Genomic DNA, 114793 nt, shown 5'->3' with positions numbered 1-114793 from the left:
GCGATGTCCTGTTCGATCTGGTCGACCAGGATCACCGAGTTGCGCATGATCATGCCCGCCAACGCGATCGTGCCGAGCATCGCGACGAAGCCGAACGGCACGCGGAACACCAGCAGGAACAGCGTCACCCCGATCAGGCCGAGCGGCGCGGTGAGCATCACCATCGCCGTGCGCGAGAAGCTGCGCAGCTGCAGCATCAACAGCGTGACGACGACGAAGAGGAACAGCGGCAGCCCGGCGTTGATCGAGTTCTGGCCGCGCGCGGAGTCTTCGACGGTGCCGCCCGTTTCGAGCAGATAGCCCTCGGGAAGCGATGCGCGGATCTCGTCGAGCGTCGGCAGCACCTGCGCGACGACCGTCGGCGGTGTGAGGTCGTTGCGGATGTCCGCGCGCACGGTGACCGTCGGCAGGCGGTTGCGATGCCAGACGATGCCGTCCTCGAACACGTATTTCAGCGTGGCGATCTGCGAGAGCGGCACGACGGTACCGTTCTGCGTCGGCACCGCGAGGCTGCCAAGCAGGTCCAGGCGCGTGCGTTCGTCGTCGGCGCCGCGCAGGAGCATCTCGATCAGTTCATTGCCTTCGCGATACGTGCTCACGTGCAGCCCGGACAACGACCCCGACAGGAATTTCGACAAGCCCGCGGTGCTCACGCCCAGCGCACGTGCGCGCTCCTGGTCGATCTCCAGCCGCACGACCTTGCTCGGCTCGTCCCAATCGAGGTTGACGTTGGCGACGTTCGGATTGGCGCGTACCTTCGCTTCGACTTGCTTGGCGTACGCCCGCACGCGATCGATGTGCTCGCCCGACACGCGGAACTGGATCGGGTAGCCGACCGGCGGCCCGTTCTCCAGGCGCGTGACGCGCAGTTGCAGCGTTGGGAACAACGGTGCGACCTCGTCGATCAGCCATGCGCGCACGGCTTCGCGCAATTCCGAATCGTGCGTGCGCACCACGAATTGCGAGAAGTTCGCCGCCGGCAGTTGCTGGTCGAGCGGCAGATAGAAACGCGGCGACCCCGTGCCGACGTACGCGACGTAGTTGTCGACGCCTTCGCGCTTGCGCAGCAACGCTTCCAGGCGCTTGGCCTGCGCTTCGGTCGCCTTCAGCGATGCGCCTTCGGCCAACTCCATGTCGACCATCAATTCGGGCCGCGTGGAATCGGGGAAGAACTGCTGCGGCACGAATCGGAACAACAGGATCGAGGCGATGAACGCCGCCACCGTCATCGCGATCACGGCCTTGCGATGCACCAGGCACCAGTCGAGCAAGCCGCGGAAGCGATTGTAGAACTTCGTCGCGTGCGGGTCGTGCGCTTGCGCGTGCTGCTTGTGCAGATCGGGCAGCAGACGATCGCCGAGATACGGGATGAACAATACCGCCGCGATCCACGACACGACGAGCGCGATGGTGACCACCTGGAACAGCGAGCGGGTGTATTCGCCGGTGCTCGACGCTGCAGTGGCGATCGGCAGGAAGCCGGCGGCGGTGACCAGCGTGCCGGTGAGCATGGGGAACGCGGTGGTTTCCCACGCGTAACTGGCGGCCTTCAGGCGCGAGAAGCCCTGCTCCATCTTGATGGCCATCATCTCCACGGCGATGATCGCGTCGTCCACGAGCAGGCCGAGCGCGAGCACCAATGCGCCGAGCGAAATCTTGTGCAGCCCGATGCCGAAGTAATGCATGACGGCGAAGGTCATCGCGAGCACGAGCGGGATCGACACCGCGACCACCAAGCCCGTGCGCAATCCGAGCGAGAAAAAGCTGACGACCAGCACGATCGCCACCGCTTCGGCGAGGACGCGCATGAACTCGCCCACCGATTCGCTCACCGCGTGCGGCTGATCGGAAACCTTGCGCAGCTCCATGCCCGCGGGGAGCGTCGACTGCAGGCGCGCGAACTCGCTTTCGAGCGTCTTGCCCAGGCGCAGGATGTCGCCGCCATCCTTCATCGCCACGGCGATGCCGATCGCGTCCTCGCCCATGAAGCGCATGCGCGGCGATGCGGGGTCCGCGAAGCCGCGCTCGATGGTGGCGATGTCGCCGACGCGGAACGTGCGGTCGCCGACATGCACCGGGAAGTCGCGGATTTCGTCGACCGAGCGCAGCGCGCCGGTGACGCGGATCTGGATGCGGTCGCTCCCGGTTTCGAAGAAACCCGCCGGCACGACCGCGTTCTGTTCGGACAACGCCTGCTGCACGGCGCTCAGGGGAATGCCGAGCGTGGCGAGCTTGGTGTTCGACAGCTCGATCCAGACCTTTTCGTCCTGGAGACCGACCAGTTCGACCTTCCCGACATCGGGAATGCGCTGCAATTCCAGTTCCACGCGCTCGGCGTAGTCCTTCATCACCGCATAGTCGAATCCCTTGCCCGTCAGCGCGTAGATGTTGCCGAACGTGTCGCCGAACTCATCGTTGAAGAACGGGCCGACGGTCCCTTCCGGCAGGGTCGGCGCGATGTCGCCGACCTTCTTGCGCACCTGGTACCACAGCTCCGGCACGTCCTTCGACGGCAGCGAATCGCGCGCCATCATGATCACCTGCGATTCGCCGGGCCGCGAATACGAGCGGATGAACTCGTACTTGCCCGTCGTCATCAGCGCCTTCTCGATGCGCTCGGTGACTTGCTTCGACACCTCGTCCGCGGTCGCGCCCGGCCACACGGTGCGCACGACCATCGCCTTGAACGTGAACGGCGGATCTTCCGATTGCCCGAGGCTGCGATATCCGAGAACGCCCAGGACGCTGAGCACGATCATCGCGTAAACGACGAGCGTGCGGTTGCGCAGCGCCCATTCCGACAGGTTGAAGGACATCTCAGCGCGCCTTCGACAGCGGGCGGTTCTCGCGATCCACCGGCGCGACGACCTGGCCTTCCCGCAACAGATGCCCGCCCGCGGCGACGACGCGGTCGCCCGCGCGCACGCCGGAGAGCACCGGCACGGATTCGGCGCCGAACGCACCGATGCGTACCGGCACGCGCTTCAGCGCATTGGTGTTCGCATCGACGACCCACACGCTGGTCTCGCCCTTGTCGCCGCGCTGCAACGCCGAGAGTGGGAGGCGCAGCGCCGTCGCCGGTGCATTGGGCTTGGACGTGGCGATGTAGACGCGCGCGCTCTGGCCGAGTTCGACGTCCTTCGCCGCCTCACTGTCGAGCGCGATGCGCGTGGCGTAGGTGCGCGCCTGCGGATCGGCGGCGGCGCTGATTTCGCGGATGCGGCCGGGCAATCGCTCGCCCGGTTGGCTCCAGAGTTCGACGAGCACCGGCTGGCCGACGGTGAATTCGCGAATGCGCGACTCGGGCAGCGCGATGGCCACCTCGCGGCCCGCATCGCCCGCGAGCGAGTAGATCGCCTGGCCCGCGCCGACGGTCTGCCCCGCTTCGGCTTCGCGCGTGGCGATCACGCCATCGCGCGGCGCGCGCAGTTGCGTATAGGCCGATTGATTGCGCGCGACATCGAGTTGCGCGCGCGCCGCGCGGGCATTGCCCGCGGCCGCGGCGTACGCGGCGTTTTGCGCATCGAGCGTCGAACGGCTGACGAGCTGGTCGTTCGCCAGGCGCGCGTAACGTTGCTTGTCGGATGCGGCGCGCGCGAGTTCGCCTTCGGCGGCGACGACCTGCGCCTGCGCGGCGTCGGCCTGCGCGCGCAGATCCTTCGGATCCAGCTCGGCGAGGACATCGCCGCTGCGCACGCGATCGCCCGCGTCGACGAGGCGCCGCACGATCTGCCCGCCCACGCGGAACGACAGCGGGCTCTCCTCCCGCGCACGCACGACGCCTGCGAATGCGACGGGCGCGGCATCGGGCCCCTGCCCCGGCGTCACGACCAGCACGGGCCGCGGCTTTTCGGCGGGCGCCTCATCGGTTCCGCACGCCGCCAGCGCGAGGCCAACGCACGCCGCCAGGGCGAGGGAACGAAAAAATAGACGATCGGTGGAGGGGGACCGGTGCATCCTGTGCTGCATCGCCATGAGGGTCTCTGCGGGGGCTGCTTATTGAACTGGGCGGTAGAGTATAAATAGCGAACCCCGCAGTCCAGTATTTAGATATAGTACCGAGCATGTCCCAGCGATCGAAACCCAAATCCGTCGAACCCGAACCCGTCGAAAAGCGACAGGCCGGCCCCGGCCGCCCGAAGGACCTCGGCAAGCGCGCCGCGATCCTCGAGGCCGCCAAGCGGCTGTTCGTCGCGCAGGGGTTCGGCGGCGTGAGCATGGACCAGATCGCGGCCGACGCCGGGGTCTCCAAGCTCACCGTGTACAGCCACTTCGGGGACAAGGAAGCCTTGTTCGCCGCCGCGGTGCAGGCGCATTTCGAGCAACAACTGCCCGAATCGCTCTTCGCCGCCGCCGATGCCGCGCCGCTGCGCGACGGGCTGATGCAGATCGCGCGCGCCTTCTTCGCGATGATCATGGATCCCGACGCGCTGGCCGGCCACCGCATCATGTGCACGCCGCAGGTCGTCGAAACCGGGATGCCGCAGCAGGCCTGGGACGTCGGGCCGCAGCGCGCGATCGACATGGTGGCCGACGTGATGCGCCACCACGTCGACAGCGGCGAGCTGGAAATCGCGGACGTCCCCCGCGCGGCCTCGCAGTTCCTGTGCCTGGTGAAGGGCGACCTGCACCAGCGCGTGGTCTTCGGATGCGCGCCGATGCCGCAGGCCCACGAGGTCCAGGCGCAGCTGGAAAGCGCCGTGGAAATGTTCCTGCGCGCCTACGGCGCGCGCGTTTGAGCCCGCATGGCGGCCCTCGTGACCTTCGGCCCGCTGACTTCCGGCACTGAGTTGGAGTGTGCTACCACAGCGATGCTGTGCCCGCCGGGCGTAAAATCCCCGGCTTTCCGCGTGAGACGAACGACATGACGATGGACTACGCCAAGGCCCGCGAATTGATGGTCGAACAACAGGTTCGGCCATGGGACGTGCTCGACCCGCGCGTGCTGGATGCGCTCGTGTCGATTCCGCGCGACGCCTTCGTTCCGGCGCAGCACCGCACGCTGGCCTACGCCGACGCGCAGTTGCCGCTGGGCCATGGCGAAATGATGCTCAAGCCCGTCGTCGAAGGCCGCATCCTGCAATCCATCGACGTGCAGGAAGGCGAGGATGTCCTCGAAATCGGCACCGGCAGCGGCTTCACCACCGCGTGCCTGGGCCGCCTCGCCCGCGAAGTGCACAGCATCGAACTCCACGCCGACCTCGCCGACGCCGCGCGTGCGCGCCTCGACGCGATGGGCCTGGGCGCCAACGTGCGCATCGAAGCGGCCGACGCTTTCGCCTGGAACACCGAGCGCCGTTTCGACGCCATCGTGGTCACCGGCGCCGTCGACGCGATTCCCCCGCGTTTCCTGCAGTGGCTGAAGCCCGAAGGCCGCATGTTCGTGGTCCGCGGCGCCTCGCCGGCGATGGAAGCGCTCGTCGTGCGCAACGACGTCAACGGTCAGCGTATCGAATCGTTGTTCGAAACCGACCTGCCCTATCTTGTGGGTGCGGCCCCCGCGCCGCGCTTCGATTTTTGACCTCCCCCCAATTTTCGCTATCGATCCGGAAGGAACCCGCATGAGCCGTCGTCCCCTCGTCCTGGCCCTCGCCTTCGCCTTGCTGCCGTGCGTCGTGCACGCCGAAGACCTGTTGCAGACCTACGAGCTGGCACGCGCCGGCGACCCGCAGTACTCCGCCGCCGAATCCAATCGCCTCGTCGTGAAGGAAGGCCGCGTGCAGGCGCGCGCGCTGTTGCTGCCGCAGCTCAACGGCTCGGCCGGCTACACCAAGACCAACGAAGACTCCAGCGGCCAGCAGGTCTTCGCCGGCACGCCGCTGGGCAACAACGATTCCACCAGCGACTCCACCAACCGCCGCTACGGCGTCACGTTGGACCAGATGGTGTTCGACGGCGCGCGCATCTCGCGCCTGCGCAGCGCCAACGCGCTGAGCGAAGCCAGCGACTACAACCTGGAATTCGCGGGCGACCAGCTGATCACGCGCACGTCGGCTGCGTACTTCAACGTGCTCGTGCAGCTGGAAAACCTCGCTGCCGCCGAAGCCGCCGAGACCGCGCTGAAGAAGCAGTTCGACTTCGCGAGCAAGCGCCTGGAAGTGGGCCTTGCGCCCATCACCGACGTGCATGAAGCCCGCGCCCAGTACGACACCGCGCGCGCCAACACGATCACCGCGCACAACCTCGTCGAGGACGCCTACCAGGCGCTGGCCGAAATCACCGGCCGCCCGGTGGCCAACCTCAAGGGCCTGCCGGAAGACTTCCAGCCGCAGCTGCCTGAACACGCCGACGAAGACACGTGGGTGAAGATGGCCTTCGACAACAATCCGGCCCTGCACGCGAAGCAACTGCAGGTGAAGTCGGCCGAACAGGACGTCAACACCGCACGCGCCGGCCACCTGCCGACGCTGTATTTCGGCGGCGACTACGGCAAGTCGACCACCGATGGCGACACCACCAACAACCTCAACGGCGCGGCCACCGCGTTCGACAACGAGAGCCGCTCGCGCTCCTTCGGCCTGACGCTCAACGTGCCGATCTTCGCCGGCGGCGCCACGCAGTCGCAGGTGCGCGAAGCACTCGCCACGCGCGACATCCGCCAGGATGAACTCGAACAGGATCGCCGCGCGCTGGAACGCAGCACGCGCAATGCCTACCAGGTGGTCGTCGCGGGCGTGAGCGAAGTCGAAGCACGCCGCCTCGCGGTCGTCTCGGCGAAGGCCGCGTACGAAGCCTCCCAGGTCGGCCTGGAAGTCGGCACGCGCACCGTGCTCGACGTGCTGGTCAACCAGCGCAACCTGTTCCAGTCGCAGCAGGCCTTCGCGCTGGCGCGTTACAACTTCCTGCAGAGCGTGCTGAACCTCGAACAGGCCGCGGGCACGCTGGATGTCGAAGACGTGCAGCGCATCAACCGCTTCCTGACGGTCAACGTGTCGGCGGAAGTCCAGCAGCCGACGCAGTAAGCGGCAACACCGGCGCGATCATCTCGAGGCTGCGGGCGAGCGCCCCGCGGCCTTCGCGCACCAGGCGCAGGCCGGCATCGGTCATCTGCTCGCGCACGGCAGCGTGTTCCAGCAGGTCGTCGAGTTCCGCGAAGACGCCGTCGACATCGTCCTCGATGCACACGGCGCCTGCCTCATCCAGCCGCCGTGCGATCTCGACGAAGTTGTGCAGGTGCGGGCCGGTGACGATGGCCGTGCCGACGGCCGCCGGCTCCAGCAGGTTGTGCCCGCCGATCGGCTGCAGGCTGCCGCCGACGAACGCGACCTGCGCGCACGCATAGAACGCCATCAACTCGCCGAGCGTGTCGATGACGAACACATCGTCGTCCGCACCGGGCCAGCGCGTGAGGCGGCGCGTGGCGACCTTCCAACCCGCGGCGTGTGCATGATCCACCGCGGCGCGGAAACGTTCGGGGTGCCGCGGCGCCCACAGCAGCAACAGGTCCGGGTGTTTTTCGCGCAGGCGCTTGTGCAACGCGATGACGTCAGCCTCTTCGCCTTCGTGCGTGCTCGCCGCGATCCACGTCGGCCGCTGCCCCGCGCGTTCGCGGAATTGCGCGCGGAATTCGTCGAGGCCTTCGGGCGCCGGCGTGTCGAACTTCAGGTTGCCCAGGTCGACGACCTGTTCGGGCTTCGCGCCGAGCGCCACGAAACGCCGTGCATCGTCCTTCGACTGCGCACCGACGCGGCGCACCGTGCGCAGCGCACGCCCGACGATGGGCGCGAGTACGCGATAGCCACGCAGCGAACGCGCCGACAAACGCGCATTGAGGATGTACGTCGGCACGCCGTGGTCGCGCGCGCCGAACAACAGGTTGGGCCACAACTCGGTTTCGAGGATGAGGCCGGCGCGCGGGCGGAAGTGTTCGAAAAAGCGACGCACGGCGCCGGGGATGTCGTAGGGCAGGTACACGTGCTGCACCGAGTCGCCCCACAGCGCGCGCACGCGCGCCGAGCCCGTCGGCGTGATCGTCGTGATGAGCAGCGGCAGGTGCGGATGCAGCGTGCGCAACGCGTTGACCACGGGGGCGGCGGCGTTCACTTCGCCGACCGACACCGCGTGCACCCACAGCGTGTCGCGTGGCGCGTCGTCGTCGTGCAGGCCGCGGTACGCCGCGTAGCGCTCGTTCCAGCGGCGGAAGTACGCGCGCTGGCGGAACCCGCGCCAGATCAGGTGATAGGCCGTGACCGGCAACAACACGTACAGCGCGGCCGAATACAGGCCGCGCAACACGCGCTCGATGGGGTCGCTCCGCATCGCGGCAGGATACGGGGCGGCCCGCGCGGGCGGAAGCACGCCGTGCACGCGCCTGCCCTAGAATCGTCGCCATGACGCAGGACGCCCCGCGCGATCGCCCCCGCCGATCGGACCCCGGCATTGGCCCACCTGGATCGGCATCGGCGCGATGGCGGCGCTGGCGCGCCTGCCGTGGCCGCTGCAACGCGGGCTGGGCCGCGCGCTCGGCGCCCTGCTGCGCGTGACGATGGGCGCGCGCCGCCGCATCGCGCAACGCAACCTCGAACTGTGTTTCCCCGAACTGGACGCGGCCGCGCGCACGACGTTGCTGCACGAACACTTCGCCTCCCTCGGCATCGGCCTGTTCGAATTCGCGCGCGCGTGGTGGGGCTCGGTGGACCCGATGCGCAAAGGCCTGGTGGTCGAAGGGCTCGAACACGCACGAGCCGCGCGCGCGAATGGCCGCGGCGTCATCGTCGTCTCCGGCCACTTCACCACGCTGGAAATCTGCGGCCGCCTGATGTGCGACCACATCCCGCTGGCCGGCATGTACCGCCCGCACTCGGAACCGGCGATGGAATGGGCGGTGAAGCACGGACGCCTGCGCTACGCCGCGGCGATGTTCACCAAGCAGGAACTGCGCCCCGCGGTGAAGCACCTCAAGCAGGGTGGCTTCCTCTGGTACGCACCCGACCAGGACCCGAGCCGCGGCGAGAGCGTGTACGTGCCCTTCTTCGGGCGGCCGGCGAACAGCTTGTCGTCGACGCACCAACTCGCGCGGCTGTCGGGCGCGTCGGTGCTCGCGTTCCAGCACGTGCGTCGCAAGGATGGCGGCTACACGCTGCGCATCGTGCCGGCGCTGCGCGACATTCCGTCGAAGGACGCGACGGCCGACACCGCGCAGGTGATGGCCGCGATCGAAACGATGGCGCGCGCCGCGCCCGACCAATACCTGTGGATCCACCGCCGCTTCAAGCGGCAACCCGATGGCAGCTCGCCCTACGCCGATTGATCGTCGCTGCGCTGCGCTTCGAGGACTTTCGCGTACTTCAGGAACGTGTAGAACGCCTGCGTGCGCGCGGCGATGAAGCCGGCCCATCCATCGAGGAAGTACCGCTTGCCGACGTACAGCTTGAAGAAGGCGATCGTCGGCTGGAACAGGATGCGGCCGCCCAATCCGTGCACGCCGCGCCGGTGCTTGTGCACGACCAGCCCGCTCGAATAGCGGTTCACCTTGTCGATGCGATCGGCCAGCCGCGGTTCGCCGTAATGCCGGAATGGTGCGCGCAGGTCGCGCCGCACGCCATCGACCACGGGCGCGGCATGCACGGGCACGTCGTTCATGCGCCCGCGCGACTTTCGGAACAGGCGCAGTTGCCAATTCGCGCGCGTGTGCGGGTGCGCCCACTTCCAGAACAGCCACTCCTGCCGCGGCAGGCGATACCCGTCGGCGCGCGGCGCACGCAACGCGCGCTCGATGGCGTCGCGGCCCGCGTCGGTGAGATGTTCGTCAGCGTCGAGCAGCAGGATCCAGTCGTGCGACGCCATGTCGATGGCGCGTTGCTTCTGCGGGCCGTAGTCGTCGAAGGGATGTTCGGCGATGCGCGCGCCGTGGCGGCGTGCGATGTCGAGGGTCGCGTCCGTCGAGCCGGAGTCCAGCACGACGCGCTCGTCACAGAAGGCCAGGCTCGCCAGGCACGCGTCCAGCGTCGCGGCATTGTTGAACGTGGTGACGACGCCGGAGATCGGCGCGCGGCCGTTCACGCGCGCGCGTCCTCGGGTTCGGCGTCGCGCGCGAGCAGGCTGCCGGCGTAGAGTGCCGCGAGCAGCAACACCAGCCCGCCCCAGAACGTCGAATACGCCGCCAGGTGCGTGTTGAACGGGAACAGCGTCACCACGATGGCGAGCATCGCCGGCCGCGCATGGTCGCGCGCGACCGGATCGGCGTAACGCCACGCACGCCAGCCCAGCGCAAGGCCCGCGAGCCACAGCAGCAGGCCGAACGTACCGGTTTCGCTCGCGACTTCGAGGATCCACTGGTGCGCGTGCAACGCCGGGCCTTCGCCCCACGCCGCGAGGCTGCCGCGCCCCGGATCGCACTGCATGAACGCATCGCGGAAACCGCGCGCGCCCACGCCATTGAACCAGTGCGTGCGATACATGCACGTTGCGGCGGACCAGATGCGCGTGCGGCCCGACAATGCGATATCGACGGAGGATTCGTCCGCGGCGGCCAGGTGCGTCGTGCGCTCGATGCGCTCGGCGACCTGCGGGACGAACGCCCCGAGCGCCACCAGCGTGAGTGCGCCGGCGACAAACACGACGAACACGCGTTTCACGCCCAGCACGCGCCAGCCCGACCACAGCAACACGAGCGCATAGGTGATCCACGCCGCGCGCGCACCGGCAAGCAGGATGACAGCGCCGATGGAGAGCGCCGCCACGCACCAGCCCACCACGCCGAAACGCTTGGCCGCGTAATACAAGCCGAACGGCGAGAGGCTGGCGAGCATCGGCCCGAACTTGAGATTGCAGGGCCCGAGGATGCCGCTGAGGCGATCGACGGCCTGCGCCGCTTCGCTCGTGCACATGCCGTGGCCGCTGATCGCATGCTTGGCCGAATCGATCGCGAAGAACAGCGGGCTCGTGCCCGACACCGCCTGCGCGATCGCATCGGCCGTCCAGATGCCGACGATGATTGCCAGCCCCGCGAAGGTGATGCGCCGCCCGCGCGCATCGGCGACGGCCGCGGCGGCGAGCCACAGGAAGGGCAGATAGCGCAGGTCGACGGCGGCCTCGCGCAGCGCGCGCGCGGGATCGACCGCGTCGAACGCCGACACTGCTTCGGGCAGCCAGTACGCGAAGAACAACACGCTCGTCAGCGCCCACGCCGGCGCGCTCAGCAACTGCGCGCCGCCGCGGAACCGCACGATGAGCAGCTTGAAGATCGCGGCGAGCGCGCCGAGCACGAGGATGCCTTCGGCATAGCCGGGCGCGGGCCACAACGCGACGAACGCCAGCACCCATGCCGGCGCCCAGCGCCAGCCTTCGGGCGCCTGGTTATCTAGGTTCGAGTTCCGCATAGACCGCGAGCGTCGCCTCCTGCATCGCACGCAAGGTATGGGGCATCGTAACCGGACGCGGCGGCGGTGCGTCCAGCAGCGCGTGCGCGGTGCGCTCCAGAAGCGTCCCGTCGAAGGGAGGCACCGCCCCGCGCGGGTCGTAGCGGCGGAGCAGCTCGCCGACGCCGCCGTGGTCCCAGCCGACCACCGAACGTCCCGTCGCCAGCGCTTCGAGCACCGTGCGGCCGAAGGCCTCGGGCTTGCGCGAGAGTTGCAGCACCAGGTCGCTCGCGGCGTACGCATCGGCGATGGCGAGCGTCGGCGGCGTGAAGGCGACCACCTCGGCGATGCCCAGTCGTTCGGCAATCGCCTGCAGTTCGTCGAGATAGCGTTCGCGGTCCTCGACGCGGCTGCCGGGCATCCACAGGCGCGCATCGCGTCCGTCCGCACGCAGCCCCGCGAGCAACGTCAATGCATCGGCGTGTCCCTTCAGTCGCGTACCGCGGCCCGGCAACAACAGCAGCGGCCCATCGCCGTCGAGCGCGGGATGCAGCGTGGCGGCCCGGCGGCGCGCATCGCGATCGGGCCACGTGCGATACGGGAACGCCGCGACATCCACGCCGCGCGGGATCACGCGCAGCTTGTCGGCGTTCGTGCGCGGGTAGTGTTCGAGGACGTAGTCGTGAACGGTCTGCGACACGCAGATCACGCGCTCGCCGCTGGTCATGATCGCGCTGTAACGCGATGGCGAATTCAGCCCGTGCACGCTGGTCACCCAGCGCGGCGCATTCGCGCGCATGCCACGGATCGCGCGCCAGCCGATCCACGCGGGCAAGCGAGAACGCGCATGCACCAGGTCGACGCGTTCGCGTTCGAACAAACGGCGCAGCGCGGGAATGTGGCGCACGGTGAGCGGCGACTTGCGCCCGATATCGAGCGTGACGTGTTCGGCGCCGACCGCGGTCAGGCGCGGCACGAGCCCGCCGCCGGCGGAGACGACGATGGCGCGATGACCCGCGCGCACCAGCGCGTCTGCGATCTCGAGGGTGGAGCGTTCGACGCCGCCCGCATCGAGCGCGGGCAGCAACTGGACGACCGTGCGACGGGCGCCCGCCATCGTCGGGTGTGCGTCAGTCGACCAGCACGAAGTGCGCGCCGCAGTACGGGCACTGGCTCTCGCCGCCGTCCTGCACGATCGGCAGGTACACGCGCGGATGCGAATTCCACAGGGCCATCTCGGGCAGCGGGCAGCTCAGCGGCAGGTCGGCCTGGCGGACTTCGTAGCGCGTCTGCGCATTGGCCGGGGCGGCGGCGACGGTCGAACGGGGCTGCGGGGATTCGGCCATGGCGGATGCGCTTTGCGTGGGGATGGTGCGGGCGGGAAGTTTAGCAGCCGGCCCGGCGGTCACGCCGGCAGCTCGAAGAACAGCACGTCCGCAGGCTCCGCGCCGCGGCCCGCGAGCCGGCGCGTGCCGGCTTCGTCGGCGAAACCGAGCGCATCGCCGGCGGTGAGCGCCCGCCCGTCGAAATCGACATCGCCCGTGGCCACATGCAGCCAATACTTGCGCGCCGGATCAAGCGCGACCTCGACTGCCTGGCCCGACGTCAACCGCACCGCGCGCAACCAGGCCTGCTGGCGCAACGGCAGGCCGCCGTCCGCGCCATCGGGCGCGGCGAGGGTTTGCCAGCGGCCGTCGCGCTCGCGCGCGTCGAACGCGCGTTGCTCGTACGCCGGCTGCGCATTGAGCCGATCGGGCTGGATCCAGATCTGCAGGAAATGCACCGCCTCGTCTTTCGAGCCGTTGAACTCGCTGTGTTCGACGCCGTGGCCCGCGCTCATCCATTGGACTTCGCCGGGGCGCAGCACGCCTTCCCCGCCCAGGCCTTCGCCAGTGGTGTTGTCGCGATGCGCGAGCGCGCCGGACAACACGACGCTCAGGATTTCCATGTTGGCGTGCCGGTGCGGCGGGAACCCGCCGCCCGGCGCCACGATGTCTTCGTTGACCACGCGCAGCGGCCCGAACCCCATCCATTGCGGGTCGTAGAAGTGGCCGAACGAAAAGGTGTGGCGGCTGTGCAACCAGCCGGCCGACACCTCGCCGCGCGCCGCCGCGGGCCGCTCGAGGATCATTTCTTGTCGCCTTCCTGCGGCACGGTGGCCTCGGTGGTGATGCGCAGCGTGATCTCGTCGCTGACGTTCGGGATGAACTTCGCCACGCCGAATTCGCTGCGCTTGATCGTCGTCGTCGCGCTGAAACCGACCTTCGGCGCACCGTTGCGGCCTTCGCCCGCCTTGTTGAGCGTGACATCGAGCACGACAGGCTTGGTGACGTCGCGGATCGTCAGGTCGCCCGTGACCTTGAGCTTGCCGCCCTCGCCCTTCTCGACCTTCGTGCTCTTGAACTTCGCCGTCGGGAATTTTTCCGCATCGAAGAAGTCGGCGCTCTGCAGGTGCTTGGTCAGGTCCGGCACCAGCGCGTTCAAGCCGGAAAGCGGAAGGGTGACCTCGACACTGGAGGCTTCGACCTTGTCGGCGTCGTACACCAGCGTGCCGTCGACCTCGCCGAAGTTCGCGACCGGGTTGGAATAGCCGAAGTGGTTCCAGGACGCCAGGACCTGCGTGTGGTTCGGATCGAGCTTGTAGGTCGCGGGCGCGGCCTGCGCGAGGCCGGCGGCCAGCAGGAGCGAAGTCAGGAGGAGCTTGCAGCGCATCGTGCGATTCCTTTGCGTGGGGGTCGGAAGATCAGGTACGGAGCGAACGGCTCAATCGATGCGGCAGGCTTCGTCGAAGTTCAGCCGCGGCGAACGGGGGAAGATCGATGCGGGGTCGCCCTTGCCCAGGTTCACGAGGAAGTTCGAACGCCACGTGGTGCCCGGGAAGAACGCCGCGTCGACCTTCGCGTTGTCGAAGCCCGACATCGGGCCGCAATCCAGGCCGATCGCGCGCGCGGCCAGCAACAGGTACGCGCCCTGCAGGCTGCCGTTGCGCAGCGCGATGGTGCGCAGGTCGGCCTCCGGCTTGGTGTCGAACCAGCCGCGCGCGTCGGTGTGCGGGAACAGCACCGGCACCTTCTCGTAGAACGCCATGTCGTACGCGACGATCGCCGTGCACGGCGCAGCCATCGTCTTCTTGTAGTTGCCCTCGTCGAGCGCGGGGCCGAGCTTGGCCTTGGCATCGGGCGAGCGCACGAACACGTAGCGCGCCGGGCAACTGTTCGACGTGGTCGGGCCCCACTTCAACAGGTCGTAGAGCTTGTGCAGCGTGGCGTCGTCGACCTCACCGGTGAACCGGTTGTAGGTGCGCGCCTGCCGGAACAACTGGTCGAGCGATGCGTCGGGCAGCGTCGGCTTGAAGGCGTTGTCGTCTTGCATCGTGGAGCGGTCCGTGCCGTAGGGCGCAGTTCGCGCCGAGACGTGCAGTGTAGAGTGTCGCGCGTCAAGCGGCCGACACGGGGCCGCAACGCACCCATCCGACCGGTGAACACACGCATGGCGCAGTCCCCCGCCGCTTGCTGGACGCTCACCGACGGCCGCGCCGGCAACGTGCGGCAGGTGCGCGCGCTCGCGATCGCGATGGGCTTTGCGGACGCGCGGGAGGTCGCGCTGCAACCGCGCGCGCCCTGGCGCTGGGCCGCGCCGCGCGTGGTGCCGGGCAGCGCCCATGCCTTCGCCGGATTCGCGGAACTGATCCAGACGCCTCCATTGCTCGCCATCGGCTGCGGGCGGCAGGCGGCGCTCGCCACGCGGCAGTTGCGGGCGCGCGGCGCGCGCGTGGTGCAGATCCTCGATCCACGCGCCTCGACGGCATCGTGGGACGTGGTGATCGCGCCCGAACACGACGCGCTCGCGGGCGACAACGTGATCACGCTGGTCGGCAGCCTGCATCCCGTCGACGATGCGTGGCTCGCGCAGGCGCGCAACGACTATTCGATCCTCGCGCCGCTCGCCGCGCCACGCACGACACTGCTGCTCGGCGGGCCGTCGGAGCACATCGGCGCCTACGACACCGCTGCGCTTGCGCGCGACCTGCAACGGCTCGCATCGCGCGTGCGGGCCGAAGGCGGCAGCCTGCTGGCCACCACCTCGCGCCGCACCTCCGCCGATTGGGCGCAGGCATTGCGTACGCAGTGCGGCGACGTTCCCGGCCTGCGCTGGTTCGCACCGGCCACCGCGAGCGGCGACGACAGCGACAACCCCTATCCCGGCATGCTCGCATGGGCGGACCGCATCGTTTGCACCGGCGACTCGGTGAACATGCTCAGCGAAGCGTGCGCGACGCGCGTGCCGGTGTTCGTGCTCGGCGGCGACGCGGTGCGCGGCAAGTTGCAGCGCTTGCATGAAGCGTTGCATCGACTGGGGCGCGTACGCGCCTTCGATGACGCGTTGGCGTCTTTCGAAGTGGAACCTTTGCGGGAAACCGCACGCGTCGCTGCGGAAGCCCGCGCACGCCTCGGGCTTTAGAGCGCCGTCACTGCCGCCTTGATCACGACGCGCGCCCCGGCGATCGCGTCCGTCTCCGCCGTGATCCGCGGCCGCCGATCCAACGTGCACCGCAACCCCGCCTCCAGCAACGCCGCATGCGCACCGATCAGCGCCTCGCACGCCTCACGCTCGACCAGTCCCGCCTCGCACGCCACCCGCAACAACCCCGGCGTATCCCTCGGCCCGAGCCATCGCGCATCGTCGTCCGCGCGGTCCAGCACGCGCCACTGCAACAGGAACTCCAGGTCGACCAACCCGCCCTCGCCCTGCTTGAGATCGAAGCGCGCCGCGTCGCTGCGGTCCAGTTCCGCGCGCATCCGTTGCCGCATCTGCACCACTTCGTCGCGCAGTTTCTCCGGTTCGCGTGCACGCGCCAATGTCTGCGCGCGCACACGCTCGAAATCGGCGAGAAGCGATGCATCGCCCGCCACGCCCCGCGCACGCACGAGCGCCTGGTGCTCCCACGTCCACGCGCGCTCGCGCTGGTACTCCGCGTAGCTCGCCAGACTCGACACCAGCAACCCCTTCGCGCCGTCCGGCCGCAAGCGCACGTCGACGTCGTACAGGCGCCCCGCGCCCGTCACGGTGCCGAGCAGCGCGACGACCTTCTGCGCGAGGCGCGCGAACCAGCGCGACGCATCGAGCGCACGTGCGCCGGCGGAGTGGGCCCCGGGCGGCGCGTCGTACAGGAACACGAGGTCGAGGTCGGAGCCGAAGCCCAGTTCTTCACCGCCAAGGCTCCCATAACCCAACACGGCGAATCGCGCATCGGGCACGCGACCGTGCGCGCGTTCCACTTCCCGCTGCGCGACGGCCAGGACGACATCGACCACCGCGTCGGCGAGCCACGCGAGTTGCCGTGCACTGTCCTGCGCCGATTGCCGCCCGTCGAGCGTGGCGAGTGCCACGCGGAAACTCAGCGCCTGCCGGATCTCGTTGAGCGCCATCAGCGCGAGTTCGGCATCCTCCTCCCGCAACGTCGCGTTGCACGCAGTGGCGAGCGCATCGCGATCGGGCAGTGCCTCGGTGTTGCGGCGATCGAGCAATTCGTCGAGCAGCAACGGATGCGCGGCGATGCGCTCGGCGAGCAGCGCGCTCCCCGACACCACGTCGACGAGGCGCGCGAGTGCCGCGGGCTGTTCGTCCAGCAAGGCCAGGTAACTCGCGCGACGCAACAGCGTGTGCAGCAGCGGCAGCACGCGCCGGAGCGCGGCGTCCGGCTGCGACGAGCGCGCCGCAGATGCGAGCAATGCGGGCAGCACGCGATCCAGCCGCGCGCGCGTGGCATCGGACAGCGTGCGCACGCCGGGGGCGCGCGCGAAATCGCGCAGGCTGCCGTCCAGCGTTTCGGTATCGCGGAAGCCGGCATCGATGAGCGCCTGCACATCGCCCGCGTCGGGCAATGCGCGCCAATAGGTCGCCAGCTCGCTCGGAGCGACCGAGCGTCCGCGGGGTGCGAGCAACGCTTCGAACTCCGTGGCGACGCGCGCGCGGTGCGCGTCGAGCGCGGTGCGCAGCGCCGACCAATCGACATACCCCAGCCCGCGGGCGATGCGATGACGGTCGAGTTCGTTCGACGGCAACGCATGCGTCTGCGCATCGCGCAGCATCTGCAGGCGGTTCTCGACGCGCCGCAGGAAGCGATATGCATCGGCGAGCGCGACGCCGGTCTCCGGCGCGACCTGCCCGGCCTGGACGAGCGCGTCGAGCGCGGGCAGCAGGCGCCGTTCGCGCAACACCGGCTCGCGACCGCCGCGGATCAGTTGCAGCGCCTGCACCAGGAATTCGATTTCGCGGATGCCGCCGGGCCCGCGCTTGACGTCGTCGGCGAGTTCCTTGCGCGCGACTTCCGCGGCGATGGCCGCCTTCATCTCGCGCAGGCCATCGAGCGCGCCGTAATCCAGATAACGTCGATAGACGAAGGGCCGCAACGTCTCGAGGAATCGCAACCCCGCCGCGATATCGCCAGCGACCGGGCGTGCCTTCTGCCAGGCATAGCGTTCCCAGTCGCGACCTTCGCGCTGGAAGTACTGCTCCATCGCCGCGAACGGCAACGCCACGCGGCCGGCGTTGCCGAACGGGCGCAGGCGCAGGTCGACGCGATGCGAGAACCCGTCCGCCGTCGTTTCGTCGAGCAGCTTCGCCAGTTGTTGCCCCAGGCGCGCGAAATGATCTTCGGCCGCGAGGACGCGCGCGCCGTCGCTTTCCCCGTCCTGCGGATAGGCGTAGACAAGATCGACGTCGGAAGAAAAATTGAGCTCGCCGCCGCCGAGTTTTCCCAGGCCGAACACGACGAGCCGCTGCACGCTGCCGTCGGGCGCACGCACGACGCCGAAGCGTTCGGCGAATTCGCCTTCGAGCGCTTCGAGCGCGGTCTGCAGGCAGGTTTCGGCGAGGTGCGTGGTGCCGGCGAGCGTCGCATCGACATCGTCGAGGCCGGCGATGTCGCGCCAGATCAGGCGCGTGGATTCACCTGTGCGGTAACGGCGCAGCAATGCCGGCCACTCGCTGCGTGACACGCGCGTCAGCACGGGTGGCGGTGTCGGCTGGTGCGCGGCGAAGCGCTCGACGAGGGCGGGTTGCTTGACCAGCGTGTCGATCGCGAAGTCGCTGGCACGCGCAATGGCATGCAACGTGGCCTCGATTCCGGGCGCCCAGGGCGTGGGCACGGCGGCGCGCAGGCGGTCGAGTTGGCGCGCGGCGTGGGCGTCTGCGGGGTCGGTCATCGCGCCAATGATCGCATCGCCAATTAAAAAGCCCGCCCCGGACGAACCGGTTGCGGGCCTGCTCCCTCCCCCACGTCGGGATGCGTGGCGAGAGTGAAGGAATCGTTACATCGATTGCACGCTGCACTGCAAAAAAAGACTGGCGGGTACAGGAAGGTCAGGCGGTGCGGCGTCTCTGAATGGGGAAACGGCCCGCTGCAGCTGCGGGGCGCAGGGAATCCAGGACTGCTTGCGCCGCCAACTGCCCCGACTCGCACCCGCCTTCCATGAACCCCTGCGTGTCCAGCGCGCAGTGTTCCCCGGCGAAGTGCAGCCGGCCCACGGATTCGCCCATCACGCCGCGCAGCGTCGACCAATCGTTCGGACGCAGGCAGGCGTAGCTGCCCATCGACCAGGGATGTGTCGGCCAATGGAAACGCGCTTCGCGCGGATTTGTGCGCAGTGCGGCCAAACCGGGCCACACACGATCGAGCGCCGCCGTCGCCGCATCGGCCTGCATGCGCGGCGTCCCTTTCCCCAGTTCGACCCCATGCCGGCCGCCGGTGAAGTTGGTCAGCGTGCCGGCCTCGCCGGGTTGCTTGCGCGATGTGTCCCACGTCGTCTGGTACGGCAGGTCGGACATCGATGCGCCATTGGCATCGTGTGCGCGCCATGCGCGGCGGTCGTAGCCGATCATCAACTTCGCGTTCGTGCCGTACGCCAGGCGGTCGATCGCGTTGCGTTTCCGCGCGGGCAGCGGGATGTCGATTTGCACGTTGCGCAAGAGGGTGAACGGCAATGCGAGGATCACGTGTTGCGCACGCATGTCGATTCGCGCGTCGTCGATGGCGAACGTGAGGCGGAAACCCTCGCCTTCGGCGCGCACGGCTTCGAGCATGTGACCGGTTTCGATCGACCCGGCCATGCGCGTGGCCAGCGTGCGCGGGATGAGGTCGTTGCCGCCGCGCACATGGAAGCGTTCGTCACTCTCGCCGAAGATCTTGAACGCATCCGCGTCTTCCGTGCCGATGAAGGTCAGGAAATTCAGCGCGCTCTGTTCGTCGATCTCCAGGCCCATCTCGGTGGTGTACGCCACGTCGATCAATTTGCGCAGCCAACCGGACACCTGGTGCTTGTCCAGCCAGTCGGCGACGGACATCGCGTCGAGCGCACGGAATGCGGGGTTGGCGTCGGTGTGGTCGAGCGCGCCGTCGCCGAGCGATTCGACATCGCGGACGATCGCCTGGGCCAGCGGCGCGAACGCGCGCACGATTTCTGTTTCGCCGATGCGGCGTCCGTCGAACCACCACGTGTCCGCAGCCGTTTCGCCGGCGAGCAGGTCGTCGAGCTCCAGGCCGAGTTCTTGCGCGAGCGTGCGGATGCGCGTGTGGCCGGTGTCGATCAGTTCGCCGCCGAGTTCGATTACCTGCCCGTTCGGGAAATGATCGCGCAGGCTGAGCATGCGGCCGCCGACGCGCGACTGTGCTTCGTAGACGCGCGCCGGCACGCCCGCCGCGCGCAAGGCCCATGCCGCGCTGAGGCCCGCGATACCGGCGCCGACGATGGCGACCTCCGGGACGTTGATGGCGCGCGGGACGATTGGCGCGCACGCCGTCAGTGCGAGGCTCGCGGCCGCGCCTTGCAACAGGCGACGGCGCGTTGCATCCACGCGCAGTTCCATCCCGCGTTCGTGGAATTCGTCCAATGGCATGTCGACGCGCGCGGCGTTGCGCGCGATGCGCGCGGCGCGTTGCAGGAGGGCGAACAGCGGCGTGCGTGCCATGGCGGGAACTTCCGTGTGGGCGTCCAAGCAGGAAACGCGAAGGCCGCGAGCGACGGGCCATTACCAGCGATGCATGCACCCCAGCACCCAGCCGGCGCGATCGCGCGCATCGAAGGGCGCGGCGTATGGCGTGGCGTCATCTCCGTCGACGTGCTGCCAGGTCAGTTGCACGTCGCACACGCGCGTGACCAGCGACACGCCGGTGCGCACGTCGATGCGCGTGCGGTCTTCGCTCGTGCGATCGGGCACGTACGTGGCGTACTGCGCGGAGTAGCCGCCCGAGGCCGGGTAAACGGCTGCGCGATAGTCCGATTCCCCGCTCCGCGTCACGCCCGCATGCCACAACCACTGCACGCGGTCACCGAACGGAACACTGCCGTCGGCTTCGACATACCAGTTCGAGACCTGGCCGAAATAGTCGGGGGCGTAGTGCACGCGTAGCGAAACGCGCCGCAACGCCAGGCCCGCGTGCAGTTCGACATAGTCCGCCGATGTATCGGCGGTGAAATGCGAGTAGCGCACGCCGACATCCCAACTGCGGCCCTGTTCGTCGCGTCGCGCCCAGCCCGCGTAGGGAATCCATTGCGCGCCCGAATCCCCGGCGTATTCCGCGCTGGAGGCGAACAGGCCCGCGTATGCGCCCTGCGCCCAGTCATGCGCGACGCTGGCCTGCACCGCCGCATCGCCGCCGCTCAACGAATAACCGCGGTAGCGATAATCCGACACGACGCCGACGCTGCCCGACACCTGCGCATGCGCCGACCACGCGCAGCACGCCGCCAGCGCGGCGCACGCGCATCGCAGTCGACGGCGATTCCGATCCCTGGCGTTGCGCACCGCGGCCCTCTAGTGGCGCGGCGTCTCCTGTGCGTCGGCGAGCCTGCATCCGCAGGCGCATCCGGGGCCGGCGCGCGCGAAGGCGGCGCAGGCGTCGATCGGCAGGGGTCGCGCCGGGACCGAGCCTAGCGCAGCCGTGCCCGCAAGGGCGTCACGGACCGCGGGGCCCCGCAGCTTGGGTGCGGCATCGCGCAACAGCGCGATCAGCCCGCTGACTTGCGCGGCGGCGAACGAAGTGCCGTTCACGAGGCCCCACCCCCCGTCGAGCGTGGTCGTCGGCAACGCATCCGCTGGCGCCAGGAAGGTGCGCATCGGCAACGCGCGATCCGGTTCTCCGGCTACCGCGATCACGCCGGCCATCGATGCGGGAAATCCGCCGTCGCGTGCGCGCGGGTCCACGGCGGCGACGATGTTCGCGCCACGCGCCGTCGCGACGTCGATCAATCGGGCGAGCAATACATCACGCGGCCCGCCGAGGCTCAGGTTGATCACCTGCGCGCGCTGCTCGATGGCGAACTGCAAGGCCTTCGCCAGGGTGAAGCTGTTGCAGCGCGCGCGGCCGCTGCGGTCGGACTGCCAGCAGGCGCGCAGCGCGAGGAGTCTGGCGCCGGGGGCGACGCCCGCGATGCCCATGTCGTTGTCGGCGCGCGCAGCAATCAGGCCCGCGACCTCGGTGCCATGCGTTTCGGGCACCTCGCGCTTCGCATCGTCGATGACGAAATCGCGCGATTGCGCGACTTGCCCGCGCAGGTCCGCGTGCGAAGCAGCCACGCCGCTGTCGATCACCGCGACCGTGATGCCACGGCCCGTGGCATGCCGGTGCACTTCGTCGAGTTTCCAGAGTTTCTGCGCGGGTTGCGCCGGCGCCAGCGGATCGCCCAGCACTTCGAACTGCTGCATCGGTTGCACGGATTCCACGCGCGGGTCGCGCGCCAGCGCTTCGACGGCGCCCGCGGCCGCCTGTGCGTCGCGGGCCTGCAACACGTAGCAATCGACGCCGAGCGCGGGCATCGCCCAATCGCTGCGGACGGTCAGGCCATTCGCCGCGGCCAGCTTGCGTGCGATGCGCGCCCGCGCCTGGTGCCCCGGCGCGTTGCGATAGTCGCCGACGTAACCCGCTTCGGGCGTGTCATGCACCGCCGGCGCGCGGAGCATGACCAGCAACGTATTCGCGTCGTCGTGGGCTCCGGCGAAAGCGCCACCGGCGCAGATCGCGAGCAGCAGGAAGAGCAGCGCGCGCACGGTCACTCCGGCGGCGCGAGGCGTTCGGCCATCGCCACGCCCGGCGATGCGCGCAGTGCGTTGCGCACGGCGTCGGCCTGCCCGGGCGGCGTGGCCAGGAGGAAGGCGCCCGCAGCGTTCGGCCCGTCGACGATGCGCGCGCGGTTCGCGCCGAGCAACTCCCGCAACTGCGCATCGGTGATGCGCGGGTCGAACACGACGAGCAACGTGTCCTGCGATGCGCGCGGCGCGGGTGTCGCGGACAGCGTCGTGAAGGTGTGCGCGGCCGGTCTGGGCTCGCCGACGAGGAACATCGCGAGCACGGCGATGAAGGCGCACTGCGCAGCGAGGGCGACCCGCAACCATGCCGGCGTTGCGGACCAACCGCTGCGCACCCGCAGCCAGTCGAACTTCGCAGCCGGGCGGTAGCGCGCGGCATGCAGGCGATCGCGCATGCGGATCCATCCGCGGTCGATGTCGCGCGCGTCCGCGACCGGGGCGTGGTCCATCAATGCGCGCATCGTCGCCAGGTCCGCGCGGCACGCGGCGCATTCGAGCAGGTGCGCACGCACGCGGGCGTCGTCGTCTCCCTCGAGCGTGGCGTTGGCATACCACGGGAGCAGACGCTCGACGTCGCGGTGCGCGTGGCCTTCGAAATTGAGGACACGTCCGCTCACAGCGCCTGCGCTCCTTCGTCGCCGAGCAACGATTTCATGTGGCGCCTTGCGTAGAACATGCGCGTCTTCACCGTCGCCACCGGGCAACCGACGACGTCGGCGATCTCCTTGCAGCTGTAGCCGTGGAAGTAGGTCAGGTCGATGACCGCGCGGTGTTCGGGGGAGAGTTGCGCGAGCACCGCATCGAGGCGTTCGCGCAGTTGCGCGTGCGCGAGTTCGCCATCGGGTTCGGCATCGCGTGGCGCGGCGGGTTCGTCGATCGGATCGGGCAGCGACCAATCCAGGCGGCGCAACGCCTTCAACGCCTGGCGGTACGCGATGGCGAACAACCAGGTCGAGACGCGCGAGGTCGCGTCGAAGGTGTGGGCCTTGCGCCACGCGACGAGCATCGTGTCGTCCAGCACTTCGTCCACCATCGTCGACTGCCGCAACATGCCGCGCAGGAAACGGCGGAGCCTCGGGTGATAGGCGCGGTACAGCGCCTCGAACGCGCGCACGTCCTCCATCGCCACGAGGCCGACGAGGTCGACTTCGTCCATCGCGATGGAACGGTCGGTCGCCTGCGGCGGCGTGCCGGTGCGACCGTCGCATGGGCCCTGCTGCGCCATCCGACCCTCCTGTCGCCCGTGGGTACCCGACCGGGGGCGGCTGGTTCAAGACGATACGCCGGGGGCGTGAGGGCAAAAAGAAAGGCCCGCTTGCGCGGGCCTTTCCGGTACATCGGGAGCGGGATTCCTGACTTCGTCAGAAGTCCATGCCACCCATGCCGCCCATGCCGCCGCCCGGCATCGCCGGTTCGTCCTTCTTCGGCAGCTCGGCGACCATCGCTTCGGTCGTGATCATCAGGCCGGCGATGGAGGCCGCGTTCTGCAGCGCGGTGCGGGTGACCTTGGTCGGGTCCAGGATGCCGAACTGCACCATGTCGCCGAACTCGCCGTTGGCGGCGTTGTAGCCGAAGTTGCCCGAGCCTTCCTTCACGCGGTTGACGACGACCGACGGCTCTTCACCGGCGTTGGCGACGATCTCGCGCAGCGGCGCTTCCATCGCGCGCAGCGCGACTTCGATGCCGAAGTTCTGGTCTTCGTTGGCGCCCTTCAGGCCCGCGATGGCCGCGCGCGCGCGCAGCAGCGCGACGCCGCCGCCCGGCACGATGCCTTCTTCGACCGCCGCACGCGTGGCGTGCAGGGCGTCTTCGACGCGCGCCTTCTTTTCCTTCATCTCGATCTCGGTCGATGCGCCGACCTTGATCACGGCCACGCCGCCGGCGAGCTTCGCCACGCGTTCCTGCAGCTTCTCGCGGTCGTAGTCCGAGGAGGTCTCCTCGATCTGCGCCTTGATCTGCTTGATGCGCGCTTCGATGCCCGACGCGTCGCCCGCGCCGTCGATGATCGTCGAGTTTTCCTTGGTGACCTGGATCTTCTTGGCGCGGCCGAGATCCTTGATCGTCGCCTTCTCGAGCGACAGGCCGACTTCCTCGGAGATCACGGTGCCGCCGGTGAGGACGGCCATGTCTTCCAGCATCGCCTTGCGACGATCGCCGAAGCCCGGAGCCTTCACGGCGCAGACCTTCACGATGCCGCGGATGGTGTTGACCACGAGCGTGGCGAGCGCTTCGCCTTCGACTTCCTCGGCGACGATGAGCAGCGGCTTGCCGGCCTTCGCCACGCCTTCCAGGACGGGCAGCAGGTCGCGCACGTTCGAGATCTTCTTGTCGTGCAGCAGGATGAAGGGATCATCCAGCTCGGCGGACATCGACTGCTGGTTGTTGATGAAGTACGGCGAGAGGTAGCCGCGGTCGAACTGCATGCCCTCGACGACGTCGAGCTCGTTCTCGAGGCCCGAGCCTTCTTCAACGGTGATCACGCCTTCCTTGCCGACCTTCTTCATCGCTTCGGCGATGATGTTGCCGATCGATTCGTCGGAGTTGGCCGAGATCGTGCCGACCTGCGCGATGGCCTTGTCGTCGGCCGTCGGCTTGCTGAGGTTCTTCAGCTCGGAGACGGCGGCGGTGACCGCCTTGTCGATGCCGCGCTTGAGGTCCATCGGGTTCATGCCGGCGGCGACCGCCTTCATGCCTTCGCGGATCAGCGCCTGCGCCAGCACCGTTGCGGTGGTGGTGCCGTCGCCGGCGTTGTCGGACGTGCGCGACGCGACTTCCTTCACCATCTGCGCGCCCATGTTCTCGAACTTGTCGGACAGTTCGATTTCCTTGGCGACGGAGACGCCGTCCTTGGTGATCGTCGGGGCGCCGAAGCTCTTTTCGAGCACGACGTTGCGGCCCTTCGGGCCGAGGGTGGCCTTGACGGCATTGGCGAGCACGTTGACGCCGCGCACCATCTTCGCGCGCGCGTCCTCACCGAAACGAATTTCCTTGGCAGCCATTGCGGATTACCTCAGTAGATAAGAGTTGCTTTGTTCTTGTGCGATGCGAAGGGCGACGCTCAGCCGAGGACGGCGAGGATGTCGTCTTCCTTCACGACCAGGTATTCGGTGCCGTCGAGCTTCACTTCGGTGCCGCTGTACTTGCCGAACAACACCTTGTCGCCGGCCTTGACCTTCGGGCTGCGCACCGAGCCGTTGTCGAAGACCTTGCCTTCGCCGACGGCGACGACTTCACCCTTGATCGGCTTTTCCGTCGCCGAGTCCGGGATCACGATCCCGCCGGCCGACAGCTTTTCTTCTTCCATGCGCTTGATGACCACGCGGTCGTAGAGCGGCTTGATGTTCATTGACAACCCTCGCAAGTGCTTGATGTGGCTGGTGAAAGGGCGCGAATTCTAGCAGTCGCGGGAAACGAGTGCCAAAGTCCGCGCGAAATAAAGCCCGCAACGCGGGTCGGGCAAGGACGTGAGGATGGCGATCGGGGGTTTCAAGGGCCCCGGGAGATGGGGACCCCCTCCGGCTGGCGCAGGGGGAAGGGCCAGAGGGGGTCCCGCGGAGACGCTCCAGAGAAAAAAGGGCGCGCACGTGGCCGTGCGCGCCCTGGGGTCGGGAGTTGCCGGTCCGTGGCGGGCGATCCCTCACCCGTCCTCCACCCCCAGTCCGTTGTCTTGCCGAACGTCCCTTCGACGCGCCGAGAATTGCGGACTTCGTCCCCCTTGTGAAGGGCGGTAACGGCCGTGGATGGGTGCGTAGCGGTAGCGAAAACCGCCGTTTACAGCCTGTGTTCCAGCGCGGGGCTGGTGCCCGCTACCAAAAGTAGACAGGTTGCTGCCATTATCATTCACGGGGTGAAGCGCGGTAACATTGGCGCTTCATACCGGCAGTTGGCGTGTGTAACGTGCGGACACGCCTTCACTTGGCATGGATTTTTCTCCGCAACCACCATGACGTCTCAACAACGCATCCGCCTCGCGCGACGGCACGCCGCCATGTCGCAGACGCAACTCGCCCAGGCCGTGGGCGTGCAGCGTAGTGCCGTCAGCCATTGGGAAGCGCCGCAAGGCAAGAACCCCAGCGTGAAGCACCTGCGCGAAATCGCGATGGTGACGGGCGTGCAGTTCGAGTGGCTCGCCACGGGCCGCGGGCAGATGGCGCCCTCGCGCGAAACGGTGCTCGATTCGGTCGCCGCGGTCGATGCGTTGCTTGTCGACGACTCGCTCGAACAACGCCTGCTCGTCGCCTTCCGCGAAGCCCCGGTGCGCGCGCGCCTTGCGCTGGTGGAGCTGATGGAAGAACTCGCGAGCCAGCGCACGGGCCGTCCGCGCGGGAAGTCGCTGATGACCACCGACGCGTATTACGACAGCCTCGACTGAAATCGCGGCACTTAGCCGCACCGGGCGACCCGGTTACGCTATGGCGCTCCGTTTCGGCGCCTGATCGGTCAAGACCGCAATGACGATGTGTTTCCGACGCGCCACGACGGCGTTGCTCGCCCTGTTGCTGGGCGCGGCGTCCTTCGGTGCGCACGGGGTCGACGAGAAAGACCTCCTGCCGGTGGACCAGGCCTTCGCCTTCGAGGCGAAGGCGTCTTCGCGCGACACCATCGCGCTGACCTGGCGCATCGCTCCGGGCTACTACCTGTATCGCCATCGCACTTCGGTCGAATCTTCGGACTTCGTCGGCGCCGCGCTCTCGATGCCGCCCGGCAAGCACAAGCGCGACGAATTCTTCGGCGATGTCGAAACGTATCGGACGTCGCTGGAGGCGCAGGTCACCGGCACGCCCGCCAACGACGCGGGCACCGTTACGCTGAAAGTGAAGTACCAGGGCTGCGCGGACGTGGGCGTGTGCTATCCGCCGCAGACGCGCATGGTGCAGGTCGCGTTGCCGTCGGCGGCGGCTTCGCGCTTGTTCGATGCACCCGCGCCCGCGGGGCCGTTGCAGTTCGGCGTCGCGAAAGGCGAACCGTTGCCCGAAGCGCAGGCCTTCACCATCGAAGCGATCGCCGATGGCGGCAACGGCCTGCTCGTGCGCTTCGCGCCGGCGCCGGGCTATTACCTCTACCGCGACAAGACGCAGCTCGCCTTCGATGGCGAGGGCATCACGCTCGGCGCGCCGAAGTGGCCCGGGGGCAGGCAATACCGCGACGAACACTTCGGCGATGTCGTGGTGTTCTTCGATCCGGTCGATGTCGCGGTGCCCGTGCGCCGCACGCATGCACGCCCGGTCGATGGGACGCTGCGCGTGACATTCCAGGGCTGCCAGGACGGCGGGATCTGCTATCCGGTGATGACGCGCGCCTTGCCCGTGTCCTTGCCTGCGGGCGAGGTATCGGCCCCGGCGGCGGATGTGCCGACGCTCGCCGAAGACCAGCGCCTCGCGCAAAACCTCGGCGGCAAGCAGCGCGCGTGGACGTTGTTGTTGTTCTTCGTCTACGGGCTGGGCCTGGCGTTCACCCCCTGCGTATTGCCGATGGTGCCGATCCTCTCGGGCCTGATCGCCGGCCGCGGCGAACGCATCGGTGCATGGCGCGGTTTCTCGTTGTCGGCGGTGTACGTGCTCGCGAGCGCGGTGGTGTTCACCATCGCGGGCGTGTTCGCCGGGTTGCTCGGCGCGGCGGCCAACCTGCAGGCGGCGATGCAGAACGCGTGGGTGCTCGGTGCGTTCGCGTTGTTGTTCGTCGTGTTGTCGTTGTCGATGTTCGGCTTGTATGAACTGCAATTGCCGGCGGGCCTGCGCGCGCGCCTTGGCGCGGCGAGCGACCGCCAGCGCGGCGGCTCGTGGGTGGGCGTGGCTGCGATGGGCGCGTTGTCGGCGTTGATCGTCGGGCCGTGCGTCGCACCGCCGTTGATGGGCGCGGTGCTGTACATCGCGCAGACGCGCGATCCGGTGCTCGGCGGCGCCGCCTTGTTCCTGCTCGCGCTCGGCATGGGCGCGCCGCTGATTGCGTTCGGGATCGCCGCCGGCCGCGGCATGCCGACGAGCGGGCCGTGGATGATGGCCGTGCAGCGTGTCTTCGGGTTCGTGTTCCTCGGCCTTGCGATCTGGATGATCTCGCGCGTGATCCCGGCGGCATGGACGCTTGCGCTGTGGGGATTGCTCGCGCTCGGTGCGGCGACGTGGGCGTTCACGCTCGGCAGCAAACCGCGCTCGCGGTTGGCGGCCCGTTTCGCTGGCCTGGTGCTTGCGGTCGTGGGCGCCGCGGAACTGCTGGGCGGATTCGCCGGCGGGCACGATCCCCTGCAACCGCTCTCCGGTTTGCGCGGCGAGCAGCGCGAGGCGATCGCCTTCAAGCGCATCAAGTCCGTCGCCGATCTCGATCGCGAAGTCGCGGCCGCGCGCGCGGCCGGCAAGCCGCTGATGCTCGATTTCTATGCCGACTGGTGCGTGAGCTGCAAGGAGATGGAGAAGTACGTCTTCACGCAGCCCAAGGTGCACGCGGCGTTGCGCGACTACGTGTTGTTGCAGGCGGACGTGACCGCGAACGACGCGCAGGACCAGGCGCTCATGCAGCGCTTCGGGATCATCGGCCCACCGATGTCGCTGTTCTTCCGCGATGGGCGGGAGCGGCGCGAACTGCGGCTGACCGGATTCGAGGAAGCCGACGCGTTCGTCGAGCGCGCGCAACACGGCGCGGCGCGATGAACACCACGACGAAGGTCGTTCTGGTCGCATTGGCCGCGGGCGCGCTCGGCGTGGTCGCGAGTCTGCTGACCTCGGGCGCCGGGCCGCTGTGGCGGACCGAGGTCGGGCAGCGCGCACTCAACTCCGCGATGCAGGCATCGGCGCCGCCGGTGCCGGAGGGCGTCGAAGTCGCCGAGCGCGGCGAACGCGTTCCGGACTTCGCGTTGCGCGGCCTGGATCGCAGCAGGGTCACGGTGCCCGCGCAGTACGCGGGGCGCCCGGTGCTGATCAACGTCTGGGCCAGCTGGTGCGGCCCGTGCGTGAAGGAGATGCCCGCGTTGCAGGCGTTCTCGAAGGAACAGGCCGGCAATGGCGTGCAAGTCGTCGGCATCGCGCTGGACGATGTCGACGCCGTCCGCGCCTTCGTCGACCGCACCGGCGTCACCTACCCGATCCTCGTCGATACCCCGGGTCCTGCCGATGCCGGCGTCCGCCTGGGCAATCCGAAGGGCGTCCTCCCCTATTCGGTGCTGGTGTCCGCCGACGGGCGGCTGCTGAAACAACGGATCGGGCCCTTCGAAGAAGGGGAAATCGCAGGCTGGGCAAAGGATTAGAGGGCTTACTCAAAGGTCGGCATAAGTCCTGCGAACTTCGTCGATACGGTAGAGAACTGCGGCTTCGCTTCTGGACACACCGGGTGGGTTCGGCCAGACTGCGCGTCCGTCCCGCTGGCCCCATCGATGGCGAAGCTGCTGGTCCTGCATGGCCCCAACCTCAACCTGCTCGGCACGCGCGAGCCGGAGGTCTATGGCCGCACGACCCTCGCGCAGATCGACGCGGACCTCGCGCAACGTGCGCAGTCCGCCGGGCATGCCATCGAAAGCCTGCAGTCCAACGCCGAGCACGTTTTGGTCGAGCGCATCCAGGCCGCCCGCACCGACGGCACCGCCTTCGCACTGATCAACCCGGCCGGGTTCACGCACACCTCCGTCGCCCTCCGCGACGCGCTGGCGGCGGTCGCCCTGCCCTTCATCGAAGTCCACCTGTCCAACCCGCACGCGCGGGAACCGTTCCGCCGCACCAGCTACTTCAGCGACATCGCCGTCGGCGTCGTCGCGGGTTTCGGCGCGGCGAGCTACCGGCTCGCGCTCGACGCCGCCCTGCAGCGGCTCACTCCCACCGACACCGCACCCTGAGGCCCGCCATGGACCTGCGCAAAATCAAGAAACTCATCGATCTCCTCGAAGAATCCAACCTCGCCGAGATCGAGATCAAGGAAGGCGAAGAGTCCGTCCGCCTGGCGCGCGTGCCGCGCGGCGGCGTGACCGTCGCCGCCCCGCAGGTCATGCCGATGCACGTCGAATCGCGCCCCGCGCCGGTGATGCCGATGGCGGGCCCGACCGAAGGCGTCAGCGGCGGCAGCGCCAAGGCCTCCGACCTGCCGGAAGGCCACGTCGTCCGCGCGCCGATGGTCGGGACGTTCTATGCCTCGCCCTCCCCCGACAAGCCCGCGTTCGTCACCGTCGGCCAGGCGGTGAAGGCCGGCGACACGCTCGGCATCATCGAGGCGATGAAGATGTTCAACCCCATCGAGGCCGACGTGTCGGGCACGGTGCTGAAGGTCCTCGTGGAAAGCGGTCAGCCGATCGAATTCGACGAACCGCTCTTCGTGATCGGCTGAGGTCGCCACGATGCTGGACAAAGTCGTCATCGCCAACCGCGGAGAAATCGCGCTGCGCATCCTGCGCGCGTGCCACGCGCTCGGCATCCGCACGGTCGCGGTGCATTCCACTGTCGACCGCAACCTCAAGCATGTCGCCATGGCCGACGAATCGGTGTGCATCGGCCCCGCGCCGTCCACCGACAGTTACCTCAACATGGCTTCGATCATCGCCGCGGCGGAAGTCACCGACGCGCAGGCGATCCACCCGGGCTACGGCTTCCTCAGCGAGAACGCAGACTTCGCCGAACGCGTCGAGAACTCCGGCTTCGTCTTCATCGGCCCGAAGGCCGACACCATCCGCCTGATGGGCGACAAGGTCGAAGCGATCCGCGCCATGAAGGCCGCGGGCGTGCCGTGCGTGCCCGGCAGCGGCGGACCGCTCGGCGACGACGCGGCCACCAACGTCAAGATCGCGCGCGAGATCGGCTATCCGGTGATCGTGAAGGCCGCCGGCGGCGGCGGCGGCCGCGGCATGCGCGTGGTCCACACCGAAGCGCACCTGCACAACGCCATCCAGACCACGAAGACCGAGGCGAAGGCCGCGTTCTCCAACGACATGGTCTACATGGAGAAATTCCTGGAGAACCCGCGCCACGTGGAGATCCAGGTGCTCGCCGACGGCCAGGGCAACGCGATCCACCTGGGCGAACGCGACTGCTCCATGCAGCGCCGCCACCAGAAGGTCGTCGAAGAAGCGCCGGCGCCGGGCATCACGCCGGAGCAGCGCGCGGAAATCGGTCGCGTGTGCGTGGAAGCGTGTATCCGCATCGGCTACCGCGGTGCGGGCACGTTCGAGTTCCTCTACGAAAACGGGCGCTTCTACTTCATCGAAATGAACACCCGCATCCAGGTCGAACACCCGGTGACCGAGATGGTCACGGGCATCGACCTCGTGCGCGAGCAGTTGATGATCGCCGCCGGCCACAAGCTGTCGATCCGGCAGGAAGACATCGTGCTCAACGGGCACGCCATCGAGTGCCGCATCAACGCCGAGGACCCGGACACGTTCATGCCGTGCCCCGGCCTGATCCAGCACTTCCACGCACCGGGCGGCCCGGGCGTGCGCGTGGACAGCCACATCTACGAAAGCTACCGCGTGCCGAGCAACTACGACTCGATGATCGGCAAGCTCATCGTGCACGGCCCGGACCGCGCGACAGCCATCGCGCGCATGCGCGTGGCGCTGAGCGAGATGGTCGTCGACGGCATCAAGACGAACATCCCGTTACAGCAGCGCATCCTCGCCGACGGCGGTTTCCAGCAAGGCGGGCAGAACATCCACTATCTGGAAAAGCGGCTCGCGGAACGGAAAGAGAAGTCGCTGTCGATCGTTTGACGCACACGCACCCCGCTCCGGCGGGGTGCTTCGTTTCGAGGAGAACGTCGATGCCCGACTTCCGCCGCGAAGCCAAGACCGACCTCGACAAGACCGTCGTCGGCATCGAGCTGACGCTGATCTCGATCATCCAGGGCCTCGCGCTCGCGATGCTCGCCACTGCGGCCGTGCAACCGCTGCTGCAACTGCAATACACGACGTGGCCGTACATCTTCACGGGCCTGCTCGTCGTGCTGATCTTCTGGTCGCGTTCGCTCATCCACACGCTGAGCTTCATCGGGTGGCCGCTGGAGTTCGGGCACACGTTCGGGTACTTCGGTGCGACGCTGATCGAAGCGGCGGCGTTGACGCAGGTCGCCGATCCGCGTTCGTGGTTCGCACTCAATGCCTGTTACGCCGCCGCGGTGTGGGGGTTGTATGCGTGGGACCTGCGCGTCGTGCAGTCGCAGGCGCACGATTTCGCGACCGAGGAAGAACGCCTGCTCTACGAAGACATCGTGCGCGATCAACGCGCCAACATCGTGATGCTGATGCCGGCGGCGATCACGTTCCAGGCGATCGCGTGGTGGCTCGTGCATCGCTATCCCGACGCGATGCTGCGCGGGCATTGGCACCTGTTGTTGATCGGCCTGACGATCGCCTTCAGCCTGCATTACCTGCATGGCGGCGTCGTGTTGTTGCGCCGCAGGCGCGACTGGATCCTTGCGCGACAGGCGCAGGAGCGCCGCGAAGGCTGAGCGGCAGCGCTTTCTGAACGGATGCATACGCCGACGCCCGGCATGACTGGCCGGTCGCGCGGGCAACCCCCGTTTCCACCAACACACCCGCCAATCCCGCGGGTGTTTTCGTTCCCGTTCCAGTTTCGAGGTTCGTATGCGCAGCTCGCTCATCCGCAACACCAAACGCGCCCTGCTCGCCACCGCGCTCGTCGCCGCACTGCTCGCGCTGCCCGCGGCGAGCCAGTCGGGCAAATTGCCGAAGACGCAACTGTGGATGGACGTGGCCACGCACACCATGTCGGGCGTGCCCGGCATGGGCGAGATGGGCGGTGGCGTCGGCGGCTTCGCGATGCGCATGTTCGGCGGCGACGCCGCGCAGAACCATTACGGCGCCGCGCAACAGCCGGGCATGCCGGGACGCTATCTCGATGTCGCGCTGCTCAACCAGCTCAATCCCGGCGCCGAGGCCGAAGACCTGATTCCCACCGGCATGCAGCTCGGCAAGACGCTGCCGCTCGTGCCGCCCAAGGCGCAAGCGCCGTCCGAACCCGGCGGCAAGGCCACCTACGGCACCGCCGACGGCAACGCGAAGGCGCGCATCCTCATCTATTGGGGTTGCGGCACCGAAGTGCGCGCCGGCCAGCCGCGCGAGATCAAGTTCGAGATGAAGAACGGCAAGGTCACGACCAGCGGCACGCAATACGCGAGCGCGATGTCGGGCCGTTACGCGCCCAACCGCGACGCGAAAGTCGACCCCCGCTACGCACTTTGGCCGAACGAGAAGATGCGCAAGATGGTGCCCAACGGCGCCTCGCTCGTCGGCAACCACGACATCGAGGGCGCGAAGATCCCCGAGTCGATGAAGTTCGACCTGACACAGCAGCAGGATTTCATGCCGGCCATCGCGCTGAGCAGCTCCGGTGCGCTCGCGACGGGCCAGACCTGGAACTGGAAGCCGGTGGATCGCGCCAAGGGTTACTTCCTCGCCGCGTTCGGCACGCAGGACGACGCGATGGTGTTGTGGAGCAGCTCCGAAGTACCCGACGCCGGCATGCAGATCATCGATTACGTCGCGCCGTCCACCGTCGACAAGTGGATCAAGGAGAAGGTCGTCCTTGCGCCGACCGTCACTTCTTGCGCGATGCCGAAGGGCATCTTCGCCGGCAAGAACGGCGAGCCCGGCGGCGGGATGATGTCGATGATCGCCTACGGGCCCGAAACGCACATCGTGTATCCGCCGAAGCCGTCCGATCCCAAGTTGGCCGCCGCGTGGAATCCGGAATGGAACGTGCGCGTGCGCAACAAGTCCACGACGATGGCGATGCTCGGCATGCCGGTCGACGCGGGCCAGTCGGCGCAGCAGGACGGCCAACAGCAGCAGCAACAGCCCACCGAGTCGAAGGGCAAGAAGTTCCTCAAGGGCTTGCTCGGCCGCTGATCGCGCACGGGCGGTTACACTGCCGCCCATGCCCTGGCTCGAACTCACGCTGCGCTGCCGCGAAGCGGACCAACCGCGTTACGAACGCGCGCTCGACGATGTCGGCGCGCTCGCCGTGACCCTGCTCGACGCCGACGTCGATACCCCGAACGAACACGCGATCCTGGAGCCGGGCGTCGGTCAGACGCCGTTGTGGGGCGAGATCGCGTTGTCGGCGTTGTTCGATGCCGACACCGATGGCCTCGTGCTGCTCGCATCGCTGGAAGCGTTCGATCCCGATCTCGACTGGTCGCAGGCCAGCTTCCGCAAGGTCGAAGACCAGGATTGGGAGCGCGCCTGGATGGACCAGTACGTGCCGCTCGCCTTCGGCGCGCGTACGTGGATCGTGCCGTGGAATCGCGAGCTGCCCGTCGAAGCGCAGGCGCACGATGCCGCGGTGGTGCGCCTGGATCCGGGCCTGGCGTTCGGTTCGGGCACGCATCCGACCACGTCGTTATGCCTGCAGTGGCTCGATGCGCTCGCGCAGGCCGGCGAACTCGACGGCCGGACCGTGCTCGACTTCGGTTGCGGCTCGGGCATCCTCGCGCTCGCGGCGCTCAAGCTGGGTGCGGCGCGCGCGGTGGGCGTCGACAACGACCCGCAGGCGCTGATCGCCACGGCCGACAACGCGCAACGCAACGGCATCGCCGATCGCATGAACGTGTTCCTGCCCGACGACGAACCCGCCGCGCAGTACCCGGTGGTCGTCGCCAACATCCTCGCCTCCGCGCTCGATGCGCTTGCGGACCTCCTGGCCGCGCGCGTGGCGCCCGGTGGGCGGATTGCGCTGTCGGGCATCCTCGCAGGCCAGGAAGACGCCCTGCTCGACCGTTACGGGGAATGGTTCGACGCCCTGGCCGTCGCGCAGGAAGGTGACTGGATTCGCATCGACGGCGTGCGTTGCAGCTGAGCTGTTCGCGCGGCGGCGTGCTTGAATAGCCGCATGTTCGTCCTGTGTCCCCACTGCCAGTACCTGGTCACGGTCGATCCGCGCAGCGGGCGGCCGCCGGCGGCGTGCCCGAGTTGCGGCAAGCCGATGGAGGGGGAGGCGCAGGTCGTCGCGGAGACTCCGGAGGTTGCCGAGAACGACGCCGTCATGCCGGATGCGCCGGCGGTCGAATCGGCGCCGGCCGAAGCCGCGCCGGTCGAACCGGAACCCGAGCCCGAACCCGCACCCTCCGCGCGCAACGCCGACGACTTCATCGCCGCGATGGCGCAAAAACCGCCACGCAAGGCGCGCGCATCCAAAACCGCGGACAAGCCGGCGAAGCGCAAACGCGAACCGGAGCCGAAACCCGCGCCCGCCGCCACACCGCACGCGCCGCCCAAGCCCGCGCGCGTTCCGGGTCCCTCGTTGTCGGTGCGCGTCGCGGCATTGTTCAAGTCGCTGAAACCCACGCCGAAGCCGAAGGTCGCACCGCCGGCCGCGAAAGCCGAACCCGCGACGGAAGAGACGAAGAAAAAAGCGAGCGTCAAACCCGTGCCATCGCTGCGCGAACGCGCCGCCAGGCGCGCGGCCGAAGCGCAAGCGGCGTCCGTGGTGGATGCGCCCGTCGCCGAGACGACGCCCATCGAGGCGTCCATCGACCCCATCGCCATCGAAACGGCGCCGATCGAATTCATCCCGCTTGCGCAAACCCCGGTGGAAGCCGCGCTCGCGGTCGAAGCACTGCGCGCCTCGGCCCCCGCGCCCGCGCCCGTCGCCGAATCCGCTCCGGAACCCGCGCCAGAACAAGCGCCTGAACCTCCTGCGCCAACGCCTGCGCCTGTTCCGCCCGAGGCGCCCATCGTTCCGTTGCCGACGGTCAAGAAACCCCGCGCGACCACGACGGCGCCGAGCTTCGCCCGCACGCGCGCCGGTTTGCGCGGCGCGATGCCGGCGCGTTGGACGTCGTTGGCGACTATCGGTGCGTTGTCGTTGTTGCTCGCATTGCAACTGCTGCTCGCGCAACGCGATGCGCTGGCCGCGAGCGCGCGCTGGCGGCCGACGATTTCGGCGCTGTGCGGCGTGTTGCAGTGCACGCTGCCCGCGTGGCGCGATCCTGAATCTTTCACGATGCTCAGCCGCGACGTGCGACCGCATGCGACGGCCGCGGGGACGCTCCAGATCGACGCGAGTTTCCGCAACGATGCGCGCTGGGCGCAGGCCTGGCCGCGCCTGGTGGTGACGTTGTCGGACATCGACGGGCGCGTGCTCGGCACGCGTGCGTTCACCGCGCGCGAATATCTCGGGGATGGCGCCACCACGCAATCGACGCTCGCCCCCGGCCAGACCGCGGCCATCTCCCTGGCGGTGGTCGAACCCGCGCCCGGCGTGGTCGCCTTCAGTTTCGAATTCCGCTGAGCGGTCGCTCGCAAGTGATGCGCCGTCCTAATTGCCGCGCTAGACTCCCCCTCCCGTTCGGCCTGGGCGGGTGCGCCAACGCGACAGGGGAAGCAGTTTGAACGCCGCCGCCGACCGACAAGACACCCGCCCCGGCAATCGCCCGCCGTTGCGCGACCACGTCGCCAATTCCGTTCGCCGCTACCTGCGCGACATGGACGGCTGCGAAACGCAGGACCTGTACAACATCGCGCTGCGCGAGCTCGAGATCCCGCTGTTCGCCGAAGTGTTGAACCACTGCGAAGGCAACCAGAGCCGCGCGGCCACCATGCTCGGCATCCATCGCGCCACGCTGCGCAAGAAGTTGCGGGACTACGGCCTGGCCGAGTGACGCGCCGCGCGGTGCGGCGTCATGTCCACCAGTAGCGGATGAAGTGGAAGAACACGGGCGCCGCGAAACACACCGAGTCCAGCCGGTCGAGCACGCCGCCGTGGCCTTCGATCATGTGGCCCCAATCCTTGATGCCGCGATCGCGCTTGATCGCCGACATCACCAGCCCGCCCCAGAAGCCCATCAGGTTCACCACCAGCGCCAGGCCAGCGGCCTGCCACGGCGTGAACGGCGTGATCCACCACAGGGCCGCGCCGAGCGCGGTGGCCGACGCCACGCCGCCCACGAAGCCTTCGACGGTCTTCGACGGCGACAGACGCGGCGCGATCAGGTGCTTGCCCGCGAGCTTGCCCCACAGGTACTGCAACACGTCCGAGGACTGCACGACGATCACCAGGAACGCGATCAGCAGCAGGTTGCGTCCTTCGAAACCGGGGATGTGCAGGTTCAGCAGCGCCGGCACGTGCGAGATGCAGAACACGCAGATCATCAGGCCCCACTGCACCTTCGAGGTGCGCTCCAGGAACGCCGTGGTGTCGCCGCCGTGCGTGGACAGGATCGGCAGCAGCAGGAAGGCGTACACGGGGATCAGGAGCGTGTACATGCCGTACCAGTCGGTGTAGACCAGCCAGTACTGTCCCGGCAAGACGAGATAGAACGCGACCGCAAGCGCCCAGTAATCGTTGCGGCGCGTCGGCGTCAGCGTGATGAACTCGCGCAGCGCGAACAACGAGACGAGCGCGAACAGCACGATCATCCCGGTGCGCCCGAGCCAGAAGGCCGCGGCCATCACCGCCGCCATCACCCACCATGCGCGGATGCGTGCGACGAGATTGTCCACCACCGTGTTCGGCCGCCCGCGCGTGCGCCAGCGCAGCGCCTCGGCGATGGCGGTGGCGAGGATCAGGACCGCGAAGATGCCGCCGAACAGCAGCACCGTCTGCGGCCATTGGCGCAGGAACTCGATCATGGCGTCGATCCGTTGCGGGGGGCGAGCGCGAGCAACGCATCGCGCGCGCGGTCGAGGAACGCTTGTTTTTCTTCGTGGTCGCGCAACCGCAGCGGCTCGCCGAAGGTCGCGGTGCACAACAAGGGCAGCGGCAGGATCTTCCCCTTCGGCATCACGCGCGCCAGGTTTTCCAGCCACACCGGCACGAAGTCCACTTCCGCCCGCTTGCGCGCCAGGTGGTACAGGCCGCTCTTGAAGGGCAGCAGCCCGTCGCCCGGGTTGCGCGTGCCTTCCGGGAAGAGGATCAGCGAATGCCCGCCGTCGATCGCTTCGCACAACGTATCGATGGGGTCGTGCGTGCGCTGCGCGGCATCGCGGTCGATCAGCACGCCGTTGAACACCGCGCGGATGATGTAACGCCGCAGCGCGCCGCGGTTCCAGTAATCCGCGCCCGCCACCGGCCGCACCGTGCCGCGCAGCGCGGGCGGCAACGCCGACCACAGCAGCACGAAATCGCCGTGGCTGGAGTGGTTGCCGTAGTACACGCACAACTCGCGCGACGGCGGCGCGCGCCAGATCGCGCGCGCGCCGGTGATGGCGCGAATCGCGAAGCGGAATCCCGCGGCGAGCATCCCTGCGAACATGCGATCAGGTTCCCTTCGACACGGCGACCGCGAGCGCGACCGCGAAGACCGCGCACTGGCATGTGGCGGCGATGAAATGGGTGCGCATCAGGGCGCGCGCCCCTTGCCATCGCGCAGGCCAATCGCGGCCGGCGCGTTCCGGTGCGACCAAGCGCAGTGCGATCAGGCTGCGATCGAGCGCCTCCGCGGCCTGCCCTGGCGTGCCCGCATCGGCGGCAGCGAGGAACAGCCCGGCATCGAACGCGATGCGCACCCCCAGCCACGCACGCCATGCGGCGAACCCGAGGCTCGCGACCAGGCACGCGACGACCGTGACATCGGCCGTTGCGAACGTCATCGCCACCAGCCATGCAACCGCGACGAACGCGACCCCACCCGAACACGCATCGACCCGGCGCCCCTGCCGCAGCAACGTCCCCATCACGCGCAAGTCCATCGGCGCGGTCACGCGATCACCCGTTGATGTGCGTGCCCGAGCACGATCTGCGGGCGCGCCGCGCGGACGCGTTCGATTGCCACCGACGCCGATGCCGCGCGCCCGCTGTCGACCAACCACGCGGCGATCGACGCTGCGCTGCGCGAGTAACCCAGCGCGCAGCAGACCAGCACGCGACCACGCACGCGCGCCGCTTCGATATCACGCGCCACACCCTTCAGCTGCGCCGCTTCCGGCACGACGAGATCAAGCATCGGCCGGAATACGTCGGTGGGGCGCGCAGCGGGCATCGACAGTTCCGCGCTGACATCGACCACCACGTCGAACCCATCGCGCTCGCCGCGTCCCGGCAACCGACCGAGCCACACGTCGTCCGCGACATGCACCGGGCGCGGGGCGGCGCGGGTCCACCAGCGCGAGTTGATCCACGCAGCGGTCAGATACGGCGCGAACAACCAGCGCGATGCCATCGACAGCCGCCCGTCGGACGTCGACTTCTGGAAGCCCGCAGCGCCGAGCACCGAATAGTTGAGCGCGACGAGCGACAGCGAGACCGCGGGCCACAGCAACCACCACGCGACCCCACGCAGCCACACCGCGAGCGCGGTGCACGCGAGCGCACCGGCCGCGTACGCAGCGCAGAGCCGCCACCGCTTCGCATCGCGCGCCCACGCCGCGCCGCGCCAGGGCGCGCGCCCTTCGGCCGGCCACAACCACACGCAGACCCACCCCGCGAGCGCGCCGGTGGGAATGTCGATGAAGTGATGCTGGAACGTCGTCAGGACCGATACGCCGATCAATGCGAACCACGCATGCAGCAACCAGCGCCACGCGCCGCGCGCGAGCGTCCCGTAGCGCACCCACAGGATCACGAGCAGCACGATGTGCAGCGACGGCGCCTGGTTGAATGGCTTGTCGAACCCCAGCAACACGTCGAACATCCAGCCGAACAGCCCGTCGGTCTCCGGGCGCGTGAAGGCGAAGCGCAGCGGCCAAATCAGGAAACACGCGACCGACACGACCTGTGCGGTCAGCAGACGCAATGCATGCGTGTCGACTTCGCGCTTGTCGCGGCACGTGAACAACGAGGCGGCGTAGAAGAAGTCGATCGACCAGTACGGGACGATCGTCCACGCGAGGAACGGCACGTGCGACTCCCACGCGAAGACGATGCTGCGCACGTCGGTCGCGCGTGCTGCCATCGCGTTGGCGAACCCGTAGCTCGCGAAAAACAGCGGCCCGAGCAGCGACAGCCACGCGAGCGCGCGCCGCCACGGGCGCGAGCCTGTTGTCACGCGCCGACCCGCCGCGCGAGCGAGACGGTGAAGATGCCCCACGGGTCGATGCGCTGGTCCACCTTCTCGAAGCCGGCGGCACGCACGAGCTCGTCCATTTCCTGCTGCGTGCGGCGGCGCATGACCCAGGACGCTCCACCACGATGGCTCGTCAACGCACGCGCGATGAATTCGAGCTGCGGATGCCACGGCTGCCCGGTATAGGCGAGATACCCGCCGGGCGGCACCGCGTCGGCGATCCCCTGCAGCGAACGGAACACCGCGTCGTTGTCGGGGAACAGTTCGTACAGGCCCGACACGATGGCGAGCGTCGGTCGGGGTGAGACGCCGGCGAGCGACGCGCGATCGAACGCATCGGCCTGCTCGAAACGCGCGATGTCCTGTGCGCCAAGTTGCGCGATCAGCGCACGGCCCTGCGCGACGTTGATGTCGCTGTAATCGCGCAGCAGGATGCTGTCGGCGCGTCCGCCGCCGCCTGCGCTACCGGTCAGTGCTTCCAGCGCATAACGGCCGTGCCCTGCGGCGATGTCCATCGCATGCACCGCTTGCCCATCCACGCGCAGGCGCCGCATCGCTTCGCCGATCAGCGCGTGCAGGTGCTCGCGACGCACGCGGATCCCGCGCCAGCCGATCGCATCGATGTAGTTGCGGTCGATCATGCGGCCGAGGAACGTCCGGCCGCGCGCCTGGTTGCGATACACGTAGTCGAGCGTGCTCCCCGAGTCGAAGCCCGTGTCCAGGCCGAGTTTCACGCCTTCCGACAACGTGCCGCCGAACCGAAGCGACGCACGCGTGAAGCGCCAGCGCAGGTCTGCCAGGCTCCAGCGTTCGGGCGGCCAGGCGAGGCGTTCGGATTCCTCGAAGGTCGGGCCGCGGCGATGCGCGTCGCGCAGGTCCGGACGCGACCAGGCTTCCGCGAAGCGCGCTTCGATGAAGCTGCGGATCTTCGCGATGGCAGGCGCGCGGTCGCGCTCGCCGAGTGTGTCGTGGAAGAACCCCGGCAGCAGGTGGCGTTCCTTGATCGGCGATCCCAGGCCTTCGTAGAAGCGATCCTGCGGGCCGCGATGCACGACGAAGTCCGCGCCCGACACGAGCAATTGCGTCGGTACGGTGATGGCCTGCGAATCGGCGACGATGCGCTCGGCGGTGTCGTACAAGCCCAGCAGCACGCGCACGGAAATCGGCCGCGTGATCAGCGGATCGGCGGCGTAGCTCGCCACACGCCCGGCGTCGTGCGTCAGCCACTGCGGCTTGACGTACGAGTTCACGAAGAAGTTGCCACGCAGCTTGTGCATCAGGCGCAGGCCGGGGCGAGCGAAGGGCACGTACAACTTCACCTTGAAGGCCGGCGACGCCAGCACGAGCGCGCGCAGGCGCGGCGCATAGTCATGCACCCACGTCGCCGCGACGACCGCGCCGACGCTCTGCGCGACCACCGCGATGTTCTCCGCCGCGATGCCATGCTCTTCGCCGATGTGCCGGATGAACGTGTCCAGATCGCGGACCAGCGCCTCGAACCCCGGGGCATCGCCGCGCGTGCCGGGCGAGCGCCCGTTGCCGCGCGCGTCCCAGGCGAAAATCTCGTGGCCGGGCAGGCCGAGTTCGTCGGCCAGGTGCATCACGCGGCCGGAGTGTTCATGGCCGCGATGCAGCAGCACGATCGCGCGGCGCGCGCCGTCCTGCGTCGCGGGCCAGTGGCGGTAGAACAATTGTGTGTCGTCGAACGTGGTGAACGCGCGCTCTTCGTGTGCGCGGAAATCCTGGGATTTCAAGCCGTCTGCTCCTTGAGGCCGCCGCGGATGCGGCGCACGGTGGTGACGATGCACAGCGCCGCGGCGATCAGGACCACCCACTGCACGATGCGCGCGTCGATCAGTTCGAACGACAGAAGCAGGCCCAGCAGGCCGACGACGAAGGCGCGGTCGCTCTTGCCCATCGGGCCGTCGTAACGGCGCGACGCGCGCACCATCGTGCCGAGCACGCCGGCGTATTCGGTGAGGAAGGCCAGCCCGGCGAACAGCAGCAACGGCCATGCCGCGATGCCCGGAACCGCAAGCAGGCTGAGATACAGCGCCGCGTCGGCGATGACATCGCTCAGTTCGTTGAGGTAGGCGCCCAGCCGCGATTGCTGGCCGAACTCGCGCGCGAGCATGCCGTCGATGGCGTTCATCGCCATGCGCACGAACAGCCACGCCGGCAGCAGCGCGAACACCGCAGGCTGCGTGCCCGCGCGCCACCACACTAGCGCGGCCACGGCCAGCGACAGCACCGCCGCGGCGACGGTCACCTGGTTGGCGGTCGCCCCGATCGCGTGCAACTTGCGGACCAACGGGCGCAACAGGTCCTGGAAACGCCCCTTCAACGCATAGATCGAAGCCACGCGCGCCACTCCCCTGGCCTGCGGCGCCGGGTCCCCTCCCCGGCCTGCGCGCACGTTACGACACCTTGGCAGGCCGCGCCATGCAGGCCACCGGCTCGGCGGCCCCGTTAGAATGGCGCTCCCCACGCCCGCGGCCCCCGCCATGTCGTCGACCCTTTCGCCGGTGAAGATCCGCCGGGCCCTGCTTTCCGTTTCCGACAAGACCGGCCTGGTCGAACTCGCCCGCGCGCTCGCCGCGCTGGATGTCGAGCTGGTGTCCACCGGCGGCACCTCGAAGGCGCTGCGCGATGCGGGCCTGCGCGTGCGCGACGTCAGCGAACTGACGCAGTTCCCCGAAATGATGGACGGCCGCGTCAAGACGCTGCATCCGCTGGTGCATGGCGGCCTGCTCGGCCGCAGCGGCATCGACGAGGCGGTCATGCGGCAGCACGGCATCGCACCGATCGACCTGCTGGTGCTGAATCTCTATCCGTTCGAGAAGGTCGCCATCGACCCGAACAGCACGATGGACGACATCGTGGAGAACATCGACATCGGCGGGCCGGCGATGCTGCGTTCGGCGGCGAAGAACTTCGCGCGCGTGGCGGTGGCGACGGATCCGGCGCAGTACGCGGCGCTGGTCGACGAGTTGAACGGCAACGGCGGTGCGCTGTCGGCGCGTACGCGTTTCGCGATGTCGGTGGCCGCGTTCAATCGCGTCGCCCAGTACGACGCCTGCATCAGCGATTACCTCTCGTCGATCAACGAAGACGGCACGCGCTCGCACTTCCCCGCGCAGCAGAACAGCAACTTCGTGAAGGTGATGGACCTGCGCTACGGCGAGAACCCGCACCAGCAGGCCGCGTTCTACCGCGACCTGTGGCCGGTGCCGGGCACGTTGGCGACGTTCACGCAGTTGCAGGGCAAGGAGTTGTCGTTCAACAACCTCGCCGATGCGGATGCTGCGTGGGAATGCGTGCGCCAGTTCGAGAATCCGGCGTGCGTGGTCGTCAAGCACGCCAATCCGTGCGGCGTGGCCGAAGCGGCCGATGTCGGCGCGGCCTATGAGCTGGCTTACGCGACGGACCCGACCTCCGCCTTCGGCGGCATCATCGCGTTCAACCGCACGCTTGATGGGGCCACGGCGAAGGCCATCCTCGACCGCCAGTTCGTCGAAGTGCTCATCGCGCCGGAATACGACGCCGCCGCGCTGGACTACGCGCGCAAGAAAGCCAACGTGCGCGTGCTGCGCATCCCGCACGGCGAAGGCCGCAACAACGCCGACGTCAAGCGCGTCGGCTCGGGCCTGCTGATGCAGACCAGCGACATCCGCGAAGTGACACGCGACGAATTGAAGGTCGTTTCCAAGCGTGCGCCGACGCCGAAGGAGCTCGAAGACCTGCTGTTCGCCTGGCGCGTGGCGAAGTACGTGAAGTCCAACGCGATCGTCTACGCGCGCGACGGCCGCACGATCGGCATCGGCGCCGGCCAGATGAGCCGCGTGGTGTCGGCGAAGATCGCCGCGCTCAAGGCCGAGGAAGCCGGGCTCGTGGTACCGGGCTCGGCGATGGCCTCCGATGCATTCTTCCCCTTCCGCGACGGCATCGACGCCGCGGCCGCCGCCGGCATCCGCACGGTCATCCAACCGGGCGGTTCGATGCGCGACAACGAAGTCATCGCCGCCGCGGACGAGCACGACATCGCGATGGTGTTCACCGGCATCCGCCACTTCCGCCACTGATCCGCGCCCCCATCGCCAGGAGCAACGCATGAAGATCCTCGTCATCGGTTCCGGCGGTCGCGAGCACGCGCTGGCGTGGAAGCTCGCGCAATCGCCGCGCGCGACCGAAGTGCTGGTCGCGCCGGGCAACGCGGGGACGGCGACGGAAGCCAAGTGCCGCAACGTCGGCGTGGACGCGAAGGACATCGAGGGCTTGCTGGCGCTGGTCGAACGCGAAGGCGTGGCATTGACCGTCGTCGGTCCCGAGCAACCGTTGGTTGCGGGCGTGGTCGATCGGTTCCGCGCTGCGGGCCATCGCGTCTTCGGGCCCACCGCCGCGGCCGCGCAGCTCGAAGGCAGCAAGGCGTTCGCGAAGGAGTTCCTCGCGCGCCACGGCATTCCCACCGCGCATTACGCGGTGCACACCAAGGTCGACGAGGCGCTCGCCTACGTGCGTTCGAAGGGCGCGCCCATCGTCGTGAAGGCCGACGGCCTGGCCGCGGGCAAGGGCGTGATCGTGGCGATGACGCTGGCTGAAGCCGAACATGCGATCGAAGACATGCTCTCCGGCGACGCGTTCGGCGCCGCCGGCGCGCGCGTGGTGATCGAGGAATTCCTCGAAGGCGAGGAAGCCAGCTTCATCTCGATGGTCGACGGCATGCACGCGTTGCCGATGGCGACCTCGCAGGACCACAAGCGCGTACGCGACGGCGATACCGGCCCCAACACCGGCGGCATGGGCGCCTACTCGCCCGCGCCGGTGGTCACGCCCGAGGTGCATGCGCGCGTCATGCGCGAAGTGGTCGAGCCGACCGTGCGCGGCATGGCGGCCGACGGCGCGCCGTTCACCGGTTTCCTCTACGCGGGCCTGATGATCGACAAGAGCGGCGCGCCGAAGGTCATCGAGTTCAACGTGCGCTTCGGCGACCCGGAAACGCAACCGGTGATGCTGCGCCTGCGCTCGGACCTGGTGGCGTTGGTCGAAGCGGCGATCGACGGCACATTGTCGACCACGCAGGCCGACTGGGACGCGCGCAAGTCGCTCGGCGTCGTCATGGCTGCCGAAAACTATCCCGGCACGCCGCGCCTGGGCGACATCATCAACTCCATCGACGCTCCCGACGTCGAGGACACGAAGGTCTTCCACGCGGGAACGCGCGTCGAAGGCGAACACATCGTGACCTCCGGCGGCCGCGTCCTGTGCGTCTGCGCGCTGGGCGAAACGGTCGCGGAAGCGCAACAACGCGCGTACGCGGAAATCGCCGGCATCTCGTGGACCGGCGAATTCCACCGCCACGACATCGGCTGGCGGGCGATCGCGCGGGAGCGTGGCGAGGGGTGAATGCCCCTGGCCGCTGGATCAGCGCTTCTTCGGCTTGATGCCCTTGGACACCGTCCGACCGCGCGGTACGCGTTTCGCGATCGTGCGCGGCTTTGTCGCCTCCATGATCTTGACGCCTTCCAGGACGCCCGCAATGGCGTCCTGCAATCGAGCAAGCAAGGCCTCGTGCTTCGAAGCACCGGTCGCAATCGAACGCCGCAATGCCTCATTGATGGCGGTCTGGTAGCCACGCCCTTCCGCTTCGGCTCGATCCCGGAATGCATCCAGAACGTCGTCGTCGATATAGATGGTAATGCGCGTCTTGCCCTTCGGGGCCGGGAGTGCGGCGCCGCGTCGCGCGTCCGAGAAGTCGATGTCAGTTGCCATAGTGTTTTGCTTCGCCTGCGCTCGCCTTGCGCGCTGAGATGATGCGGATCTGGTTGTGACGCTCCGTCCATGTGACGACCAGGATCGAACCGACGGCGACGCCGAGCGTGACGAACCGCTGCTCGCCTTCGGACCAATCCTCCCGGGTGAGGCCGAGCGGATCATCTAGCGCTAGCCGGGCGTCCGAAAAGGCGACGCCGTGCTTCTTCCGGTTCGCCTTTGCCTTGCGGGGATCGAACGTGACCATATATGCACATCGTGCATATGTCGAGCCGGCGCCCGATAGGCGGTTTTTCCGTGCTTGCCACTGAAACCCGGTCAGCAGCTACGCAGCATCGCCTCGCAATTCACGCACCTTCGCTTCCAGCAACTCGGCGGTGGCGATCTGGCCTTCGATCTGCGTCGACGCGATCACCTCGACGTGCGCGCGGAACCGGCGCGGGACGCGCATGCGTTTCAGGCGGCCGTCGCGTTTGCTCCACATGCTGGTCCACATGCCGCGCAGGGCCATCGGGACGACGGGGACTTCGCGGCGTTGCAGGATCTTCTCGACGCCCGATTTGAACGCGGCGATCTGGCCGTCGTGGGTCAACGCACCTTCCGGGAAGATGCCGACGATTTCGCCTTTGGCCAGGGCGGCGTCGATTTCGTCGAAGGCGCGTTGCATCAGCTCCGGGTTTTCGCGCGCGCCGGCGATGGGAATCGCCTTGGCGGTGCGGAAGATCCAGCGCATCACCGGGATGTTGAAGATCTTCCAGTACATGACGAAGCGCACCGGGCGCGGGATCGTCGCCGACAGGATCAGCGCGTCCATGTAGCTGACGTGGTTGCACACCAGCAGCGCAGGGCCCTCGTCGGGCACGTGGGCTTCGATGCCGTGCACGCGCAGGCGGTACAGCGTGCGCACCAGCACCCAGCTGAGGAAGCGCATCAGGAATTCGGGAACGACGGTGAATATCCAGAGCGCCACCAGCGTATTAGCGATCGCCAGCGCCAGGAACAGCTGCGGGATCGTCCAGTGCAGGTATTGGAGGCCGACGATGCCCAGCACCGCGGCGAGCACGATGAAGCCCGCGTTCTGGATGTTCATGCCCGCGATCACGCGCGAGAGTTCGCGCTTCGGCGTGCGGCTCTGGATCAGCGCGAACAACGGCACGACGTAGAAGCCGGCGAACAGGCCGATGCCGCTGAGCGCGACGATGGTGTGCACCAAGCCGTGGGTGTACGTCGCACCCGCTTCCGGCAGCCACAACGCCAGGACGAAGAGGAACGCGCTCATGCCGAACGCGCCGAGCGGGACGAGGCCGATCTCCACCGTGCGCGCTGAAAGTTTTTCGCAGAGCACCGAGCCAACGCCCGTCGCGATCGAGAACACCGCGAGCAGGACGGTGTACGTCGACACGTCGCCGCCGAGGTTCTCGTCCCCGTAGGTCGGCAACTGCGCGGTGAGCATCGTGCCGACGAACCAGAACCACGACACGCCCAGCACCGAGTTGCGCACCGCGACCTGCTTGCGCACCAGTCGCAGGACGCGGATGGATTCGGGAATGGGGTTCCAGCCGACCTTCAGGTCCGGTGCGGCGGCATCGGTCGGCGGGATTGCGCGGCTGACGAGATTGCCCGCGATCGCGAAGAGGATCACCGACACTGCAGCGACCATCGGCCCGTTGTCGCCGGCAACCTGGAAGATCATCCCGCCGAGCAGCATGCCGACGAGGATCGACACCGACGTGCCCATCTCGACCAGGCCATTGCCGCCGGTGAGTTCCTCGGGCTTGAGCACAGAGGGCAGGATCGAATACTTCACCGGGCCGAACAGCGCGGACTGCACGCCCGTCGAAAACAGCGCGATGAGCAGCACCACCATGTTCTGCATCAGGAAGCCGACCGCAGCCAGCGACATGATGGCGATTTCCATCATCGTCGTGATGCGGATCAGTCGCGACTTCTCGAGCTTCTCCGCGATCTGCCCGGCCGTCGCGCTGAACAGGAAATACGGCAGGATGAAGATCGCGGGCGCCAGGTTGGTATAGAAACTGCGCTCGTCGCTGGCCACGCCCATGAAGAACAGCAGGCCGATGATGGCCTGCCGGAAAACGTTGTCGTTGAAGGCGCCGAGCGATTGGGTCGCGAAGAACGGCAGGAAGCGCCGCTGCCGGAGGAGTTCGAACTGGTTGTGCGCCATCGAATGCGGCCGCCGCGGGGGTTCGCGCGGAGCCTAGCAGAGCGCCTCGACCTGCGCGCATCCCCGCGCGCGCGCCGGAACGGCATGGGCGTGCGGCGGTCCCGGCGTCGCGCCCGCATCGGCGACGAAGCGCAGCTCGCTTGCGCGGCCCTGTGCATCGATGGCGCGCACGCAGACGCGGCGAGGCGCCGCCTGCCATGGCATCCGCATGCGAGCGATGCGCACGCCGGAATGCGCGTCGCGCAATGCATGCCATGCGCCGCGGAAGACCTCGCCATCGTGCGCGGGGTCGACGGACCAATCGACGATCTGCTCGCCGTCGCCGAGCTGCACGATGAGCCACTCGACCTCGGGGGCGCTGCGCGAGCGTTCGCGATCCACCCACGCACGCGATAGGCCCTCGATGGGGGTGAAGCCGCGCGGATCGACCCGCAGTGCGGGACCGCGTTCCCCGCGCGGAAGGCATCGAATGCCGCGCACGTCCACCTGCTAATCCGCCCGCGTGGCGAGCTGTTGCGACAGCGTCGGCGCGAAGTGCCATCCCAGGATGGTCACGTGCGGATAGTGGCTGACCTCGCGACGGGTGACCGCGCGACTGAGCGTGGCTTCGCCCGTGCGGCGGTCCGGGGCGTCCACCCACACGAGGGAGCGAACGCCGTCACGCAGGGTTTCCCCGAGCAGCACGTCGCCGCCCGCACGACGCCGCCCGGCTGGTGTCGTGCACACCGCGGGCGAGGCGAGCGCTTTCGCGCCGAACGCCGCGAGCGCGGCGTGCATCGCCTTGACCGGTTGCGCGGCCGCGTTGCGGCGCGTCCACTCCGCGGGCGTCGCGCCGACCTCCTCGATGCAGAACGACGTGTCGCCGCGGAGCAGGAGGTTTCTGCGCAATGCAGCGCACCCGGCGGCATCGCGCACGCAGGCGATCCAGGCGGCGTGCGGCCGCGCGAGCGCTGTCAATCGCGTGGCATCGTCTGCGAGCAGCAAGGTGGTGGTGTCGCGCGCCGCCGTTTCGCGCATCGTTGCAGGCCAGCCGAACGCATCGAACACCAATTGCAGCGGGCCGCGTTCGCCCTCCGGGAACTGTGGAACGAACACGGCCTCCGGCGCGAGCTTGCGCAAGAGCGCGATGCACGGCGCCCAGCGCGCCAGGCGCGCCGCGAGCGCATGGGTGTCGTCATCGCCGGCCGGGTGCAGGTCGAGGACAACGCGGTCGAGCGGCGCGCCATCGCCCTGGCGCAGCTCGGCGATCAACGCGGCGACGCAGAGTGCCGGCGCGCCGCACACCAGGCGGCGCACGCGGCCCTCGGACACGGGGTCGTCGGGCGCGACGACGACTTCCAACGGCACCGCGCGTTCGCGGTTCCGTCCGGTGGTGGACTCCATGAGCCGTTGTGCCTGCCGGCGCCCGTGTACGACCAGGCGCGGCAGCCGTTCGAGAAGGGAGGTGGCCATCGCGAAATGCCTGCCATGAACCGGATTGGTTAAACGAGGGTAACGCGATAATTGCAGGGCGTTTGCACCGCGCCGCCTAACGTCGGCGCCATGAAAAGCGAACAGGCCCTGTTCGGCGAACGACTGCGCAACGCGCTGAAAGTCGCTGGTTATCGGGAAAGTCCGTCCGAGATCTGCTTCCACTTGACGCGCCATGGGGGAGATCCCACGACGCCTCAAGCTGTTTCTCGTTGGCTGCACGGAAAGAGCATGCCGCGCCAACGCAATCTCATTGCGTTGGCGCAACTGGTCCGCATCACGCCTACCGAGTTGCAGTACGGGGTGCAGGCGTCTTCCCGCGTTCGCGAGACGCGCGTCGAATTCCGCATTCCGGCGATGGATCAACACGCCATCGATGCGTTCATCGCATTGCCGCCGAAGGCGCGCAAGCTCGTGCGCGAACTGATCGAGCACCTGCGCGAATCCGAACAGAAGCGCAAACGCTGAAAAGCGACGCCCGTTGCGGGCGTCAGGCCACCCAGCCGGCGATGACGAACAACGCCAGCACCGCCAGCCACAGCAGCAGGATGCGCCACACCAGGCTCATGGCATCGCGCAGTTCCGGCAGCCCGGGCACGCCGCGCGCGACGGCGACACCGCCATCGGCGACGTACTCGGTGTCGATGTCGTCGAGGGCTTCGTCCGCCAGCTCGCTGCGCACGCTGGCGCGCGCCGCGGCGGCGAGGAACCGCGTGTCGCCCGTATACCCCGCGCCGCCGGCGCCCTTCCATGCGGCGAACACGCTGTCGAAGTTGCCGACCAGCGCGAGCGAGAGCGTCATCAATTGCGCGACGGGCCAGTCGAGGAACGCCAGCAAGGTGCGCGCCGCCTGCGAGGCGCCTTCGGGCAACCGCTTCTGCGCCTCGCCCTGCGCGCACAGCGACACCAGGCGATACAGCAGCGCGCCGAACGCACCGAGCAACAGGAACCAGAACAACACGCCGAACCAGCGCCACAACGCGCAGCGGAACACGGCTTCGACCAGCGAGCCTCCGTCCAGCGCCGCGGCGTCGCGTTCGGGGAACAGCCGCGCGGCAGCTTCGCGGCGGGCCACCGGGTCGGCGGCGTTCACCACCGCCTCGACGTCGTGGTCGAGGTCGCGCGGCCCCCATGCATAGAACAATGCGGCCAGCGCGAAGACGAACGCCGGGAACCCATAGAAGTCCCCGCGCAACGCGATCTGCAGCAGCGCGATGAGCAGCAGCGGCGGGCCGATGGCGAACAGCATCCCGCCCGCGCCGCGCCACGACGGGCTGTCGCCGAGCTGCGCGGCGAGCCACTCGAGCCAACGGATGAACCAGTCGTAGCGACGCAACGCCACCAGTGCCGGCATCGAATGGCCGACGACGAGCGCGATGACGACGGCGATCAGCGTGATGGACATCGACATCCTCGGAGGATCGGGACCGCGACGGGCGACCCGTCGGCGGCATGATACGGAATCATCCCGTGCGCATTCAGCGCGTGACGGATGCCAACCAGGACTCGATCAGCCAACGGGCGATGGAAATCGGTGCGGACAGCGCGATGCCGCCCTCGTCTTCCTCCGGCCCCACCGACCAATCGCGCGCAAGGCCCGCGCGGATGGTGTCGGCGTCGAACCAGCGCGCGTCGTCGAGCTCGTCACCCACCACGGGGACGTCGGGCCCGGCCTCCGCGAGGAAACCGAGCATCAGCGAGCCGGGGAACGGCCACGGCTGCGAGGCGACATAGCGGCAGCGCAGCACGCGCACGCCGGTTTCCTCCAGCACTTCGCGCGCGACGGTCTGTTCGAGCGATTCGCCCGGTTCGACGAACCCGGCGATCACCGACCAGCGCCGCGGCGGCCAGTTGCGCTGGCGGCCGAGCAACAACCGTTGGCCATCGCTGACCGCCGCGATGATCGCCTGGTCGGTGCGCGGGTAATGCTCGCTGCCGCAGCGCGCGCACTGGCCGAGCCAGCCGGCGCGCACGAAGGCGAGTTCGCCTCCGCACACGCCGCAGAACGCGTGGCGCGTATGCCAATGCAGCATCGCGCGCGCTTGCGCGAACACGGTGGCGTCGAAGGCGTTCCATTGCGTCGCCGCGCTGCGCAGGTCGATGCGAGCGGGCGCGTCGATCGACAGACGCCGCGCCGCTTGCGCGAACCACGCTTGTCCATCGCGCATGCCGAGGAAAATCGCAGTGCCGGGCCCGCCCCCGATCGCCGCGCCATCGGGCGCGAACAACCGGGTGTCATCGCCGGCGAATGCACGGCCGTCGTCTTCGAGCACGACGACGCGCGCCTGCGGCCAGAGGGTGGCGAGGGTGTCGGGGTCGTCGCGGAGATGGTCGGCGCGATCGAGCGCGCCGTCGACGAATGCGAAGGGCGAAACCGGCCCGGTCACATCGTGAAGCTGCTGCCGCAGCCGCACGTCGTCTTGGCGTTGGGATTGCGGATGACGAACTGCGCGCCCTGCAGGCTTTCGCTGTAGTCGACTTCCGCACCCATCAGGTATTGCAGGCTCAACGGATCGACCAGCAGCGTCACGCCGTCGGTTTCCACGGCGACGTCATCCTCGCCGCGCGATTCGTCGAACTCGAACCCGTACTGGAACCCCGAGCAACCGCCGCCCTGGATGTACACGCGCAGCTTGAGGTCGGCGTTGCCTTCCTCGGCGATGAGCTCGCGCACCTTGGCGGCGGCGGCCGGCGAAAACTGCAGCGGGGCGTCCAGCTGCTGCCAGGTGGGGGATTCGATCAATTCCATGCGGGACAAGATGCGGGCCAACGGCGCCGCAATCAAGCGGCGCCGTGGAACACCGGCATGCCGGTCAGGCGACGGCGACGAGCTGCGGGCCGTCGAGGACGGTGGCGGCGTTGGCGTCGGCGTGGACCAGGCGGCCCGTGAGCTGCGCGCCAGCGTGCATTTCCACCGTACGGTAGTGGACGTTGCCCTGCACGCGGGCGCGGGCGGCCAGTTCGATGCGCTCGGCGGCGTGGACGTCGCCCTCCAGGCGGCCGTCGATCATCACGACCGGCGCGCGGATTTCCCCTTCGATCACGCCCTGCTCGGACAGCATCAGCACGGCCTGCGTGCCTTCGGTGGCGGTGACGCGGCCGACGATGCGGCCTTCGACATACAACCCGCCGCTGAACTCGATGTCGCCGCGGATGGTGACCTGCGGGCCGATCAGCGTGTCGACGGCCTGGCCGTCGCGCGAGGCAGGCTTGGTTTGCGAATTCTTGAACATCCCTTCATTCCCCAGGTATCGCCATCGATGTCCACGCGAGCGCCGTGTCGACGTTCGCGCCCTTGCCGCGCAGCGCGACCTTGACGCGCTGCGGGGTGAAACCGGCGGGCAACACGATGCTGCCGCCGAGCCGCTGGAAATAGCGGAATTCGTATTGTTGCCCCGGCGCGCCGGGCTTTTGTTGCATCTCGTCCCACTTCACCGTCGTCAGGCGGCCCTCCCGCACGCCTTCGACGTCGAACCGCATTTCGCCCTGGCTCACGGCGCCGCGATTGAGGCTTTGCGTCAGCACGACCTGGTAACGCCAGCTGCCGCCGGCTTCGCGCGCGAATTCCGCCGAATGCACCGTCAGGCCCTTGCGTTCGGCGCCGCTGCCGACGAAGCGTTCATAGAAGGCTACATCCGCGCGCAGGCTCGCGATCTGCTCGTCCTTGTCGGCGAGCATCGCCTGCACGTCGCGGTTGGCGTCGCGGCTGATCTGGTCGGAACGGGTGAGCGTGGAGACGCGTTGTTCGAGTTCGGCGACCTGCGCCTGCGTGGTCTTCAGGCGACGGTCGCTATCGGCGATGCGGGCTTCCGGGGAGCCCGAATCCGGCCTGGCCAGCCACCAGGCCAGGCCGCCGCCGAGCAGCAGGCCCACGACGAGCGCGCCCGCGGGCCAGCCCCAGGCCGGCACGCGGCCGCGGCCCTCGCGGGGGACGATCTCGAATTTCGGGCGGTTGGGGGTGGGCTCCATTCGCGCTCAGCAAAACGACACGGGGACCGTGCCTATACTCGGGCGGCGAGTGTAAGGCCTTTGCCGAACGGCCGATGGAGGAACCTGCCATGTCCGAAGCGCACCTTTTCGCGATCGGGATCCTGCTGGCGTGGCTCGCGGGCATCCGCGTGTATCTCACGGTGTTCGGGGTGGGCGTCGCCGGCGCGATGGGCTGGCTCGATCTGCCCGCCGCGCTCGAGGTCACCACGTCGCCCTGGGTCCTCGGCACCTCCGGCCTGCTCGCCGCCGCCGAGTTCTTCGCCGACAAGATTCCGGGGGTCGACTCGGGCTGGGACCTGCTGCATACGGTGTTGCGCGTGCCGGTCGGCGCCTTCCTCGCCGCCGCGACCCTGTCGCCCGACGGCAACCTCGGCGCAGGCATGCTCGCGACGGGCGCCGGCGTCGCGCTGACCAGCCACGTGCTGAAGGCCGGCAGCCGCGCGTTGCTGAATACATCCCCCGAGCCGGTGAGCAACTGGAGCGCGTCGGTCACGGAGGATGCGGCCGTCGTCGGCGGGCTCGCGCTGGCGTTCGCGCACCCGTGGATCGCACTGGCGATCGTCATCGCCATCAGTGTCGCGATGGCCGCCGCGGTGTGGTGGGTGTGGCGGCGCCTCCGGCGCGCGCTGTTCGGCCCGCGTACCGTGCCTGCCACCACCAATGTGCCGCAATGAGGCTCGCGTCACGCCTTCGAAGCGGCTGGCCGGGAACTCGCCCCTATTCCGTGCTCTCTCCTTGATGGGGAGCAGGGGATAATGGCGGCAACACGCCGGGGGAGCCGATGCCCGCCACGAAACCGAAACGCCAACAGGCGTCGAACGATCCGCTGTCGCAGTTCCGCGGTGGCGTGGACGGCCTTGCGCAACATCTTCGCAACCGTCGCGCGCAGGGCTGGGACCACGGCTCGTTCGAACAGATCGCGCACGAAGTCGACCGGCTCCACGCGCAGGCGGTGCAGATCGACCAGCGCTGGGCGGGCATGCTCGCGCAGTTGCACGGGCAGATCTCGTCGGCGCGCATCGCGCAGCACATGCCCGATGCGGCCTCCACCGCGCAACTGATCTCGGTCGCCGAGAACCTGTTGCTGCAATTGCCCAACGCCTCCAAGAGCGTCGACGACACGCCCGCATCGCGCGCCGAAACGCCGCCGCAAGGCTACTGGCGGCGGTGGAGCGAAGACGCACCGCCGGCGGACGGCGCACAGGACACCACCAGCGCGAGCGATGGCGAATCGTCCGAACCCGTGGCCGCGGCGGCGGCCACGTCGCCGGACGGCGTCCCCCTGCCCCCGCTGGGAACCGGCGACGAACCGCCGTATCGCGTGCTGATCGTCGAAGACGACCGCGCGCAGGCGATGTTCGCCGAGGGCGTATTGAACGGCGCGGGCATCGAAGCGGTCGTCGCGGCCGAATCGAAGGACGTGCTCGACACGATGCAGCGCATCAAGCCCGACCTGGTGCTGATGGACCTGCACATGCCGGGAATGTCGGGCACCGAACTGACGACGATGATCCGCGCGCACGAATCGTTCCTGCACACGCCCATCGTCTTCCTCACCGGCGATCCGGATCCGGAAATGCAGTACCAGGTGCTCGAAGTGGGCGCCGACGACTTCCTGCAGAAGCCCATTCGCCCGCGGCACCTCATCGCCGCCATCGAAAGCCGCGTCAAGCGTGCCCGCGCGCTCGGCAAGCAGCGCATGACCGAAGCCAGCCGCCACCCGGCGACGGGCCTGATGGCGCGCCCGGTGTTGTTGCAACAATTGAGCTCCGCGTTGCCGGCCACCGCCGGCGGCGTGTACTTCATCGAAATCGAAGGCACCTCGACGTTGCGCGAACGCTTCGGCTACGCCGCGCTCGAACGCCTGATGACCGAAGCCGGCCGCCGCCTCGGCGAACTGGCCGGCGTGCATCCGGCGACGCGGTTGAACGACCATTCGTTCCTGGTCTACACGCCGAAACTCGAAGACCTCGCGCTCGACCGCCAGGCGCGCGTGTGGCGCGACGGGCTGAACCAGAAAGCGTTCGACGTCGACGGGCACACGATCAAGCTGCGCGTCACCGTCGGCTACGCCGCGCTCCGCCACGGGTTCACCGATGCGGGCGGTGCGCTGGAAGCCGCCGAACAAGCCTCGCGCCACGCGCGTTCCCAGGCGCTGGGCATCTTCGCGTTCGAGCCGCCGGACCACGGCCAGCCGAGCGATCTGTCCGATTACCTGCGCGACGCGCTGGCCGACGACCGATTCGAATTGATCTACCAGCCGATCGTCGCCGTCGCCGGCGGCGACGAGGCGCAATACCAGACGCTGCTGCGCATGAACGCGGCCGACGGCACGCTGCACAACGCCGCGGAGATCATCCCCGCCGCCGAACAGGCCGGGATGATCCACGACATCGACCGCTGGGTGCTCGAACGCGCGCTCGACGTACTGCAGCAACGCCGCGCGCAAAGCCGCCCGGTGCGCCTGTTCGTGCCGCAGTCCTCGCGCACGCTGGCGCGCGATGCGTACGCCGACTGGCTCGCCTCCGCCATCGCCGTGCGCGGGCTCGAAGGCCCGTCGCTGGTCATCGACATCCGCCTGGCCGATGCGTTGATCCACGCGGTGACGCTCAAGCAGTTCTGCGACCAGCTCGTGCCGGTGGGCGTGCAGTTCTGCCTGAGCCAGTACGAGCATTCGCCGGACGCCGATTCGCTGCTCTCGCAATTGCCGCTCGGTTACATCCGCCTGTCGGCGCGGTATGCGCACGCCGACGGCGGCGCGCTGCGTGATGCGATGCGCACCTCGATCGACCGCGCGCATCGCCAGGGCCTGCAGGTGATCGGCCACAGCGTCGAGGACCCGCAAGCCGCGGCGACGTTGTGGATGAGCGGCATCGACTTCATCCAGGGCAACCTCGTCCAGCAGGCGGCGAGCGAGCTCGACTTCGACTTCAAGAACGCGGTGCTCTGATGGCAGACGGCCAGGGGACGAGTCGCTGGCTCACGATGCGGTGGCTGGCGCTGGGCGCGGCCGCCGGGGCGGCGGTCTCGCTCGCATTGGAAGCCGGCGGGTTCGAAGGGCCGTGGCAATTCGCCGCGATCCTGTTCGTGCTCACCGCGCTGATCGCGCTGATGGCGGTGGTGTACGTGCTGCATCGCCGCGACAAGCAGATGGAGGCGATCGAGGAGAAGGCGCTGAAGGACCGCTCGCAGGTGGACCAGCTGCAGCGCGAGATCCAGCGCCACCACGAACTCGAACAGCAATTGACCAAGGCCAAGCAGGCGGCCGAATCCGCGGTGCTGGCCAAGGGCGAATTCCTCGCCACGATGAGCCACGAAATCCGCACGCCGCTCAACGGCATCGTGCCGATGCTCGACCTGCTGCTGCACGCGCGCCTGCTGCCCGACCAGCACGAACTGGTACGCACCGCCTACACCTCGTCGCAGTCGCTGCTGCGCATCGTCGACGACATCCTCGACTACTCCAAGCTCGAAGCGAACAAGCTCGAACTGGAAACCACGACGTTCAACCTGCGCGACCTGCTCGAAGCGGTGATGCAGCTGATGGAGCGCCCGGCAGAATCCAAGGGCCTGCGGCTGCACCTGCACCTGGATCCGAGCGTGCGCCTGCCCGTGCGCGGCGATCCGGTGCGCCTGCGCCAGGTGCTGACCAACCTGATCAGCAACGCGGTCAAGTTCACCGAGCGCGGCGCGATTTCGGTCAGCGTGCGCCGCGTGGGCGAAACCACCAGCCAGCACCAGTTGCGTTTCGAAGTGCGCGACACGGGCATCGGCATCGCAACCGATGCGCAGTCGCGCCTGTTCCATGCCTTCACGCAGGCCGATGCGTCGACGACGCGCCTGTACGGCGGCACGGGCCTCGGCCTAGCGATCTGCCATCGCATCGTCGACCTGATGGGCGGCAAGATCGGCGTGCAGTCCGAGCCGGGGCACGGCGCGACGTTCCATTTCGAAGTGCCGCTGCTCAAGGTGCTCGGCGACATGCCGACGCGCGAAGCCGATCTCAGTGGCCAGCGCCTGTTGCTGCTGACGTCCGATGCGCGCCTGCGCACGCGCCTGAGCATGTTGCTGCCCAACTGGGGCCTGCGCGTCACGACGGTGGAGACCACGCAGGAAGCGCTCGACCGCCTGCGCGCGGCCGCGACGCAGGGCCCGCCGTGGACCTACGGCGTGGTGCTCGCCGACCTGGGCAGCATGCGCAACACGGCGATCGCGTTGCATCGCAACGTCGGCCGGCATGCAAGCTTCGGCGACGTGCGCCTGGTCTATCTGTATTCCGACGACGAAGTGCCGCAGGAACTGCACACGGGCGCGACGTTGCTGCCGCGCCAGGCGCCCGACGCCGAATTGCGCGCCGCGCTCGCGCAGCGGGCCACGCGCGGCGACACGACGGAAGAACGCAAGGCGAAGGAAACCGACAAGCCCGCCAAGCACTGGCAGGCGCGCGTGCTGCTGGTCGAAGACAACCCGGTCAACCTGCTCGTCGCGCAGCGCCTGCTGAGCGTGCTGGGCCTGGAGTGCGACACCGCGACCAACGGCGAAGCCGCGCTGCTGCGCATGCGCGACGGCAATTACGACCTGGTGTTGATGGACTGCCAGATGCCGGTGCTCGACGGCTACAGCGCCGCGGCGAAATGGCGCGAGATCGAAGCGAACGATTCCTCTGGCCCGCACCTGCCGATCGTCGCGATGACGGCGAATGCGATGGCCGGCGACCGCCAGCGTTGCCTCGACGCGGGCATGGACGATTACCTCGCCAAGCCCGTGACGCGCGGGCAGCTCGAACACTGCCTGCGCCGCTGGCTGCAGGAAGCACCGCGTGCGCGCGCGCCGTCGGCGGCCGCGTTTGCGGATGCGGGGATGTCGATGCCGGGGGTGGCGGCCCCCGGACAAGGCGCGCCGAGTGCGCCGCCCGTGCCGCCCGTCGCGCCGTCGCCCGCGCGGCCGCCGTCGTTCGCGATGCCGACCGTGGAGTCCTCCGACATGCCCGTCGCGCCGCGCAAGCCGCCCGTCGCTCCGCCGCCGCCGCAGCCGCAACCGGAGATCCAGATGCAGACCGCAGTCGCGGACCCGATCATCGACGACGGTGCGCTCGACGAGCTCTACGCCGTCATCGGCGCGGACGCCTCGCGCATCGTGCAGGTGTTCCTCGAAGACGCCCCGCACCTGCTCTCGCAGCTCGAACGCGCGGCGCTCGCGCCGGACTTCAATGCGCTGCGCGAAGCCGCGCACTCGCTGAAATCCTCGAGCGCGAACCTGGGTGCGATGGCGTTGTCGGCCGCCGCCAAGCGCATCGAACTGGGCGCACGCATGGAAACGCTCGACCGCCCTGCGGTGGCGGTAGCGATGTTGACGGACGAATTCGAACGGGCGCGCGCGGCGCTGCAGCTCAGGCTGCGCAAACGCCGCACGGCGGAAGTCTGACGGCGCGACTTACTCTTCGATCTTCGTGAGCAAGTAATTCGCCTCACCGAGGCGATCGATCAACGCCAGCTGCGTCTCGATCCAGTCGATGTGCTCTTCTTCCGAATCGAGGATGTCGGTGAACAAGCGCCGGCTGACCGAATCGCGGATGCTCTCGCAGTAGCTGATCGCATCGCGCAGCGTCGGCAGCGCTTCCAGCTCCAGCGCCAGATCGGCCTGCAACACTTCGCGCGGGTTCTCGCCGATGCGCAGCTTGCCCAGCGCCTGGAAGTTCGGCAGCCCTTCGAGGAACAGGATGCGCTCGGCCAGGCGATCGGCGTGCTTCATCTCGTCGATCGATTCCTTGTACTCGTGCTCGGCCAGTTCCTTCAGGCCCCAGTTCTTCAGCATCTTGGCGTGCAGGAAGTACTGGTTGATCGCGGTCAGCTCGTTGTAGAGCGCCCGGTTGAGATGTTCGATGACCTTGGGGTCGCCCTTCATGATCGTGCTCCGTGCGTCGAATGCGCGGATGCTAGCGCGCCCGCGCCGGGCACGACGAAACGCGATGCGTTTGCATCAACGCACCGCGCCCGCGTTGGGGAGGGTCGATCGAAGGTGCCGCCTCAAGCGGCCTGGAGCACCGGCAGTTCGGCGAAGCCCGGCTCGGCGGGCGCGTGGCGGGCGAGCAGGTCGGCCGCCATGTCCATGCAGGAACCACAGGTCGAACCGGCGCCGGTGCGCATCGTCAGCTCGGTCACGCTCGTGCAGCCGTTTTCCGCGGCTTCGCGGATCGTGCTGTCGGTGATGCCATGGCAGATGCAGACGAACATGGGGGAGGAACCGCAGGCCGGGACGACGTGGCCATTTCCCCACGAATGCGAATCGTTGTCAATTGCTTTCCGGTGAGGAGCCCCCGCTCCGTTCACCCGCCACCACGCGGCGGCGCGGCCGCTGCCGGTTGTGGAGGCCCAGGTCCGGCCGCTGGTCCTTGCTGGGGTGCGGGACGGCGAGCGCGCCCGCGACCTGCCGCGCGAACGGGGCCAGGTGCCCCAGGGCGCTGGCGTACACGCTGCGCTTGAAGTTCACGACGTGCTCCACCGGATACCAGAAGTCGACCCAACGCCAATGGTCGAATTCAGGTTTCTCGGTGCCGTCCAGGCACAGGTCGGTTTCCTCACCGGTGAACTGCAGCAGATACCAGACCTGCTTCTGCCCGATGCAGACCAGCTTGTCGTTGCGGCGGATGGCCCGTTGGGGCAGCCGATAGCGCAGCCAACCCGGCGTGACCCCGAGGACCGCGACATGGTCCGGCAACAAGCCGGTCTCCTCGCGCAGCTCGCGGTACATGGCCTCGAGCGGCGTCTCGTCGGTGTTCATCCCGCCTTGCGGGAACTGCCACCCATCGCGGTGGACACGCCGCGCCCAGAACACCCGACCATCCGGATGCATGAGCACGATGCCCACGTTGGGGCGATAACCGTCCGGATCGATCACGATGCGGACTCCGAAATGCACTACGACCGACTCTGCCACGCCCCCGCCGCCCCCACAAGCGGACCTTGGTGAACGTGCGCGAGCATTGACGCGACGACCCCGGGACGGGAATAATTCGCGGCTCTCCGTGGCTATGTAGCTCAGCCGGTTAGAGCACAGCACTCATAATGCTGGGGTCGGTGGTTCGAGTCCACCCATAGCCACCACTCGTCGAAGGCCCGCCGTTGCGCGGGCCTTTCGCATTTTCGGCGGACCATCAACCCGGCGACGGCGCCCGCGATGCGCGCACCGGCGCGGTCTCGCGCAGGTCGAGCAACGGGATCCGCAACGTCACCCGCGTGCCGTGCCCCGCGCCTTCGCTCTGGATGCTCGCGGTGCCGCCGTGCGTGCGCGCGATGCGCGCCACCAGGCTCAGGCCGAGGCCCAGGCCCGATGCGCTGTTCTCCGGCTCGTGTTCGGGGCGATAGAACGGTTCGAACAGATGCGGCAGCACCTGTCGCGAAATCCCCACGCCGGTGTCGACGATCTCCACGACCACGCACGAACCGATGACGGCGGCCGCGACCGTGATCCGCCCGCCCGGCGGTGTGAAACGCAGGCTGTTGTCGAGCACGTGCCCGATCGCCTGCGTGAGGCGGTGTTCGTCACCGAGCACCGGCAGGGGCGTCGACGGTTTGCGCAGGTCGAGGTCGACGTCCGCCGCGGTGGCCGCGCCGCGACGTTCCTCCACAGCGCGCGCGATCGGATCGGACAGGTCGATCGGCCAGAACGCGGGGTCGTCCTTGCCGGACAGGAGCGCACTCGTGTCGCGCAGGTGATCGATCAATCGCGCGTGGCCCGCGAGTTGTTGCACGATCACCTCGCCCGCGCGACGCAGCGCCGCGTCGTCGGTCGAATGCCGCTGCGTGTGCAGGGACGTGCGCAACGGGCCGACAAGCGCGCCGAGTTCGTTGGCGAGCCCGTCGAGGAACCGTTCCTTGCGATGCTCGTCCAGCTTGATCTCCGCGAGCAGCCGCACGTTGACGAGCGCGAGCGCCGCGGAATTCGCGATCGCATCGAGCGTCGCGCATTCCTCGCGCGATGGCGTGCGCGGCCGCGACCAATAGGCACCGAGCGCGCCGATCACCTCGCCCGCGCATTCGATCGGCGTCATGACCAGGCTACGGACGAAAGTGGCTTCGTACAGGGTTTGCGGGATGCGTGCGTCTTCACGCGTGTCGGGAACGACGACCTGCTCGCCGTGCTTCATCGCCCAACCGGAGATGCATGCGTCGGCCGGGAAGTCCTGCCCCTTCCACAACGCACCGATGGCGTCTTCCTCGAGGTAGCGCGCGCGATCGCCGTCGCGCATCACCACCGACACGCCGTCGGCGCCGACGTGCTGCCGCGTCGAAACGGCGAGCACGCGCACGACATCCTCCACCGCATCGCACGACGCAAGCTGTCGCACGATCTCGATGATCTCCAGTGCCGGCGGCCGTGGCTGCGTGGACATGCGTCCAATGCTACCCAAGCGTACGTGACGCCTGTCGATATCGCGCAATCGCGCGTTCACGCGCCCTTCGCACGCAGGCGCCGGAGCAGCGCGGTCAACGCGGCCGGGCTCACGGGCTTGCTCAGGTGTTCGGAGAAACCGGCCGCCCGCGTGCGCGCGACGTCCTCGGCCTGGCTCCACCCCGTCAACGCAACCAGGGCGACCTCGGGATGTCGCGCGCGAATGCGCCGCGCGACTTCGAACCCATCCATGCCCGGCATCCCCAGGTCGAGCAGCACGGCATCGGGCGCCGCGCCGTCCACCCGTCGCAATGCATCGGCTCCGTCGAAGGCGATCGCGTGTTCGACACCGAGCACGCCCAGCAGCAAGCCCATCGTTTCAGCGGCATCGACATTGTCGTCGACGACCAGCACGCGCAAGGCGCCGGGCACCGTGAGGTCTGGCGCGCGCACCGGGTTGCGCGCGACGGCGTTGCGCAACAAGGGCAGCCGCACCGTGAATTCGGAACCCTGCCCGGGACCGTCGCTGCGCGCTTCGATCACGCCGTTGTGCATCCGCACCAGGCTGCGCACCAGCGTCAACCCGATTCCGAGGCCGCCCCGCGCGTGATGCGGCAGATGGCGGCCCTGCGTGAACAACTCGAAGATGCGCGGCAACATCGCCGGCTCGATCCCGATCCCGCGGTCGGCCACGCGCACCACCGCCTCGTTGCCGTCGCGCAACAACGAGAGCCGGATCGCGCCGTTGGGCGAGGAATACTTGGCCGCATTGTTGAGGAGGTTGCTGAACACCTGCGACAGGCGGGTGGAATCGGCCATCGCCAGCAGGGCATCCTCGGGGATGTCGATGTCCAGCGCGTGGCCGCCCGATTCGACGAGCGGACGGCTCAGCGCGATCGCCGACTGCAGCACTTCGGGAATGGACGTCGGCTGCAATCGCAGTTCGATGGTCCCCTGCGTCAGGCGTGCGACGTCCACCAGGTCTTCCACCAGGCGCACCATGTGGTCCACCTGGCGCCGCATCATCCCGAGCATCGTGCGCGAACGCGGCTGCTGCTCTTCGCGGAGCAACACTTCGATGGCGTTGCGGATCGGCGCCAGCGGGTTTCGCAGCTCGTGGCCGAGCATCGCGAGAAACTCGTCCTTGCGACGCGCGGCGGCGTCGAGCTCGGCCCGCGCGCGTTCGAGATCCTCCAATTGCGCGCGGATCTGGTACTGGCGTTGCCTGGCGCGCAAGGCCGTGCGCGCCGCGCTGGTGAGCGCCGCCACGCGTGCCGGGCGTTCCAGCATGGAGGCATTGCCGAGCGTGTCGAGCAAGCGCGCCAGTTGCACAGAATCGCTGTTGCTGCGCGCCACCACGACGACGGGCAGGTCAGACCACGCCGGCTGGCGCGCGAGGATGTCGGCCAGGAATGCGTGCGCGCCATGGGTCAACCATTCCTCCGCGATGAACACCGCGCCGGCCGGCTCGCGCAACGCATCGCGCAATGCATCGTCATCCCTGCATTCGGTCGCGGCCATGCCCTCTTCGCGCAGGACGCGCGCCGCCAACTGCGTATCGCGCTGCGTGGGCAGCAACAACAGGATCCGCAGCCCGGAATCGTCGCCCCGTTCGCTGGCCTCGATCGTCTGCATCGATCAGCGCCGCAGCGTGTCCGGCGCCGGCGTGCGCTCCTGCGGGACGCCGGTGAGCACGCCGCGCAGTTCGCGCAGGGGCTCGCCGATCTCGAAGCCGCGCGAGGACATCCGGAACGGCCGGATCGTCCGCTCGTGCTCGCCCGTGCGCTGCTTGAGCACCGAAATGGCCTGGCGGACTTCGCCTTCCGCCTCGTAGTAACGCAACAGCACGACGCCATCGGCGAGGTAGCTCACGTCCACGCGGTTGCTCATCGTGCCGATCAGGCCGAGTTGCGCACTGACCAGGAGCGTGATGATCCCCAGCGAGCCCAGGTACGCGAGCAGGTCGTGCAACTGCAACAGCATGTGCTGTTCGCCCGGCATTGCGTTGAGATAGCCGTTGAGGCTGTCGATCACGACCACGCGGACCTCGTCGCGTTCGACCGCGTCCCGGATCACCTGCGTGAACTCGCCCGAGGACAGCTCCGCCGGATCGATCGCACGCAGCGATATCAATCCTTCCTCCATGCGCTGCACGACGGGAAACCCCAACCCTTCCGAACGCGTGATGAAGGCGCGCACGCTCTCGTCGAAGGCGAAGATCGCCGTGCGCTCGCCGCGGTCGGCCGCCGCGCACGCGATCAGCGTCGCCAGCGACGATTTGCCCGTGCCGGCCGCGCCGATCAGCAGCGTGCTCGTCCCGCGCGAGAGGCCGCCGCCGAACAGGGTGTCGAGCTGCGCCATCCCGGTGCCGATGCGATCCTGCGGCGCCTCGCGGCGGTAGTCGGATGCGACCAGTCGCGGGAAGACCAGCAGGCCGCCGGTCTCGATCCGATAGTCGTGGTACCCGCCGATGAACCGCCGTCCGCGGAACTTGCCCACGCGCAGGCGTCGCCTGTCGCCGCCGAAGGCCGCGTCCACCGCCTGCAGCCGCAGCACGCCGTGCACGATGGTGTGCACGTGCATGCCCTGGTCGGCCGGCCCGATGTCGTCGAGCAGCAACGTCGTGCACGCCAGTTCGGAAAAGTACTGCTTGAGCGCGAGCACCTGCCGGCGATACCGCAGCGGCGATCCCGACAGCAGCCGCAGCTCGCCAAGCGAATCGAACACGAGGCGGTCCGGGCGGAATTCCTCGATGTGCCGCAGGATGCGTTGCGTGGTATCGGCGAGCTCGACCTCGGAGGGATGGAACATCGTGTACTGCGCATCGCTCGACATGCGCTCTGCGTTGGCGAGCGGCTCGTACAGGGAGACGCCGTCGAGCGTCCAGCCGTGCGAGGACGCCATCTCGCGCAGTTCCTGCTCGGTTTCCGACAACGACACGTACAACACGCGCTCCCCCAGGTCGCGCCCGGCCATGAGGAATTGCATTGCGAGTGTCGTCTTGCCCGAGCCCGGCAAGCCTTCGATGAGATAAAGACGGCGGGGTGTGTAGCCACCGCCGAGCACGGTGTCGAGCCCGGCGATGCCGGTGCCGATGGGTGTCGCGATCATGAGTCTTGCGCCTTGTGGCGGGTGTGCATGCACTGCCGTCCCCTGGCGTCATGTCACGGTCGACCAGTCTTCACGAACCAGTTGCCAACGTGAAGTCGAGAGCGCGTGAAATCGCGTAAAGATGACGTAAAAATTCAGGTCGTTCGGTTGCGGGTCAGTCGCACCCCGCTAAAAAATCCGCGCCCCTCGGAGAACGGGAAGCGACCACACGAATGCAGAACGCAACGCACAACCAGATGCAGCACGCGCAAGCGGCGACGCATGGCGTCGTGGCCGATGCGCTCGCATTGCCGTCGGCGTTGCTGGCCTCGGTATCGCACGACCTGCGCAATCCGCTGTCCGTCATCCTCGGCGCGTCGGAGGTGTTGCACGACTCGTTCGTGCACCTGGCCGACGACGACCGGCATGCGTACCTGCGCGCGATCCGTCGCGAGTGCGTGCGGATGGACGAATACGTGCAAGGGCTTTTCAGCGCGACGCGCCTTTTCGTGGGTGGAAGCGCGCGCCTTGCATGCGACTGGATCGGGATCGACGAGATCGTCGGTTCGGCGGTCGAACGCCTGCGTCGCTATCGCGACGAAGCGCGCGTGCGCATCGACATCGCATCGCCGCTGCGTCCGGTGCACGCGAACGGGCCGTTCGTCGAGCAGGCCGTGTTGAACGTGCTGGACAACGCCGTCAAATTCTCGCCGCCGAATACGCCGGTCGAACTGCGCATCGCGCAGGACGCAGCGGCGAACACGCGGATCGACGTGACCGATGCAGGACCCGGCATCGCCCCGGACCAGCGCGAGCATGTGTTCGGCATGTTCGTCAGCGACGATCCCCAGTCGCTCGGTCGCGCCGGCTCCGGACTCGGCCTTGCAATCAGTCGCGGCATCCTGCGCGCGCACGGCGGCGACGTCACCGCCTGCGCGCCGGAATGCGGCCGCGTCGGCACGCGCGTGGTGTTGACGTTGCCGATGCAGGAGGCAGTGCGGAAGGGCGCGCGATGAGCGAGCGTCCGCAGAACATCCTCGTCATCGACGACGAGCCGGAACTGCGCGCGTTCCTCACGCGCGTGCTGCGCTCGCACGGTTACACGGTCGATTCCGCTGCGACCGGCCGCCAGGGGCTCGAGTCCTTCGCGCAGCGCGGCGCTTCGCTGGTGCTGCTCGACATCGGCTTGCCCGATGTGAGCGGGCTGGATGTCCTCGCGCATATCCGACGCGACGCCTCCACCCCTGTCATCGCGTTGAGCGTGCGTGCGGAGGAGTCCGAGAAGGTCGCCGCGCTCGACGGCGGCGCCGACGACTACGTGACCAAGCCGTTCGGCGTGCAGGAGCTGCTTGCGCGGATCCGCGCGAACCTGCGCTCCCGGCATCCCGTCGCGCAGCGCGCCTACCTCGACGACGGGTATCTGCGCATCGACCTGGCCAACCGCATCGTCGCGCTCGGCAACACGCCCGTGACGTTGACGCCCAAGGAGTACGCATTGCTGGCGGTGCTCGCGCGCAACGCCGGCGTCGTCGTCACGCAGTCGCGCCTGCTGCGGGAATTGTGGGGACCGACCTACGAACAGGACACGCACTATCTGCGCATCCTGGTGGCCAAGTTGCGCCAGAAGCTCGGCGACGACGCGACCGCGCCTCGGTGGATCCTCACCGAACCCGGCGTCGGCCTCCGACTGCGGATCGACGGCGACGCCCTGGCCGGGGCGCCGGAGGGGCTCGTCCGCACGGAATGATCGGTTTCCGCGGGGCGATGTCGATTCCCGCCGCCTTCGCTCGTCGAATGGGACACACCCCACCTCCACGAGGCCGCGCCATGCGCCACCAGACCGCTTCCCTGCTCGCCGCCAGCCTGCTCATCGCCGCCGCGGCGATGGACCCGCCGCTCGCCTCCGCCGCCGAAGTGACCTACGAAATCGACCCGCAGCACACCTATCCGTCGTTCGAGGCCGACCACATGGGCCTGTCGCACTGGCGCGGCAAGTTCAATCGCACCTCCGGCACGGTGGCCGTCGACAAGACGGCGGGCACCGGCTCGGTGGAAATCACGATCGACATCGACAGCATCGATTACGGCCTGGACCTGTTGAACAGCGAGGCGCTCAAGCCGGAGATGTTCGATGCCGCGAAGTTCCCCAAGGCGATCTACCGCGGCAAGTTCGCGAAGTTCGAAGGCGGCAAGCCGGCCACCGTGCTGGGCGAGCTCACGCTGCACGGCGTCACGCGCCCGGTCGAACTGCGCATCACGCGCTTCAAGTGCATGCCGCATCCGATGAACAAGCGCGACTGGTTCGGCGCCGATGCCGAAGCGACGATCGACCGCTCGCAGTTCGGCATCGACGCGGGCAAGGATTACGGATTCGACATGACGGTCGCGCTACGCATCCAGGTGGAGGCGGTCGCGGCCGAATGATCATCCCTGCACGGGCACGGCGTCCGGGAACTTCCATTTTCCGTCCAGGACTTCCGCGTGCGGTCGATACAACCGCACCAGGTAATTCCACCCCGGCGTGATCGGCAGGCAATTCGGTGCGCTGCCATCGCAGCCGCCGAATCGGATCGCGATCGATCCGTCGGGCGATTTTTTCGCGGTGAGGTTGTTGAACGAATACGCATTCTGCGGATTGGGCTGGAAGAACCCTTTCGCGTCGTACACGGTGACCGACCAGAATCCGTCGACCGGCACGTCCTTCACGTTCAACGTGTACACCGTCTTTCCGTCGTTCTTCGCCGGCGTGAAGTTGAGGTAGGTCGCGTCCTTCTCCGGATTGCCGCCCCACGCGGTTGCGACACCGATGAGGCGACGCACGGGGTCGACTTCGGATTTCTTGCCGAACATGCGGTTCTTGTCGGGCAACGTATCGCCGAGCACGGTGAGCGCGTCGGTGATCTTCGCGATGTCGGCCATGCTCCACTTCGGCACGTCGAATGTGCCCGGGCCGCCGGGCTGCTCGACCTTCGTCGCGTCCTGCAGCGCATGCACCGCGCCAAGGTCCGCTGCGTCCTCCGGATTCACCAGGATGCGCAGCGCGACCATCACGTAGCGCGAGCCGATCTTGTCGCGCGTGAACGTGTAGCGCCCCGGTGCGTAGGCCACTTGGTATGTGTACTGGTCTTCGTCGAACACCTGCATGGACAGGAAGCGTTTGCCGACGTCCGGCAGCGTGACCGTCACCGGTCCGGCATCGAGGTCGAAGACCGCGGCCGAATACAACGTGTCGCGGTTCTGCCGCACGACCAGTTGCTTGTCGAGGGGTGTGAGTGCGCGGTTGTGGTCGAACTTGCCGAATCCGCCGTGCTGCACGGCATTGGCGAAGGCGATGTCGGTCGCCGCGCGGCCGAAGTTCTCCGCTGTGACCGGCGCCCCGCCTTCCTGGGCCGAGGCCGCGACCGCGAATGCCAGCAACACAGGCAGGACCAGGCGCATGGACGCACTCCCGTTGGGTTCGATCCGCAGGATGGCGGCCCGCGCCGCCGGGCGCGTCCGTAGTTCTACGCAGCGATCCACCGGGATTTTGCGGAGGCGATTAGAATCGCGGCATGGACATCTTCAAATCCTTCACGCTGGAAGCCGCACACCGGCTGCCGAACGTCCCGCCGGGCCACAAGTGCGCGCGGTTGCACGGGCATTCGTTCCGCGTGGAGATCCACGTCTCCGGCGAGCCCGGCGCGGACACCGGCTGGGTGATGGATTTCGCCGACATCAAGTCGGCCTTCCGCCCGCTGTACGACCAGCTTGACCATCACTACCTGAATGACATCGACGGCCTCGAGAACCCGACGAGCGAAGTCCTCGCCAAGTGGATCTGGACGCGCCTGAAGCCGGCGCTGCCGCAGCTGTCGGAAATCGTGGTCAACGAAACCTGCACGTCCGGTTGCCGTTACCGCGGCAACTGAGCCGGCAGCTGCAGGACGAACTCCGCATCGCGGATGTCGTCGCGATTGCGGGCCGCGTCAGATGCGCAGGCGGGGATCGAGCTTCAGCGGCGTCAGGTGGTCCAGCCGCAATTTGGCGAAATCCGGGTGTTGCGGATTGAGCAGGATGTTGCACTCACCGTCGCACACCGCGCTCGGCACGCGCAGCGCGAGCGAATCCTGCGCCTTCGCCCACTTGTCGCCGATCTGCCGCGTGGTGTCGCGATACGGGCGTTCCTTCCAGTCGCTCGGCAGGTCGAGTTGCGCAAGCACGTTGGCCACCGGCACCGTCGCCTGCGCGAGCAGCAACTCGTCCGGCGTTTCGCCTTCCAGGTGCACCAGGTATTCGAGCATCGCCGTGGCAGGCGAGAGCGACGCATACACACCGGGCGTGCGCGGCGACGTCCAACGCCCGCCCGCGTCCGCGCCGGACCCGGAGAACGGCTCGGACGCCTTGCGCGGTTCGATCACGCGATACACATGCAGCTCGTCGCCGTCGATGCCGGTGTGACGCAACGCCACCTGCGGCTGTGTCGGCGTCGCGGTCACCGGCTGCGACTGCGACGGCGGGTCGCTCGCGGGGAAGGTATCGGCGATGGACTTGTCGAGCGCTTTTTCTTCGGCCTTGGTCGTCATGGGGCTAGCGTCGTTCGATGGGCGTTGTTCGCGCGTGAACCCAATTGACCCCGCCTTTACGGCCGGCTGCTACAAGCGATGCATGAATGAATGGGCTCCCTCGCACGACGACCGCGCACCGTCGGTCCGCGCCCTGCTGTTCGACGCGAACGGCGAGGATCGGCCCGTGGAGGATCCGCGCGGCCTGGACTTCGGGAAACTGACGAACGAAGAACTCGCCTGGATCGACATCACGGCGGACGGGCGCGAGGCGACCGAAGCGCTGATGCGCGAGGTGGGGCTGGAACCGCACCTGGTCGCACCGCTGATGGATGCGACGTCCGATGCATTGGTCATGCGCAAGGGCTGGTACGCCGTGCGCGCCGTCGCACCACGCTGGAACGAGGCCGACGGCACGCTGCACGGCGCGCCGTGGCTGCTGGTGGTCGGGCGCAACGTGGTGTTCACCGCGCATCGCGAACCGATCGCCTTCCTCGACAAGGTCGTCGCGCACCACGACCCGGCCTCGCACATCGGCGATCTAGACGCCGACACTTTCGCCATCGCGCTGCTCGATCGCATGTTGACGGCGTATTACGCCGCGCTGGATGCCTTCGAGATGCGACTCGACCAGATGGAAGTCGAGATGTTCCGCGGCAAGGTCAAGGAAGGCTACGACGCCGAACTGGGCAACCTGCGTCGTGCGGCATCGCGTTTCCGCCAGTTGCTCGGCGCGCATCGCGAATTGTTCGATGCGCTGCGCCGGCCGGACTTCCGGCCCGAACAGGACGATCTCGTGCAGCGTCGCTTCCGTGCGGTCAGCGACCGCTACGAGCGCACCATGGATGCAGTGGAAAGCGCGCGCGACCTGGTGGCCGGGAGCTTCGACCTGCTCGACACGCGGTTGACGCAACGTACGAATGACACGATCCGGCTGCTGACGTTCGTGACGGTGCTGCTCGGCACGCTCGCCGTCATCGCCGGCGTGCTGGGCATGAATTTCGAGGCGCGCTTCTTCGGCACCGGCACGCGCGGATTCTGGATCGCGGTCGGTGCGATGGGCGGCTTCGTCGTCGCCGCGATCGGGCTGGGGCGCCTGCGCGGCTGGTGGAAGTAACAACAGCGCGGGCGGCGACACCACGGTCGCCGCCCGTCTCGTCAGAGGTGTCCACCCCTGGGCCAGACATCCGAGATGGCATGCATCGGGCTGACTGGCGGGGGCTCCTGGATGTCACGATCGGCGTTGGCCAGGCTCACCGCGCGCGCGGCGGCGCTGCGGCTGCTGCGGGCCTGACCGCCCTTGCGCCCGGCGGCGCGGGCTTCGTCGGAATCGAACTCGTGGGCCACGCCCTGCGCATGCGCCGCACGACCGCCCTGCGCGGCGATGGCGCGCTGCTTCTCCGGATCCATCGATGCGAATCCGCGATTGCTGGTGCCGGTTCCTCTTGTTGCCATGATGTACTCCTTCACGTTCACGGGGGATCGAACAGCTCTACAGATGCACAACCCGGGCCATTCATCCGGGCGATGCGGAACGCTTGGGCCGGAGCGGAAACCTATTCCGCCGTTCCCGCGGCCTGGACGGCCGACAGGTGGGCCTTCAATTTCGGAAGGGTGTCGGTGGCGAGCGTGCGCACGGGCGCGCTGAGCGTGCGGTCCTCGCTGGCGAAGGTGAACATCCGGATCGCCTCTTCGTGCTGCGCACGCAGCGTGGCGATGAGGCGTCCGTCGAATGCTTCGCCCTGCAAGTCCGATAGCTCCTTGGGCGCGGTGCCTTCCTCCGGCGTCGGCAGGCTCGGCGCGAGTGCGCGCACTTCATCGCGCAGGGCGACGTGGTCACCGTTCAACATGCGCGAAAGCTCCTTGTTTTTGGCATTGCCGCGCGACATGCCGAGTTCGGTGGTAGCGATCTCCTTTTCGTTGTCACGGGTCACGGCGTTGAGGAAGCTGATGTCCCCCGCGTTCAATTGCGCCGCGCCAGGCGACGCCGCACTCGGTGCCGCCGGCGCGATCGTCGATGCCGACGCCACCGTCGAGGTGGATGCCGTGCCGCTCGCCTTGTCGCTGACGGTATCCGGCGCGGTCTCGCCGGTGCTGGGCGACATGTCGCCGCTCTCCCCCTGCTTGCGGCGGTCGCAACCGCTCGTCGCCGCGGCGATCGCGATGAGCAACCACAGGTATTTGTGATGGATGTGAAGACGCATTGCGTGGCTCCTGCCGTCGGGGGACATGTGTATTCACGCAATCACCGTGCCTCGACCATAAGCGGCCGGAAAGTTCTTCCGGTTCCGGAAAAATGTGGCTCGGCCTTCACCCATCTTTCCCTTACTGCGGAGTAAACCGCCAACGTCCCCCGCGCCGAGCCAGACATGGAAGCCCCCCTGTCGTCCGAGAAAGCGACGACTGAAACCACTGCGATTCGCGCACCTACGTTGCTCATCGTCGACGACGATGTCGGCTTCGTGCACGCCGCCGCGGAAGTCGCGCGACTGCAGGGTTTCGAAATCACCATCGCGAGCGAACTCGGCCAGGCGGCGCAGCGCATGCGCCAGCGCGACTACGATCTCGCGCTCGTCGATCTCGACCTGCCCGACGGCAACGGCCTGGAACTGTTGCAGGGCATCGATGCCGATCGCACGCGCGCGGTGATCGTCACCGGGCGTCCTTCGGTGGAATCGGCATTGACGTCGTTGCGCAACTCCGTCGTCGATTACCTGGTCAAGCCCATCTGTCCGGAACGCCTGCGCGAACTGCTGCAGGCCGCGGCCACCGATCGACGGATGCCGCCGCCGGTTTCGGCATCGCCGAACCACGGCATGGTCGGCGGCTCGCGCAACTTCCAGTCGGTGTGCCGGATGATCGAGAAGGTGGCGCCGACCGACGCCGCGGTGCTCGTGCATGGCGAGAGTGGCGTGGGCAAGGAATTGGTCGCCCGCGCGATCCACGCAGCGAGCGGCCGCTCCGGTCCGTTCGTCGCGGTGAACTGCGGCGCGGTCGCCGGCGAGTTGCTGGCCAGTCAATTGTTCGGCCACGAGAAGGGCAGCTTCACCGGTGCGGTCTCGCGGCACATGGGCTTCCTCGAACAAGCCGCGCACGGCACGTTGTTCCTCGATGAGATCACCGAGATGGCGCCCGCGCTGCAGACGCATTTGCTGCGCGTGCTCGACTTCGGGTGCTTCCGGCGCGTCGGCGGGCATGCCGACCTGGCAGTCGAAGTGCGCATCGTGTCGGCGACCAACCGCGATCCGCGCGAAGCCGTGACCAGCGGCCGGTTGCGTGAAGACCTCTATTACCGGCTCAGCGGGTTCGACATTCCCGTCGCCCCGCTGCGCGAACGCGAAGGCGACGCCGTGCGCCTGGCCAACGCGTTCCTTGCCGAACTCAACGCTCGCGGCACCACGCGCCACGCGTTCTCGCCCGACGCGATCGACGCGATCGCGCGATCGCCGTGGCCGGGCAACATCCGTGAGTTGCGCAACGCCGTGCAGCGCGCCTACATCCTCGCCGAGGACGGTGTCGTGCGAATCGCGCCGCAGGCGTTCCCGCCGGCGGCGGCCGACGAGTCCTCGCACACCATCACATTCACCATCGGTACGTCGTTCGAGGAAATGGAGCGGCGGATCCTGCGCAAGACCTTGCAGCACTACGGCAACAACCGCCGGCGAGCGGCGGCTGCCCTCGGCATCACCGCCCGCACGATCCGCAATCGACTGGCGCGGGAGCGCGGGGCGGTGATGGTGGAGGACGACGACGAGGGTTGATCTCAGCCCTGCTTGTCGTCCGACTGCACGCGCAACTGGTTGTTGATGTTCGACACGCCGCCGATGCGTTCGACGAGGTCCTCGGCCGCGTAGCGCATGCGGCGTTCGGTGACGGTGCCGCTCAACGTGACGTTGCCTTCGTTGACGTCGACCATGATCGATCGCGCATCGATGTGATGGTCGTCGGTCAGACGCTCGTAGATGTCGTCGCGGATGCGATCGTCGGCGCGCTTGTAGTGGCTCGGGCCCATGCCGCGGAACGATTGGCGCGGTGCACCGACACTGGTGTCGCGCTGGTGCGTGCCCAGGTCCCAACCCGCGCGGCTGCCGTAGCCCGAGGCCGAGCCGTAGCTGTGACCGAATTCGCGTTCGCGCCCGTAATCCCCGCCCGCGCCGCCGGTCGGGCCGACGCCCATGCCGGTACCGACGCGGAAGCTGTCGAAGCGCCCGTGATTTTCATTGAACTCTTCCTCGTCCCAACGGCTCGGGCCGCTGAAGCCACGCTGCTGCATGTCGCGTTCCTCGCGCATGCGCGGCTGGTCGCGCTGGCCGTAATCGCGTCCGCCGAAATCGCGGTTGGTCATCGCACCGCGGCGGCCGTAGCCCTGTTCGTTCTCGCCCCATTCCTCGCCGGAGCCGGCGTAGCTGCCGCGGCCGCTGCCGCCGTAGCCGTATTCGTTGCCGCCGTACTGGCTGCCGCCGATGTTGTCGTCGTCGCGCCCGCCGCTCCAGCGGCGTTGATCGTCGCGATGCTGGCTCTCGCGGTCCTGCTGCAACCAGCGCGGTTGCGGTGCGTACGTATCGCGTTGCCCGCGGTTGGAACGGGTGTCGTCTTCACGGCCGCCGTGGCGGCCCTGCTGATCGCGGTCTCGATGGTTCATCCCACTTCTCCTGCATTCGCGTGTGGCTGGACTCCGCATACGTGAAAGTACGGCCGGCGCGGTTACGCGCCGATGAGGTCCCGCCTCACGCCGGTTCCACACCCGATGAGCAAGAGTGCGCGCTGTTCGGCGAGAGGCAACGCCGTGTCCGATCCGACCCCCCTTGAAAACAACGCGCCCCCGCACTCGCTGCGCGATGGCGTGCATGACCTGCGCAACGTCTTGAACGCCGTCCAGATGAATGCCTATGCCGCGCGCAAGCTCGTCGATGAGCCCGCGCGCACCCTCGCGTGCATCGCGCGGATCGAAGCGGCCGTCGAACGGGGCAACGGCGTGCTCGCGCACATGCCGACCGACGAGAGCCTGTCGACCGCCGCGCTCGTCCTGCGCGAACGCCTGCAGCACGCCGGCGGCGATCTCGAAGTCGCCCTCGACGGCGAAGACACCGCACCCGTGCCCGGCCTGTTGCGCCAGGCCCTGTGCGTGGTCGCCGTCGAAAGCCAGGCGCTGGGCGCGCGCGCGTTCCGCCTGTGGATGGACGGGGGGTTGGCCTGCGAAGCGCATGGCCTGGCGTCGCCGGGCCCCATCGCCATCGCGCTGGCCGAATCGAACGTGCCCGAGTTGCGCGTGTCAGCGCACCGCACCGACGGAGGATGGACCTTCCGCTGGGCATTGCCGCCGGCCCAGTGAAGGGCGCCTTCACATGGCCCCTACCGTCGGAAAGATAGCGTCCGCACCAGTTTGCCCGTGGGGACGGGCACCGGAGGTTCAGTGAACAACGAAAGCCAGCCCGCCCGGCGTTCGCGCCGCGGCGCCGCCGCCGCAACGCCGACGGAAACCGTGGCGGTCGCAACGCCACCTGCCGTCAATGCCAACGTCAACGAGCAACTGCAGCAACTCCTGATGGCGATGAACTCGATCCGGGAAGGCGACTTCTCGGTGCAGTTGCCGCCGCATTGGGAAGGCTTGTCGGGCAAGCTCGCCGAAGCGTTCAACGACATCGTCAACCAGAACAAGCGTCTTGCGAACGACCTTGCGCGCGTCGCGCAACGCGTCGGCGGCGAAGGTCGCACGCGCCAGCGCATGCCCGCGGCGAACCGCCAGGGCGCGTGGTCCGACATGGAATCCTCGGTCAACGGCCTGATCCGCGACATGGCGCGTCCGATCGAAACGATGACCGAGGCGATGGCCGCGGTCGCGAAGGGCGACCTCTCGCGCACCGTGCCGCTGGATTCCGACGGGCGCCCGCTGCAGGGCGAGTTCCTGCGCGCGGCGAACATCGTGAACAAGATGCTCGAGCAGATGTCCGAGTTCTCCTCGGAAGTGACGCGCGTCGCGCTGGAAGTCGGTACCGCGGGCCGCCTCGGCGGCCAGGCGAAGGTGAAGGGCGTCTCGGGCGTGTGGAAGGACCTCACCGACTCGGTGAACCAGATGGCGTCCAACCTCACCGCGCAGGTGCGCAACATTTCGGAAGTGACCATCGCCGTGGCCAACGGCGATCTCTCGCGCAAGATCACCGTGGACGTGCGCGGCGAGATCCTGCAGCTGAAGGAAGCCATCAACACGATGGTGGACCAGCTGCGCGGCTTCGCATCGGAAGTGACGCGCGTGGCGCGCGAAGTGGGTACCGAAGGCAAGCTCGGCGGCCAGGCGATCGTGCCGGGCGTGGCGGGCACGTGGAAGGACTTGACCGACTCGGTCAACGCGATGGCTTCCAACCTGACCTCGCAGGTCCGCAACATCGCCGAGGTGACCACCGCGGTGGCGAAGGGCGACCTTTCGCGCAAGATCACGGTGGACGTGCGCGGCGAAATCCTCGAGCTGAAGAACACCATCAACACGATGGTCGACCAGCTCAACGGCTTCGCGGCGGAAGTGACGCGCGTGGCGCGCGAAGTGGGCTCCGAAGGCCGCCTCGGCGGCCAGGCGCAGGTGCCCGACGTCGCCGGCACGTGGAAGGACTTGACCGACTCGGTCAATTCGATGGCGTCGAACCTGACCTCGCAGGTGCGCAACATCGCCGAAGTGACGACCGCGGTGGCGAAGGGCGACCTTTCGCGCAAGATCACGGTGGACGTGCGCGGCGAAATCCTCGAGCTCAAGGACACCATGAACACCATGGTGGACCAGCTCAACGGCTTCGCGGCGGAAGTGACGCGCGTGGCGCGCGAAGTGGGCACCGAAGGCAAACTCGGCGGCCAGGCGCAGGTGCCGGGTGTCGCCGGTACGTGGGCCGACTTGACCGACTCGGTCAACGCGATGGCCTCCAACCTCACCTCGCAGGTGCGCAACATCGCCGAGGTCACCACCGCGGTGGCGAAGGGCGACCTCTCGCGCAAGATCACCGTGGACGTGCGCGGCGAAATCCTCGAGCTGAAGAACACCATCAACGTCATGGTGGACCAGCTCAACGGCTTCGCGGCGGAAGTGACGCGCGTGGCGCGCGAAGTGGGCACCGAAGGCAAGCTCGGCGGCCAGGCGCAGGTGCCCGGTGTCGCGGGCACGTGGAAGGACTTGACCGACAACGTCAACTCGATGGCGTCCAACCTCACCGCGCAGGTGCGCAACATCGCCGAAGTGACGACCGCGGTGGCGAAGGGCGACCTTTCGCGCAAGATCGCGGTGGACGTGCGCGGCGAGATCCTGCAGCTGAAGGAGACCATCAACACGATGGTCGACCAGCTCAACGGTTTCGCGGCGGAAGTCACGCGCGTGGCGCGCGAAGTGGGTACCGAAGGCAAGCTCGGCGGCCAGGCGCAGGTGCCGGGCGTCGCCGGTACGTGGAAGGACCTGACCGACAACGTCAACTCGATGGCGTCGAACCTCACGACGCAGGTGCGCAACATCGCCGAAGTCGCGACCGCCGTGGCGAAGGGCGACCTGTCGCGCAAGATCGCGGTCGACGCGCAGGGCGAAATCCTGCAGCTGAAGTCGACGATCAACACGATGGTGGACCAGCTCAACGGCTTCGCCGCGGAAGTGACGCGCGTGGCGCGCGAAGTGGGCACGGAAGGCAAGCTCGGCGGCCAGGCGCAGGTGCCGGGCGTCGCCGGTACGTGGAAGGATCTCACCGACAACGTCAACTCGATGGGCGCCAACCTCACCACGCAGGTGCGCGGCATCGCGAAGGTGGTGACCGCCGTGGCCAACGGCGACCTGCACCAGAAGCTGACGGTGGAAGCGAAGGGCGAAATCGCCGAACTCGCCGACACCATCAACTCGATGACCGAGACGCTGGAAATCTTCGCCGACCAGGTGACCACCGTGGCGCGCGAAGTGGGCGTCGAAGGGCGCCTCGGCGGCCAGGCGAACGTGCCGGGCACCGCGGGCATCTGGAAGGACCTCACGGCGAACGTGAACCAGCTCGCGGCCAACCTCACCACGCAGGTGCGCGCGATCGCGGAAGTGGCCACGTCGGTGACGCAGGGCGACCTCACCCGTTCGATCCAGGTGGACGTGCGCGGCGAGCTGGCCGACCTGAAGGACAACATCAACGCGATGATCGGCACGTTGCGCGCGACGACCGAGTCCAACCGCGAGCAGGACTGGCTGAAGACGAACCTCGCCAAGTTCTCCGGCATGATGCAGGGCCAGCGCGACATGATCACGCTGGGCCACAGCCTGTTGTCGGAACTCGCGCCGCTGGTCTACGCGCAGCAAGGCGTGCTCTACGTCGTCGAGACCGACGAACGCCGTGGCCGCAACCGACTGCGCCAACTCGCCGGTTACGCCGACGCGGGCGCGAGCGAAGACGAAGTGCGCTACGTCGAGTTCGGCCAGGGCCTGATCGGGCAATGCGCGGCCCAGGCCGAGATGATCGTGATCAACGACGTACCCGCCGGCACCGTGCAGATCGAATCCGGCCTGATCAGCGCCATTCCGCGCAGCGTCATCGTGCTCCCGGTGTTGTTCGAAGACCAGATCAAGGCGGTGATCGAACTGGCGTCGCTGACCGAGTTCACCCCCTCGCAGCTGGCCTTCCTCGAGCAACTCTCCGGCTCGATCGGCATCGTGCTCAACACCATCGAAGCGACGATGCGCACCGAGCGCCTGCTCTCGCAGTCGCAGCAGCTCGCCGGCGAGTTGCAGTCGCAGCAGAAGGAACTGCAGCAGACCAACGAGGAAATCGCGCTCAAGGCAGCCCTGCTGGCCGAGCAGAAGACCGAGGTGGAACGCAAGAACCAGGAAATCGAGCAGGCCCGCCGCGCGCTGGAAGAAAAGGCCGCCGAGCTCGCGCTCACCTCGCGCTACAAGTCCGAGTTCCTTGCGAACATGTCGCACGAGCTGCGCACGCCGCTCAACTCCATCCTGATCCTCGGCCAGCAGTTGGCCGAGAACCCGGAGGAGAACCTCAGCGACCGCCAGGTCGAGTTCGCCAAGACCATCCATGCCGCGGGTTCGGACCTGCTGCACCTGATCTCGGACATCCTCGACCTGTCGAAGATCGAATCGGGCACGGTCACCGTCGACAGCGAGGAGATCGCCTTCTCGCACCTGCGCGAAAACCTCGAGCGCGGTTTCCGCCACGAAGCCGAGCGCCGCCGCCTGGATTTCTCGGTCGACTTCCCCAACGAGCTGGGCCGCGTGTTGCATTCGGACCCCAAGCGCCTGCAGCAGATCCTCAAGAACCTGCTGTCCAACGCGCTGAAGTTCACCGAACGCGGCAGCGTGCGCCTCTCGGCGCGCGTCGCCACGCAAGGCTGGTCGGAAGGCCACAAGGTGCTCGACAAGGCGCCCACGGTGGTCGCATTCGACGTCACCGATACCGGTATCGGCATCTCGTCGGAAAAGCAGCGCATCGTGTTCGAAGCGTTCCAGCAGGCCGATGCCGGTACGTCGCGCAAGTACGGCGGCACCGGCCTGGGCCTTGCGATCTCGCGCGAAATCGCGGGCCTGCTCGGCGGCGAGCTGCGCCTGCAGTCGGCGCTCGGCAAGGGCTCGACGTTCACGCTCTATCTGCCGCTGGATTACGTCGGCACCGACGAGTCGATCACCACGGTGCTCGGCCACAAGCAGGTGCAGGCAGTCGCGCATGCCGAGAATGCGTTCGCCGACATGATCGAAGTCGCCGACGACCGCGACCTGCTCGATCCCGACAAACCATTGCTGATGGTGGTCGAGGACGATCCGAACTACGCCTCGATCCTGCGCGACCTGGCGCGTTCGCGCGGCTTCCAGGTGCTCACCGCCAATCGCGGCGCCGAGGCGCTCAAGTTGGTGCGCGAGTACCCGATCAACGCGATCACGCTCGACATCTTCCTGCCCGACATGCTCGGCTGGACGGTGCTCGCGCGCCTGAAGCAGGACTCGAACACGCGCCACATCCCCGTGCAGATCGTCACGATCGAGGAAGAGCGGCACCACTCGATCGAGCGCGGCGCGTTCTCGTACCTGGCCAAGCCGTCCAACCCCGAGTCCATCGAACAGGCGCTCGAGCGCATCCGCGAATACACGCTGCCGCGCACCAAGCGACTGTTGATCGTCGAGGACGACGACCGCGAACGGATGAGCATCGAGGAGCTGCTGCGCCACGACGACATCTCCATCGACACCGCGCAGACCGGCGAACAGGCCCTGCAGGCGCTCGACGAGAACGACTACGATTGCGTGGTGCTCGACCTGCGCCTTCCCGACATGACCGGCCTGGACCTGCTCGATCGCGTGCAGGAACAACCCAAGCTGCACGAACTGCCGATCGTCGTGTTCACCGGCAAGGAGCTCACGGCCGCCGAGGACGCGTACCTGCGCAAGGCCGCGCGCAGCGTGGTGATCAAGGGCGTGGAGTCGCCGGAGCGCCTGCTCGACGAGACCGCGTTGTTCCTGCACCGCGTCATCGCCGACCTGCCGCCGCAGAAGCAGCGCATGGTGCAGCGCCTGCACGAAACCGACGATGCATTGAAGTCCAAGCGCGTGCTGGTGGTCGACGACGACGTGCGCAACATCTTCGCGTTGTCCAGCGTGCTCGAACGCCACGGCATGAGCGTGATCACCGCCGGCACGGGGCATGAAGCGATCGAAAAGGTCGCCGAGGACCCCGACATCGACCTGGTGCTGATGGACATCATGATGCCCGGCATGGACGGTTACGACACGATGCGCGCCATCCGCGGCATGCCCGATGCGCGCGCGCTGCCGATCGTCGCGCTCACGGCGAAGGCGATGAAGGGCGACCGCGAGAAGTGCCTGGAAGCCGGCGCGTCCGATTACCTCGCCAAACCCGTCGTCACCGACCAGCTGCTGGGAGTCCTGCGCCAATGGCTGCATCGCTGACCCCCTTGCCGCTCTCCCCCGGGCATACGCCGGTCAACATCCTGCTGGTCGACGACCAGCCGGGACGGTTGCTGACGTACCGCGCGATTCTCGAGCCGCTCGGCGAGCGGCTCGTGGACGCCAGCTCGGGGCCCGAGGCGCTGCAGAAGCTGATGCAGGACGAGTTCGCGGTGATCCTGCTCGACGTCAACATGCCGGGCATGGACGGCTTCGAGACCGCGAGCCTGATCCACCAGCATCCGCGCTTCGAGCGCACGCCGATCATCTTCGTCACGGCCGTCAACGTCTCCGACCTGGACCGCATGCGCGGTTACAAGCTCGGCGCCGTCGACTACGTGATGGTGCCGGTGATCCCGGAGATCCTGCGTTCGAAGGTGGTCGTGCTGGCGGAGTTGTTCCGCAAGCGCCGCGAATTGCAGCTCGCCAACGAACGCCTGGCCGCCGCCAACGAAGCGCTGCGCACCGAGAAGGCGCGCGAGCTGGAGATGCTCAACGAGTCGCTGCGCCTAGCGAACGTGGAACTGGCACAGCGCAACGTGGACCTGCAATCGCAGATCGGCGAGCGCGTGCGTGCCGAGATGCAGCTGCGCGAGCTCGACCGGCGCAAGGATGAATTCCTCGCCACGCTCGCGCACGAATTGCGCAACCCGCTGGCGCCGCTGCGCAACGCGGTGAGCATCCGCAAGCTCACCGGCAGCGACGACCCGTTCCAGGACATGATGGAGCGCCAGCTCGGTCTGCTGGTGCGCCTGATCGACGACTTGCTGGACGTCGCACGCATCAGCCGCGGCAAGCTCGTGCTGAAACCCGAGCCGACCACGCTGCAACAGATCCTGCACGCGGCGATCGAAACCGCCTCTCCCGTCCTCGAAGCCGGCGCGCATCCCCTGCAACTGGCGTTGCCGGAAATGCCGCTGCCGATGCTCGCCGACGGCGAGCGGCTGTCGCAGGTGTTCTCCAACCTGCTGAGCAACGCGGCGAAGTATTCCGATGCCGGCCGCGCGATCGAACTGGTCGCGCATCGCGACGGGCAGTTCGTCACCGTCAGCGTGCACGATCGCGGCATCGGCCTGACGCCGCAGCAGATCGAGGAGGTGTTCGAGTTGTTCGCGCAGGTCGATACCTCGATCGAGCGCGCGCGCGGTGGCCTGGGCATCGGCCTGACGCTGGTCAAGCAGCTCGTCGAGATGCACGGCGGTTCGATCCGGTGCGAAAGCCCGGGCCTCGGGCACGGCAGCGTGTTCATCGTGACCTTGCCGCTGAGGGAAACGGTCGTCGAGCCTGCCCATGCACCCGCGGTCGCGCCGCCTGCGCGACAGGCATCCGGCCGCGCGCGCCGCATCCTGGTGCTCGACGACAACCGCGACGCCGCCGACACGCTCGCGATGATGCTGGAGATCCTCGGCCACGAAGTCACCCGCCTCTACGACCCGCATGAGGCGGGCGCGGAAGTGCAGCGCTTCGATCCGGACCTGGTGTTCCTCGACATCGGCATGCCGAGCCTCAGCGGTTACGAACTCGCGCGGCAATTGCGCGCGCAACCCGGCGGCGACCGCCGCGTGCTGGTCGCCGTCACCGGTTGGGGGCAACCCGACGACCGCAGGCGCACGGCCGAAGCGGGCTTCGACCATCACCTGGTCAAGCCGCCGGACCTCGACATCGTGCGCAGCATCTGCGACGAATCCGTTTCCCGGGTGGTGTGATGGCCAACGACGATCCCCAGCGCGCGAATCCGTGGTTCAACCGACTCGCGCATGATCTGCGCAGCCCGCTGTCCTCGTTGCAGACCGCCGCGTATCTGCTGCGCACCGATCCGGGCGGTTCGAACTCGAGGGAGCTGGCCGACATCGTCGTGCGGCAGTCGCAGCGCATGGCGCGGATGGTCGACGAACTCGACGATTGGGCGCGCGCGCAGCAACGCCGGCTGGTGGATCGCAGCGAGCGGCTCGAGATCGGCGGCATCGTCGACATGGCCGTCGGTTCGGTGCACGGATGCACCATCGATCCGCATTACAGTGATGGCGCGGCGGAGATGAAGATCCTCGGCGACTCCTCGCGTTTGGCGCAGATGTTCCGCACGTTGCTCGAGCAGACCCTCGCGCGCGATGCGCAGGGCGCGCGCGTGGACGTCACGGCGAACGACGCGTCGGTGGTGGTCGTGTTCGCCGACAACGGCGCGGTCGTCGATGAGGCGTTGCGGACGCAACTGCTCGAAGCGCCACAGGTTCCTCCGCCCGACGAAGGGCTTGGATTGCGGTTGCTGATCGCGAAGGCGATCGCCGAAGGGCACGCCGGTTCGATCGTCATCGAAGGCCCGGGCGACGGCGCGTCGCAACGCATCCGTTGCGAGTTGCCGGTGGCCTGACGGCTAGACCTTCGGCAGCTTCTGGCTTCCCGCGCTCGCGAGATCCCAGATCGGCGCGTCGATGCGCCTCACCGCATCCTTCAACTTGAACCGATCCGGCGCGCGCACGCCGGCGAACTCGTCCCAGGTCACCGGCATCGCGACCGGCGCGCCGGGACGCGCGCGCAGCGAGAAGCTCGACACCGCGGTCGCGCCGCGTCCGTTGCGCAACCAGTCGATGAAGATGCGGCCCTCGCGCTTGGCCTTGCTCATCGTGGCGACGTAACGCGCCGGCTGGCGGCGCTCCATCTCGTGCGCGAACCAGTCGCAGAAATCACGCCCCTGGTCCCAGGAATACCGCTTTGCGATCGGGACGACGAGATGCACGCCCTTCCCGCCGCTCAGGCGCGGGAACGACGTCAGGCCGAGTTCGACGAGCGCATCGCGCAGTTCGCGCGCGGCGGCCTTGATCTTCGGCCAGCCGATGCCCGGGTCCGGATCGAGGTCGAAGATGAGACGGTCGGGTTTCTCGAGCGTCGTGACCTTCGAGGCCCACGGATGGAATTCGATGACATTCATCTGCGCGAGCGACAACACGCCCGCGAGATCGTCGAGCCAGGCGTACTCCGCGCGCTTGCCGTCGTTCTCGGCGATCTCGATGCGATGCACGGCCTTGCCGAACGCAGGCCCGAGGTGTTTCTGGAAAAAGCGCTCGCCAGCGATGCCATCGGGGCAACGCACGACCGACATCAGCCGCTGCCCGGAATCCTCCAGCAAGCGCGCGGCGACCGCGCCGTAGTAATCGAACACCTGGCGCTTGGTGATGCCGGCGTCCGGATAGACGACGCGATCGGGCGAAGACAGCGTGGGCAGCGCCTGCTTGCGCGCGGCCACCCGTCAGGCGCTCTTCTTGGCCTTCGTCGATTTCGCCGGCGGCGCTTTCTTGGTCGCGGGTTTCTTCGCGGCCTTGCGCACGGGCGCGGCCTTGCGCGGCGCGTCGCCCTTGCTTTCCAGGCTCTTCTTGAGCAGCGACATGAAGTCGACGACGTTCGTCGTGGCTTCCGGCGCGGCCGTCTCTTCTTCCTCGACCGACGTCGTCGCGCCCTTCTGCTTCATGCGCTTCTTGATCGCGGCGCTTAGGCGTTCCTTGAACTCGTCCTTGTAGTCATCGGGATTGAATTCGGTCGCCATCGATTCGAGGAGCGTCGTCGCCATTTCCATTTCCTTCGGCGTGACGTGCCACTTGCTCGCATTGCCTTCGGGGATGTTGTATTCCTCGACGGGCACGATCTCCTCGGGGAAGCGGATCAGGATCAGCGCGAGCGCATCGCCCTCGGGCACGACCATTCCCAGGTATTCCTTCGTGCGGATCACCACGCGGCCGATGCCGACCTTGTTGGTCTTCTTCAGCACTTCGCGCAGCAGCACGTAGCCCTTCTCGGCCTTCTTGCCGGGGACGAGCACGTAGGGCTTCTCCAGGTAACGCGGGCCGATCTGTTCGCGGTCGACGAAGGCTTCGATGTCGATGACTTCGCGGTTCTCGCTCGCCGCCTCGGCGATGTCCTCCGGTTCGAGGACGACGTAGTTGCCCTTGGAGTATTCGTAGGCCTTGACGATTTCCTTGTACGGCACTTCCTCGCCCGTCTCGGCGTTGACGCGCTCGTACTTCACCGGCGCCTTGTTGCGTCCGTCCATCATCCGGAAGTGCAGCTCGTTGCGCTTCTCGCCGGTCATCAGCGCGATCGGGATGTTGAGCAGGCCGAACGAGAGGGTGCCGTTCCAGATGGGGCGCGCTGCCATGACCGCGAACTCCGACTACCGGTGGGCCTTGCAGCGTCGCGCCGGGCGGGTGGGAACCGCGTGAATGGCCGGGCTTGGCGTAACCGGCTGATTTCACGCAGATTACCGTTGGCCGAACGAGGCGACGAACGGTTGTTGCAGTGCAACATTGAGCGGACTATGCTGCACCGCACCATCCGGCAATCCCGTCGGGTGGACCCACCGTGGAGTCCTGCCATGTACCAGCAGATCAACGAGCAGTTCGCCGCCGCCTCGCGCCAGTTCGCGGACACCGCGGCCCAGATCAACCGCCTCGCCATCGACAACGCCACCCAGGTCTTCGGCCTGCAGCTGGCCGCCCTCGAAGCCGGCGCCACCGCCACCTTCGCGTTCCTCGGCGAAGTCGCCGAAGTCCGCAATCCCGAGCAGCTCAAGGCCGTGTGGCCGAAGGGCCTGCAGGTCGCCCGCGAGACCGTCGAGCGTTCGATCGCCACGGGCCAGGACGTCGTCGGCCGCACGCTGAAGACGAACGAAGCCATCGGCCAGATCGCCAAGGCGCAGTTCGAAGCGCAGGCGAAGGACGTGTCGGACAAGGTTGCCCAGGCGACCAAGCAGAAGTAATCGCCATCCCCCGCCTCGGCGGGGGTGACGAAGCAAAGAGCCTCCCCTCAACGGGGGAGGCTTTTTTGTATTGACGTACTGTGTGGCGCAATGTACCGTGCGCCACAAGTCACAAGGCGGCATACCGTGGACGTCCGAGAGAACCCCGCACCGAAGCTGGAAGGCGAACTCCGCCGCGGCGCCCTCGTGCTCGCCGTGCTCTCGCAATTGCGCGAGGTGCAATACGGCTACTCGCTGCGGCAGGCGCTGGCCCAGCGCGGCATGCCCATCGAGGAAGGCACGCTCTATCCGCTGCTGCGACGGCTGGAATCGCAGGGCGTACTCGCGTCGGAATGGCGGATCGAGGACGGCCCGCCCCGCCGCTATTACCGATTGAACGACGCAGGCGAGGCGTTGCTCGCCGAATTGACCGGCACCTGGAACGCGCTCGTGCACACCATGGCTGGCCTGATTGGGAGCGGCAAATGAACCCGAACGACACCATCGAGTCCTACGTGGCCGACGTCATCCGTCGCGTGCCACTGAAGGAACGCAACGACATCGGTTTCGAGCTGCGCGCGTTGCTGTCCGAAATGCTCGACGAACGCGCCGAGGCGGCCGGGAAGCCTGCCGACGACGCCATGGTGCTTGCGATGCTGCGCGAATTCGGCCTGCCGGCCGACATCGCCGCGCGTTATCGCGCGCCCGGGTTCGTGATCATTCCGGCGGAGCAGACGCGCCAGTTCGCGTGGCTGTCGCTGGGCGGCATTGCGCTGCAATGGGCGCTGACGCTGCCGCGCGTAGCCGAAGGCCAATCGCTCACCGCGTGGTGGCTGAGCTGGGGCCTGGGTGCGTTCTGGTGGCCGGGCTTCATGTCGATGATGGCGCTGATCGCCGCGTGGATCCGCCAGTGGCGGACCGCCGCCCCGGCATGGTCGCCGCGCGATGTGGACAGCGAGCGCGTCAATCGCGCCGCGATGGCGTTCGGCCTGGTGGGCGTGGCGATCGCCGTGACGATGATGATCGCGATGCCGTGGATCGTCGCGCAGTTGCCGGCGCCCTTCCCGCGCATCTTCGCCTTCGATCCGGATTTCCTGCGCACGCGCGCGTGGCCCATCGTCGTGTTGTGGCTCGCGCACCTGGCGCTGATGGGTTGGGTGCTCGCCAAGGGCCGCTGGTCGCGGGCCACGCACGGCATCGAACTAGCGCAAACCATCGCGTGGATCATGGTGCTCGGCTGGCTGCTGACGATGGACGATATCTTCATCGAGCGTGCCACCAACGACGGCGCGCACTTCGGCCTCGGCCTGGTGCTGCTGATCGTGGTGTGGTCACTCGCCGTCAGCGTGCATCGCATGCGGCCGCGACTGCAGGCGCCGAACGTGGCCGCGCGCCACTGAGCGAAAAAAAGCCCCGGCATTGCCGGGGCTTTTCGCTTGCGTCGATCAGACGTCGTCGAGGTGCTGCGTGATCTTCGGCGGCTCGTCCATCTTGTCGCCGAGCACCCGGCGCACGATCGCGTAGAACACCGGGATGAACAGCAGGCCGAGGAACGTCGCGGCGAGCATGCCGCCGATGACGCCCGTGCCGATCGCGTGGCGCGCATTCGCGCCGGCGCCGGAGGAAATCGCCAGCGGCAACACGCCCATGATGAACGCCAACGACGTCATCAGGATCGGGCGCAGTCGCAGCTTGGCCGCTTCCACCACCGCCACGCCGAGTGGCTTGCCTTCGTTGCGCTCCTGGATCGCGAACTCGACGATCAGGATCGCGTTCTTCGCCGCCAGGCCGATGACCGTGATCAGGCCGATCTTGAAGTAGATGTCGTTCGGCAGGCCGCGCATCATCGACAGGCAGACCGCGCCGAGCACGCCGACCGGCACGACGAGCAACACCGCCACCGGCACCGACCAGCTTTCGTACAACGCGGCCAGGCACAGGAACACCACGACGATCGACAGCACCATCAGCATCGTGGTCTGGCTGCCGGAGAGGATTTCCTGGTGCGACTGGCCCGCCCAGTCGTAACCGAAGCCCGGCGGCAATTGCGTCTCGACGATCTTCTGCATCGCGTTCATCGCTTCGCCCGAGCTGTGTCCCGGCGCCTGCGAGCCCACGATTTCCACCGCCGCGAAGCCGTTGTAGCGCGTGAGCGTGGGCTCGGCGACTTCCCACTTGGACTTCACCACGTTGGTGAGCGGGATCATCGTCGGCAGGCCGTTCTCCTGCTCTTCCGTCGACGGCGTATAGAAATGCGCCAGCGATTCGGGCCCCGTGCGGTACGGCGCGTCCGCCTGCATGTGCACGCGCTTGACGCGCCCGCCCTGCACGAAGTCGTTGACGTACACCGGCGCCAGCATCAGCTGGATCGTCGTGTAGATGTCGCCGACCGACAGGCCCATCGCCTCGGCCTGCACGCGGTCCACGTCGAGCTTCAACTGCGGCGAGGGCGCGAGCGAGTTGGGGCGCACGCCGACGAGCGATTTGTCCTGCCCCGCCTGTCCGAGCAACGTCCCCATCGCGGCATTGAGCGCATCGCGCCCCTGCCCCGCGCGGTCCTGCAGATACATGTCGAAGCCGCCGAACTGGCCCAGCCCCTGCACCGTCGGCAGGTTGATCACGAAGATCTGCGCATCGCGGATCGGGTACAGCTCGCCGTTGACCTTCTCGATGAACTGCGTCGCGGTGACCTTGCGATCGTCCCATGGCTTGAGCTTGATGAACGCCATGCCGACGTTCTCGCCCTGGCCGATGAAGCTGAAACCCGACACCTGCATCATGCCGTCGAAGCCGTCCTGCTTCGACACCACCGTGCGCATCTTGTCGAACACCTCGTTCGTGCGACGCAGCGTCGAACCCGGCGGCAACTGCACGATCGCCAGTGCATAGCCCTGGTCTTCTTCCGGCAGGAAGCTGCCGGGCATGCGCCAGAACAACACGCCGCACGCGACCGCGAGACCAAGGAAGACGACCATCCACCGCGGCGCATGGCGCACTGCGCTGCCGATGTGGCCGACGTAGGTGCTGGCCATCTTCCCGTAGAAATGGTTGAACGCGCGGAAGATCGGATTGCGGCTTTCATGGTGCGTGCTCGGCTTGAGCAGGCTGGCGCACAGCGCGGGCGTGAAGCCCAGCGCGAGGAACGCGGAGAACAGCATCGCCATCGCGATCGTCAGCGCGAACTGCTTGTACACCGCGCCCGCCGAACCGGCCTGCAGCGCGCTGGGGATGAACACCGCCGCCAGCACGATCGTGATCGCGATGACCGCGCCGGTGATCTGGTGCATCGCCTTGCGCGTGGCTTCCTTCGGCGACAGGCCTTCCTCGGTCATGATGCGTTCGACGTTCTCGATCACCACGATCGCGTCGTCCACCACGATGCCGATCGCCAGCACCATGCCGAACAGACTCAACTGGTTGATCGTGAAGCCGAGCACGTACATGCCGAGGAACGTGCCGAGCAGCGCGACGGGGATGACGAGCGTCGGGATCAGCGTGGCGCGCAGGTTCTGCAGGAACAGCAGCATCACCAGGAACACGAGGATCATCGCTTCGACGAGCGTCTTGATGACCTCGTCGACCGAGATGCGCACGAAGTCCGACGTGTCGTAGGGCGAGAACCACTCCACGCCCTTCGGGAAGCTCGGCTGCAGCTGCGCCATGCGCGCCTTCACCGCCGCGGCCACGGCGAGCGCGTTCTCGCCCGGGCCGAGCATGACGGCGAAACCGGCGGCCGCCTGGTCGTTCCACTTCAGGTCGAAACCGTGCGCTTCACCGGAGACTTCGATGCGCGCGACATCCTTCAGGCGCACCGCCGAACCGCCCTGCGTGGTGCGCAGCAGGATCTGTTCGAACTCTTCCGGATGCGAGAAGCGGCCTTCGGCCGAGACCGGCGCGGTGAACATCTGCGTGTCGGGCGACGGCTCGCCGCCGACCTGGCCGGCGGAGAACTGCACGTTCTGCCCGCGCACGGCGGCCAGCACGTCCGTCGCCGACAATCCGTACGCATGCAGCTTGTCCGGGTTGAGCCAGATGTTCATCGCGTACTGGCCGCCGAACAGCTGCGTGCTGCCGACGCCGGGCACGCGCGCGATCTGGTCGAGGACGTTGGAGGCGAGCAGGTCGGAGAGTTCGTCGCGGCCGATCGCCGGGTCGCTGGACTTCAGCGCGACGACGAGCAGGAAGCCGCTGTTGGACTTCGACACCGTGATGCCTTGCTGCACCACGTCCTCGGGCAAGCGCGGCTGCGCCTGCGACACCTTGTTCTGCACCTGCATCTGCGCGGTGTCGGGGTCGGTGCCGGGCTTGAACGTCAGGTTGATCGACGCACTGCCGTCGGAACCGGACGAGGCGCTGAAGTAATCGAGGTTGTCGATGCCGGTCAGCTGCTGCTCGATGATCTGCGTCACCGCGCGTTCCACCGTCTCGGCGCTCGCGCCCGGATAGAACGCGTTGACGCCCACCTGCGGCGGCGCGATGTTCGGGTACGACTCCACGCCCAGCCCGCGGATCGCCAGGCCGCCGGCGATCACGATCATGATCGCGATGACCCAGGCGAAAACCGGGTGGTTGATGAAATAACGGGACATGGTCGGTCAGCCCTGCGGTTGCGCGGCGGGGGCGTTACCGGCGGACTGCTTTTCCGGAACGTACGGCACGGCCTTGGCCGGTGCGCCCGGTTGCACGCGCTGCAGGCCCGAGACGATCACCTGGTCGCCCGGCGCGACGCCGGTGTTGACCACGAAGTCGGCGCCTTCCTGGCGTTGCGGCACGATGTTCTTGCGCGTGACCTTGCCGTCCTTGCCGACGACCATCACGTAGGCGCTCTGCACGTCGCGCTGCACGGCCAGTGCCGGGATGCGGTACGCGTTGTTCTGCAGACCGAGCGTCGCGCGCACGGTGACGAACGTGCCCGGCAGCAACAGGTGGTCCGGGTTCGGCACGCGCGCGCGCAATGCGACGGCACCCGTGGACGGATCGACGGTGTCGGCGCTGAAGTCCAGCGTGCCGTCGTGCTTGAACGGCGTGCCGTCGGGCAACAGCACCTGCACCTTGCGCGTGCCGCTGGTGTTGGCCTGGCGCACCGAGGTGAGTTCGTCGACGCTCATCGAGAAGTCGACGTACATCTGGTCGATCTGGTCGACGGTGGTCAGCAGCGTCGCATCGGCCTGGCCGACGAGCGCGCCTTCGGTCACCTGCTGCTTGCCGGCGCGGCCGTTGATCGGCGAACGCACGGAGGCATAGCCCAGGTTGATGCGCGCGGCGGCGACTGCGGCCTTCGACGACTGCAACGAGGCCGACGCCGAACGCTCGGCGGCAAGCGCGTTGTCGAGATCGGACTGCGAGATGAACTTCTGCGGCGCGAGGTTGCGTGCGCGCTCGGCGGCAGCGCGCGCGTTCGCGTAGTTCGCCTGCGCGGAGGCTTCGGATGCGACGGCCTGGCCGAGCGCGGCCTGCAACGGCGCCGGATCGATGACGAAGAGCAGCTGCCCTTCCTTCACGTCGCTGCCTTCTTCGTACACGCGACGCTGCAGCACGCCGGGCACGCGCGCGCGCACGTCGGCGCTGCGATAGGCGGAGAGGCGGCCGACCAGATCCTTCACGAGCGGCACCGACGAGGGACGCACGACGACCACGCCGACTTCCGGCGGCGGCATGTTCCCGCCCGGGCCACCGGCCGCATTCGGGTCGTCCTTGCCGCAGGCGGCGACGACCAGTGCGAGTGCGAGAACGCCCGCGATGCGAGCGTTCGTGCCATTGCTTCCAAGCTTGCGGGCCATGCGCGGTGCCTCTTCTTCCGTTTTCTGTACGCGGGAGTTTACCTTGCCGCCCCCTGCGCGGAACCCCTGTCGTTGGTCACGCGAGCCCGCGATCAGCGCGGCCAGTGCACGTAACGGGACAATCGGGACGGATCGGGCGCGGCGTCATGGGGCAACACGCCCCAACACGGCGCGGGCAAACGCGCAGTGAGCAGCGCGATGTTGTCGTCGCGACGCGCCATGTCCGGATCGACGGCCGTGCCGATCCATCCCGCGAGGCGGCAGCCATCGGCCGCGATCGCGCGCGCGGTGAGATACGCATGGTTCAGGCAACCCAGCCGCAGGCCGACGACAAGCACGACGGGAATGTCGAGCGCGCGCACGAGATCGGCCTGCATCAGGTCGGCCGCGAGCGGCGCCATCCACCCGCCGACGCCTTCGACGACGACGCACTGCGCCTGCGCGGCCAGGCGTGCGTGCGCATCGAGGATCGGTGGCAGCGCGACGTGCACGCCTGCATCGCGCGCGGCCAACTCGGGCGCAAGCGGATGCTCGAGCGCGAACGGATTGATGTCTTCGTAAGCCGCTTCGAATGTACCGGCCCGTTGCAACGCGACGGCATCCTCGTTGCGCCACGCGCCGCCGATCCGTTCGCAACCGCTCGCCAGCGGCTTCATGCCCAATGCGCGCACACCCTGTGCGCGCAAGGCGTGCAGCAACGATGCACTGACCAGCGTCTTGCCGACGCCGGTGTCGGTCCCGGTGACGAACAGGCCTGCAAAGGATGTGCCGTTCACGCCGTCGCCGCCTTCGGCGCCACGCGCCCGCGCCGCGCGCGATACGTCCACAGCAGCCCGCCCATCACCGAATACAGCCACATCGGCAGGCCGACGGTGAAGTTGTTCAACCACGTCGCGGGCGCGGCGAGCATGGCGAAACTCACCAGGACGCTGCCGAACGCGCACGCCGTCATCAACGCATAGACACCGACTTCGCTCTGCGCATGGAAGCGCTCGTGCGCATCGAGCGACAGATCGTCGGCGCGGCGCAACGCATGCGCGTTCAATCGCCACAGCAACCACGACAACACACCGAACCCCAGGCCATAGACGATGAACGCCGTCTGCAGGTCGAGCATCCATTGCGAACGGTCCATGCCCAGCTCGCTCGGCACGAAGCCACCGGTGAGCAGCGACAATCCGCTGGATGTCACCATGCGCAACGGATACACGTACACCAGCACGACGAGCACGAATGCCAGGCTCAGTACGGTGGACTTGGCATCTTCCAGCCCGAAGAGGCGGCTCCAGCGGTTGTGCGAGGTCCAGAACAGGCTGAGCAACAGGAAGCACACGGCGAAGGTGGGCACGCGCTTCAATGCATCGCGCAACTCGGCGACGGTGTCGGGCAGCTCGTTGTAGAAGATCACCAGCAGCGTGAGCGAGAACGCGAACGCGGCATCGACGAAGGTTTCCACCCGCGTCACCTGCTGTCCGCGCAGGCGGAAGCCCTGTTCGACCGGCAGTTGCGACAGATCCATGCGCGCCCCTTCCGCCGCGACGCAGCGTCGCGGCCACGGCGCCATGGTAACGCCGGTGCGCTGCTAGACTCCGGGGATGTTCACCGCCTCCACGCTGTCCGGCAGCAAGCCGGACCAATACGCCCAGCTCGCCGAACAGGCGCGCGCCCTGCTCCACGGCGAGCGCGACCGCATCGCCAATGCGGCCAACCTCTCGGCGCTGGTCTACCACGCGCTGCCGCAGCTCAATTGGGCGGGCTTCTACTTCTTCGACGGCACCGAGCTCGTCGTGGGCCCCTTCCAGGGCCTGCCGGCGTGCGTGCGCATTCCGCTCGACAAGGGCGTGTGCGGCGCGGCGGCGCGCACGCGCACCACCCAGCGCATCGAAGACGTGCACGCATTCCCGGGCCACATCGCGTGCGATGCAGCCTCGCGTTCGGAACTGGTCGTCCCGTTGGTGCGCGATGGCGCGCTCGTCGGCGTTTTCGACCTCGATAGTCCGGTTCCCGCCCGCTTCGACGTTGAAGATCAACAGGGGTTGGAAGTCATCGCCCGCCTGTTCGAGGAGTCATTGGCTTGAACACCGCCAAGCTGCGCAACATCGGCCCGAAGTCCGCCGCGTGGCTGCGCCAGGTGGGCCTGCGCTCGCGCGAGGACCTGGAAGCCGTGGGCGCGGTGGACGCCTTCATGCGCGTCAAGCGCGCGGGCTTCAAGCCCAGCCTCAACCTGCTCTATGCGCTGGAAGGCGCGTTGCTCGACTGCCATTGGCAGGACGTGCCCGAGGATCGCCGCGGCGAGCTGGTCAATGCCGCCGAAGCCGCGATCGCGCTGCTTCCGCCGCCACGCAATCGCCCCGCGGCCGCGCCGGTCACGACCACGCAGATGGCCGATACCGAAGACGCCGCACCGGCGTTCAACCTCTTCGACGAGCCCGCCGGCCACGAAGCCGACTGACGCGCGGTCCTTCCGCGCCCGCCGCGCCCCGCGTACACTCACCGCCGCTTGAGGTGACCCGCGGACGTTCGTCCAAGGGTTGAAACGGGAAGCCGGTGACCGATCCATCGCGATCGCATTCCGGCGCTGCCCCCGCAACGGTAAGCCTGCAAGGCCGACGCATCCGCCACTGTGCATCGCACGGGAAGGCGCGAAGGCCCGGATCGTTCCTTCGATCCAGCAAGCGAGCCCGGAGACCGGCCTGAAGCCCACTGGTTGCGATGCGGAGGGCATCGCGGCGGCAGCGCGTTCGCACGTGCCTTCCGCTGTTCTCCCTTCCATCCGCGACTTCCCAGCCGAAACCCTGGGCGCGCGGGCGTGCGCGCCGGAGAGCAGACCCATGTCGCGCAACACCCTCGCCGCCGCCGTCGCGGTGGCCTTGTCCGTTTCCCCTTTCATCGCGCGCGCGCAGGATGCGCAGCAGCTCGACGAAGTCCTCGTCACCGGCACCCGCACCGCGGTGACCGTCGACGAATCGCTGTCCGCCGTCGAAGTGATCGACCGCAACGAGATCGAACGCCTGCAACCGCACTCCGTGCAGGACCTGCTGCGCGGCCGCGCGGGCATCAACCTGGTCAACCAGGGCGGCGCGGGCAAGCTCACGACGCTGTTCCTGCGCGGCTCCGAATCCGACCACACGCTGTTCCTGATCGACGGCGTCCGCGTGGGTTCGTCGACGTCGGGCCTCACCGCTTTGCAGGACTTGCCGGTCGAGTTGATCGAGCGGATCGAGATCGTGCGTGGCCCGCGCTCGAGCCTCTACGGCTCCGATGCGATCGGCGGCGTCATCCAGGTGTTCACGCGTCGCCCGCAGGACAACGGCGTGCGTCCGCGCTTCAAGCTCGGCGCGGGCTCGCACGATGCGCGCGAGTTGAGCGCGGGCGTCGATTTCAATTTCGATCGCGCGTGGTTCGGCGCCGATTACAGCCACCAGGCCACCGACGGGTACAACTCCTGCACCGGCGCGACGACGCCGGAGTTCGCGGGCTGCTTCATGGACACCCCCGACCCGGATGCCGATGGCTACGAAAACAATGCGATCTCGGTGCGCGCAGGCGTGCGGCCGGTCGATGGCCTGTCGATCGACGTCAATGCGCTGCGCAGCGAAGGCCGCAACGAATTCGACGCCGATCCGATGTTCGGCCTCGGCGATGTCTCCAACACGACGCAGCAGGTGGTCGGCGGCAAGGCGCGGTGGGAAGTGGGCCTGGCGACGCTCACGCTGAGTGGCGGCAGCAACCTCGATCGTTCGCGGCAGACACGCGACGACGCGTTCGCCGACTTCTTCGAAAGCCGCCGCGACACCGCCTCGTTCCAGGCGGATTTCAAGGTCGCCGACGGGCAACTGGCGACGGTCGGTTACGACTGGCAGCGCGACAAGGCCTTCGCGAACGACAACTTCGGCACGCTGGTCTCGCCCGAGGCGGGCGCGCTGCGCCACAACCGCGCGGCGTTCGCGCAGTACCAGGGCGCGTTCGGCAAGCACGACGTGCAGGCGAGCGTGCGTCGCGACGACAACGAGCAGTTCGGCGGGCACACGACGGGCAGCCTCGCGTGGGGCGTCGACCTCGGCGCGGGCTTCCGCGTCACCGCCAACGCGGGCACCGCGTTCAAGGCGCCGACGTTCAATGAGCTGTACTTCCCCTTCTACGGCAACGCCGACCTGCTGCCGGAGGAATCCGACACGTTCGAACTCGGCATCGGCCAGCGCCGCGAGACATGGCACTGGGACGTGCACGCCTACCAGACGCGCATCGACGACCTGATCGTGTACGACTCCAGCCTCTTCATGGCGAACAACCTGGATCAAGCGCGCATCCGCGGCGGCGAATTGACCGGCGGGTTCTCGCTCGATGGCTGGAACCTCTCGGCGGCTGCGACCTACGCCGATCCGCGCAACCGCAGCACGGACAACTTCGACAAGATCCTGCCGCGGCGCGCCCGCGAAAGCGGACGCGTGGACGTGGATCGCGCGTTCGGTGATTTCTCGTTCGGCGCGACCTGGATGGCGGAGGGCCGTCGATTCGAGAACGTCGCGAACTCGCTGGAACTCGGCGGGTATTCGACGTTCGACCTGCGTGCGCAGTGGACGGTGTCTGACACCTGGACCGTGCAGGCGCGCGTGGCGAACGTGTTCGACCACGACTACGAAACGGCGGCGTATTACCCGCAGCCGGGGCGGGAGTTCGGGGTGACGGTGCGCTACTCCGCGAAGTGACCGCGTGGTTGCAGGGGGCAACGCCCCCTGCAACCTCATGGGTCGACTACTCTACGGTCGCCCGCAGATGCACCCCGTTGAACGCCTTCACCCCATGCAAGGCGACATACCACCGCCCGGCCACCGGCGCATCGATCACCACGATTCCGTTGTTCCCCGGTCGCTCGGATTTCGCATCGTGCGCACTGGTGGAGGCGTGTGCTCCGATGCGTGCGTACAGGTCCGCATCGCCCGTGCCGCCGTAGCTGCGTAGCGTCAGCCGCGTCTTGTTCTCCGGCACGTCGACGATGAAGTGCCGTGTCTGTCCCGCATTCGCGTACGCACTCAACTCCGCGTAGCCCGAGTGCAAGGTCTTCGGGGCCGGCAGCGGCGCTTGTCCCGTCAGCGCCGCAGCGACCGCGAGACCTGCATCGGCGACGCCCGCGCCCAGCGGGCGGTCGGGCAGCGCCGGGAACGGCCGCGACGTGTTGACGATCAGCGACAGGATTTCCGCGGGCGCGTACGGCGTCGGCGCTGCGCCCTGCATCATCGCGACGATCCCCGCCACGTGCGGCGCCGCCATCGACGTGCCGGAGTTCCCCACGATCGCCGGCGCGACCGGGCCCTGCTCACCGGTGTTGGCGGTCGACCAGATGAAGCCGTTCGGGATCCACGGCTCGCCGCCGTTCGCGTCGTTCACGTATTGGCCGCCGCCCGGCGCAGCGATGGTGATGCCGAGCCCGTGGTTCGAATAGCGCGCGCGTTTTCCCGTCAATCCGTTCGATCCCACGGCGATCACGTTGCGGCAGTTCGCGGGCGAGGCCTGCGAGACATCGACGTTGTCGTTGCCCGCCGCGACCACGATCGTGCTGCCGCGCGCGACGGCGCCGTCGATCGCCGCCTGCATGTACGGCATGCACGCCGTGCGCGCACCCAGGCTGAGATTGATGACTTCCGCTGGCGTTGCGTTCGCCGGAATGCCTTCGACAGTGCCGCCCGACGCCCACGTGATCGCATCGGCGACGTCGGACATCCACCCACCGCAATGGCCCAGCACGCGCACCGGCAACAGCTTCGCGTCGTACGCCATGCCCGCGACGCCGATTCCATTGTTGGTCACCGCCGCGATCGTGCCCGCGACGTGCGTGCCGTGCCACGAACTCTTTCGCGCGTTGCACGCGCCCAGGTACGGCGAGACGTGGGTCCAGTCGCCGGTGTCCCACCCGCCGGACTGGCGGCCGTCCGACTCGCGGCCCGAAATGAAGGCATCGGTGATGAAGTCGTAACCCGTGCCGGGCACGACGTTGGCGTCGAGGTCGGGATGCGCGGCGATGCCCGTGTCGAGCACGGCGACGACGATGCCCGCGCCCGTCGCGCCCTTCTCCCAGGCGCCCGGCGCATTGACGCCACCTCGCGAATCGTAGAGATCGGCCTGGAATCGGCTGTACGTCACGCCGTTCGAGAGTTTGACTTCGCCCTTGTAGAAAGGATCGTCCACGGCGGACGCCTGCACGACGACATCGCGCACCGCGTACTGCACGTCGGGATGCGCGGCCAGGCGCGAAACCACCGCCTCGGTCTCGCTCGCCGGAACGCGCAACACCTGCGCGCCGTCGGCGAGAGCGACCACAGGTCGCGCTTGCGCGGCCAGCGCTTGCAACGTCGCCTGCGGCGACATGCGTGCTTGGCTGACGTCGCGGAACTTGACGACGATGCGTCCCTCGCGCTCGGTTGCAACCGCGGAGAGCGACGTGCCCAGCACGGCGCACGCGAGCGCCGCACGAATGATGGTCTTGTGCATGGTGATCCTCACAGGTCGATGCCGAAGCCGATGCCGGCGCTGCTTTCGTCATTGCTGAACGCACCGCCGAGACTGAGCGAGATGCGATCGCCGATGTTGCGTGCGTAGCCGACGGACAAGGCGTTCTCGCCGCCCTGCCAGCCCGCACCGGCGGCGAGGCGCCCGCGATCGGTGCGGCTTTGCGCGGCGTTGATGGACATGCTCATCATCGCGGCCGACATCGCACCCATTTGGTCGATGCGCGTGTCCTGGTGGTCGAGGCGCTTTTCGACTTCGGTGAATCGCTGCGTCAGCCCCTGCGCCCACTGGTCGGTGTACGCGCGCGCTTCATTGAGCGTCGCGGCCTGCGTGGCCTGCATCTGGCGCAGGTTCACCGCATCGGTGGCGGCGCGTGCGTCGTCGACGTGCACGACGCGGCTTTCCGATCCCGCGGCGCCGACCGACACCGTGCCGGCTTCTCCCGCCACCGCACCCGCGCCGATCGCGACCGCATCGGCGACGGCGCTGCTGCCCGCCCCGAGCGCGAGGCCGGCGCCGCTGCCGACATCCGGCCCCTTCGGCGTTTCCGGCATTTGCCCGAACGCCGCTTCGAGCGCGCCCATGCGCCCGTGCAATCCATCGAGCGTCGACTGGAACCCGCCCAACCCGCCATCCACTTGCCCGGTGATCGAAGCGATGGCGCTATCGAGCTGCGCCTTGATGACGACGTCGTTGGCTTCCGTGCCTGCGGCGACGTTCACGAGTTGCCGCAGGATCGGCCCGTGCACCGAGCCGTCATACGCGGTGTAGGTTTCGGTCGAACCGAACGAGACCGTGTTCGCGCGCGTGGCATACGAGCCCATGCCGATGGCCACCGCATTGTCGGCATGCACCTGCGCGAATGCGCCGAGCGTCGTACCCGCGTAGTTGTACACGCGCGAGTACGCGCCGAAGGCCGAGGTGCGTTCCTCGTTGGCGTTCGCATGCATGCCGAACGCCGACGTGCGCTCTTTCATGGCGCGCGACGAATTGCCGACGGCGGTGCCGCTCAGCGTCGCGACCGACATCGCGCCGACCGAGGTCGCGACGATGCTCGCCCATGCCTGGGCGCCGATCGCGACGGACAGATCGCCCGCGCTGGTGAACGCACCGATGGCCGTGCCTTGGCGCACGCCATAGCTGCCCACGCCGACTGCAACGCTTTCGAATCCTTCGGAGAACGAACCGCTGCCGAATGCCGTTGCACCCAGGCCCGTCGCCTTCGACCCGTAGCCCACGGCCGTGGCGTCCATGCCCGTCGCAGTGGAATGTGCGCCGATGGTGACGCTTCCGATCGCGTTGTTGAGCGATCGGTACCCGAGGGCGATGCTCAACGGATTGGTCGCGATCGCTTCCTGTCCGATCGCCACGCCGTAGAGGCCCAGCGCCTGCGCATGTCCGCCGACCGCGATGCCGCCGGCGTCCGATGCCACGCTGCCCTGCCCGAAGGCGAGCGACAACGCCCCCATCGCCGCGCTGTCGCTGCCGAAGGCGAGCGCGCCGTCGGCGTCGGCCATCGCGTTGTAGCCGAATGCGAGCGAGCCGATGCCGCCGGCGCGGCTCCAGACGCCGATCGAGATGCTCTTCTCGCCCGCCGCGTCGCTATTTTCGCCGATCGCGATTTCGTCGGGCACGTCGGGTGGCACGTCTTCCTGCGCGACCGCTTCACCGGACGTCTCTTCCGCCCGTGCCATGCCCATCCACCACAGCGACGCGCACAACGCGCCCGCCCACCACGCTGGTTTCACGTGCATCGATGCCCTCTCCCCGCGGCACCGGACATCGCGGATCGACATCCCCCTGGTGCTCGCGCCCTTTCATGCTGGCCATTGCGCGAACCGCGCAGATAGCGGCGCGCAACCCGATCAGGCGCGGACGATTCGCGTTGAAGCGGCAGTCGAAGGCGTCAGCGCACCGAGAAAGGCGTCCGCACGGTGAGCGTCACATCCGGCGTATCCCGGGTCGTGCCCACGCCGAGCGAGACATTGAGCATGCGTGTGTCGCTGAAGCGATAACTCGCGCCGAGCAGCAAGGTCCCCGTCACCAACCGCACCGCGCCCGGCAGGTCCTGCCCGTTCTGCTGCGTCTTGCCGATGAAGTTCTGCTCGTAGCCGATGCTGATCGAGGCCTTCTCGTTCAGCGCCAAACCGACGCCGACGTTGAGCCCGAACACATCGCCCACGTCGATCGACCCCAGCGATTCCTTCGCACCGCCGAGCACTTGCCGCTGCACGTTGTCGCGCTCGAAGTTGTGCAGATAGCTCAGGTTCCCGAAGAACACCGCCGGGTCCGACGCATAGAGCCAGGTCACGCCGGCCTGCAGCGACTGGAAACCGGTGCCCGTCGGCAATTCGAGCGGCAACCCCGTGCCGGTGGCGTTGCCCACGCAGCGCGTGACGCAATCGGACGGCACTTCGAACGGATCCCTCCCGGTGGTGCTCTTGTAACGCAGCCACCCCACGTAGAACGGCTTGTCGGGCCCCGAATGACTGAACTGATAGCGCCCGGTGAGTTCGACATCGCCGATGCCCTTGCCGTCGGCTTCGAACACGCGATCCACCGCCGTGCCGGTGAATATCTCGCGGCTCACCGTGTCGGTGTTCGTGTAGACGTAGGGAATGCGCGCTTCGAGTTCGAAGCCTTTCGAGACGCCCCAGCGCGCGGCGAATGCGGCGGTGGCGCTGGTGATCTTCACTTGGCGCACGTCGATCAGGCCGATGAGCAGCGCAGGGATCACCGAGTAGCCGACGAGCGCGACGCGGTCGTTCGCCCAGTAGCCCACCTGCAACGAAGGCTCGAAGACGAACGAGCCCGCCGGCGTCAGCACGCTGGGTTGATCGAAGATCTGCGCGACCTGCGGCGGGTTCTCCGCCTCGGGCGGAGCCTGTCCCACCGGTGCCTGGCGTTGCTGCGATTGCTGCGCCGTCGCCTGCGCCGGTTGCGCCTGTGGTGCCGGTTGCGACGCGGTGCCGCGCGCACGCATGTCGTCCATCCCGATCGCCTGCTTCAATTCGGCGATCTCGAACTCGCGTTCGATCAGCGTCTTCTCCATCGAATCCAGCCGCGCGGACTGCGCCTTCACCTGCGCTTCCAGCCGTTCGATGCGCGCTTCCGTACTTTCCGCCTTCTGCTGCGCCCATGCGCCACCGGTCGCGCCACACACCGCCATCGCAAGCGCCAGCCGTCGAAGACTGCATGCACGTCGGGCCATGGCGCGACCTCCTTGTCGTGGATCAGCGGGTGGATGCGAGTCGAAGCTGTGCGTCGATCAACGCGCCGCTGGCGTTGAGCGCCTGGAATTGCGCGAGCGAGCCGACGCCGACCGTCAGCGCCGTCATGCCCGCGATGCGCTGGTTGTCCAGCGAGTTCTGCACGATGGTCAGCGTCCCCACCGCGCCGGGCGACACCGACGCGGTGTTGCCCGCGCCGTTGCGCACGACCAGCGGCGCGATCGCGCGCGAGAGCGCCTGCGCCTGGTCGGTCGTGATGCGCGACAGGTCGGGCACGTACGCCCGCGTTTCGACGACGAGCGTGCCGTTGATGTACACCGCACGTTCGATGCCGAAGGAAATGTTGGCGCCGCCGGGAATGGTGAATCCGCCGCGCATTTGCGCCAGTCTCGACGGCGCGACGGCCTGCCAGTCGGGCGGCAGGTCGCGCACGTTCGGCGCGGCGTCCTGCGCGAACGCCGGCGCGATGGCGAACAACGCGAAGAGCGCGATCGCCCTACACATCGCCCGGCCCGCGTCGCGGCATCACGACATGCTGCAGCCCGTCGCGCTGGATCGACAGGTCCAGCGGCCCGGCCGGCGCGATGCGCCAGTCGCGCGGGTTGTTGAATTGCGCCAGGTCGCGATGGTTGTGCACGACGAACAACACGCGCGACTCCCACAACGTGTCGAAGCGATCGCGCCGGATCGTACGCAGGCCCGCGGCGGGATCGCCCACGAGCACGCGATTGCCGCGGATCCCCTTCACCACGACGAAATGCCGATAGCCGCGGTCGTTGAGCAACACGATTGCCGGCACGCCTTCCTCTGCCAGCTTTTCCAGCGGCAGTGCGAACCCATCTGCGCGGAACCCGTGCGCCTGCAGGTAGCGGCGCATGTCGAGCAAGGAAAATCCGAGCTTCCGGATACGCGCCTGGTCGCCTTGCGCGTACATCTCCTGGAAGACGTCCGCTTCGCGCACGGGCCGGCCGAAGTGATGCGTCAGCAACGTCGCCACCGCCGCCGATCCGCAACTGAAGTCGTAGCGTTGCCGCACCACGGTGGCGAAGCGCGCTTCCTTCAGGCTCGTCACGCGCACTGCATAGTCGCCGTTGCCATCGTGCAACGGCACCGAACCGGCGTGCGCGCAGGCGACGCCGAGCGCAAACAGCGCGCCCGTTGCGATCGCGTGCCAGCGCGCGCGCCGCCGGATCATGGCGGTGCGGCCGTGGTCGCGCCCAGGAACTGCACGCTGACCGCCATGCCGTTCTGGATGAGCACGTTATTGCCCGAGTTCTGGATCACGGTGGCGATGCCCGCGTTGTTGGCGAAGCTGCCGCCGTCGATCAGGTTCTGTCCCGTGACGTTGTCGATCGCGGTGTTGCCGTCGACCGTGCCGTCCAGGTCGATGTCGATGTCGACCGTGTTGACGAGCGTGCCGTCGCCGCCGCGTTGGGCGTCGAGCGCCGCGTTGTCGACCGGTGTTGCGAATGTCGCATTCGCCTGTTGCGCGAGGGCCGCCGGCGATGCGGCCGCGAAGAATACGAGCGCGAACGCATCGCGCCGCATGCGTGTTCGCGCCTTGCGTTGGATGTGCATGGCGACTCCTTCCGCCAGGCGCGCGCGTTGGCGCGCGCGCCTGGTCCGTTCGACGTGTGGTCTACGGCGCGCCGACGTCGAGGTTGGCCTGCACGGTCATGCCCTGCTGGATCAGCGAGGCTGCACCGCTGTTCTGCGCGGCCATCATCACGCCCGCCGCCGATTGGCCGACGCTGTCCATCGAGTTCGACGAATCGAACGTGCCGGCATCGACCGTGATCGATCCGCCCGCTCCACCGTCGCCACCCGCGGCTGCGTTGCCATCGCCGCCGTTGCCGTCGCCGCCCGTGCCCGAGCCACCGTCGCCACCGTTGCCGCCGGTCGCGGCCACTTCGCCGCTGTTGCCGCCGGTGCTGGTGGAATCGCCGGTTGTCGCGCTCGCGGTCGAGTCGGCCGCACCACCCGTGGCAGTGCCGTCGCCACCGGTGTTGGTGTTGTCGCCATCACCACTGGTATTGGCCACGCTGCCGCCGGCGCCTGTCGCACCGCCGCCTGCCGCGGTCGATGTGCCGGTCGCACCGCTGCTGTCGGCGATGCTGTCGCCGCCATCGCCGCTGCTCGCGGTCGCTGCACTGCCCGGGCCACCGGCGCCGCCGGCGCCCGTGCCGCCTGTCGCGGCGCCACCGGTCGCGGAACCGCCCGCGCCACCGGCACCGGAGTTGTTGTTGCCGTTGTTGGTCGCGACGTTACCCAGCGGCGCAATGGTGTTGCCGGACACCGTGCCGTTGAGTGTCGTGTTGGCCACGACGCTGCTGGTGTTGAACGAATCGGAGAATGTCGCCGTGGCGGTGCCGCCGTTGGTCGCAGCTGCGCTGCCCGGGCCGCCGGCCGTCGCCGGCCCTGTGTTGTCGCGGTTGTCTCCCGTGGAATTGTTGGAGTTGTTGTCCGTCGTGTTGTTGTCGCCTGTCACGTTGACGTCCTGTGCATACGCCTGGCCGGCAAGGCCGCAGGCGAGCAGCAGGAACGAGGCGAGGACTGTCTTGCGCATTGGGGTACTCCCTTGTTGCTCTTATTGCCGATCGCGCAACTGTTCCCCCGATGCGGCGGCCGGTGCCCGAGCGGGCGCAGGTTCGGTGCCAGATGTGCGATTGGTGAGGCCTTGCGCTCACGGGTGAACGGGCGTCACGACGAACGGCTGCGCGCAGGGATTGACCAGCCATTCGAACCGCCGCTGGCAACGCTTCCATCGCACGCTGCGCGGATGCATCGTCGATGCCGCGCCGCACGAATGCCACAGGTGTCACCCGGAACGCGGTTCCGACGTGCGCGTGGATTCCGGCGCAACGGTTTTGCAGAAGGTGTCCGCATTGCGCACGCGCGCGCGTTGCCCCGCGGCATCGCGCGACGCACGCAGACAGGTTTCCGAATGGGGAAATTCGCGGGCGACGCGCACGGGCTGCGTGCGCCGTCGCCGGAAATCCGTTCCGCGATGAGTTTGCCGCTTACTCGACGGTGACGGACTTGGCCAGGTTGCGCGGCTTGTCGACATCGGTCCCGCGCGCGAGTGCTGCATGGTACGCCAGCAGTTGTACAGGGATCGCATGCACGATCGGCGACAGCACGCCGACGTGCCGCGGCGTGCGGATGACGTGCACCGCTTCGGATTCGCCGAACTGGCTGTCGGCGTCGGCGAACACGAACATTTCGCCGCCGCGCGCGCGCACTTCCTGGATGTTGGACTTCACCTTTTCCAGCAGGCTGTCGTTCGGCGCGATCACGACGACTGGCATCGCGCTGTCCACCAACGCCAGCGGGCCGTGCTTGAGCTCGCCCGCCGGATACGCCTCGGCGTGGATGTACGAGATTTCCTTGAGCTTGAGCGCGCCTTCCAGCGCGATCGGATAGTGCATGCCGCGGCCGAGGAACAAGGCGTGCTGCTTGCCCGCGAACTTCTCCGCCCACGCGACGATCTGCGGCTCGAGGTTCAGCGCGTGCTGCACGCTGCCCGGCAGCTGGCGCAGGCATTCCAGATGCCCCTGTTCCAGTTCCGGATCCAGCGTGCCCCGCAGCTTGGCCAGCGTGCACGTCAGCGTGAACAACGCGACCAGCTGCGTGGTGAATGCCTTCGTCGAGGCCACGCCGATCTCCGCGCCGGCGCGCGTGTAGTACACGAGCTTGCTGGCGCGCGGGATCGCGCTTTCGGGCACGTTGCAGATCGACAGCGTGCGCTCGTGGCCGAGCGACTTGGCGTACTTCAGCGCCTCCATCGTGTCGAGCGTTTCGCCCGACTGCGAGATGGTGACGACCAGCTGCTTCGGATTGGCGACGACCTGGCGATAGCGATATTCGCTGGCGATGTCGACCGCGCACGGGATGCCGACGATCGATTCGATCCAGTACCGCGCGACCAGGCCGGCGTAATAGCTTGTACCGCACGCGAGGATCTGCACGGCCTCGATATCGCCCATCACGGCTTCGGCGTTGGCACCGAACAGCGACGCGGAGAATCCGTTGTTGTCGATCACCGCTTCGATCGTGTCGGCCACGGCGCGCGGCTGCTCGTGGATCTCCTTCTGCATGAAATGGCGGTACGGGCCGAGTTCCAGCGAAGCGAGCGAGACGTCGGACACGTGCACGTCGCGGTCGATCGGCGCGCCGTTGGCGTCGAACACCTTGACGCTGTCGCGCGTGAGCTCGGCCGTGTCGCCTTCTTCGAGGAAGATCACGCGGCGCGTGGAGGACACGATGGCCGAGACGTCGGAGGCGACGAAGTTCTCGCCCTCGCCCAGGCCGACCAGCAGCGGGCAGCCCATGCGCGCGGCGACCATGCGGTCGGGATCGCGCTTGTCGATCACCGCGATCGCGTACGCGCCGTGCAGTTCCTTCACCGCCTTCTGCAGCGCATGCAACAGCGAGTCGCCCTGCGCGCGGTAGTGGTGCACCAGGTGCGCGATGACCTCGGTGTCGGTCTGCGATTCGAATTCGTAGCCGAGCTTGCGCAGGCGTTCGCGCTGCTGCTCGTGGTTTTCGATGATGCCGTTGTGCACCAGCGCGAGCTCGCCGTGGCTCACGTGCGGATGCGCGTTGCCTTCGGTGACGCCGCCGTGCGTGGCCCAGCGCGTGTGGCCGATCCCCAGGCGCGATGCGAAGTGTTCGGCCTGCGCGGCCGCTTCCATTTCCGCCACGCGCCCGGTGCGGCGCACGCGGCGCACGTCGCCCGCGCTGCTGTCGACGACCGCGATGCCCGCCGAGTCGTACCCGCGATATTCCAGCCGCTTCAGACCTTCGATGAGGACCGGAACCACATCGCGATCCGCGATCGCGCCAACGATGCCGCACATGGGATTGTTCAACTCCTGCAAGGGCCCACAGTCTAGTGGACGCGTGAAATCCCCGAATGCCCGCTGGCATACGGATGAGCTGCGGACACTGTCCGCCGGACGGCGTGGTGTCCGCGTGGACACCCGGACAATGGGGCGTCCGCCCTTTCGAATCAATGGCTTGGCGCTGGCACGTTTCGTGCTGATAACCCTGCAGTCACCTTGCGAGTTCCCCATGGCCATCCGCGACACCTCCGGACAGGACCGTCCGCTTTCCTCGTCCACCCCCGCCGCCGGCGCGCCAACCGCGCGCCGCCTGCCGAAGATCAAGCGGTCGTGGCTGATCGCCGGCGGCGCGGGCGTGGGTTTGCTGCTGCTCGCCGGCTGGGTGGCCTCCGGTTGGAGCGCGGGCAATCGTTCGGTCGATTCGGCGCGCGTGCGCATCGCCGAAGTCACGCGTGGTGATTTGATCCGCGACATCTCCGCCGACGGCCGCGTCATCGCCGCCAACAGCCCGGTGCTCTACGCCATCGCCGGCGGCACGGTCACGTTGAAGGTAGTCGCGGGCGATGCGGTCAAGAAAGGCCAGGCGCTCGCCGAAATCGACAGCCCCGAATTGCGCAGCAAGCTCGCGCAGGAAGAAGCCGCGCTCGCGGGCCTCGAAGCCGAAGCCAGCCGCGCCGCGCTCGATGGCCAACTCTCGCGCGCCAACGCCCGCAAGGCGCTCGACGAAGCGAGCATCCTCCGCCAGGCCGCGGTGCGCGACCTGGAGCGTTACCAGCGTGCCTTCGAAGGCGGCGCGGTGGCGCAGGTCGACGTCGCCAAGGCGCAGGATTCGCTGAAGAGCGCCGACATCGGCCTGTCGCACGCCAAGTCCGATGTCGGCCTGTCCGGCCAGGGCGCCACGCTCGACACGCGCAACAAGCGTCTGCTCGCCGACCGCCAGCGCGCGGTCGTCGTCGAACTGCAGCGCCAGGTCGCCGCGCTCACGCTGCGCGCGCCGTTCGACGGTCAAGTGGGCCAGGTGCAGGTCGCGCAGCGCGCCAACGTCGCGCAGAACGCGCCGGTGCTGAGCGTCGTCGACCTCACCGAATTCGAGGTCGAGATCCGCATCCCCGAAAGCTTCGCGCGCGACCTCGGCATCGGCATGCCGGCCGAAATCCGCAGCTCGGGCGGCGCGCCGTACGAAGCGCACGTCGCCGCGGTGTCGCCCGAAGTGGTCAATGGCGAGGTCACCAGCCGCCTGCGCTTCTCGGGCAAGCAGCCCCCGGGCCTGCGCCAGAACCAGCGCCTGTCCGCGCGCATCGTTATGGATACGCGCAAGAACGTGCTGCAGGTCGAACGCGGCCCGTTCGTCGACGAAGGCGGCGGCAACAGCGCGTGGGTGATGGACGGCGACACCGCCGTCAAGAAGCCCGTGCGACTGGGCGCCGCGAGCATCAGCGCGGTCGAAATCCTCGATGGCGCGAAGGAAGGCGACCGCATCGTCGTCTCCGGCGCCGACCAGTTCGGCGACGCCGAAAGCATCGCCATCAACTGACACGCAACGTTTCCGCACTCTCCCGCATCCACGCTCGAACCCCAGAAGAAGGAACACCGTCATGCTCGACATGCGCCAGGTCACCAAGGTCTACCGCACCGAACTCGTCGAAACCCACGCGTTGCGGTCGCTGGACCTGCACGTGCGCGAAGGCGAGTTCGTCGCCGTCACCGGCCCGTCGGGCTCGGGCAAGACGACCTTCCTCAACATCGCGGGCCTGCTGGAGACCTTCACCGGCGGTGTGTACCAGCTCGATGGCCAGGACGTGCAGGGCCTCTCGGACGATGCGCGCAGCAAGCTGCGCAACCAGAAGATCGGTTTCATCTTCCAGAGCTTCAACCTCATCCCCGACCTCAACCTGTTCGACAACTGCGACGTCCCGCTGCGCTACCGCGGCATGAGCGCGTCCGAGCGCAAGGCGCGGATCGAAGACGCGCTCTCGCGCGTGGGCCTGGGTTCGCGCATGAAGCACTACCCGGCCGAACTCTCCGGCGGCCAGCAACAGCGCGCGGCCATCGCGCGTGCGCTCGCCGGCACGCCGCGCCTGCTGCTGGCCGACGAACCGACGGGCAACCTCGACTCGCAGATGGCGCGCGGCGTGCTGGAGCTGCTGGAAGAGATCAACGCCAACGGCACCACCATCGTGATGGTCACGCACGATCCGGAACTGGCCGCGCGCGCGCAGCGCAACGTCCACATCGTCGACGGCATGGCGACGGACCTGTCCGTCGAACCCAGCCTGTCCCGCGTCGCCGCCGCCTCGCTCGCCGAAACGCCGTAAGAGGGCCGCACCCATGTTCGGTTACTACTTCGATCTCGCATTGCGCAGTTTCCGGCGCAATCGCGTCCTCACCGCACTGATGGTGCTGGCCATCGCGCTCGGCATCGGCGCGAGCATGACCACGCTCACCGTCTTCCACGTCCTCTCCGGCGACCCGATCCCGCACAAGAGCGGCCAGTTGTTCGCCGTGCAGCTCGATCCGCAAAGCATGGACGGCTACACGCCGGGCGAAGAACCCGACGACCAGGTCACGCGTTACGACGCCGAGCAACTCCTGCGCGAAGCCAAGGGCGACCGCCAGGTGTTGATGACCGGCGGCGGCGTGGCCGTGCAGCCCGACAAGCAGGGCCTGGCGCCCTTCGCGCTGGATGCGCGTTACGCCTCGGCTGATTTCTTCCCGATGTTCGACATGAAGTTCCTCGCCGGCAACGGCTGGTCGAAGGCGCAGGACGACGCGCACGACCGCGTCACCGTGATCACGCGCAAGCTCGCCGAGAAGTTGTTCGGCAGCGTGCAGGTGGTCGGCAAGACGCTGCGCATGGACGACAACGACTTCCGCATCGTCGGCGTCATGGAGGATTACCGCCCGAAGCCGAAGTTCTACGACCTCAACTCCGATCGCTACGGCGAGGCCGAACAGATCTACCTGCCCTTCACCACCTCGCGCGACCTCAAGATGGGCCGCAACGGGTCGATGAACTGCTGGGACGACGGCAAGGACGAGGACGATCCGGAAGGCGAAACCGGCGTCAGCGCGCCGTGCACCTGGATGCAGTACTGGGTGCAGCTCGACACGCCGGAAAAAGCGGACGCCTACAAGCGTTACCTGTCGAACTACTCCGACCAGCAGCGCCAGTCCGGCCGCTTCCAGCGTCCGACCAACGTGCGCCTGCGCAGCGTCATGGAATGGCTGGACTTCAAGCGCGTGGTGCCGGGCGACGTGCGGTTGCAGGTGTGGCTGGCGTTCGGCTTCCTCGCCGTGTGCCTGCTCAACACCGTCGGACTGTTGCTCGCCAAGTTCCTGCGTCGTTCCAGCGAAATCGGCGTGCGCCGTGCGCTGGGCGCCTCGCGCCGCGCGATCTTCGCGCAGTGCCTGGTCGAAGCCGGCACGGTCGGCCTCGCCGGCGGCGTGCTGGGCCTCGGCCTTGCGATGCTCGGGCTGTGGGCCGTGCGCCAGCAGCCGGTCGGCTACGCCGATCTCGCGCACCTGGATCCGGCGATGTTCCTCATGACCTTCGCGCTCGCCATCCTGGCCAGCGTGCTCGCGGGCCTCGTGCCGGCGTGGCATGCCTGCCAGGTGACGCCCGCCGTCCAACTCAAGTCGCAGTGAGGCCCCCCATGGAACTCCGACCCATCCTCTCGACGCTGCGCCGCCACAAGACGGCCGCGTCCCTGATCGTCCTCGAGATCGCGTTGAGCTGCGCCATCATCTGCAACGCGCTGTTCCTCATCAGCGGGCGACTGGAATCCATCAACAAGGTCAGCGGCTTCGACGAGCAGCACATCGTGCGCGTGCAGGTCGGCGGCATCGGCACCGACGAGGACGCCGATTCGCTGACGCAGACCGACCTGGCCGCGCTGCGTGCGTTGCCGGGCGTCAAGAACGCCACGACGACCAACCAGGTGCCCTTCAACAACAGTTCCTGGAACAGCAGCATCAACCTGACCAAGGAACAGACGCACCAGAACCTCAACGCCACGGTGTACATGGGCGACGTGCAGTTCCTCGACACGATGGGCCTGAAGCTGGTCGCCGGGCGCAACTTCACGCCGGACGACGTTGTGTTGTTCAGCGAACTGGAAAAGCCCAACAGCAAGGTGCAGCCGCACGTGGCGATCCTGTCGAAGGCCACTGCCGACAAGCTGTGGCCCGGCGAGAACCCGATCGGCAAGCAGTACTACAGCTGGGGCGACGACCCCACGCGCGTGATCGGCATCGTCGACCACTTCGTGCGCCCGAACTACAACGGCGACGGCCCCGGCGGATACGAGTACTCGCAGCTGTTGCCGGTGCGCACCTCGTACAACGTCGGCGGCAACTACGAGATCCGCATCGCCGACGCCTCGCAGCGCCAGGCGACGCTGGCCGCGGCGGAGAAGGCGCTGCTGAAGAACGCCAACAACCGCCTGATCCTCAACAAGGACACGATGGAAGACATGCGTTCGGAGTTCTACCGCGCCGACCGCTCGATGGCGTGGATGCTCGCGTCGGTGTGCGTCGCGCTGCTGATCGTCACTGCGCTCGGGATCGTGGGCCTGGCCAGCTTCTGGGTACAGCAGCGCACGCGCCAGATCGGCGTGCGGCGTGCGCTCGGTGCGACGAAGGGGCAGATCACGCGCTACTTCCAGACCGAGAACTTCCTGCTCGCCACGCTCGGCATCGCCATCGGCATGGTGCTCGCCTTCGGCATCAACCAGTTGCTCATGGGCAAGTACGAGCTCCCGCGCCTGCCGTTGATGTACCTGCCGATCGGTGCGCTGGTGCTCTGGCTGCTCGGCCAGGTCTCGGTGTTCGGCCCCGCGCGCAAGGCCGCCTCCGTGCCGCCGGCGGTCGCCACGCGCTCGGTCTGACCCGCGCCACCACGTCGTTCCGGCCCCCAAGGCCAAGCGGGGGCCGCGCCGGGATCGGTGCGGCCCCTTTTCTTTAGGTACGCTTGCGGACATCCATGCCCACGATCCTCGTCATCGACGACAACCCCGCAGTCGCCACGGCGCTGGAAACGCTGTTCTCGCTGCACGACATCGACACGCGCTCGGTGACGACGCCGGACGACGGGCTGGCGCTGCTGTCGCGCGAGGCGATCGACCTGGTCGTGCAGGACATGAACTTCCATGCGGACACGACCTCCGGCGAAGAAGGCGTCGCGCTGTTCGGCGCCATCCGCGAACGCCACCCCGACCTGCCCGTCATCCTGCTCACCGCGTGGACGCACCTGGAATCGGCCGTCGACCTGGTGAAGGCCGGCGCCGCCGACTACCTCGCCAAACCGTGGGACGACCGCAAGCTGCTCGCGACGGTCAACAACCTGCTGGAACTCGCGCAGACGCGCGACGAGTTGCAGCGCCATCGCAGCAGTGAGAAGCGCCGGCGCGATGCACTGCTGCGCGAACATGATCTGAAAGGCCTCGTGTTCGCCGATCCGGCGAGCGAAGCGACGTTGACGCTGGCCTGCCAGGTCGCGCGTTCCGATCTCCCCGTGCTCGTCACCGGCCCCAACGGCACCGGCAAGGAAAAGTACGCGGAGATCATCCACGCCAATTCGAGCGTCCGGAACGGCCCCTTCATCGCCGTCAACTGCGGTGCGTTGCCGGGCGAGTTGATCGAAGCGGAATTGTTCGGCGCCGACGCCGGCGCCTACACGGGCGCGAACAAGGCGCGCGAAGGCAAGTTCGAAGCCGCAGACGGCGGCACCTTGTTCCTCGATGAAATCGGCACGCTGCCGCTGGCGGGGCAAGTGAAGCTGTTGCGCGTGCTGGAGACGGGCCGCTTCCAACGCCTGGGCAGCAACCGCGAGCGCGAAGTCAAAGTGCGCGTCGTGAGTGCGACCAACGCCGATTTGCCTTCGTTGATCGGGAGCGGCCAGTTCCGCGAAGACTTGTTCTATCGCCTCAACGCCATCGAATTGAAGTTGCTCCCGCTCGCGCAACGCCCCGACGACATCCTGCCGCTCGCGCGCCACTTCCTGCCGTCGGGCAAGCGCCTGGGGTCCGCCGCCGAGCGCGCGTTGCGTGCGCACGCCTGGCCGGGCAACGTGCGCGAGCTGCGCAACACGCTGCAGCGCGCGGCACTGCTCGCGCGCGACGAGGAACTCACGCCGGCCGACCTGGGATTGCAGGCGCCGGCGGTGGCCGCGCAGTCCGCGTTATCGGGCGACGAGCCGGATCGCGCGCAGATCGAATCCGCGCTCGACCGCGCGGGCGGCGTACTCGCGCAGGCCGCGAGCGAACTCGGCCTGTCGCGCCAGGCGTTGTATCGCCGCCTCGACCGCCTCGGCATCAAGCGCGACTGACATGGCGCCTCCCGTCACCGGCCGTCGCCTGACGCTGAGCACGACGTTCACGATCCTGGCCGGCGCGTACCTGCTGCTCGCCTCCACGATCTCCGTGGTGCTGGCGGCGGTGCTCGAACACCCGTGGTGGGCGATCCTGGTCGCACCGGCACTGTTGCTCCCGCTGCTGTACTACCACGTGCGCCGCGCGTTCTCGCCGATGCGCTCTTTGTTCCGCGCACTGGCCGGCACGGTGGCGAGCTACCGCGACGGCGACTTCAGCTTCGGCCTGTCGTGGCATGCGAAGAACGAACTCGGCGACCTGGTCGACGCGCACAACGACCTAGGCGATGCGTTGCGCGAGCAGCGCATCGCGCTCGTGCAGCGCGAGTTGCTGCTCGACACGATGGTGCAGCACACGCCCGTCGCGATGGTGCTGGTCGACCCGCATCATCGCGTCGTGCACGGCAACCTCGCCGCGCGCAAGTTGCTCGGCGACGGCAAGCGCCTGGAAGGCCAATCGTTCGAGGAGATCCTCGACCGCTCGCCCGATGCGCTGCGCGAAGCCCTGCAACGCGGCGGCGACGGCATGTTCACCGTCGGCGATGCGGAGCACGAAGAGATCTACCACCTCTCCCGCCGCAGCTTCCGCCTCAACGGCCGCAAGCACGAGTTGTTGCTGCTGCGCCAACTGACCGCGGAGCTGCGCCGGCAGGAAGTGCAAACGTGGAAGAAGGTGATCCGCGTGATCAGCCACGAGTTGAACAACTCGCTCGCACCGATTGCCTCGCTGGCGCACTCGGGCGCGGAGTTGGTCAAGCGCGGGCAGTACGAGCGTTTGCCGAACGCACTGGCGACCATCGAGGACCGCGCGCGGCACCTGGAAGGCTTCATCCGCGACTACGCACGCTTCGCCAAGCTGCCTGCGCCGCGCCTGGAATCGGTGGAATGGAAGCGCTTCATCGCGCAGCTGCATTCGCAGGTGGAGTTCGCGTACGAGGGCGCGGACGAACCCGGCATCGGGCGCTTCGACGCCGCGCAGTTGTCCCAATGCCTGCTCAACCTGCTCAAGAACGCGCACGAATCCGGCTCGGCGCACGGCGATGTCACGCTCGCGCTCAAACGCTTGCCGGAGAGCTGGCGCATCGAAGTGCTGGACCGCGGCAGCGGCATGAACGAAGCGGTGCTCGCCAATGCGTTGCTGCCGTTCTATTCGACCAAGCGGCATGGCACCGGCCTGGGCCTCGCGCTCGCGCGTGAGATCGCCGAAGCGCATGGCGGGCGCATCGCGCTGCTGAACCGCCAGGGCGGCGGTTTGTGCGTGGCGATGACGCTACCAGCGTAACCAGCGGCGCTTGCGCGCGGCGGGGTTGCCGATCGCCGACAGCGCGTTGATCTCCGCGCACGCCTTCGCAAGGAATCCGTCCAGCCCAGCGATCACGTCGATGTGCGCCAGGTCGCGATGGCGGATCACGTCGTCGTCGGTCCCGATCCGATGCGCGCAGGCATCGCCTTCGTCATCCACGCGCGGGAGCGGCGCATCGGCCGGAAGCGCATACCGCAACGCCATCGCTTTCAGGAAATCGTCGTCGCAGCGGTAATCGCGCCGGCGCAGTTCCGCGGCCAGTGCGTCCCAATGCGCGCCTTCGGTCGGCAGCCGATCGGGTTTGATCGACAGCACATGCGTGCCGATCAAGGCCTTGCGCAGCAATTGACCCGCACTGCGCACGGGTGCGTGGCAGAGCGACAACGGCAACACCTTCGGCGCATGGCCCGACGGCGTGTGCGCCGCATGGCTCCCCGGCCCCAAGGTGCAATCGAGCGCGGCGGCGCGCGGCAACACGACCTTCGATTCCTCCGGCAGCGCCATCGCGCGCAGCCGGAAGTGCGCATGCAGCGGCGCGCGCGCGCCGAAGAAATCCCCGCACATCGGCACGTAGGTCGCCCAATGCACCTGGCCGTAGTACGCATCGCCAAGCGTCTCGTCGAGCGATTCCCACTCGAATCCCGCCGGCAACTGCACGAACTCGTCGGCATCCAGCGGCACGACGTACCCGTATCGCCCGAGGGCCGCCACGTGCCGCACCAGCCGCGTGAGCGTCTGCGCTTGCGTTTGTTGGATCCCGTGCTCGTGCAGCACGGTGATCGGCAGGCCTTCCAACCGCAGGCGCTCCAGGATGGCCGGCGTGCCGTCGTTGCTGCCGTGATCGACGATGAACAGGTGCGCGAACGCACGCAGGTTGATGCGCGCGAACAGTTCGATCACGTCGCACTCGTTCCTGACCATCGAGACCGCGGCCGCATGCATTGCGCCATGGTCCGCAGTGCGCACCCCGGCGCACAATTGTCCCGACGGGCATATGTGCCCGCGAAACGTCTACTTCGGCTTCTTCACCGGCCGCTGCCAGCCTTCGAGCGTGGTCTGCTTCGCACGCGACAGCGTCAGCTTGCCGTCCGGTGCGTCCTTGCCGATGACCGAGCCCGCGCCGATCGTCGCGTCCTTGCCGATCGTCACCGGCGCCACCAGCGCGCTGTTGGAGCCGATGAACGCACCGTCGTGGATCGTCGTCGTCGATTTGTTCGCGCCGTCGTAGTTGCACGTGATCGTGCCCGCGCCGATGTTGACGCCGCCGCCGACCACCGCATCGCCGAGATACGTGAGGTGGTTGGCCTTGCTGCCGACGCCCAGTTTCGCGTTCTTGGTCTCGACGAAGTTGCCGATGTGCACGCCGTCG

105 protein-coding genes, 1 tRNA gene and 1 riboswitch (2 of these 107 running past the window's edge) are annotated in these 114793 nt (G+C 68.0%); of the genes, 45 read left to right on the top strand and 61 right to left on the bottom strand.

What is annotated here, in order from left to right; translation table 11 throughout:
* Positions 1 to 2816: the 5' portion of an efflux RND transporter permease subunit gene (locus LF41_RS13815; RefSeq protein ID WP_036170715.1), read on the bottom strand. It extends 244 nt beyond the left edge of the window; 2816 of the gene's 3060 nt are visible here — the first part of the coding sequence; the start codon lies at positions 2814 to 2816; its stop codon lies beyond the left edge, outside the window.
* 1 nt (position 2817) lies between these two features.
* Complete coding sequence (locus LF41_RS13810; RefSeq protein ID WP_084073673.1) at positions 2818 to 3957, bottom strand: efflux RND transporter periplasmic adaptor subunit; 1140 nt, start codon at positions 3955 to 3957, stop codon at positions 2818 to 2820.
* Positions 3958 to 4064: 107 nt separating this feature from the next.
* Here LF41_RS13810 and LF41_RS13805 point away from each other — a divergent pair, with 107 nt between their 5' ends.
* From LF41_RS13805 to LF41_RS13795, 3 genes are all read left to right on the top strand, one after another.
* Positions 4065 to 4739 carry a TetR/AcrR family transcriptional regulator gene (locus LF41_RS13805; protein ID WP_036170713.1) on the top strand — a complete coding sequence of 225 codons (675 nt, stop codon included), beginning with the start codon at positions 4065 to 4067 and terminating at the stop codon, positions 4737 to 4739.
* A 125-nt stretch (positions 4740 to 4864) separates the two neighbouring features.
* A complete protein-coding gene (locus LF41_RS13800) occupies positions 4865 to 5521 on the top strand; it encodes a protein-L-isoaspartate O-methyltransferase family protein (RefSeq protein WP_036170709.1) in 657 nt (218 codons plus the stop codon).
* Positions 5522 to 5561: 40 nt separating this feature from the next.
* Positions 5562 to 6962, top strand: a complete 1401-nt coding sequence (locus tag LF41_RS13795) for a TolC family outer membrane protein (protein WP_036170706.1) — start codon at positions 5562 to 5564, stop codon at positions 6960 to 6962.
* Here the strand turns inward: LF41_RS13795 and waaA are convergent.
* On the bottom strand, positions 6925 to 8259 hold the full coding sequence (gene waaA, locus LF41_RS13790; protein ID WP_036170703.1) for a lipid IV(A) 3-deoxy-D-manno-octulosonic acid transferase: 1335 nt from the start codon (positions 8257 to 8259) through the stop codon (positions 6925 to 6927). The genes LF41_RS13795 and waaA overlap by 38 nt on opposite strands.
* A 106-nt stretch (positions 8260 to 8365) precedes the next feature.
* Here waaA and lpxL point away from each other — a divergent pair, with 106 nt between their 5' ends.
* Positions 8366 to 9250: an LpxL/LpxP family Kdo(2)-lipid IV(A) lauroyl/palmitoleoyl acyltransferase gene (gene lpxL / locus LF41_RS13785; RefSeq protein ID WP_052116456.1), complete on the top strand. Its 885-nt coding sequence runs from the start codon at positions 8366 to 8368 to the stop codon at positions 9248 to 9250.
* On the opposite strand, the gene LF41_RS13780 is transcribed toward lpxL, so the two are convergent.
* Genes LF41_RS13780 through LF41_RS13750 form a run of 7 tightly spaced genes read right to left on the bottom strand, consistent with a single transcriptional unit; the run spans position 9238 to position 14672 of the window.
* Positions 9238 to 10002 carry a glycosyltransferase family 2 protein gene (locus LF41_RS13780; protein WP_036170696.1) on the bottom strand — a complete coding sequence of 255 codons (765 nt, stop codon included), beginning with the start codon at positions 10000 to 10002 and terminating at the stop codon, positions 9238 to 9240. The genes lpxL and LF41_RS13780 overlap by 13 nt on opposite strands.
* On the bottom strand, positions 9999 to 11321 hold the full coding sequence (locus LF41_RS13775; protein WP_036171004.1) for an O-antigen ligase family protein: 1323 nt from the start codon (positions 11319 to 11321) through the stop codon (positions 9999 to 10001). Before LF41_RS13775 ends, LF41_RS13780 begins: the two co-directional genes overlap by 4 nt.
* Positions 11299 to 12417, bottom strand: coding sequence for a glycosyltransferase (locus LF41_RS13770; RefSeq protein WP_036170693.1), 1119 nt, complete (start codon positions 12415 to 12417; stop codon positions 11299 to 11301). Before LF41_RS13770 ends, LF41_RS13775 begins: the two co-directional genes overlap by 23 nt.
* Before the next feature lie 13 nt (positions 12418 to 12430).
* Positions 12431 to 12646, bottom strand: a complete 216-nt coding sequence (locus tag LF41_RS13765) for a zinc-finger domain-containing protein (protein ID WP_036170690.1) — start codon at positions 12644 to 12646, stop codon at positions 12431 to 12433.
* Between the two features lie 59 nt (positions 12647 to 12705).
* Complete coding sequence (locus LF41_RS13760; RefSeq protein WP_036170687.1) at positions 12706 to 13431, bottom strand: pirin family protein; 726 nt, start codon at positions 13429 to 13431, stop codon at positions 12706 to 12708.
* Positions 13428 to 14012, bottom strand: coding sequence for a YceI family protein (locus LF41_RS13755; protein WP_036170684.1), 585 nt, complete (start codon positions 14010 to 14012; stop codon positions 13428 to 13430). The genes LF41_RS13760 and LF41_RS13755 overlap by 4 nt, the downstream gene beginning before the upstream one ends.
* A 51-nt stretch (positions 14013 to 14063) precedes the next feature.
* Positions 14064 to 14672, bottom strand: a complete 609-nt coding sequence (locus LF41_RS13750; RefSeq protein ID WP_036170681.1) for a malonic semialdehyde reductase — start codon at positions 14670 to 14672, stop codon at positions 14064 to 14066.
* Between the two features lie 117 nt (positions 14673 to 14789).
* Here LF41_RS13750 and LF41_RS13745 point away from each other — a divergent pair, with 117 nt between their 5' ends.
* Positions 14790 to 15761, top strand: coding sequence for a mitochondrial fission ELM1 family protein (locus LF41_RS13745; protein WP_036170678.1), 972 nt, complete (start codon positions 14790 to 14792; stop codon positions 15759 to 15761).
* On the opposite strand, the gene glnE is transcribed toward LF41_RS13745, so the two are convergent.
* The 8 genes from glnE to groES all read right to left on the bottom strand — a co-directional run bounded on the left by glnE (position 15758) and on the right by groES (position 25734).
* On the bottom strand, positions 15758 to 18508 hold the full coding sequence (gene glnE / locus LF41_RS13740) for a bifunctional [glutamate--ammonia ligase]-adenylyl-L-tyrosine phosphorylase/[glutamate--ammonia-ligase] adenylyltransferase (RefSeq protein WP_036170675.1): 2751 nt from the start codon (positions 18506 to 18508) through the stop codon (positions 15758 to 15760). The genes LF41_RS13745 and glnE overlap by 4 nt on opposite strands.
* A gap of 157 nt (positions 18509 to 18665) precedes the next feature.
* Positions 18666 to 20270 (bottom strand): flavin monoamine oxidase family protein, encoded by a 1605-nt coding sequence (locus LF41_RS13735; protein ID WP_052116455.1) that lies wholly within the window; start codon positions 20268 to 20270, stop codon positions 18666 to 18668.
* Between the two features lie 60 nt (positions 20271 to 20330).
* Complete coding sequence (locus tag LF41_RS16305) at positions 20331 to 21107, bottom strand: TorF family putative porin (protein ID WP_084073654.1); 777 nt, start codon at positions 21105 to 21107, stop codon at positions 20331 to 20333.
* 9 nt (positions 21108 to 21116) lie between these two features.
* Complete coding sequence (locus LF41_RS13725) at positions 21117 to 22349, bottom strand: S8 family peptidase (RefSeq protein ID WP_161786971.1); 1233 nt, start codon at positions 22347 to 22349, stop codon at positions 21117 to 21119.
* A 2-nt stretch (positions 22350 to 22351) separates the two neighbouring features.
* Entirely contained in the window at positions 22352 to 23005 is a 654-nt protein-coding gene (locus LF41_RS13720) for a zf-HC2 domain-containing protein (protein WP_036170671.1), read from the bottom strand.
* Complete coding sequence (locus LF41_RS13715) at positions 23002 to 23613, bottom strand: RNA polymerase sigma factor (protein ID WP_052116452.1); 612 nt, start codon at positions 23611 to 23613, stop codon at positions 23002 to 23004. Before LF41_RS13715 ends, LF41_RS13720 begins: the two co-directional genes overlap by 4 nt.
* Positions 23614 to 23749: 136 nt before the next feature.
* Complete coding sequence (gene groL / locus LF41_RS13710) at positions 23750 to 25387, bottom strand: chaperonin GroEL (RefSeq protein WP_036170668.1); 1638 nt, start codon at positions 25385 to 25387, stop codon at positions 23750 to 23752.
* A 59-nt stretch (positions 25388 to 25446) separates the two neighbouring features.
* Entirely contained in the window at positions 25447 to 25734 is a 288-nt protein-coding gene (groES, locus tag LF41_RS13705; protein ID WP_036170665.1) for a co-chaperone GroES, read from the bottom strand.
* Positions 25735 to 26331: 597 nt separating this feature from the next.
* Here groES and LF41_RS16300 point away from each other — a divergent pair.
* From LF41_RS16300 to fis, 11 genes are all read left to right on the top strand, one after another.
* Positions 26332 to 26760, top strand: a complete 429-nt coding sequence (locus LF41_RS16300) for a helix-turn-helix domain-containing protein (protein ID WP_084073651.1) — start codon at positions 26332 to 26334, stop codon at positions 26758 to 26760.
* An 85-nt stretch (positions 26761 to 26845) separates the two neighbouring features.
* Positions 26846 to 29032: a protein-disulfide reductase DsbD gene (locus tag LF41_RS13695; RefSeq protein ID WP_036170988.1), complete on the top strand. Its 2187-nt coding sequence runs from the start codon at positions 26846 to 26848 to the stop codon at positions 29030 to 29032.
* Positions 29029 to 29625 (top strand): TlpA disulfide reductase family protein, encoded by a 597-nt coding sequence (locus tag LF41_RS13690; RefSeq protein ID WP_036170663.1) that lies wholly within the window; start codon positions 29029 to 29031, stop codon positions 29623 to 29625. The genes LF41_RS13695 and LF41_RS13690 overlap by 4 nt, the downstream gene beginning before the upstream one ends.
* 126 nt (positions 29626 to 29751) lie before the next feature.
* On the top strand, positions 29752 to 30207 hold the full coding sequence (gene aroQ / locus LF41_RS13685) for a type II 3-dehydroquinate dehydratase (protein ID WP_036170660.1): 456 nt from the start codon (positions 29752 to 29754) through the stop codon (positions 30205 to 30207).
* An 8-nt stretch (positions 30208 to 30215) separates the two neighbouring features.
* On the top strand, positions 30216 to 30692 hold the full coding sequence (accB, locus tag LF41_RS13680) for an acetyl-CoA carboxylase biotin carboxyl carrier protein (protein WP_036170657.1): 477 nt from the start codon (positions 30216 to 30218) through the stop codon (positions 30690 to 30692).
* Between the two features lie 10 nt (positions 30693 to 30702).
* A complete protein-coding gene (gene accC / locus LF41_RS13675; RefSeq protein WP_036170655.1) occupies positions 30703 to 32070 on the top strand; it encodes an acetyl-CoA carboxylase biotin carboxylase subunit in 1368 nt (455 codons plus the stop codon).
* Between the two features lie 50 nt (positions 32071 to 32120).
* Positions 32121 to 32807, top strand: a complete 687-nt coding sequence (locus LF41_RS13670; RefSeq protein WP_036170653.1) for a hypothetical protein — start codon at positions 32121 to 32123, stop codon at positions 32805 to 32807.
* Positions 32808 to 32943: 136 nt separating this feature from the next.
* Complete coding sequence (locus tag LF41_RS13665) at positions 32944 to 34227, top strand: hypothetical protein (RefSeq protein ID WP_052116450.1); 1284 nt, start codon at positions 32944 to 32946, stop codon at positions 34225 to 34227.
* Positions 34228 to 34255: 28 nt separating this feature from the next.
* A complete protein-coding gene (prmA, locus tag LF41_RS13660) occupies positions 34256 to 35176 on the top strand; it encodes a 50S ribosomal protein L11 methyltransferase (RefSeq protein WP_036170650.1) in 921 nt (306 codons plus the stop codon).
* Between the two features lie 33 nt (positions 35177 to 35209).
* Positions 35210 to 36610, top strand: coding sequence for a DUF3426 domain-containing protein (locus tag LF41_RS16525; protein ID WP_237577789.1), 1401 nt, complete (start codon positions 35210 to 35212; stop codon positions 36608 to 36610).
* A 97-nt stretch (positions 36611 to 36707) separates the two neighbouring features.
* Positions 36708 to 36980: a DNA-binding transcriptional regulator Fis gene (gene fis, locus LF41_RS13650; RefSeq protein WP_036170647.1), complete on the top strand. Its 273-nt coding sequence runs from the start codon at positions 36708 to 36710 to the stop codon at positions 36978 to 36980.
* 19 nt (positions 36981 to 36999) lie between these two features.
* Here the strand turns inward: fis and LF41_RS13645 are convergent, their stop codons facing one another.
* The 6 genes from LF41_RS13645 to LF41_RS13620 are packed head-to-tail and all read right to left on the bottom strand — an operon-like array spanning position 37000 to position 42684.
* Entirely contained in the window at positions 37000 to 37950 is a 951-nt protein-coding gene (locus LF41_RS13645; RefSeq protein ID WP_036170645.1) for a phosphatidate cytidylyltransferase, read from the bottom strand.
* Entirely contained in the window at positions 37947 to 38573 is a 627-nt protein-coding gene (locus tag LF41_RS13640) for a lysophospholipid acyltransferase family protein (protein WP_036170643.1), read from the bottom strand. Before LF41_RS13640 ends, LF41_RS13645 begins: the two co-directional genes overlap by 4 nt.
* A 4-nt stretch (positions 38574 to 38577) precedes the next feature.
* A complete protein-coding gene (locus LF41_RS17050; protein ID WP_036170634.1) occupies positions 38578 to 39021 on the bottom strand; it encodes a hypothetical protein in 444 nt (147 codons plus the stop codon).
* Entirely contained in the window at positions 39018 to 40304 is a 1287-nt protein-coding gene (locus LF41_RS13630) for a phosphatase PAP2/dual specificity phosphatase family protein (protein WP_036170632.1), read from the bottom strand. Before LF41_RS13630 ends, LF41_RS17050 begins: the two co-directional genes overlap by 4 nt.
* Positions 40301 to 42076, bottom strand: coding sequence for a bifunctional alpha/beta hydrolase/class I SAM-dependent methyltransferase (locus LF41_RS13625; protein WP_036170630.1), 1776 nt, complete (start codon positions 42074 to 42076; stop codon positions 40301 to 40303). The genes LF41_RS13630 and LF41_RS13625 overlap by 4 nt, the downstream gene beginning before the upstream one ends.
* On the bottom strand, positions 42073 to 42684 hold the full coding sequence (locus tag LF41_RS13620; protein WP_036170628.1) for a CDP-alcohol phosphatidyltransferase family protein: 612 nt from the start codon (positions 42682 to 42684) through the stop codon (positions 42073 to 42075). Before LF41_RS13620 ends, LF41_RS13625 begins: the two co-directional genes overlap by 4 nt.
* Before the next feature lie 142 nt (positions 42685 to 42826).
* On the opposite strand from LF41_RS13620, the gene purH reads away from it, so the two are divergent.
* Positions 42827 to 44404, top strand: a complete 1578-nt coding sequence (gene purH, locus LF41_RS13615; RefSeq protein WP_036170982.1) for a bifunctional phosphoribosylaminoimidazolecarboxamide formyltransferase/IMP cyclohydrolase — start codon at positions 42827 to 42829, stop codon at positions 44402 to 44404.
* A 28-nt stretch (positions 44405 to 44432) separates the two neighbouring features.
* Positions 44433 to 45725 (top strand): phosphoribosylamine--glycine ligase, encoded by a 1293-nt coding sequence (gene purD, locus LF41_RS13610; protein ID WP_036170626.1) that lies wholly within the window; start codon positions 44433 to 44435, stop codon positions 45723 to 45725.
* Between the two features lie 18 nt (positions 45726 to 45743).
* On the opposite strand, the gene LF41_RS16520 is transcribed toward purD, so the two are convergent.
* From LF41_RS16520 to LF41_RS13585, 5 genes are all read right to left on the bottom strand, one after another.
* Entirely contained in the window at positions 45744 to 46091 is a 348-nt protein-coding gene (locus LF41_RS16520) for a BrnA antitoxin family protein (protein ID WP_202594054.1), read from the bottom strand.
* Positions 46081 to 46338: a BrnT family toxin gene (locus tag LF41_RS17150; protein ID WP_036170624.1), complete on the bottom strand. Its 258-nt coding sequence runs from the start codon at positions 46336 to 46338 to the stop codon at positions 46081 to 46083. Before LF41_RS17150 ends, LF41_RS16520 begins: the two co-directional genes overlap by 11 nt.
* A 78-nt stretch (positions 46339 to 46416) precedes the next feature.
* The gene (locus tag LF41_RS13595) at positions 46417 to 48276 is read right to left on the bottom strand and encodes an MFS transporter (protein WP_036170622.1); all 1860 of its coding nucleotides are present in this window, start codon (positions 48274 to 48276) and stop codon (positions 46417 to 46419) included.
* A gap of 33 nt (positions 48277 to 48309) precedes the next feature.
* Complete coding sequence (locus LF41_RS13590) at positions 48310 to 48657, bottom strand: hypothetical protein (RefSeq protein WP_152600025.1); 348 nt, start codon at positions 48655 to 48657, stop codon at positions 48310 to 48312.
* Between the two features lie 108 nt (positions 48658 to 48765).
* Positions 48766 to 49728 (bottom strand): hypothetical protein, encoded by a 963-nt coding sequence (locus tag LF41_RS13585; RefSeq protein WP_036170617.1) that lies wholly within the window; start codon positions 49726 to 49728, stop codon positions 48766 to 48768.
* A 51-nt stretch (positions 49729 to 49779) separates the two neighbouring features.
* On the opposite strand from LF41_RS13585, the gene LF41_RS16810 reads away from it, so the two are divergent.
* Positions 49780 to 50214: a helix-turn-helix domain-containing protein gene (locus LF41_RS16810; RefSeq protein ID WP_152600024.1), complete on the top strand. Its 435-nt coding sequence runs from the start codon at positions 49780 to 49782 to the stop codon at positions 50212 to 50214.
* Positions 50215 to 50236: 22 nt separating this feature from the next.
* Here LF41_RS16810 and LF41_RS13575 read toward each other — a convergent pair whose 3' ends face one another.
* The 5 genes from LF41_RS13575 to LF41_RS13555 form a co-directional block, all read right to left on the bottom strand.
* Complete coding sequence (locus LF41_RS13575) at positions 50237 to 51151, bottom strand: cobalamin biosynthesis protein (protein ID WP_036170976.1); 915 nt, start codon at positions 51149 to 51151, stop codon at positions 50237 to 50239.
* Positions 51152 to 51224: 73 nt separating this feature from the next.
* Positions 51225 to 52133: an NAD(+) diphosphatase gene (nudC, locus tag LF41_RS13570; protein ID WP_237577776.1), complete on the bottom strand. Its 909-nt coding sequence runs from the start codon at positions 52131 to 52133 to the stop codon at positions 51225 to 51227.
* Positions 52130 to 52495, bottom strand: a complete 366-nt coding sequence (gene erpA, locus LF41_RS13565; protein WP_036170613.1) for an iron-sulfur cluster insertion protein ErpA — start codon at positions 52493 to 52495, stop codon at positions 52130 to 52132. Before erpA ends, nudC begins: the two co-directional genes overlap by 4 nt.
* Positions 52496 to 52559: 64 nt before the next feature.
* Complete coding sequence (locus LF41_RS13560; protein ID WP_052116448.1) at positions 52560 to 52979, bottom strand: bactofilin family protein; 420 nt, start codon at positions 52977 to 52979, stop codon at positions 52560 to 52562.
* A 4-nt stretch (positions 52980 to 52983) separates the two neighbouring features.
* Complete coding sequence (locus LF41_RS13555; protein ID WP_052116447.1) at positions 52984 to 53715, bottom strand: DUF6776 family protein; 732 nt, start codon at positions 53713 to 53715, stop codon at positions 52984 to 52986.
* A gap of 89 nt (positions 53716 to 53804) precedes the next feature.
* On the opposite strand from LF41_RS13555, the gene LF41_RS13550 reads away from it, so the two are divergent.
* The 3 genes from LF41_RS13550 to LF41_RS13540 all read left to right on the top strand — a co-directional run bounded on the left by LF41_RS13550 (position 53805) and on the right by LF41_RS13540 (position 59160).
* Positions 53805 to 54410 (top strand): DUF4126 domain-containing protein, encoded by a 606-nt coding sequence (locus LF41_RS13550; protein ID WP_036170965.1) that lies wholly within the window; start codon positions 53805 to 53807, stop codon positions 54408 to 54410.
* Positions 54411 to 54814: 404 nt separating this feature from the next.
* On the top strand, positions 54815 to 56686 hold the full coding sequence (locus LF41_RS13545) for an EAL domain-containing protein (protein WP_052116468.1): 1872 nt from the start codon (positions 54815 to 54817) through the stop codon (positions 56684 to 56686).
* The gene (locus LF41_RS13540; RefSeq protein WP_237577772.1) at positions 56686 to 59160 is read left to right on the top strand and encodes a hybrid sensor histidine kinase/response regulator; all 2475 of its coding nucleotides are present in this window, start codon (positions 56686 to 56688) and stop codon (positions 59158 to 59160) included. The genes LF41_RS13545 and LF41_RS13540 overlap by 1 nt, the downstream gene beginning before the upstream one ends.
* Positions 59161 to 59169: 9 nt before the next feature.
* On the opposite strand, the gene bfr is transcribed toward LF41_RS13540, so the two are convergent.
* The 3 genes from bfr to LF41_RS13525 form a co-directional block, all read right to left on the bottom strand.
* A complete protein-coding gene (bfr, locus tag LF41_RS13535; protein WP_036170611.1) occupies positions 59170 to 59640 on the bottom strand; it encodes a bacterioferritin in 471 nt (156 codons plus the stop codon).
* Positions 59641 to 59762: 122 nt separating this feature from the next.
* Positions 59763 to 59969, bottom strand: a complete 207-nt coding sequence (locus LF41_RS13530; protein ID WP_036170609.1) for a (2Fe-2S)-binding protein — start codon at positions 59967 to 59969, stop codon at positions 59763 to 59765.
* A gap of 58 nt (positions 59970 to 60027) precedes the next feature.
* The gene (locus tag LF41_RS13525; protein ID WP_036170607.1) at positions 60028 to 60633 is read right to left on the bottom strand and encodes an RNA pyrophosphohydrolase; all 606 of its coding nucleotides are present in this window, start codon (positions 60631 to 60633) and stop codon (positions 60028 to 60030) included.
* A 129-nt stretch (positions 60634 to 60762) separates the two neighbouring features.
* Here LF41_RS13525 and LF41_RS13520 point away from each other — a divergent pair.
* A tRNA-Met gene (locus LF41_RS13520) sits at positions 60763 to 60839 on the top strand.
* Between the two features lie 50 nt (positions 60840 to 60889).
* Here the strand turns inward: LF41_RS13520 and LF41_RS13515 are convergent.
* The 3 genes from LF41_RS13515 to LF41_RS13505 are packed head-to-tail and all read right to left on the bottom strand — an operon-like array spanning position 60890 to position 65238.
* The gene (locus LF41_RS13515; protein ID WP_036170606.1) at positions 60890 to 62128 is read right to left on the bottom strand and encodes a GAF domain-containing sensor histidine kinase; all 1239 of its coding nucleotides are present in this window, start codon (positions 62126 to 62128) and stop codon (positions 60890 to 60892) included.
* A gap of 56 nt (positions 62129 to 62184) precedes the next feature.
* Positions 62185 to 63762, bottom strand: a complete 1578-nt coding sequence (locus LF41_RS13510; RefSeq protein WP_052116446.1) for an ATP-binding protein — start codon at positions 63760 to 63762, stop codon at positions 62185 to 62187.
* A 3-nt stretch (positions 63763 to 63765) separates the two neighbouring features.
* Positions 63766 to 65238 (bottom strand): ATPase domain-containing protein, encoded by a 1473-nt coding sequence (locus LF41_RS13505; protein ID WP_036170604.1) that lies wholly within the window; start codon positions 65236 to 65238, stop codon positions 63766 to 63768.
* A gap of 212 nt (positions 65239 to 65450) precedes the next feature.
* Between LF41_RS13505 and LF41_RS13500 the strand changes: the two genes are divergently transcribed.
* The 3 genes from LF41_RS13500 (at position 65451) to LF41_RS13490 (ending at position 67641) form a co-directional block, all read left to right on the top strand.
* Positions 65451 to 66233: a sensor histidine kinase gene (locus LF41_RS13500; RefSeq protein ID WP_036170603.1), complete on the top strand. Its 783-nt coding sequence runs from the start codon at positions 65451 to 65453 to the stop codon at positions 66231 to 66233.
* Complete coding sequence (locus tag LF41_RS13495) at positions 66230 to 66964, top strand: response regulator transcription factor (protein ID WP_052116445.1); 735 nt, start codon at positions 66230 to 66232, stop codon at positions 66962 to 66964. The genes LF41_RS13500 and LF41_RS13495 overlap by 4 nt, the downstream gene beginning before the upstream one ends.
* A gap of 80 nt (positions 66965 to 67044) precedes the next feature.
* Complete coding sequence (locus tag LF41_RS13490) at positions 67045 to 67641, top strand: YceI family protein (RefSeq protein ID WP_036170601.1); 597 nt, start codon at positions 67045 to 67047, stop codon at positions 67639 to 67641.
* Here LF41_RS13490 and LF41_RS13485 read toward each other — a convergent pair whose 3' ends face one another.
* Positions 67642 to 68655: a DUF1254 domain-containing protein gene (locus LF41_RS13485; protein WP_036170599.1), complete on the bottom strand. Its 1014-nt coding sequence runs from the start codon at positions 68653 to 68655 to the stop codon at positions 67642 to 67644.
* A 113-nt stretch (positions 68656 to 68768) separates the two neighbouring features.
* Here LF41_RS13485 and queD point away from each other — a divergent pair, with 113 nt between their 5' ends.
* Positions 68769 to 69125: a 6-carboxytetrahydropterin synthase QueD gene (gene queD, locus LF41_RS13480; protein ID WP_036170597.1), complete on the top strand. Its 357-nt coding sequence runs from the start codon at positions 68769 to 68771 to the stop codon at positions 69123 to 69125.
* 57 nt (positions 69126 to 69182) lie between these two features.
* Here queD and LF41_RS13475 read toward each other — a convergent pair whose 3' ends face one another.
* Positions 69183 to 69779, bottom strand: coding sequence for an RES family NAD+ phosphorylase (locus LF41_RS13475; protein WP_052116444.1), 597 nt, complete (start codon positions 69777 to 69779; stop codon positions 69183 to 69185).
* An 82-nt stretch (positions 69780 to 69861) separates the two neighbouring features.
* Here LF41_RS13475 and LF41_RS13470 point away from each other — a divergent pair, with 82 nt between their 5' ends.
* Positions 69862 to 70875 (top strand): magnesium transporter CorA family protein, encoded by a 1014-nt coding sequence (locus LF41_RS13470; protein ID WP_036170595.1) that lies wholly within the window; start codon positions 69862 to 69864, stop codon positions 70873 to 70875.
* A 41-nt stretch (positions 70876 to 70916) separates the two neighbouring features.
* Here LF41_RS13470 and LF41_RS16290 read toward each other — a convergent pair whose 3' ends face one another.
* Both LF41_RS16290 and LF41_RS13460 read right to left on the bottom strand, forming a co-directional pair.
* The gene (locus LF41_RS16290; RefSeq protein WP_084073667.1) at positions 70917 to 71213 is read right to left on the bottom strand and encodes a KGG domain-containing protein; all 297 of its coding nucleotides are present in this window, start codon (positions 71211 to 71213) and stop codon (positions 70917 to 70919) included.
* 101 nt (positions 71214 to 71314) lie between these two features.
* A complete protein-coding gene (locus tag LF41_RS13460; protein WP_161786970.1) occupies positions 71315 to 71962 on the bottom strand; it encodes a DUF4142 domain-containing protein in 648 nt (215 codons plus the stop codon).
* 165 nt (positions 71963 to 72127) lie between these two features.
* On the opposite strand from LF41_RS13460, the gene LF41_RS13455 reads away from it, so the two are divergent.
* Positions 72128 to 73519 carry a sigma-54-dependent transcriptional regulator gene (locus LF41_RS13455; protein WP_052116442.1) on the top strand — a complete coding sequence of 464 codons (1392 nt, stop codon included), beginning with the start codon at positions 72128 to 72130 and terminating at the stop codon, positions 73517 to 73519.
* A gap of 2 nt (positions 73520 to 73521) precedes the next feature.
* Here the strand turns inward: LF41_RS13455 and LF41_RS16805 are convergent, their stop codons facing one another.
* Positions 73522 to 74400 carry a BON domain-containing protein gene (locus LF41_RS16805; protein WP_036170584.1) on the bottom strand — a complete coding sequence of 293 codons (879 nt, stop codon included), beginning with the start codon at positions 74398 to 74400 and terminating at the stop codon, positions 73522 to 73524.
* A 144-nt stretch (positions 74401 to 74544) separates the two neighbouring features.
* Between LF41_RS16805 and LF41_RS16800 the strand changes: the two genes are divergently transcribed.
* The 4 genes from LF41_RS16800 to LF41_RS13430 all read left to right on the top strand — a co-directional run bounded on the left by LF41_RS16800 (position 74545) and on the right by LF41_RS13430 (position 83035).
* Positions 74545 to 75090, top strand: a complete 546-nt coding sequence (locus LF41_RS16800; RefSeq protein WP_152600023.1) for a sensor histidine kinase — start codon at positions 74545 to 74547, stop codon at positions 75088 to 75090.
* Between the two features lie 81 nt (positions 75091 to 75171).
* Positions 75172 to 80670, top strand: a complete 5499-nt coding sequence (locus tag LF41_RS13440) for a HAMP domain-containing protein (protein ID WP_202594053.1) — start codon at positions 75172 to 75174, stop codon at positions 80668 to 80670.
* Positions 80655 to 82373: a response regulator gene (locus LF41_RS13435; protein WP_036170580.1), complete on the top strand. Its 1719-nt coding sequence runs from the start codon at positions 80655 to 80657 to the stop codon at positions 82371 to 82373. Before LF41_RS13440 ends, LF41_RS13435 begins: the two co-directional genes overlap by 16 nt.
* Positions 82373 to 83035: a sensor histidine kinase gene (locus LF41_RS13430; protein ID WP_036170578.1), complete on the top strand. Its 663-nt coding sequence runs from the start codon at positions 82373 to 82375 to the stop codon at positions 83033 to 83035. The genes LF41_RS13435 and LF41_RS13430 overlap by 1 nt, the downstream gene beginning before the upstream one ends.
* A 3-nt stretch (positions 83036 to 83038) precedes the next feature.
* Here the strand turns inward: LF41_RS13430 and ligD are convergent, their stop codons facing one another.
* Both ligD and ku read right to left on the bottom strand, forming a co-directional pair.
* Positions 83039 to 83908, bottom strand: coding sequence for a non-homologous end-joining DNA ligase (gene ligD, locus LF41_RS13425; RefSeq protein ID WP_036170569.1), 870 nt, complete (start codon positions 83906 to 83908; stop codon positions 83039 to 83041).
* Positions 83909 to 83911: 3 nt separating this feature from the next.
* On the bottom strand, positions 83912 to 84814 hold the full coding sequence (gene ku, locus LF41_RS13420) for a non-homologous end joining protein Ku (RefSeq protein WP_036170567.1): 903 nt from the start codon (positions 84812 to 84814) through the stop codon (positions 83912 to 83914).
* Positions 84815 to 85030: 216 nt separating this feature from the next.
* Between ku and LF41_RS13415 the strand changes: the two genes are divergently transcribed.
* The 3 genes from LF41_RS13415 (at position 85031) to LF41_RS13405 (ending at position 86793) form a co-directional block, all read left to right on the top strand.
* The gene (locus tag LF41_RS13415) at positions 85031 to 85414 is read left to right on the top strand and encodes a phasin family protein (RefSeq protein WP_036170565.1); all 384 of its coding nucleotides are present in this window, start codon (positions 85031 to 85033) and stop codon (positions 85412 to 85414) included.
* A gap of 126 nt (positions 85415 to 85540) precedes the next feature.
* The gene (locus tag LF41_RS13410; RefSeq protein ID WP_052116440.1) at positions 85541 to 85882 is read left to right on the top strand and encodes a PadR family transcriptional regulator; all 342 of its coding nucleotides are present in this window, start codon (positions 85541 to 85543) and stop codon (positions 85880 to 85882) included.
* Positions 85879 to 86793, top strand: a complete 915-nt coding sequence (locus LF41_RS13405; RefSeq protein ID WP_036170563.1) for a hypothetical protein — start codon at positions 85879 to 85881, stop codon at positions 86791 to 86793. Before LF41_RS13410 ends, LF41_RS13405 begins: the two co-directional genes overlap by 4 nt.
* 45 nt (positions 86794 to 86838) lie before the next feature.
* On the opposite strand, the gene LF41_RS13400 is transcribed toward LF41_RS13405, so the two are convergent.
* The 4 genes from LF41_RS13400 to LF41_RS17230 all read right to left on the bottom strand — a co-directional run bounded on the left by LF41_RS13400 (position 86839) and on the right by LF41_RS17230 (position 92692).
* Positions 86839 to 89982: a multidrug efflux RND transporter permease subunit gene (locus LF41_RS13400; protein ID WP_036170555.1), complete on the bottom strand. Its 3144-nt coding sequence runs from the start codon at positions 89980 to 89982 to the stop codon at positions 86839 to 86841.
* Positions 89983 to 89988: 6 nt separating this feature from the next.
* Complete coding sequence (locus LF41_RS13395) at positions 89989 to 91173, bottom strand: efflux RND transporter periplasmic adaptor subunit (protein WP_052116439.1); 1185 nt, start codon at positions 91171 to 91173, stop codon at positions 89989 to 89991.
* 92 nt (positions 91174 to 91265) lie between these two features.
* A complete protein-coding gene (gene bioD, locus LF41_RS16510; protein WP_237577770.1) occupies positions 91266 to 91949 on the bottom strand; it encodes a dethiobiotin synthase in 684 nt (227 codons plus the stop codon).
* A complete protein-coding gene (locus LF41_RS17230) occupies positions 91946 to 92692 on the bottom strand; it encodes a TMEM175 family protein (RefSeq protein ID WP_161786969.1) in 747 nt (248 codons plus the stop codon). Before LF41_RS17230 ends, bioD begins: the two co-directional genes overlap by 4 nt.
* A 76-nt stretch (positions 92693 to 92768) precedes the next feature.
* On the opposite strand from LF41_RS17230, the gene LF41_RS13380 reads away from it, so the two are divergent.
* From LF41_RS13380 to btuB, 3 genes are all read left to right on the top strand, one after another.
* A complete protein-coding gene (locus LF41_RS13380) occupies positions 92769 to 93251 on the top strand; it encodes a GAF domain-containing protein (RefSeq protein ID WP_036170553.1) in 483 nt (160 codons plus the stop codon).
* Complete coding sequence (locus LF41_RS13375) at positions 93248 to 93625, top strand: TfoX/Sxy family protein (RefSeq protein WP_036170551.1); 378 nt, start codon at positions 93248 to 93250, stop codon at positions 93623 to 93625. Before LF41_RS13380 ends, LF41_RS13375 begins: the two co-directional genes overlap by 4 nt.
* A 34-nt stretch (positions 93626 to 93659) precedes the next feature.
* Positions 93660 to 93884: riboswitch (cobalamin riboswitch) on the top strand.
* A 120-nt stretch (positions 93885 to 94004) separates the two neighbouring features.
* On the top strand, positions 94005 to 95882 hold the full coding sequence (gene btuB, locus LF41_RS13370) for a TonB-dependent vitamin B12 receptor (RefSeq protein ID WP_036170549.1): 1878 nt from the start codon (positions 94005 to 94007) through the stop codon (positions 95880 to 95882).
* A 46-nt stretch (positions 95883 to 95928) separates the two neighbouring features.
* On the opposite strand, the gene LF41_RS13365 is transcribed toward btuB, so the two are convergent.
* From LF41_RS13365 to glmS, 8 genes are all read right to left on the bottom strand, one after another.
* Positions 95929 to 97662 carry a S8 family peptidase gene (locus LF41_RS13365; protein ID WP_052116437.1) on the bottom strand — a complete coding sequence of 578 codons (1734 nt, stop codon included), beginning with the start codon at positions 97660 to 97662 and terminating at the stop codon, positions 95929 to 95931.
* Positions 97663 to 97670: 8 nt separating this feature from the next.
* Positions 97671 to 99434 carry a YadA-like family protein gene (locus LF41_RS13360; protein ID WP_036170543.1) on the bottom strand — a complete coding sequence of 588 codons (1764 nt, stop codon included), beginning with the start codon at positions 99432 to 99434 and terminating at the stop codon, positions 97671 to 97673.
* A 152-nt stretch (positions 99435 to 99586) separates the two neighbouring features.
* Entirely contained in the window at positions 99587 to 100891 is a 1305-nt protein-coding gene (locus LF41_RS13355; protein ID WP_036170541.1) for an acetate kinase, read from the bottom strand.
* Between the two features lie 22 nt (positions 100892 to 100913).
* Positions 100914 to 101414, bottom strand: coding sequence for a hypothetical protein (locus tag LF41_RS13350; protein WP_052116436.1), 501 nt, complete (start codon positions 101412 to 101414; stop codon positions 100914 to 100916).
* Positions 101407 to 102105, bottom strand: a complete 699-nt coding sequence (locus LF41_RS13345) for a C39 family peptidase (RefSeq protein WP_036170539.1) — start codon at positions 102103 to 102105, stop codon at positions 101407 to 101409. The genes LF41_RS13350 and LF41_RS13345 overlap by 8 nt, the downstream gene beginning before the upstream one ends.
* Entirely contained in the window at positions 102102 to 102488 is a 387-nt protein-coding gene (locus LF41_RS13340; protein WP_202594052.1) for a hypothetical protein, read from the bottom strand. The genes LF41_RS13345 and LF41_RS13340 overlap by 4 nt, the downstream gene beginning before the upstream one ends.
* A 61-nt stretch (positions 102489 to 102549) precedes the next feature.
* The gene (locus tag LF41_RS13335) at positions 102550 to 103476 is read right to left on the bottom strand and encodes a hypothetical protein (protein ID WP_036170537.1); all 927 of its coding nucleotides are present in this window, start codon (positions 103474 to 103476) and stop codon (positions 102550 to 102552) included.
* A gap of 454 nt (positions 103477 to 103930) precedes the next feature.
* Positions 103931 to 105769, bottom strand: a complete 1839-nt coding sequence (gene glmS, locus LF41_RS13330) for a glutamine--fructose-6-phosphate transaminase (isomerizing) (protein WP_036170919.1) — start codon at positions 105767 to 105769, stop codon at positions 103931 to 103933.
* A gap of 214 nt (positions 105770 to 105983) precedes the next feature.
* On the opposite strand from glmS, the gene LF41_RS13325 reads away from it, so the two are divergent.
* The 6 genes from LF41_RS13325 to LF41_RS13300 all read left to right on the top strand — a co-directional run bounded on the left by LF41_RS13325 (position 105984) and on the right by LF41_RS13300 (position 113403).
* The gene (locus LF41_RS13325) at positions 105984 to 107288 is read left to right on the top strand and encodes an efflux RND transporter periplasmic adaptor subunit (protein ID WP_036170535.1); all 1305 of its coding nucleotides are present in this window, start codon (positions 105984 to 105986) and stop codon (positions 107286 to 107288) included.
* 61 nt (positions 107289 to 107349) lie between these two features.
* The gene (locus LF41_RS13320) at positions 107350 to 108069 is read left to right on the top strand and encodes an ABC transporter ATP-binding protein (protein WP_036170534.1); all 720 of its coding nucleotides are present in this window, start codon (positions 107350 to 107352) and stop codon (positions 108067 to 108069) included.
* A gap of 13 nt (positions 108070 to 108082) precedes the next feature.
* Complete coding sequence (locus LF41_RS13315; protein ID WP_036170533.1) at positions 108083 to 109399, top strand: ABC transporter permease; 1317 nt, start codon at positions 108083 to 108085, stop codon at positions 109397 to 109399.
* 8 nt (positions 109400 to 109407) lie between these two features.
* The gene (locus LF41_RS13310) at positions 109408 to 110640 is read left to right on the top strand and encodes an ABC transporter permease (protein ID WP_036170532.1); all 1233 of its coding nucleotides are present in this window, start codon (positions 109408 to 109410) and stop codon (positions 110638 to 110640) included.
* A 95-nt stretch (positions 110641 to 110735) separates the two neighbouring features.
* The gene (locus LF41_RS13305; RefSeq protein ID WP_036170531.1) at positions 110736 to 112079 is read left to right on the top strand and encodes a sigma-54-dependent transcriptional regulator; all 1344 of its coding nucleotides are present in this window, start codon (positions 110736 to 110738) and stop codon (positions 112077 to 112079) included.
* 1 nt (position 112080) lies between these two features.
* On the top strand, positions 112081 to 113403 hold the full coding sequence (locus tag LF41_RS13300) for a sensor histidine kinase (RefSeq protein WP_084073640.1): 1323 nt from the start codon (positions 112081 to 112083) through the stop codon (positions 113401 to 113403).
* Here the strand turns inward: LF41_RS13300 and LF41_RS13295 are convergent.
* Together LF41_RS13295 and glmU are read right to left on the bottom strand one after the other, a co-directional pair.
* A complete protein-coding gene (locus LF41_RS13295) occupies positions 113392 to 114345 on the bottom strand; it encodes a glycosyltransferase family 2 protein (protein ID WP_272913796.1) in 954 nt (317 codons plus the stop codon). The two genes, LF41_RS13300 and LF41_RS13295, sit on opposite strands and share 12 nt — an antisense overlap.
* Before the next feature lie 90 nt (positions 114346 to 114435).
* A protein-coding gene (gene glmU, locus LF41_RS13290; protein ID WP_036170529.1) for a bifunctional UDP-N-acetylglucosamine diphosphorylase/glucosamine-1-phosphate N-acetyltransferase GlmU crosses the window boundary here: on the bottom strand, positions 114436 to 114793 show its 3' portion. 1013 nt of this gene lie beyond the right edge of the window; 358 of the gene's 1371 nt are visible here — the last part of the coding sequence; its start codon lies off the right edge, out of view — the gene reads right to left on this strand; the stop codon is at positions 114436 to 114438.

The organism is Lysobacter dokdonensis DS-58, assembly GCF_000770795.1.
GTDB classification, from domain to species: domain Bacteria; phylum Pseudomonadota; class Gammaproteobacteria; order Xanthomonadales; family Xanthomonadaceae; genus Noviluteimonas; species Noviluteimonas dokdonensis.
Note: the sequence above shows the minus strand (reverse complement) of the source record. Positions and strands in the feature narration are given on the sequence as shown.

Excerpts from the sequence above, each read along its gene's own strand:
- LF41_RS13505 (WP_036170604.1), bottom strand. The coding sequence starts at position 65,238 with ATGATCGCGACACCCATCGGCACCGGCATCGCCGGGCTCGACACCGTG.
- LF41_RS13350 (WP_052116436.1), bottom strand. The coding sequence starts at position 101,414 with ATGTGTAGGGCGATCGCGCTCTTCGCGTTGTTCGCCATCGCGCCGGCG.
- LF41_RS13750 (WP_036170681.1), bottom strand. The coding sequence starts at position 14,672 with ATGCAAGACGACAACGCCTTCAAGCCGACGCTGCCCGACGCATCGCTC.
- LF41_RS16520 (WP_202594054.1), bottom strand. The coding sequence starts at position 46,091 with ATGGCAACTGACATCGACTTCTCGGACGCGCGACGCGGCGCCGCACTC.
- LF41_RS16300 (WP_084073651.1), top strand. The coding sequence starts at position 26,332 with ATGACGTCTCAACAACGCATCCGCCTCGCGCGACGGCACGCCGCCATG.
- prmA (WP_036170650.1), top strand. The coding sequence starts at position 34,256 with ATGCCCTGGCTCGAACTCACGCTGCGCTGCCGCGAAGCGGACCAACCG.
- LF41_RS13455 (WP_052116442.1), top strand. The coding sequence starts at position 72,128 with ATGGAAGCCCCCCTGTCGTCCGAGAAAGCGACGACTGAAACCACTGCG.
- LF41_RS13360 (WP_036170543.1), bottom strand. The coding sequence starts at position 99,434 with ATGCACGTGAAACCAGCGTGGTGGGCGGGCGCGTTGTGCGCGTCGCTG.
- accC (WP_036170655.1), top strand. The coding sequence starts at position 30,703 with ATGCTGGACAAAGTCGTCATCGCCAACCGCGGAGAAATCGCGCTGCGC.
- LF41_RS13395 (WP_052116439.1), bottom strand. The coding sequence starts at position 91,173 with ATGGCCCGCAAGCTTGGAAGCAATGGCACGAACGCTCGCATCGCGGGC.
- glmS (WP_036170919.1), bottom strand. The coding sequence starts at position 105,769 with ATGTGCGGCATCGTTGGCGCGATCGCGGATCGCGATGTGGTTCCGGTC.
- LF41_RS13595 (WP_036170622.1), bottom strand. The coding sequence starts at position 48,276 with ATGGCGCACAACCAGTTCGAACTCCTCCGGCAGCGGCGCTTCCTGCCG.
- LF41_RS13415 (WP_036170565.1), top strand. The coding sequence starts at position 85,031 with ATGTACCAGCAGATCAACGAGCAGTTCGCCGCCGCCTCGCGCCAGTTC.
- LF41_RS13470 (WP_036170595.1), top strand. The coding sequence starts at position 69,862 with ATGAATGAATGGGCTCCCTCGCACGACGACCGCGCACCGTCGGTCCGC.
- LF41_RS13775 (WP_036171004.1), bottom strand. The coding sequence starts at position 11,321 with ATGCGGAACTCGAACCTAGATAACCAGGCGCCCGAAGGCTGGCGCTGG.
- LF41_RS13300 (WP_084073640.1), top strand. The coding sequence starts at position 112,081 with ATGGCGCCTCCCGTCACCGGCCGTCGCCTGACGCTGAGCACGACGTTC.
- LF41_RS13340 (WP_202594052.1), bottom strand. The coding sequence starts at position 102,488 with ATGCACATCCAACGCAAGGCGCGAACACGCATGCGGCGCGATGCGTTC.
- purH (WP_036170982.1), top strand. The coding sequence starts at position 42,827 with ATGTCGTCGACCCTTTCGCCGGTGAAGATCCGCCGGGCCCTGCTTTCC.
- bfr (WP_036170611.1), bottom strand. The coding sequence starts at position 59,640 with ATGAAGGGCGACCCCAAGGTCATCGAACATCTCAACCGGGCGCTCTAC.
- ku (WP_036170567.1), bottom strand. The coding sequence starts at position 84,814 with ATGGCAGCGCGCCCCATCTGGAACGGCACCCTCTCGTTCGGCCTGCTC.
- LF41_RS13495 (WP_052116445.1), top strand. The coding sequence starts at position 66,230 with ATGAGCGAGCGTCCGCAGAACATCCTCGTCATCGACGACGAGCCGGAA.
- LF41_RS13325 (WP_036170535.1), top strand. The coding sequence starts at position 105,984 with ATGGCCATCCGCGACACCTCCGGACAGGACCGTCCGCTTTCCTCGTCC.
- LF41_RS13315 (WP_036170533.1), top strand. The coding sequence starts at position 108,083 with ATGTTCGGTTACTACTTCGATCTCGCATTGCGCAGTTTCCGGCGCAAT.
- LF41_RS13810 (WP_084073673.1), bottom strand. The coding sequence starts at position 3,957 with ATGCACCGGTCCCCCTCCACCGATCGTCTATTTTTTCGTTCCCTCGCC.
- LF41_RS13295 (WP_272913796.1), bottom strand. The coding sequence starts at position 114,345 with ATGGTCAGGAACGAGTGCGACGTGATCGAACTGTTCGCGCGCATCAAC.
- groL (WP_036170668.1), bottom strand. The coding sequence starts at position 25,387 with ATGGCTGCCAAGGAAATTCGTTTCGGTGAGGACGCGCGCGCGAAGATG.
- LF41_RS13345 (WP_036170539.1), bottom strand. The coding sequence starts at position 102,105 with ATGATCCGGCGGCGCGCGCGCTGGCACGCGATCGCAACGGGCGCGCTG.
- LF41_RS13585 (WP_036170617.1), bottom strand. The coding sequence starts at position 49,728 with ATGGCCACCTCCCTTCTCGAACGGCTGCCGCGCCTGGTCGTACACGGG.
- LF41_RS13515 (WP_036170606.1), bottom strand. The coding sequence starts at position 62,128 with ATGTCCACGCAGCCACGGCCGCCGGCACTGGAGATCATCGAGATCGTG.
- LF41_RS13690 (WP_036170663.1), top strand. The coding sequence starts at position 29,029 with ATGAACACCACGACGAAGGTCGTTCTGGTCGCATTGGCCGCGGGCGCG.
- LF41_RS13380 (WP_036170553.1), top strand. The coding sequence starts at position 92,769 with ATGTTCACCGCCTCCACGCTGTCCGGCAGCAAGCCGGACCAATACGCC.
- LF41_RS13460 (WP_161786970.1), bottom strand. The coding sequence starts at position 71,962 with ATGCGTCTTCACATCCATCACAAATACCTGTGGTTGCTCATCGCGATC.
- LF41_RS13760 (WP_036170687.1), bottom strand. The coding sequence starts at position 13,431 with ATGATCCTCGAGCGGCCCGCGGCGGCGCGCGGCGAGGTGTCGGCCGGC.
- LF41_RS13530 (WP_036170609.1), bottom strand. The coding sequence starts at position 59,969 with ATGTTCGTCTGCATCTGCCATGGCATCACCGACAGCACGATCCGCGAA.
- LF41_RS13755 (WP_036170684.1), bottom strand. The coding sequence starts at position 14,012 with ATGCGCTGCAAGCTCCTCCTGACTTCGCTCCTGCTGGCCGCCGGCCTC.
- waaA (WP_036170703.1), bottom strand. The coding sequence starts at position 8,259 with ATGCGGAGCGACCCCATCGAGCGCGTGTTGCGCGGCCTGTATTCGGCC.
- LF41_RS16290 (WP_084073667.1), bottom strand. The coding sequence starts at position 71,213 with ATGGCAACAAGAGGAACCGGCACCAGCAATCGCGGATTCGCATCGATG.
- groES (WP_036170665.1), bottom strand. The coding sequence starts at position 25,734 with ATGAACATCAAGCCGCTCTACGACCGCGTGGTCATCAAGCGCATGGAA.
- LF41_RS13665 (WP_052116450.1), top strand. The coding sequence starts at position 32,944 with ATGCGCAGCTCGCTCATCCGCAACACCAAACGCGCCCTGCTCGCCACC.
- LF41_RS16805 (WP_036170584.1), bottom strand. The coding sequence starts at position 74,400 with ATGAACCATCGAGACCGCGATCAGCAGGGCCGCCACGGCGGCCGTGAA.
- LF41_RS13670 (WP_036170653.1), top strand. The coding sequence starts at position 32,121 with ATGCCCGACTTCCGCCGCGAAGCCAAGACCGACCTCGACAAGACCGTC.
- LF41_RS13640 (WP_036170643.1), bottom strand. The coding sequence starts at position 38,573 with ATGTTCGCAGGGATGCTCGCCGCGGGATTCCGCTTCGCGATTCGCGCC.
- LF41_RS13550 (WP_036170965.1), top strand. The coding sequence starts at position 53,805 with ATGTCCGAAGCGCACCTTTTCGCGATCGGGATCCTGCTGGCGTGGCTC.
- LF41_RS13305 (WP_036170531.1), top strand. The coding sequence starts at position 110,736 with ATGCCCACGATCCTCGTCATCGACGACAACCCCGCAGTCGCCACGGCG.
- LF41_RS13555 (WP_052116447.1), bottom strand. The coding sequence starts at position 53,715 with ATGGAGCCCACCCCCAACCGCCCGAAATTCGAGATCGTCCCCCGCGAG.
- LF41_RS13510 (WP_052116446.1), bottom strand. The coding sequence starts at position 63,762 with ATGCAGACGATCGAGGCCAGCGAACGGGGCGACGATTCCGGGCTGCGG.
- btuB (WP_036170549.1), top strand. The coding sequence starts at position 94,005 with ATGTCGCGCAACACCCTCGCCGCCGCCGTCGCGGTGGCCTTGTCCGTT.
- LF41_RS13335 (WP_036170537.1), bottom strand. The coding sequence starts at position 103,476 with ATGCGCAAGACAGTCCTCGCCTCGTTCCTGCTGCTCGCCTGCGGCCTT.
- LF41_RS13485 (WP_036170599.1), bottom strand. The coding sequence starts at position 68,655 with ATGCGCCTGGTCCTGCCTGTGTTGCTGGCATTCGCGGTCGCGGCCTCG.
- LF41_RS13490 (WP_036170601.1), top strand. The coding sequence starts at position 67,045 with ATGCGCCACCAGACCGCTTCCCTGCTCGCCGCCAGCCTGCTCATCGCC.
- LF41_RS17150 (WP_036170624.1), bottom strand. The coding sequence starts at position 46,338 with ATGGTCACGTTCGATCCCCGCAAGGCAAAGGCGAACCGGAAGAAGCAC.
- LF41_RS13500 (WP_036170603.1), top strand. The coding sequence starts at position 65,451 with ATGCAGAACGCAACGCACAACCAGATGCAGCACGCGCAAGCGGCGACG.
- LF41_RS13540 (WP_237577772.1), top strand. The coding sequence starts at position 56,686 with ATGGCAGACGGCCAGGGGACGAGTCGCTGGCTCACGATGCGGTGGCTG.
- LF41_RS13735 (WP_052116455.1), bottom strand. The coding sequence starts at position 20,270 with ATGGCACGCACGCCGCTGTTCGCCCTCCTGCAACGCGCCGCGCGCATC.
- LF41_RS13320 (WP_036170534.1), top strand. The coding sequence starts at position 107,350 with ATGCTCGACATGCGCCAGGTCACCAAGGTCTACCGCACCGAACTCGTC.
- purD (WP_036170626.1), top strand. The coding sequence starts at position 44,433 with ATGAAGATCCTCGTCATCGGTTCCGGCGGTCGCGAGCACGCGCTGGCG.
- LF41_RS13575 (WP_036170976.1), bottom strand. The coding sequence starts at position 51,151 with ATGTCCATCACGCTGATCGCCGTCGTCATCGCGCTCGTCGTCGGCCAT.
- LF41_RS13800 (WP_036170709.1), top strand. The coding sequence starts at position 4,865 with ATGACGATGGACTACGCCAAGGCCCGCGAATTGATGGTCGAACAACAG.
- LF41_RS13745 (WP_036170678.1), top strand. The coding sequence starts at position 14,790 with ATGGCGCAGTCCCCCGCCGCTTGCTGGACGCTCACCGACGGCCGCGCC.
- queD (WP_036170597.1), top strand. The coding sequence starts at position 68,769 with ATGGACATCTTCAAATCCTTCACGCTGGAAGCCGCACACCGGCTGCCG.
- LF41_RS13355 (WP_036170541.1), bottom strand. The coding sequence starts at position 100,891 with ATGGCCCGACGTGCATGCAGTCTTCGACGGCTGGCGCTTGCGATGGCG.
- LF41_RS13765 (WP_036170690.1), bottom strand. The coding sequence starts at position 12,646 with ATGGCCGAATCCCCGCAGCCCCGTTCGACCGTCGCCGCCGCCCCGGCC.
- LF41_RS13805 (WP_036170713.1), top strand. The coding sequence starts at position 4,065 with ATGTCCCAGCGATCGAAACCCAAATCCGTCGAACCCGAACCCGTCGAA.
- LF41_RS13795 (WP_036170706.1), top strand. The coding sequence starts at position 5,562 with ATGAGCCGTCGTCCCCTCGTCCTGGCCCTCGCCTTCGCCTTGCTGCCG.
- aroQ (WP_036170660.1), top strand. The coding sequence starts at position 29,752 with ATGGCGAAGCTGCTGGTCCTGCATGGCCCCAACCTCAACCTGCTCGGC.
- glnE (WP_036170675.1), bottom strand. The coding sequence starts at position 18,508 with ATGACCGACCCCGCAGACGCCCACGCCGCGCGCCAACTCGACCGCCTG.
- erpA (WP_036170613.1), bottom strand. The coding sequence starts at position 52,495 with ATGGAATTGATCGAATCCCCCACCTGGCAGCAGCTGGACGCCCCGCTG.
- LF41_RS13475 (WP_052116444.1), bottom strand. The coding sequence starts at position 69,779 with ATGACGACCAAGGCCGAAGAAAAAGCGCTCGACAAGTCCATCGCCGAT.
- LF41_RS13310 (WP_036170532.1), top strand. The coding sequence starts at position 109,408 with ATGGAACTCCGACCCATCCTCTCGACGCTGCGCCGCCACAAGACGGCC.
- LF41_RS13770 (WP_036170693.1), bottom strand. The coding sequence starts at position 12,417 with ATGGCGGGCGCCCGTCGCACGGTCGTCCAGTTGCTGCCCGCGCTCGAT.
- LF41_RS13400 (WP_036170555.1), bottom strand. The coding sequence starts at position 89,982 with ATGTCCCGTTATTTCATCAACCACCCGGTTTTCGCCTGGGTCATCGCG.
- LF41_RS13430 (WP_036170578.1), top strand. The coding sequence starts at position 82,373 with ATGGCCAACGACGATCCCCAGCGCGCGAATCCGTGGTTCAACCGACTC.
- LF41_RS13695 (WP_036170988.1), top strand. The coding sequence starts at position 26,846 with ATGTGTTTCCGACGCGCCACGACGGCGTTGCTCGCCCTGTTGCTGGGC.
- LF41_RS13435 (WP_036170580.1), top strand. The coding sequence starts at position 80,655 with ATGGCTGCATCGCTGACCCCCTTGCCGCTCTCCCCCGGGCATACGCCG.
- LF41_RS13645 (WP_036170645.1), bottom strand. The coding sequence starts at position 37,950 with ATGATCGAGTTCCTGCGCCAATGGCCGCAGACGGTGCTGCTGTTCGGC.
- LF41_RS13365 (WP_052116437.1), bottom strand. The coding sequence starts at position 97,662 with ATGCACAAGACCATCATTCGTGCGGCGCTCGCGTGCGCCGTGCTGGGC.
- LF41_RS13715 (WP_052116452.1), bottom strand. The coding sequence starts at position 23,613 with ATGGCGCAGCAGGGCCCATGCGACGGTCGCACCGGCACGCCGCCGCAG.
- LF41_RS13560 (WP_052116448.1), bottom strand. The coding sequence starts at position 52,979 with ATGTTCAAGAATTCGCAAACCAAGCCTGCCTCGCGCGACGGCCAGGCC.
- accB (WP_036170657.1), top strand. The coding sequence starts at position 30,216 with ATGGACCTGCGCAAAATCAAGAAACTCATCGATCTCCTCGAAGAATCC.
- LF41_RS16525 (WP_237577789.1), top strand. The coding sequence starts at position 35,210 with ATGTTCGTCCTGTGTCCCCACTGCCAGTACCTGGTCACGGTCGATCCG.
- LF41_RS13405 (WP_036170563.1), top strand. The coding sequence starts at position 85,879 with ATGAACCCGAACGACACCATCGAGTCCTACGTGGCCGACGTCATCCGT.
- LF41_RS17230 (WP_161786969.1), bottom strand. The coding sequence starts at position 92,692 with ATGGATCTGTCGCAACTGCCGGTCGAACAGGGCTTCCGCCTGCGCGGA.